Origin of the sequence: Streptomyces vulcanius, from assembly GCF_042653945.1 — a bacterium.
Lineage (GTDB): Bacteria > Actinomycetota > Actinomycetes > Streptomycetales > Streptomycetaceae > Streptomyces > Streptomyces mangrovi.
In genome coordinates, this window is record NZ_JBHSFK010000008.1 from 171,960 (window position 1) to 285,517 (window position 113,558).

Sequence of the window (113,558 nt, forward strand, 5' to 3'; positions counted from 1 at the left end):
TCCAGAACCTCGTCGAACGCTGCGGCGGAATCCCCGGCGTCCTCGCCGCAGCCCAGATCGTCCAGTCCACGGTCACCGCCTTGCTACCCGGATCTTGAGACGCCTACATCACCTGAGTGACCCAGTTCGAACCGACAGCCGTCCTGCTGACGTACTTCTGGGCAGCCAAGGGTGTGCCTCTGCCAGTGAGAGGGCGGTACGGAGGCGCACATCCGTCTTCGACGCAGGCTCGGCATGCATCGCTGCCCCCCTGCCAAGGCAGAGGGACACCGAAGGGGGCACTGGCGGTCAGTGGGCGACCTTGGCCTTGGCTAGAGCCTTCTCCAGGTTGGCGTCCACGAGCCCCGGAGAACCAGAGGCAATCACCAGTATGTTGCCGGTGCGGACCGCCGTTTGCTTGACGACGCTGCGCTGCCCGCCGACGGAGTAGGTGAGCAGCTGGCTCCACCGCTCGTCGCCCAGGTCGGGGGCCGCCGTCCCCTGCGTACCCACGGTGAGGACGGTGCTGCCTGACACCACCTGGTACGTGGGGCAGGAGACCATCGCATCGAAGATCTCCCCGATGCCCTTGAACAGTCTCGCCGCAGTGTCGCTGTACAGCTCCTCGGACAGCTCGGAGTTGCTGCTGCCTGCGTAGGTGAAGGACGCCTTGGCCTTGCGGGGGAAGGCAAGGCTTGTGCCGGACGCGGCGTCGCCGCCGAGCTTCTCCAGCGCCGGGCAGCCGATCACGGTCACGTCGTCGTGCGCCGCCGGGCGCCACGCTATGCGGGCGTAGTCCCTGCCGAGGTCGATCTCGTCCAGGAGCCGCTTGGCCAGCGCGGCCGAGGACAGCGGAGCGGGCGCCGGGACGCTCTCGCCGTCCGGGTGCACCTGGACGGTCGGGGAGGACGTCGGGCCGGAGGGGGCGGCGCTGCTATGGGAACAGCCCGCCAGGGCCAAGATAGCGAGGGCGCTGAGGCTGAGGGCGGTCGTGGTGTGAAGGCGCATAGGAAACCCCTTTTGTGGCCTGCGAAGCGGACGGTCTGACCAGGCCGGCCCTCCGGGCGCCGGCAGTACGAAGGGGAGCGGGGGTTTCGGGAGGTCAATGGCCGAGGTGGCGCAGTCCCTCTTGGAGGGTGGGGTGGAAGTGGTCGGCGGGACCGGAGTGGCGGTTGAACCAGGCCGCATCCAGGCCGGGCTCCCTCGTCTCGTGGCCCGCCCGGCAGCGCAGCCATATCGAGTCGTCGCGCATGCAGAAGACGATCCAGTCCCGGTACATGCCGCACCCGGGGCACGTACGGACCTCGCCGTCGACGACGAGCGGTGGCAGCCAGCGCATCATCACCCCGGCCACCTCCTGGCCCGACGGCAGCCGCAACTCCGGCGGCAGGAAGTCGGGCACCGCCACTTCCTCCGCGGCAGGGTCCTGTGGGGTCGGCTCGGGGCAGCCGGGCCACGGCTGGGTGGCCTGCAGTCGCCGGAGCAGCTCGTAGCCCGCACGCTGGGCTTCACGGAATGCACGGTCCTCGCGAGCGCGTCGAAAGAACACGACTTTCTCCTTCTCTGTCATCGGGCAGGCGCGGGGAACACGCCTCATACAGCTGACCTGCTGCCACTCGGGGAGATCGGCGACGAGCCGCACAACAGCGGATCCTCTGGGGCAAGGGCTGTCAGTCGCGGCGGACGACAGTGAGCCGCCCCTCAGCGCTCTCGGGCACAGTGTGGCGAGGCACCGGGACCGGGGAGGCGAGTGAGGACGCGAACGCGGCGACCAGGTCATGGGGGACGCTGGCGCTGAAGCTGGCACACCACAGGTACGGGGCGCCGGGAACGGGGTCCGCCCACGCCTGCCAGCCCACCAGGTCAGGACGCGGGTCGGCGTCCTCGATGAGCGGCGGCAGCATCTCCAGGGAGACGCAGGCGGAGAACCCGGGGTCTGCGGCAGTGGTGCGGGGGCGGTCCACGTCGCGGATCCAACCCCGGGCACTCAGAGCGTCGAGGACCGTCTCGGGCCCCTCGAAGCCGACGTCGGGTGCCTCACGGGCGTCGATCGCCACGAGGAGATCGGTAAGCGCTTCGTAGGAGACGCCCGTGGAGAAGTACGCGTTCCACTCCGGCATCGCGGAGGCGGCATGGCCGCGGGCGCTCAGCTGCCAGGCAACGGGCAGACCGCCCAGCTCGAACGGATAGGCCGCGAGGATCCACTCGGCCCCACGCAGCCCGTCCGGGCTTACGTAGAGGAGGGTGTGACGAGAGGTGGGCCACATGCGCCAGCCGAGGTCGGACAGGGTGTCGTCGATCCGCTCGGCGAGCACACCGTCGTCACCGGCCAGATGACGCGGGGTGACCCAGTACACCGGGTCCGGCAAGTTTCGTCGGGAGCGGTCGCTGGAGTGGTGCGGGAGCAGGGGCGCCTCCATGGACTCGTAGGGTGGAACACTGGCTCCAGGATTACTGGCATCACCTCGTTGACCAGGTCCTCCGGCAAGGTGTTGCAGGTTGACATAGCTGCGCAGCAGCTCACCAGTCGTTTCGGGATCTTTCCTGTCTGCCTGCGGCGAACTGGTGGATAGATGGACATGTAGAGAGGTTCGGCGAGTTGATGGGCATGGAGACCTTCATACGTGTCCAGGACGCCACCGGCGAGGCCGTACCCGAGAACGATCTCTTCGCCGGACTGCGCTGATCCACTCATCCGGGGCGGAGCCCTGGAGAGCTCAGCTGGCACCAGCCAGTCCGGAATCAGCCCGGCGCATTCGGGCTGAACCGCAGGCGTTGAGCCGTAGACTTCGGCAGTCAACGCCGACGAGGTCCGGCCGTTGCGCGCGCCTGCGGGGGAGGAGATCGCATGCAGGACCCTTCGGACTCGATGGAGATCGCCGAGCCTGAGGAGAACGGCCGGAGCAATACCGCCGACTCACCTGTTGTGGACGGTCCGACGTCCAACTCGGACATCGACTCGACGGCGGCGTCGACGATCCTGGTGGAGGTGCTCCCAGGGGTGGCTGTCGTAGCCGGTGAGGTCCCGCCGGAGCTGAAGCCCGATCTGATCGACTTCGGGATCGTGCCGGCTGCCGACCGCAAGCAGATCTCAGCGATCCTCGCCTCGATCGGGAACGCGGCGACCGTGGTCGGCAATCTCGGAAACGCGTTCGCCAGCGTGCAGGGGCTCTATAGGATCGGCGACACGGCACAAGCCCTGCTGAACAGCGGCGCGACGCTCGCCGTCAAGGACGGCGGGAACCTCGGAGCGGTGATGGTTCCCGGCCGCATCCTGCATCAGGCCCGCTTCTACTCCGTGAATGCGGTGAGCAAGGCGCAGACCGCGGCCTCGGTCGGGCCGGCGCTGGCCATGGTCGGCCTTCAGATGATGCTGAGTGAGGTCTCGGGCCTCGTCAGGACCAACCTCGCGGTGACAAACCAGGTCCTCACCACCATCCGCAAGGATCAGTGGGCCGAACTGACGGGGCTCGTCGCCGCCATCGATCGCGCCGTCGATCAGGCGCGAGAGATCGAATCGGTCCCGACGTCCTTGTGGGAGGACGTCGCGGGTAGTGGAGCGCTGCTGCAGAAGCAGCTTGAGCTCTACCAGGGGAACGTTCGCGACCACGTCAGGCAGATCGGTCGGGCCGACGCACGCAGCCACCGTGAGTATCTGCAGACGACCGCCGAGGCGATCGCCTTCGACGCCTACGCCCTCCTGTCCTCCCTCAAGGCATGGACCGGGTATCACGCGCTCCGCGCCGCGCGAGCGAGAGCCGCTGGACGCGAAGACGCCGCCGAGGCACAGTACGCCGAGGTCATCGCGCGCGACACCCGCGCGGAGTTCGACTCCGCTCTCGCCGAGACGACGAGCCTCGTCGACGCGCTGACGCGGGAGCTGCGGATCACCGCCGAGCTCCCCGGACCCGACGCATGGCCGCTGCCGGGGAAGCGGAAGGATGTGAAGGCAGCCCGCGAAGTCTCCGCCCGTCTTCTGGAGGCGATCGAGCCTCTTGCCGACGCACTCCATCCGCCGGCCCCTCCGCTTGAGGCTCCGGGCGTCGTCTGCGCACCCGAATCGCTGGATCGCGAGCCGTACCTTCGCATCCTGCGATGGCTCCTCGAGGACGGTGAGACCCTACGTATCCTCGGCTTCCCCGACCAGTTCGATGCCCTTGGTCCAATTTCTGCGATCGTCGGCGGAGCGAAGGAGAAGTTGGCGGCAGCGAGGGACAAGGCCGCGGCAAAGACACTGGTCGCCGTCACCGATCGCCGCATCATCACGGCCAAGACGAACGCATTCCTTGAGCAAGCCGAGATCCGTCAGGACATCCCGATTGACCAAGTGCGATACGTCCGAGCAACGACCACACAGGACAGAAGCGCGCGCTTGGCGATCGACCTCATCACGCGCGACGAGAACATCCGGTGGCTCTTCCACGCTGACATCGACAACACTCAAGTGGACGCGCTCGCCGCCGTGCTTGCCGAGTCGATGACGATCCCGGACGCTGAACGCGATGAGCTGCAACGGCGGCGCTACGCCCCCATTGAGGCGGGCGAGAAGAGCGAGAGTACCGGCACGAGGTCTACCGAACCGACTGGATCCGAGGCCACGACCTGCGATGCCGAGTAGGCCCCCGAGCTGATTGACCAGTTCGTGGCCGGGGCCGATAGGGAAGCAGCCACCGCGTGATCATCAGAGGTTGCGTGGACTTCTGAAGATGGTGCGGTGGCCGTGGGCCAGCGCGCCTTGCGGCAGCTGGCGCACCTCGTGGCTTAGACGCGCCCTTGACCAAGGTCTACGAGGATTGTTCCGTTAGGGAAGTTGGGGCGTTCCACTCGGGGGTTGCCTTCGTGACCAGGTCGGTTGGCAGTGCATGGTGTCTCATCAGCGGCACCAGGGGGGAATCGGCCGTTCCCTCGGCTGCTGGAGCCTCCGCATGAGACTCCGGCGCGGGATCGCGATCGCCGCCGTCGCCGGAGGCGGCGCTGTGACCACAATGCTGGTCGGGCTCGTCACGAACGCCGTGTCCGATGAGTCGCGGTGGCCCGGCTGGCTGGGGTGGTTACAGGAGCACGCCTGGTTCTCGTTCGTCGTGTTGGGCGTGACGATGGCGGGGCTGACGGCCCTGCTCGCCGGGCTCTCCGAGACGCGGCCTCCCACCCCGCCAGGGCGACCGGAGGATGGAGCGGGGCCACCGGGGGCCGCCCAGGTGCTGCGTTCGTTGCCACGCGACACCGCCGCGTTCACCGACCGTGCCGCGGAGCTGGAGCGGCTGGTGGGCTCGGTGCGGGCTTCACAGGAGCACGGCGAGGGGCTGCCCGTTCACGTGATCGACGGCATGCCCGGCGTCGGAAAGACCACCTTCGCGGTGCACGCCGGCCACCTGCTCTCCGAGCGGTTCCCCGACGGACAGCTCTTCGTGAATCTCAACGGGTACACGCCGGGGCGTACTCCTGTGCAGGCCGGCGAGGCGCTCGCCTCGCTTCTCGCGGCCGCCGGCGTGCCGACGCAGCAGATTCCTGTCGGTGACGACGTCGGAGCGGTCACGGAGGCCCGGGCCGCCATGTGGCGGAGCAGGCTCGCGGACAAGAAGGCGCTGCTGATTCTCGACAACGCGGCCAGCTACCGGCAGTTGGAGCCGTTGCTCCCCGGTGGGAGCGGGTGCCTGGTGTTGGTGACCAGCCGCAAGCGGCTGGTGGCGAACGAGGAGGTGGTCATGTCGGTGGACGCGCTACCGCCGGATCACGCTGTCGAGCTCTTCGTACGGCTCAGCGGTCGGCCGGCCGACGCTCTCGGCCGGGATGTGGTGGAGGAGCTGGTGCGGCTGTGCGGGTGTCTGCCGCTGGGGGTGTCGCTGCTCGCGGCACGGTTGCGGCACCATCCCTCCTGGACCGCCGAGGACCTGCGCGGGCGGCTCGTGGCGGCGCGGGACCGGCTGGGAGAGCTGCGCGCCGGAGAACGCGCCGTCACCGCGACGTTCGATCTCTCCTACCGGGATCTCGCGCCGGAGCGGCAGCGCTTCTTCCGACAGCTCGGCTTCTTCCCGGGCACCGATCTCGACGCGCACGCCGGTGCGGCTCTTGGTCAGGTCTCGGTCGTGGTGGCCCGTCTGTATCTTGAGGCGCTCTACGACGACCACCTGATCGACGAGCACCCGGGGAGTCGCTACCGACTGCATGATCTCCTGCGCGACTACGCTCGCGGTCTTGCCGCCGAGGGAGACAGCATGGACCACGTACAGGCCGTCCAGCGTGTGTGCACCTACTATCTGGCCGCTGTCGCCGTCGCGAACGGGCACATCGTGCGCAGCGGCGCCGCGGTGCCACCGGCTCCGGACGGCGCCTCGCGGGTGGAGACCCCGGTCCTGGAGTCGCGGGCGGATGCCCTGAGCTGGTTGGAGACCGAGCGGGCCAACGTCCTGGCCTGCGTCCGGCGGGCGAACGGCCTGGCCCTGTACGACCTCGTGGTCCGGATCGCCGCGGCCATGGCACCCTTCCTGCGCCAGGCTGGCCCCTGGGACCAGGCCGTCGGGCTCCATCGGACCGCCGCCGAGGCCGCCCGTCATACCGGCGACCAGCGGGGGCGGGGCGATGCTCTCGCCGAGCTGGGCGTCGTACGCCGCTTCATGGCCTCCTACCCACAGGCGATCGAAGCCCTGAACGACGCCGTGACGGCGTACGAAGCGGTCGACGACCGGCGCGGCAAGGCGGACGCGCTCAACCAGCTCGGCATCGTCTGGTACCTGACCGCGGACAACGAGGACGCGGCCCGCGCCCAGACCGCGGCCCTCGCCCTCTACCGTGAGCTGGGGAACCGGCTCGGACAGGCGAACGCGCTCGCGGATCTCGGCATGACACACCGGCAGATGAGCCGGTTCGACGCCGCGGTGGAGGCCCAGAGCGAGGCCCTGGCGATCTACCGCGAACTCGGTGACCGGTACGGGGAGGCGAACTCCCTGCGAGACCTGGGCGTCGTGCACTGCCTCATGGGCACGTACGACCTGGCCGCGCGGCATCACCAGGAAGCGTTCGACATCTACCTGGAGCTGGACGACCGCGTGCACCAGGCTTACGCGCTGAACGAGCTGGGCGTCGTCCGACGGCTGACCGGCAACACCGAGGCAGCGCGGACGGCACACAGCCAGGCCCTGACGCACTTCACCGAGCTCGGTGAACGGTTCGGCCGCGCGACCAGCGTCCGCCACCTTGGCGTCGTGGAGCGTGTGACCGGGGATGCGACCGAGGCGATCCGGCTTCTGGTGGAGGCACTGGACGTCTACCGCGAACTCGGCAGCCGCGGCGGTGAGGCCGCCTCGCTGAGCGAGCTGGGCGTGGCGCGCGGCGTGGCCGGTGATCGGGACGGCGCGGTCGAGGCGTTCCAACGCGGCCTGGAGATCCTGCGGGGGCTGGGAGACCGGTGCGGCGAGGCGGAGGTACTGAACCACTGGGGGATGCTGCTGTTCACCTCCGGTGAGCCGACGGCCGCTCGCGCGCGCTTCGACCAGGCGCTTACGCTCGCGCGGGACATCCGCTGCCTGTTGGAGGAGGCGCGGGCGCTGGAGGGCATCGGCCGCTGCGACTGGACGATTGACGGGCCTGGTCACGGCGTGGGCTCGCTGCGGGCCGCCGTGACCGTGTACCGGCGGTTGGGAGTGAGCGCGGCCGTGGACGACATCGAACGGTTGCTGGTGTAGCGGTCCGGCTGACGCCGACCATGTGGCCGATTTTCCCGTGCCAGGTGGGTGATTGAGGATGCTACGTTTCCGGCTGATCTGTCGCTTCAGCCCCGTCGCACCGTGCCGCCTCCGGCACGTACCTCACGAGGAGCGTTGAATGCCGTCACCCGCGTCCGTCATCGAGCCACGCACCATCACGGCCGTCGGCCCGGCTTCCGCGGAGCCGACGGCGGCCGGCACCGCCGTCCTGGACCGCGTGGCCGCCCGCGTCCGGCAGCGGCTGGAGGCCGAGGAGGGCGCGACGAGCCGGGTCGGCGACGGTGCCCACACGGCCTCGCTCATCTGGCCCTGGCCGCTGTGAGCACATCCACTTGATGACAGAACCCGAAGGCCCCGTTCCTTTCCGGACGTTCATCCTCAAGGTCGCCAACCGCTGCAACATCGACTGCGACTATTGCTTCGTTTTCAACTCCAAGGATCAGGCGGCGCGGCGCCTGCCCGCCCGAATGGACCTCGCTGTGGCCCAGGCCGCGGCCCGGCGGATCGGTGAACACGCCTCCGCACACCGCCTTCGGACCATCCACGTCGTCCTGCACGGCGGGGAGCCGCTTCTCGTCGGCGTCGGGCACATGACCGGTCTGCTGGAGGCCGTCAGGGACGCCGCGCCGGCCGGGACCCGAGTCCTCTTCGAGCTTCAGACCAACGGGACTCTTCTGTCGAGTGCGTGGCTGGACCTCTTCGAAAGGTACGAGGTCGCGGTCGGCGTCAGCCTCGACGGGCCGCCGCGTGCGAACAACCGGCACCGGCTGACCCACGCCGGGCGGTCGAGCGCCGCCTCCGCCGTGCGCGGCATCGAACTTCTGCGGTCGCGGCCACACCTGTTCGCGGGGGTGCTCGCCGTCGTAGACCTGGCCAACGACCCCGTGGAGGTCCACGACTACCTGGCGGCGTTCGAACCGCCCGTGATCGACTTCGGCCTGCCGCACGCGACCCACGACGACCCGCCGCACCGTTCCGACCCGGGCATGCCCGAGTACGGGCTGTGGATGAGCAGGGTGTACGACGCCTGGCTCGCCCGGCCCGAGTACGGGCACAGCGTCCGGATGCTGGAGGACATCGTGGCCCTCAGCTCTGGCGTGCGTGGTTCGGTGGAGACGCTCGGTCTGGCCCCGCCGACGAGCGTCGTGATCGAGTCCGACGGCTCCATCGAGGGGGTGGACACCCTGCGGTCGGTCGAGGAAGGTGCCACCTGGCTCGGGCTCGACGTCCTCCGCCACTCCTTCGACGAGGCTCTGTCGCATCCGAAGCTGCTGCACCGGCAGCACGGCAAGAACGCGCTCGCCGAGCAGTGCCGCGCCTGCCCACTCGTGGACGTGTGCGGCGGCGGCTACCTCCCACACCGCTTCAGCGAAGCCCAGGGCTACCGGAACCCGTCCGTCTACTGCGCGGACCTGGAGTACCTCATCCGACATGTCCAGGGCTCCCTGCGGCAGCACGGCTGGAACCCGTATGCGCGGGCTGTCGCGTCGCCATAGGCGCGTGTGCCGTACCGCCAGGAGGGGGTCACGCGTTGGAACGAACGAGTGCAGCAGCGACCGAAGCAATCGAGGAAGGACAGGAGGCGCCGATGACCGTGACGATCCGTCCCGCGGAGAAGCGGGACGTCCCGGCTGTGGCCGAGCTGATCGAGGAGATCGAGCGGTTCTACGGGGCCGCCGACACAGATATCCAGCCGATCGAGGAGCGCCGCCTCCAGGTGGAAGAAGCTCTCTTCGGTGTGCCGCCGCTGGCTTCCGCCCTGCTCGTCGAGGACGAGACCGGGGAGATTGTGGGCCTCGCCGCCTATTCGTTCCTCTGGCCGGCCGCCGGTTCCTCGCACTCCCTGTTCCTGAAGGAGCTCTACGTCCGCGACACCCTGCGTCGGCAGGGCATCGGTGCTCGCCTCATGGACGAACTCCGCGCCCTGGCCGCCGCGCGCCCCGGGTGCAGCCGGGTGGAATGGATGGCCGACCGCGACAACCTGGGCGCACGGGCCTTCTACGAGTCGCGCGGGTTCACCGAGTCCGACGGGAAGATCGTCTACCGGGTCGACTCCGGCACCGCGTGAGGGTGGTACAAGACCAGTGGAAGTAGAGCGCTGCGACGAGTGCGGCAGCAAGATCGTCATCGGGCTCGGATGCGAATGTCCGCCGGGCTCGTCCGCGTCGGCGGCCCCGCGTTCGTGAAGACGGAGTGGCGTACTCACCCGGATGACACGATCCTGATCTCCCCGAAGCAGGTCGCGCACAGGCCCGGATGGTGCGACCACATGACCGAGGACGACGTACAGCCGCCGCGCTGGGGGTGGATCCCGAACCCTCCGCCCGGGCTCTGGGAGCGGTTGAGCACTGCTTCTCCGGCGACCGCCACCGCGGGCAACCCGAGGCGGCGGGCCGTACGGCGGTGCACCAACTGCGAGTTGAACCTCGCGCAGGGCTGACCACAGCGCTCCGACACCGTTCTGTTCTCGTCTCGTGTCGGTGGCGCGGCCGTGACTGACGACGGCCGCGCCCGCCGACGTCAGTAGGTGATGACGAGCCGTACGGAGGGCCGGTCGATCACGGCTCCGTCGGGGAGGGCGGTGTCCGGTGTGTCCGCGGGGTAGGCGGTGATCGAGGGTTCGACGGTTCTGGCGGGGCTCCAGGCGCGGATCTGTGCGCAGATCCGTTCTGCGAGATCAGCGCCGGCCGAGCCATAACCGACGGCTCCGAGTCGGAACCGGGGTTCGGTGACCGGGTCTTCGGCGGTGCGCTCCACGGTGAGGTACGCGATCGAGTCGCCCTCGACAAGGGCGGGGCTCAGGGCGGGCGAGGCGGGTCGGTGAAGGCCAGCCTCCATCGCCGCGGGATTCGCGGTGATACGGCAGGTCGCTCGCTCGGTGGCACTCAGGCGAAGCCAGATGCCGTCGAAGGACTCGACGGGGCCGACCGTAGCGTCGGTCCAGACGACCGACTTCGGTCCGGTGAGAGCGTCACGCAGGAGTTCCGGGGTGATGGGCTGGTCCTCGTCCCAGTAGAGCCTGACGAGCCGGTCGTCGTCGATGTAGTCGTTCCGCTCTCCGTCCTGGCCGATCACCGGGAGGAAGCCACACATCTTCACGGAGTCGGACGTCATCCGGTCCTTCTCGCGTCGGAACGCCACGGACCGCGACAGCCCGCGCCATCGCAGCGGGACCACGAGGCGTCCGCCGACGGCGAGCTGGTCCCACCAGGTTCCGGGAAGGTCCCACATGCCGACGGCGGCGATCATGCGGTCGTAGGGGCTGAACTCCTCGGTGCCGAGGGCGCCGTCCCTGGTGACCACGCGAACGTCGTCGCATCCGTTCGCGTCCAGCATGCGGCGGGCGTAGGCGGTCACGTCGGGGTCGATGTCGCACGTGGTGACGTGTCCCGACGATCCGGCAAGGTGTTGGAGCAGGGCGGCGTTGTAGCCGGTGCCGGCACCGATCTCGAAGACGTTGTCGCCTTCGCGGACCGCGAGTTGGACCAACATGAAGTGCACGACGTCGGGCTGGGAGGCGCAGCTCAGCGGGAGGGCGTCCGCGTCGGGGTTCTCCTTGATCGTCACGCTCTTGTTGGCGTACGCCTCCTTGAGGGGCGCGTCGGGTAGGAAGGCGTGACGGGGTACGGTCCGCATGGCGGATTCGACGCGTGCGTCGCGGAGGCCGGAGGGGTCCTGTTGCAGGATGGCGTCGACCAGGCGGTTGCGCAGGTCCTCGGGGGAGGCGCCGGTGTCCGTGTTCATCGCGTCCTTTCGGAAGGTGCCCGGCCGTGCGTACGGCGCGGGCAGAGCGTACTCATGTGCTCTGGTGGGCGGGTGTGGTTCGTGGCGTCATCCCGCGAGGAGCATGCAGCGGTCCCAGGGGGTCGAGACCGCCGTGTTGACGGGGGTGGTGAGACGTATCAGGTGGATGCCTGCCGTGCCGTCCATGAGACCGGCTCTTTGGGGTAGTCCGCTGTGGTCCAGGTGCTCGTCGAGCCGGGAGTTCAAGTGGGGCAGACGCGCCGCGAGTTCGTCGTCGATGGCATCGGCGGCGGCGCGGGAGACGGTCTGCATGAGCCCCGCCCAGCCGTGGCAGAGGGATGCGTCGGTGAGCTGGGCGAGCTGCCGGTCGTCGGCCAGGCATCCGGCGAGGGCCTGTTCGGCTTGACATTGCCGGTCGCGGTCGCCGAGGGCGAGGCCGGCGAGTTGTTGGGCGCGGGCGATGCCGGGGGTGCCGTAGCACCAGGACGGGCGTGTCGGTCCTAGGCTCTGGAGTTTGCCGCGTCGGTGTTCGTCTCGGGTGATCAGGCCCGGCCACCAGGTGTGCGAGCCGGTGCCGGTGCGCCAGTGGTCGAGCCAGTCGCAGATCCGGGTGATGGCCTGCGTCTGTCCTGGCACCGTGTGGCCGTGGCGCAGGGCCGTGGCCAGCAGCGCGAGCGGTCCGGCGATGCCGTGGGCGAGGCCGAGGTTGCCGTGTCCGCCGGGCCAGCGTGGCGATGGGCGCAGATCGGGGCTGTCGCTGGTCCACCAGCCGGGCAGGGGTTGCGCGTCGATGGTGATCGGTTCGGTCAGTCGCACCAGGTAGGCGAGGGTGTCTCGCAGCTCCGTCTTGTGGCCGCGGTGCAGGTGGTACGCGCCCAGCCCGGTCAGTCCGCTGATGAGGTCGTACTCGCCCATCGTGGGCAGCGTGCTGCGGTCGATGCGGGCGTGTGCCTGCCCGAGGCGGTGGCGCGTGACGTCTGCGACGTGTCTGTCCAGGGTCGCCAGGGCGCGTGCGGCGGTGTTCGTGTGCGAGAAGCTGAGGACGTAGGCGACGGCAGCGACGCCCTCGTACAGTCCGCATGCTTCGGGGGCGGCCTGGATCGGGCCCTTGACCATGGCGGCGGCCCATGGCCGGAGCGCGTCCTGGTCTTCATCGTCGGCGCGGGCCCTGACGGCATGCAGCAGGGCGACTCCCGCCGCGCCGGAGTACAGCGACTGTCCCCAGCCGGGCCTGGTGGGTGTCGGCAGTGCGTCGTTGTTCATCAGCGGCTCTCCCCCGGCCAGGCGGCCCACGCGACGGCGGACTGACGCGCCAGGTGCCGGCAGATCCTCTCGTCCTCCCGGTCCAGGCCGCGCAGGCGGTTGTGGTGCATGTGGAAGAGAGACTCCAAGACGGAGTCGGGGTCCATGCTCTCGGCGATGCGCTCGCGGTACAGCGCCAGGGCCACGGCGCGGCGGTGCCACGCCTGGGCGAGCGCGTCGCCCCAGCCGCGAGCGCGAGGCGTCATACGGCGAACGAGGTCGATGGCCTGGTCGCTGACGCCTCGCTCGACGTGGGAGGGAGGCGCGGGGCGGTTCGTCAGCCATTGCATGCCCTCGTCGGGGCCGAGCAGGGCGCAGGCGATGTCCACCATGCCGACCGCGGCCAGCGCGCGTCCGTCGATGGGGTCGGCTCCCAGGCCCTGCAGGGCGGCGAGGGCGTAGGTCGAGTCGGACGTGAACACCGCCTCGGCACTGCGCAGGGCGGCGCTTGGGCCGTAGCGGCCGATCTCCGGGGTGTACGTGTCGAACACGAGCCTGCTGCTGAGTCCCTCGCGGCGTAGTCCGGTGGCCCATCGGGCGACCAGCTCGGTGTAGGCGGTGTGCTGACCGGGGCTGCGGGTGCGGATGCGCAGGCGCAGGTGGTCGAGGTCGTGCGGGGCGCGGTACCGGACGAACCACCATTCGGGTGCGTCCAGGAGCTGGGCCACGAGCCGCGCGAGGTGGGTGGCGATCAGCTCCTCGAACTGGTCGGGATGGGTGTAGATCTTGGCGTTCAGCCAGGGTGCCTGCGCCGCCCCCGGTACGGGTCCGAGGGTGCTGTTGGTGAGCACGGGGAGGAAGCCGGAGAGCGGGTCGGGGACCGGCGGGCGGGTGCTGGTCATGGGCAGGGCGATCTCGTGGACGTGGCCGCCGATCCACCCGTAGCTCACCTGCGGCGGTGCCTCGGTGAGCACGGCCTGGCCTTCCCGGTCCAGGTGGGCGCGCAGGACGGCAATGTGGGCCGGCACATCGAGCTGCAGCCGCCGTGTCCGGTCGTCCTCCCGCAGCTCGACTGCACCGTGGCAGTGCCACCGCTTCCGCCACCGGGCGAGGGCCTCCGTCCACTCCCGTGTGTGCGCGCCACGGCCCGGAAGGGCGTGTGCAGTCAGGTTCCAGCGGCTGGGAGAGAGGATCACGCGCCCGTAGCGCACGCGCGGCAGGAACGGCAGCCGTGCGCCCTGCGGCCCCCAGTCGAAGCCGGTCCAGGCGGGGCCGAAGGCGCGGGTCAGGTGGGCGAGGAACCGGGCCAGGGGCGGGGGTTGCTTGTCCAGGGCCATGGCGTGGAAGACCTGCGGGTCCACCACACGGCGGCGGGAGATGCTGACCAGGTAGAGGCGGGTGTGCGTGGCCGTGACCGCGAGGTCGTCGACGTCGACGAGTGTCGGCGCGGTGCCGTCGGGGCCACGGTGCTCGCCCAACGGGATCACATGCGGGAGATACGCGGGGACGCGGGCGACGTTCTCCGTGTGCGGGTACAGCGGCGGGAAGGACAGCTGCGCGGTCAGCGCGTTCTCGACGCCCGCGGGGACTTGGCGGTAGATCTCGTCCAGTCCCGTGCCGGTGGCGACCGGAGTGAACCGGGAAGTGAGCGTTCCCGCGGACCGTGCCGGTGTCACCGTGAGCGTGAAGTTCCCGCGTTCCAGGGCGGACAGGCTGTCGGCGTGCAGGCGCGCGCACATCTCCACGTGGGGCGGTGCCGCCTGCCCGGTCGACTCCTCGTCGGCCAGGTGGTCGATCAGGTCGTCGGTGAGGACGATCTCCCTGCTGCCGTCGGCCAGTGCCTGCCAGGCCAGCGCCAGCAGCCGCTCGTCACGCTCGGAGAACGCCGGCGGCGGCGCGGTCATGCGACTGCCGGGGTACTCGGCCGGGTAGCCGAGTCCGGCCGCCGGGTCGACAACCTCCTTCACCGGCACGAGCGTGCCGGTGCCGTACCGCTCCCAGAACGCGACCTGGTACTCCTTCCACACACCCTGGCCCGTCGGCCGACGCGTCAACCGCAGCAGCACATCGGCCGCCCTCTCCATCTCCTGCGCGACGCTCTCGGGGATCCGCGCCTCCGCGTCCAGCAGCAGGTCGACAGCCAGGGGACTGCGGCCCGCGTCGGAGAGCCGACGCAACCGCGCTGCCAGCGCCCGCCGTTGCGACTCTTGGCGGTTCGCAGGAAGTCGGTTGTGCTCGTGTACGGCGCGTTGCAACGCTTCGAGCTCGTGCAGAACCTGTGCGGCTTCAGGGACCGTGCCCGCGTCAGCGCCGTGCATCCGCTCGATCAGGTGGGAGAGCGGATCGGTGTCGGTCATCGGTGCGCGCAGGCTGGTGATCAGCAACTTCTCGCGTACCAACGCGCCCAGCAGTGTGCCGATGGCCTTCGGCTCGGTTCGAGGGAAGGAGGCGGCCAACTGCTCGGCGAGGGCAGCGAAGCGGACCGGCCGACGCGCGAGGCCCTCGATCACACGGACCGCGCTGGTGCGCCGGACGGTGGCGCCCATCGGTCCGCCGTGCGGGACGTGCAGGCGTCCGCCGCGACGCACCGCCAAGTTGTTCAGGACCACGTCCAGGCGCTCCAACACGTCGGGGCACCCCTCCAGACGGACGATGACCTCGTCCAGCCACTCGGTGTCCACCCGCGCCACGGCCCGGTGCGCGTCTCCCCACCTCGTGTACGGCGTGGAGCCCACGCTGACCGGGGCCACCCCTGCGAAGAGGCCGAACGGAGTCGGTCGCCCGGCGGCGCGCAGCACGTAGCGGACGGTGGCCATGGCAGCGCGCCGGACCTGCTTGGGGCGTGCCGACTGTCCGGCGCAGATCGCGTCGACGCGCGTGGCGAGATCTCCACTCGCCTGCCGGACCGCGTCGGCGAACCGCACGTCGGCCCACACCTGCTTCAGCCACCTGCCGCACGCCTCCGTGTCGGACGGATCGGGCCACCATCCCGGGAGATCCGTCAACGGCATCGCGGCGGCCCGGAGCAGGGCCACGCCCGTGTGCTGGTAGAGCTTTCCGTCGCTTCCCAATTCCAGTGCCTCCGCCATCAGTGGTGTGAACGGGCGGGGTCGGGAGCGGCAGCGCTCCCGACCCCGTGCACGAGCCGTCGTCAGACGGCGCTCGCGCAGGACGAGGCACAGGACGGCTTGCACCCGTCACCGGTGCCGCACGCCTTGGGAAGCAGGTCGGCGTCGACCTCCGTGACGATGGTCAGGTCGATGTCGAACGGGTCGGCGGGCACCTCGGGGACGGCCGTCGCGGTGGACGCCTCGGTGGTGGTCGTAGTGATCGGGCTGAGCGTGGTTACGGTCATGGCACTTCCTCTTCTGTCGGAAGGATCCGAACGGTTCTCGTGCTGCCCGGCTGGTGCGTGGCATCGCCGCACGGCTAGGTCCTGCGTTCGCACCCTGCGGTGCGACCCCTCTCCGGACCGACCGGATTCCGTGGGGGAAATGGATTCGGAGCATCCGGAGAGGGGAGCCGAAGACACGGGCCGGAGCTACCGGAGCTGGCCCGTGTAGAGCATGGTCAAAGTGGTGCCGGTCACCAGGACGGGCAGGAACAGCACCTGAAAGGCGCCGAAGCCGAACCGGCCGACGTACTTCGCCGGATGCCGCAGCACCCATCCGACCTGGCCCAGCAGCTGCCGGAGAAACCCCTGCCGCATGGTGGCCATCACGCCGCCGACCGCCGGAGGTCCGTGGAGGCGGCGGCGTCGACGACCGCCCACGGCGTCGTGATAAGCGCCCCGGTCCGGGCCTGCCAGGCAGCGAGGTTCGCCCTGTCCCCCTCCGGATGGCCCAGCATCACGAGCAGAGGGGTGACGACCCCGGCCGCCTTCCCCTGCTCGACCGCGGCCAAAGCGTTGTGCCAGCCCTCGCACAGGGCGCGGCTCTCGAACGGTGTCGCCCGGTCGACGTACGTCTCGACCGCCTCCCAGCCGGCATCGGCCACGTACCGCCGTGCGCTGGCCACGCTGTTGTCGGCGGCCTCACCGAGTGACGCGGGCAGACAGGCGTACAACACCAGGCGCGTGCCCGGGGGCACCTCGTGTGGTGCGGTCTGCCTCGCACTGCCGCTCATTCCGCGTTACCTCCAGCCAGGTGAGCAGACGCCAAGGGTTCGACGCCTCGACGAAGAGCCTCGTCGGGGGCAGTCGGCGGCGGTACGCCGTCAGCACGCCGTTTGTCCGCCGTCCGGCGGCGCGCGAAAGGGCGGAGGCGCGGCGTACCGCTGCGGCTCAGGCGCAGCGAGGCTGATTGGTCCAGTGCCAAGCGGAAACGAGAAGCGGCGATGGATGCGGTGGACGAAGAGCGCCTCTGCAGGCGGACGCCGGTACGGCGTCATTGGGTGAAGCTGGCTGATTGCACCGAGCCTTCCGGCCTCGCGCGCAGACACGTACGAGAGTTCCTCGATGGACGAGCCGCGCCGGAGCGGATCGACGACGCCGTTCTGATCGCCTCGGAGCTCGTGGGCAACGCGCTCAGGCATACAGCCGGCGGACCGGACTGCATGTGCGTGGAGGTCTACCGGAACGTGGCGGTACTGCGGGTCCATGACGCGGGACGGGATGTCTCCAGGGTCCGGGCACGCTCCGCGGGGGAGTCGGTGGATGAGTTGACGGGCAGTGGTCTCGGACTGCTGCTCGTCGGGGAGCTGGCCTCCGCATGGTCCGTCCGGCCGACCGCGATCGGCAAGGAAGTGGTCGTGGTTCTCGCCCTTGACGCCGGTGGGCTATCCGAGCGGGACCCTCTTCCGCACATCCCAGCGGTACGTCCGCCCCTCACGGCGGAGCTCCACCAACTGGACGGCGGACACGGAGAGTTCGACAGCCGGTAGAGCGCGAAGCCCTGAGACCGTCTCCACAACGGGCGCGGCGGGGCGTCGGCGGTTGTTGTACGCAAGGCTCAGGTGCGGCCGGAATACGGACGTCGGCTTCTTCGGGGCCAGACCGACGCTGCTCCCCGCCTTGGCCAGCGCGTGGTGCAGCCGGAGCAGGGGTTCCCAGGGGCCGAGGGACAGGCGGACGGCGCCTCGGGAGCCGGCCAGCGGCATGGCGTGTACGAAGAAAGCGGAGGGCAGCAGCGCCTCGGCGTCCCGCGCCAAGCTGTCCAGCTGACCGGGGGTGACGACGCCGGGCGTTCCGACTCGGGCGAGGGTGATGTGCAGGCCGTCCGTCGGCACCGGGTCGAGGCCGAGGGGGGCCAGCTCCTCCTGGCAGTACCTGGCGAGAGTCGCGAGCCGCTGATCGTCCGGGAAGGTCAGCATCCAGTAGTACGCACGGCTGCCGTCCGACCAGCCGGGGCGTGCCCAGTGGTCGGTCATCTCGTCGAGTGCGCTGAACGCCGCCCAGTCGTGGGCCGCGGTAACCGCCGGGTCGTGCGTGTCGGAGGGAGGCTCGGTGGGGAACGCGGCGGGATCGGCGCTGAGTAGGGGCACCCGACGTACTCCTTCGGCATGGCACTGCCCCGGAGTACGACGACACCCACGGCGCCTACGACGCGGATGACGCCATGGCCAGGGCCGCTGGCTGCGAGCTCCAGGTCCGGAACTCATCGCCATAATCGCGTACCGCCGGGTGATCACGCCACGGCCCGGTCTGTTCGTGCAGGTCGCGGGAGCGTTGGTAGACGGAGCTGATCGGTGTGTCTCCGCACAGCCGCAGGGCCTCACGGCCCAGCGCCATCGCGTGGTCGATGTCGGGCGTGCGCTGCTGCAGCAGCGCGGTGGCCACGTCGAGGCGTACGAGCGAACGGCTCCAGGAGGAGGTCGAGTGCTCCACCAGATCGTCGATGTGCTCGGCGTCGCGCATTACCTGGGCCGTGTTGCGCAGCGCCACGTGTGACGTGACGGCGTTGGCCAGCGTCCGGGCCCGCCCGTACGGCTCGAAGGAGATGCAGGAGGTCAGCCCAACGGGTACCCCATGGAGGTCGGAGAGGAGGAGTGCCTGTCCGATGGCCTGCTCGACGGCGCGCCGGTCGTCGGACTTGGCGAGGGCCCGGGCCCGTCCGTTGGCGAGCAGGCGGATGCACTGGGCGTGGTGCGGGGCTCGCTCGACGGCCGCGGCCGCACAGGCGTCCGCCTCCTCGTACCGGCCGGCGTAGTAGAGGCCGAAGGAAAGGGTTCCGCACGCCCAGAGGTCGGTGTCCAGGTCGCCGATCTCACGGCTGAGATCCCGGGCCTCGGTGCAGTACGCCTCCGAGAGCGCGAAGTCGCCCGTGTTCACCGCCATGTAGCCGAGCAGGCCGGAGGCGCGGGCAGCGACGCGGAAGAGCTCCCGGCGCGTGCGTGGGGGCTGGCGGCCGTCGAGGAGAGTGTGGGCGAGCTGCCGCACCTGGCGGGCCTGGGGGCGGAGGACGTACGGCCCGTCCCGTTCGTACCGGCTGGCGATGCCCTCCAGAGAGGAGTCGAGGAAGGCGAGCGTCGCATCGTCGGCGTTGCTGGCCGTGAGCTGCCGGGTGCGGGTGACGATGTCCAATGGGTTCTCGTCGCCCTCGCGTGGCGGAGGCGTACTCGTCGCCTGCTGGCCCGTGCTCGACTCCTCGTCGCGGTCGTGCGCGGAGTCGCCGTCGTACGCCGTGGAGAACAGCTCGGACACGGGTCTGCCCAGCATGTGCTCCAGAACCCGGCAGGCGTCAGGACGGGGCAGAGTCAGCAACTCCCCGCCGTACCAGCGGTCGAACTGGCGTGGCGAGACCTGGAGGGACGCCAGGCGGGGGTCTCGATCGAGCTCTGCCAGCCGGGCGGCGGCCCGCTCGTACTGGGTGGCGAAAGCCTCGTGCGTCGTCAGGTGCCGTTGCTGGAGCAGCTGCCGGAGCAGCGTTGTCCGTGGCATGGCCCATCCTCCTGGTACGGCGTGCGGGACCGACGTGGAGGCGCGTGCCGGTAGCGAGGTCGTGGCCTGCACGCCCATCGGTCGCCTGCGGCGTACGCCCGTACGAACGCACGCCGTGACTTCTGACAGCATGCCGATGCAACCGTCAACTAGGCAATATGTCTGGTGAAGTTGACCCGTATGGGTTGTAGAGGTGTCACCGGTACGGAGAGACTTCCGGCATGGCCTTGAAGAGAAGCCCGGTCCCGCAGTCGGTGTACCGGCGACAGCTCGCGGCACGGCTGAAGGAACTACGTGACGCGACCGGGCTCACCCTCACCGAGGTCGCCGACCAACTGGAGGTCAACCAGGGGTCACTGAGCCGGATCGAGAACGGCGAGCGCGGTACAACACCGGTCCTCGTCCGGGCACTGCTGGACCTGTACGGCGTCGACGACGAGCACCGACGGGCCGACGTGCTCGACCTCGTACGGGCGGACAAGGAGCAGCAAAAGCCCTGGTGGCGCAAGTACTCGACGGTGCTCACCCCGACCCGCTACGACGGCTACCTCGCGCTGGAGGCCGGCGCGACGCATCTCGCCAGCTACCAGCCGATGCTCGTGCCGGGACTGCTCCAGACCGAGGACTACGCCCGCGCCGTGATCTCCCAGATGAGGAAGGACCTGTCCCCGCCGCAGGTCGAGTCCCTGGTCAGGGTCCGCATGGAGCGGCAGAACAGCCGCCTGGGCGGTGAGACACCAGCCAGGTTCTGGGCAATCCTCGACGAAGCCGTGCTGCGGAGGACGGTCGGCTCCGTCGAAGTGATGCGCGACCAAATGCGGAAGCTGGTGGAGGCGAGCGAGCAGCCGAACGTCACGGTACAGCTGCTGCCGTTCTCGCTCGGCGCGCATTCCGGGCTGTACGGCCCGTTCGTCATCCTGACCTTCCCGCACCCGACGCCGGACCTGGTGTGGCTGGAGAACCCCAAGAACTCCGTGTATCTGGAGTCCCCTGAGGACGTGGCCAACTACACGGACATCTTCGATCAGTTGAGAGACAGCGCCCTCGACCCGTCGGAGACTCGCACCCACATCGCACGCATCAGTAAGGAGCTCGAAGAGTGAGCACGCCCAGCATGGCCGCCCCGCACGACGTCAACCTCGCACGCGCGCGCTGGCGGAAGAGCTCGTACAGCGGGGGTGCGAACGACTGCTTGGAAGTTGCCGAATTGGGCGAGCGCGCCGCAGTGCGTGACTCCAAGGACATCAGCCGTGGGCCGTTGCTTTTCTCGACGGTGGCGATTCGCGCGCTGGTCAGCGGGATCGCCTGCGCGGAGGGGTTCGCCCAGCTGAAGAGGGAACAGGCCCGCCTGCTTGGACGGCGAGACGACAGCTGACCACACAAGCACCAACTGGGACGGCATCTCGCCAGGCTTTACGCAACGTCGGCGTACGTCGCTACGGTGCGCGGCGGCTACGCCACCAACCGCCGGGTCCCAGTCGAGGTGACGACCGACGGAGTTGAGGCGATGCCGACGACCTCAACCTGGACACCCCATGCTTCGAGCGTCCTGGCCGTCTGCACCAAGGTGACCTGCGAGAACGGGAACAGGGTGTCGGCGGTGAGGTCGGTGCCGTCCTTCAGGAGGATCGCGAAGACGACCTTCGAAGGCCGGAAGTCTTCCGGTAGACCGCGCCCTTGCCGAGCCGCCGCCACCTTCTCGGCGAACCGTTCTCTCCCCTCCGGGGAGTTCCGCAGCGTCTGTACGGCGACGAGCGCCTGACTGAAGAGATGGCTCAGCGCGTCGGAACCCTTGGCACGCTTCACCATGACCAGGACATCGTCCGGGCTCAGCAGGTCGCAGATCTCCACGCCGTTCCCGCGGTGCAGCGCGGTCTGCACGTTGTCGCGGTCGAAGCAGACGTACCCGGGCCGCTGGTCCGGCACGCACGCGTTGTAGGTGCGCTCCTTCTCACCGAGGACCCACGGGGGCAGGTCGACGGACGGGCTGTCGGTGATCAGCCGTTCGGCGTGCGAGCGAATCGCCTTCAGATACTCCTGGTCGATCTCGTACCAGTGCTCGTCCATCAGGAAGAATCGGCGAGAGTCGAGAAACACTTCCGCCTCGATCCACCGGAGCGCGCTGGACGTCCAGATTTCGTCGGCCCGGTCGGCGCGGCCATGCCGATAGAGAGTGACAGTTCCTTCCCGGAGCGCGGCCACGCGGCTGCCCGCACACTGGATGCGCGCACGGCAGAGGACGTACTCAAGGTCGAAGTCGTCGGTCGACCGGCCGGCCGCGTCGCTGTTGATCCTGGCCTTGAACGCCCGGGCGGCCATGTAGTCGTCCCAATGGTCGACGGGAACAGCGACGCTGATTCTCCCGTCAGGCTCCTGCCCCAGAAGGTCATCGAGGATGGCCTCCAGGCGGCTGACAAGGTTGGGATCGTCGACGGGCACGACGTGTTCGACGAACTCCAGCTCTGGGCTCGGCTTCTCCTCGCGCAACACGCGGGCGATCGCACGGATGTCGGCAATCAGGTCGGCGCCCTCCACACCGAGCCGCATGCGCAGGCCGGCGCCACCCTCGGCGCTGGAGATCTTCCCCGGGTTGTCCCGGGAGATGGTGAGCGGGATGTTGTCCAGGTGGCCGCCGAGGCGGCGCACGATCTGCGCGTGCTCGACGATGCCCAGGCTCCACACCGAGGCCCCGCTCGGGATCAGGGTGATGTCGGTGCGCCCTCCGCCGGGAGTGTGCGACACCAGGTCCCGGATCTTCGCGGGGTCCACCCGGCGGGACGCGAAGCTCAGCCCGAAGCGGTGGTCCTTCAGGCGGTCGGGCACCAGGCGGAAACCCTGGTCGTAACCGATCGCGTACACCTCACCGTCGACGGCCAGCATCAGCAGGCCGGCCGAGCGGTTGACCGGCCGTGACACCTCGATACCCGTCGTCCGGAAGATCTCGTCGCACCAGCTCGCCACAGGCTGCTCGAAGCTGCCGGTGACCAGGACCGCCGGTGCACCGAGGTTCTCGGGGACGTCGAAATCCGCGTGGACCCTTGCCAACTGGTCTGCGTCCAGGGCGTCGAACATCTCGTCGCCAGTGGGAGGCACACCCCTGAGCCGGTACAGGGTTCGCTTGGACGTACGGGCCGTCATGGTGCCGCTCCTCATTCTGGTCTTTGTGGACGGTCGCGATAACCGTCCTCGTGGTGTGGTTCTCACACGTGTCTCCTCCCGGCAGCGCCTCTCCTGGCGCCGACGCGGATCAGCGGGCCAACAGGGCGACGATCGCCGCGACTTCGGTATGCCACGCGCGAACCTGGTCCTCCGTCGGACCGATCTCGTACTGGTGGTAGTGGCATCCCAGGCAGAGCTGGCTCCACACGGCCTTCGCCTGGCGGGCCGTTCCTGCTTCGGCGCAACCGCGGAGCCAGAGGAACGCGGCCCGCTGGGTGCCCTCCCGAATCGCGCGCGGCGCCCGGTAGGCGGTGAGGCGGTCTGCGACCGCGCTCTCCAGCGCCACACGGAGGGCGAAGGCGGCACCTCGACACCGGCTCGCCGCGGCGGCAGCGGACGCAGCGGGTACGGTCGTGGCAGCGGGCTTGGCGGGCTCGCCGGTGTCCGTGAGGAGCAGGCCGGCGGTGTCGAGCAGCTGGCGAATTGTCTGGTTCACGGCCCCTCCTCGGGCTTGCGTACCGTCAGGGCGACGGCCTTGATGTCGTCCACGAACCGGTGGGGGTCCGACATTGAGGTGCCCGACGGGTGGGCGCCCTCCTGGCACTGCCGGATGAGGTCCACCGCCCCGGGGCCGCACCGCCTGCGCAGCTCGCGGTAGACGTCACCCGTCTTCTTCGACGGGTCTCCGAAGAGCCCCAGGGCGGCGATGTCCATCAGCGTGACGGCCCCCGCGACGGTCTTCTCCGCCTCGTGTTCGGCCATCCCCGCCCGGTGCAGCCGCAGCCACGCGGCCTCGGAGAAGGCGCGTTCGAGGACGGTGCGGCAGAGGCTGGGCAGTACATGGGTCATCGCGACCGGCGGGAGGTTCGGCGTGCGGATGAGGGCGCGGGCGTCGGCCAGGGCCTGGCCGACCGGATCGGTCACCCGCCGCACGGTCACCGCGGACCCGCCCTGCCGCTCCACCTCCAGTACGGTCACCGGGAATTCCTGGTTGGTGAAGGCCCGCTGGAGCCGCGTGTCGTGGGTGAAGACCACGACCTGCCGAGTCTCCCCAAGGTCATGCAGCACCTTCGCGAGACCGTGGACCTTGGCGGGATCCATGGACTGCACGGGGTCGTCGATGACGACGAACCCGAAGGGACTGTCCGGCGCGGCGGCGCGCGGCAGAAAGAGCGAGAGCGCGAGGGAGTGCAGTTCGCCCTGGCTCATCACGCCGAGGGCCGCGGCCTCCGTGCCGTCGACGGACACGTCCATCACCAGCTTGCGCACATTGGCCTTCTCACTGCCGGTCAGGCGTACGGAACGCAGGTCCACGTTGCTCTGCTGGCGCAGTTCCTCCCAGATCCGCTGTGAGTGGTCCTCGAACGGCCGCAGGCGCTCCTCGCGCAGTTCGGCACGCGCTTCCTTGAGCCACTTACGGGCCGCCCTGACCTGGCACAGCCGGGGCCTTCCGGTGTACGCGGGCCGGGCCCGGTCGAGCCAACCCGCAAGGCGGGTGACACAGGCGCGCCACTCCTCGTCGAGCTTCTCCAGCTCCTGCAGGGCCTCCTCGCGCAGCGCGGCGCAGGCGTCGGCGAGGACGAGCGCGGCGGTCTCGGCGCGGGCGGCAAGCCGCTCGGCGTCGTCGATTGCCCGGCACGCCTGCCACTCCTCCCACGGGTCCACGAGCGGGGCGGGCAGCCACACGGGGACCGGCGTGACGAGGTAGCGGACGGCGTCCACCGCGTCCCGCAGGCCGGTGCGGGCCTCCCGCGCGGTCGCGGCCTCCCGCCGCAGGCTCGCCACCTGCTCGGCGGCCCGCTCGGCCCACGCCTCGTCGAGCGGCCGGTCGGACCCGCACACCGGGCAGGTGTCCTCGTCCTGGTGCCGACGGCTGTGCTCCAGGGCCTTGGCCAGCAGTTCCGCGCGCTGGTGGGCGTCCTCGGCGCCCGAGGCACGTACGTCGTCGAGTACGGCGACGGCCTCGCGCAGCCGGTCCACGGCCGCGCCGACCACGCCGAGGTCCGGTCCGGTCAGCGCGGCGGTCGTCCGCAGTTCCCGGAGACGGCCCTCGTCCGCGTCGGGCAGTGCGGTCACGAGGGCGTCGAGCTCGGCGAAGTCGGGGTCGCCCGCCTTGCCGACGACCGCGAGCGCGCGTACCGCCCGCGGGTCGTCCAGCGCGGACAACGCCTCGGCGAGTACGGGCCGTTCCGCCTCGGCCTGCTTCAGCGCGGAGTCAAGCGCCTTCTCGATGCCCTGGAGCCGGTCGTCCGCGTCGGTCAGTTCGCGAAGTCCGAGGATGGCGGCGACCGAGTCGTACTGCTCGCTGGGCCTGCCGTTGAGGACCTTGTCGAGATCCGCGTACGACAGGAAGGGGCTGTAGTCGTTCAGGGCCCGCTCCCACCCGATGCCGGCGAAGGGCTGCCGACCGTGGCCCGGCCGCCTGAACTCGGCCTCGGGGGCGGTGACGTCGTCGCCGGGCCAGGCACACGTCAGAGTGGAGAGCCGAGGGTCGCCCGCGATGGCGAGGCGGACCTCGACCCTCGGGTCGGCCCCGTCGTGCAGGTTGCGCCAGTGCCGGCGCCACACCTCGCCCCGCTGCTTGTCCAGGCGAGCGGTCCGGCCCGTGAGCGCCGTCTCGGTACCCTCGGCGAAGCTGGATTTCCCCGAGCCGTTACGCCCCACGACGAGGGTGACGCCAGGCTTCGCGGTCAACGGCAGACGTGCCTTGCGGCCGATACCACGAAAGCCGTTGACGCTGATGGAGTCAAGGAACACCCGCTGGTCCGGGTGCGGAGCGGCGGGGGTGCCGGAGGACTCCGTCGCGGTGGCGTCCAGTGCCTCTCGCAGGAGTTCCCGGGGTGCCTCGGCGAGCGCCGAGCTTTCGAGGCGAGCGGTCAGGCGGGAGAGCGTCGAGGAAGCGCCTCGGCGATGATCGACCTGATGGTCAGATGCGTTCGGCTCGCTCTGTGCGGGGTGTTCCGTCATGGTGCTCTCCGCCCTCCGTGGTCGGTTCCGGGGCCGGGCTCGTGCGGTGAGCGAGAGGGGTGAGCCTCTCGCTTTGCGCGAGCCCGGTGTTACGGAACAGACGTTAGAGGCGGTGAAGTTGCTCAATCCATGTTCTCAGTGATAACCAGGGTTATCAAAGAACTCAGAAGATAAACTAGCCCGAACTGAAGCGCGGGGTCGTGCTGTTCTACCCGGACAACCAACAGCTTCGCAGCGTCGAGACGGTCGAGCGTCTCGACGCACGCCGTGACGTGATCCACCGGGCCGTCGAGAAGGGCGGCCTGGCGGCCTACGCCGTACGGCACGACCGCGTCGAGCGCACCTGGCCGTGACGGGAGGGCACCCCTGGTGGCGCCCTCCCGTATGCCTTGCTACTTCGCCGCGGGCGCCCAGAGGGCGGCCACGATCTCCATCTGCTTGAGAACCAGGTCGACCGCCTCGCGCTCCTCCTCCGGCGGGTAGTCGAACATCGCCAGCACGCGGCGGATGCGGGTCCGGAGCTTCGCCCGGACGGGTTCGCGGGAGAGCCAGTCGACGGAGAGGTTCTTCTGGATGTCTTTGACGAGGGCACGAGCGATCTTGGCGAGGGTGTCGTCGCCGCCCTCCATCGCCTCTGCCATGTCGCGGTGTGCGACGGCGTCGTAGAAGGCCAACTCGGCGTGGGTCAACGGCGGGTCGAACCGCTCGCCGCGGCGGGCCTCCGCCGACACCTCCCGTGCCAGGGCAGCGAGTTCGGCGATGACCTGGGCGCTGGTGAGCTGCTGGAGCATGTACCGCTTCATCAGGTCGTTCAGGCGCTCGGTGAAGCTCTCGTTGCGGACGACGTTGTGCTTGGTCACTTCGCGCATCTTCTGCTGGATCATGCGGCGCAGGGCCTCGGTGACCAGGTGGGGGGTCTCGGAGTTCTCCAACTTCCGCAGTTGAGCCTCGTTGAGGCGGGTGATGTCCAGCCGGCCGATCCCGGCCTCCGCGTACAGGTCGGTGATCTCGTCCGCGTCGACGACCGAGGCTGCTAGTGCTTGCAGGTAACGCTGGACCTCGGCACTGAGCGGCTCCCCGCTCGCCTCACGCTGGGCGGCGTCGAGCTTGATCATCCAGGCTCGAACCTCGCTGAAGAAGGAGATGTCACGACGCCAGTCGTCCAGGTCCTCGCAACGCTCGGCGATCTCCTTGCTCATCGCGCAGACTCGGTAGAAACGGTCCAGCCGGGCCGCGCTGTCCTTGAAGCGGACGGAGAGCGGCTTGGCGGGAGGCACGACCTTGTTGCCCGGGTTCTTCGGGTCACGAAGGAAGTCGGCGGTCAGGCGCAGCGCGCGCTTGCGGGAGTCGGGGCGGCCGGTGTCGGCCAGCCACTCCTTCCAACGGCTCCCGGCCAGAAGCCCCTTGATGGTGGCGATCTCGTTCTTGACCTCGGTGACAGCCCGCTCGATGTCCGCGCCGAGGGTCTGGTCCTTGCGGTCCTGGTCTGAGTACTCGCGCAGGGCCTTGGTGAGGTTGTCGGTGAGCGGCGCGTAGCCGACGAGCAGGCCGTCCTGCTTGCCGCGGAAACGGCGGTTGACGCGGGCGAGCGCCTGCATCAGGTTGGCGCCCTGCATCGGGCGGTCCATGTACAGGGTGTGGATGGGCGGGGCGTCGTAGCCGGTGAGCAGCATCGAGTGGACGATGAGCAGTTCCAGCTCGTCATCGGGGTCCTTGGCGCGCTTCTGGACGACCTTCTGCTGGGACTTGCGCAGCGAGTGCTTGCGCATGTGCTCGGGGTCGGAGCGGTCGCCGTGGAAGACGATCTTCATGACGCCCTTGTCGACCTCGTCGCTGACCCAGCCGGGCCGCCGCTTGGCCAGCGCGTCGAAGACCCGTACGCAGATCTCACGGGTCGCGCACACGATCATCGCCTTGCCCGGGGCGCCGATGTCGGGCTTGACCAGCTCGCGGCGCTGCTCCCAGTGGGCGATCAGGTCGTCGGCGAGCTTCGCTATGCGGTCCTCGGAGCCGTAGATGGTGTTCATCGTCGTGGCGTACTGGATGGCGCGGCGGCGTTCAGCGTCGTCCATGCCCTCGGTGAGCGTGTTGGCCTGCTCGTCGAGCGTGTTCGGGTCGACACCCTTGGGCAGGTCGACCTTGATGACACGCGGCTCGTGGAAGACGCGGACCGTGGCCCCGTCGTCTACGGCGCGCTTCAGGTCGTAGATGTCGATGTACTCGCCGAAGACGGCACGGGTGTCAGCCTCGGCCTTCGAGATCGGCGTACCGGTGAAGGCGAGCAGAGTGGCGTACGGCAGGGCGTCGCGCAGGTGGCGAGCGTAGCCGTCGAGGCTGTCGTAGTGCGAGCGGTGCGCCTCGTCGACGATCACCAGGATGTTGCGGCGCTCGGAGAGTAGCGGGTGCGACTTGCCGGCGTCCTTCTCCTCCTTGCTCAGGCCGAACTTCTGGAGGGTGGTGAAGACGATCCCGCCGACGTTGCGCCGCGTCAGCTCGGTACGCAGCTCCTCGCGCGTGTCGATCTGGTGAGCTTTCGCCTCCAGCAGGGACTCGCTGTCGAGGAAGGTGTCGTAGAGCTGGTCGTCGAGGTCGTTGCGGTCGGTGATGACGACGATGGTGGGGTTGTTGAGCGCCGGGTGGCGGAGAACGAGCGCGGCCGTCTCCACCATCTCCTCCGACTTGCCCGCGCCCTGGGTGTGCCAGACGACGCCGGCCTGACCGTTCGTCCGCGACGCCTCGACGACGGCGTCCACCGCCTTGTTCACCGCGAAGTACTGATGCGGCTTCGCGATGCGCTTGCCGGAGAGCGGCTCGCCCGGCTTGGGCGGGGGAAAGTTGACGAAGTTGCGGGTGAGGGAGAGGAACCGCTCCTGCGTGAAAAGGCCGTGCAGGGCCAGGTTCAGCGCGTCGAGGCCGTCGTAGCCAGGTTCGTTAGTGTCGACGCGCTCACCCTCGTGGTCGACGTTCCAGGGCGCGAAGTGCTCGTACGGCGTGAATGCTGTGCCGTATTTGGCGGTTATGCCGTCCGAGACCAGGCAGAGGACGTTGTAGCGGAACGCGGTCGGGAACTCCCAGATGTACGTCTGGAGTTGGGCGTGCGCCGACTTGAGGGTCGCGTTCTCGTCGGAGGCGCTCTTGAGCTCGACGACGGCGAGGGGGAGGCCGTTGACGTACAGGACGATGTCGAAACGGCGGTGGCTGCCGTCGGTGTCCCTGACCGTGACCTGGTTGACGGCGAGGTAGCTGTTCGCGTCGGGGTCCGTGAAGTCGACGAGGCGGACGGTGGGGGTTTGCTCGGCGCCGAACTCGTCGGTGTAGGTGAGGCGAATGCCGGTGGTCAGGTACTCGTGGGCCTGCTTGTTCTCCGGGTACGCCTCGCGGGAGGTGGGGTCGGTGGCAATGCGGAGGGCTTCGTGGACGGCGGCGGAGGTCAGCTCCGGGTTCAGCTTCTCGATGGCTGCCTGGAGCTCGTCGTGGAGAATCAGGTCGTCCCAGTCGCGACGGTGGCCGGTGCCGGGGGCGAGGTCTTTGCCGGGCTTAGTTTCCCAGGCGAGTTGGGCGAGTTCGTCCAGGGCAAGGTGCTCCCAGGTGGACTCGGTCATTTTGGCGTCGAGGTGGGCGGGGGTGTGGGGGGTAGCGTGCTTATCGTTACCTTCGCTGCCGCTGGTCATACGGCGTCCTCCACGATTTTTTCGGCGTCGCGGACTCGGAGCTTGCCTGACATCAGTTGAGGGAGGAGGTTGTCGCGGAGGGCGGCTAGGGTGCGGGATTCATGCATCCCCTGCGTCGTACGCGCATCGAGTGGAGCGAGTTCCGCTCCGATCTTTTCCAACTCTTGCGAGGAGGGCTGCACAACAGGGACAGCAGCCAAAATCGAGGTGTTCAAATTCGGCATTGTGGCCCCTACGGAGTGCTGAACGATCCAGTCCTGCACTTCCGACTCACCCAAGTATTGACTCATGAAGAGCGATTCCGCAGGACTACCACTCAATCGAACCCTAAGACATCCAGTTCCGCACAGCCAGCCAGATTCATACTCCCTGACTAGAGCTCGACGCTTAACGTCCCCACGGCGAGAATAGACAATATCCCCGACCAGCAAGGAATACTTGGAAAGCCGCCGCGCATCACTGGCCGTAACGCGCGCAATTCCATCTTCAGCGATCACATTGTCACCGATATTTTGGGGCATCACACTAGGCGTCCCGGATTCGACATATTCAGACGCATGCAGTTGACTACCGAACGGTCCAGTCTGGATTCCGCCACCGTTTTCGGCACACAATCTACCAAGCGTCGTCCGTCGCACATTCGGCCCGGCAGGAGCGCCGTCAGCCGTTAGGGACGTGACGCCCAGGGACCTCCAGAGCGCCTTCATTTGCGCTCTAGCCAGCTCGCCTGCGGCCTCCGCGATGCTCTCGTTGACCCCGATCTTGTCGTCCAGCGCCCCAAGTACGGCCGCAATGGACCTCTGTTCTCTCAGAGGGGGTGTGACGACTGGGACGGCACCGAGAATCTTGGTGTTCAGATTCGGCATAGTCGCGCCGACCGCATGTTGCTTAATCCACTGCCGCACATTGGGGTGCCCTAGGTAATAGGAGAGATACGCCGAGTGAATATCGCTACCCGGCCTGATCCGTAGACATCCTGTCCCACAAAGCCAGCCTTCCTGTTCTGGACGAACCAAGGCTCGTCGTTCCACGTCACCTCGACGCGAGTAAACGATGTCACCAGCCTCAAGGAGATAACGGGAAAGCCTCAAAGAATCCTCAAGAGTGATGCGCGCAATGGAGTCCTCCCGGATTACATTGTCCCCGATATCTTGAGGCATCACGCTGGGAACTCCAATCGGAACATAGTCCGAGGCGTGGAGTTGACTACCGAAGGGGCCGGTTTGGATATTTCCGCCGCCACGCCCACAAATGTTCGCAAGCGTCGACTGCTCCCAAGAGGTTGGTACACCAGCGACAATCATTTCAGCCACCGATCTTCCCCAACTGCTCCCGCACCACTGCATCCAACCGAGCCGACTCGTCCAACTGCTCAAACAGCTCCTTCGTCAGCCGAGCGATCCGCTCCCCCACCGGCTCCGCGTCCGGATCCTCCTCGACCTCTGCCGCCCCCACGTACCGCCCCGGCGTCAGCACATAGTCGTGCTTCTCGACCTCCTCCAGCGTCGCGCTGTAGCAGTAGCCCGGGACGTCCTCGTATGAAAGGCCCGTGCCCTTCGCCGACTTGGTGCCCCGCCACGCGTGATACGTGTCGGAGATCTTCTCCAGGTCTTCCTCCGTGAGAATCCGTTCCGTGCGGTCGACCATCGTGCCCATCGCGCGCGCGTCGATGAACAGCACCCTGCTCCGCCGGTCCTCCAGCGCCTTCGTGCCCTGCGGCCCCTTGTCCTTCGTCAGGAACCACAGGCACGCCGGGATCGCCGTCGTACGGAACAGGTTGCCCGGCAGCGCGATCATGCAGGAGACCAGGTCCGCCTCGACCATCGCCGCGCGGATCTCGCCCTCGCCCGACTGCTTGGACGACATCGAGCCGTTCGACAGGACCACGCCCGCGCTGCCCCGGTCCCCCAGCTTGGACACGATGTGCTGGAGCCACGCGTAGTTGGCGTTCGACTGCGGCGGAACCCCATACCTCCACCGCCTGTCGTCCGACTTCCTCGCCCAATCGGACATGTTGAACGGCGGGTTGGCCATCACGAAGTCGGCCTTCAAATCAGGCAACTTGTCGTCCGCGAACGTGTCCGCCCAGCGGTCTCCGACTCCCTTCGGGTCCATGCCGTGAATGGCAAGGTTCATCTTGGCCAGGCGCCAGGTGCGCTCGTTGGCCTCCTGGCCGTAGACCGCGATGTCGTGCGTGTGGTCCTTGCCGCGCCGCTTCGCGACGAACTTGCCGCTCTGCACGAACATGCCACCCGAGCCGCACGCTGGGTCGTACACCCGCCCCTCGTACGGCTCCAGGACCTCGACGATCAGACGGACCACGCTCGCCGGCGTGTAGAACTCGCCGGCCCGCTTGCCCTCCGCCCGCGCGAAGCGCTCCAGGAAGTACTCGTACGTCTCGCCCAGCACGTCCTGCGCCGGGCGGTCGCCATGCCCCGTGAAGCGCGCGTCGCTGATGAGGTCGACGAGTTCCTTCAGGCGCTTCTGGTCGACGTTGTCGCGGTTAAAGATCTTCGGGAGGACGCCGGTGAGGGTCTTGTTCGCCTTCATCACCTCGTCCATGGCCTCGTCGAGGAGCTTGCCGACGCCGCCCTCCGCGCTGGCCGCGTTCTCCGAGATGTAGTCCCAGCGGGCGGTCGGGGGCACCCAGAAGACGTTCTTCTCCGTGTACTCGTCCTTCTCCTCCAGGAAGGCCGCCCGGCGGTGCTCGGGGATCTGGGCCAGCTCGGGGTCGGCGGCCAGCTCCTCGCGGCGTTCGGTGAAGGCGTCGGAGACGTACTTCAGGAAGACCAGGCCGAGCACGAACTCCTTGTACTGGGCGGCGTCCATGGAGCCGCGGAGCTTGTCCGCAGCCTTCCACAGGATGTCCTGGATCTCCTTGGTGCTGGAGACACTGAGCAGTTCGCCCTGTCCGGCGGCTGCCGCAGCTCGCTTGCGGGGAGGCATCGTTCCTTCTTCCGGCTCGTCGGTGGATGGGTGTGGATGGGTTACGTGCGGTTGATGGTTCGGGTTTCGTCGAGGGTGAGGGTGCCGTCGGCCAGGCCCGCGATCGTCAGACTGCGCGCCTCGGCGAGGGCGTCGGACTGGGCGCGCAGCAGGCGTTCCCGGCGGTCGGTCTCGGCCAGCAGGGCGTCGAAGCGCAGGACCTCGTCCGGGTCGAGGTCTGGGAGCTGGTAGTCCTCGATACGGCGGGCCGGGCGTACGGCGCTGGGACTGCGGGCGATGCCACGGGCCGCGCCGAGCAGGGCCGCCAGGACCCGGGGGGTGAGTGGGCGGGTGGCGTCGGCGTTGACGCGGAGCACGCGGGCCGGGAACGCGACGACCGAGAAGCCGTCGTGGTCGACGTACACGCCTAGGCGGGGCACGAGGGTGTAGACGACGTCACCGGGCTCGGTGAGCGCCGCCCGTTCGTACGCCGTCGCGAGCAGCAGACGGTCGATGCGGCGGTCGCCCACGGTTCGTTCGCCGGTGATCTCCTCGGGCCCCAGGACGTTGTGGTGGCCGTCCCTGGTGAGGTGCTTCCCGTCAATACGGTGGCCGGGGAGGCGGGTCACCCTGCGCGCGGTGATCAGCTTGCCGAGCGTGGTACGCCTGGGCAGGCGACCGACCCTGCGCTGTATTGCCCCTCGGTAGGGGCCCCGCTCGCCCTCGTACACCCGGGTGTCCTCCGTCGCGCGTTCCAGGCGGGCCTCGGCCTCGGCGATCAGGGCGGGGCGTTCGGTGACCTTGTCGGACCAGATCGCGGAGGCGGGTGGCGCAGGTGGGGTCAGGGGACCACCGAAGGCCCGGTCAAGGTCGGCGACGGGGACCACACGGCCGTAGCGCGGGTCGTGCCCGTCGAGCCCTCGGAAGCCCTCTGCCCGCCAGAGGAGGACGTCCTCGGCGAGCCGCATGCACACACCCGGCGTGAGCTGCTCCGAGCTGATGTCGGCCAGTAAGACCTTGCCCTCCGTCGCCGGGACGGGACCGCGCGTGAGCGTCCACAGCGCGGGACGGTAGCCGGGGCGGAAGGGCAGAACCCCGCCGGGAAGCGCGATGACCGACTCGACAATGTGCTCGCGCAGGAGGGCCGAGCGGAGCTGGGCGGCCTCCGTGCTCTTCAGTTCGTCGACGAGCGCGTCGGCCGGTCCGAGGACGAGGGCCGTGCAGCCGGGGCGGAGGAGGTAGGCGACACGTTCGAGTTGCGTCAGGACGACGGCTACCGAGCGGTCCTCGCCGGGGCGGTACGGGAGCTGGGTGACGACGATGTCCGGGTCCGCGAAGCGTTCCTCCAGGTCGGGGCCGGTCTGGACGTCGAGGTCGAGTTCGCCGACGCCCGCCAGCAGGAGGCGGCGGCGGGTGATGCGGGTGAGCCGGTCGTCGGGGTCGGCGGCGAGGACTGTGACGCGGTCGCGGTCCTCCGTGTCGTCGAGGAGTGTGGCGAGCAGGTCGCCGGCGCGGGCGTGCGGGTCGGCGAGGGTGAGGGACTCGCCTTGCTCAAGGCGGACGCGGAGGTCGGTGAGCTGGGTGAGCAGCCTCCGCAGCTCCGGGGTGACCGCGTCGGCGGCGAGGGAGTCCAGTCCAAGCCGGGAGCGGGCGGCGAGCAGCCACTCGTACGCGCCGCGCTCGTCGTAGGCGGACTCGATCAGGTCCTCGGCGAGGCGGGCGAGCGGGGCCGCCGTAGCGTCGATCGCGCGAAGCTCGCGGAGTACGAAATCGTCCTCGGCGTCGATCCGTTCGGCTCGGCGCAGCAGCGCGGACCAGAGGGCCTCGTCCGCTTCGGCGTCGGGCGGGGAGGTTGGCGAGGCGTTCGCGCCGTCGTCGGCCAGTGGCCGGCCGTCGAGCCGGCGCAGGCACAGCAGGCTGCCCAGCGTCTCGACCAGCTGCCACGGCGTGAAGTGGTCCCGCAGTGCGATGATGCCGAAAAGGGCCAGCTCAGATCGGAGCTCCTGCGGGGCGGCGTTGCCCAGGCCGGAGGCGATCAGCCAGTCCGTCACCTGTGCGCCGTCGAACAGGGGGCGTCCCGAGTTCTCGGACACCGCGGCGGGGAAGTCCGGGTGGCGTCGGCGCCAGGTGGACACGACAGGGCGCTTCACCCGGGCGAACGTCGCGATGTCGGACATCGACACCAGGAGGGGCAGCGGTGCTGGGGAGCGGAGTGCCGGGTTCGGCAGACCAGTGACCACGGTGCGCATCCCTCCCCCCCCCCCCGCTCATCTATCGTCACATCAGCCGCTTCGGCCATCAGGCCGGGCCTTGTCTTGCGTCACGGCTCCGCTTACAGCGGATTCTCGCCTGACGCCACAAGACGATACGCCGCCCCCGCTACGCGAGTGCACCTTCGTTTGATAATGGCGGTTATCAGACCTAGACACAGAGTCGCCCCATCGAGCTGCCTCGTTCGGCTGGGTGATTCACATCCGAAGTGCCACTGTCCCCAATAGATGCGCCAGAATGACGGATCAGTTTCCCGACTGAACAGCACTGAGGGGGTGGCAGCGGGAAATGGTTGAGCACAGCCGCGGTCCGTCTTGCCGAAAAGGGCTCACTGCGCGGCGCACCCACCGGCCAGCGGTGTTCAGCTGCTCTCGGTCCGATGGTTGAGCGCATGGTTGCCGTCGGCGGGAAGGGGCAAGCACCGGAGCTCGTGGACGGACCGGGCTGGAGCCGCCCCGGACTGGACGTCGCTGCGGGCCGTTATCCGCTCTCGGTGGAGCGGCATGTGGCGCGCATGGTCGATCACCTGGTCCCCGGGGTGACCACGCAGACGCCGCACGGGCGTTACTACGCACTGCACGGGCTGATCGCGGCGCAAGCCGACGGGGAGGACCTGACGGTCCCGGCCGCCCAGACTCTGCTGCGCCGCGCGGAAGTGGCCTTGGCCGCCGTGTCGTTCGCGCATCATCCACAGGCTCTGGACTGGCTGCCGCGTGCTCATGGGGTCGATGCCCTTGCCCGGCGGCTGCACTCCGGGGCGGTCACCACGTCTGAAGCCGAGGTCCCGGGCAAGGACGGGTACGTGGGCAACTCATGGGGGTTCTGGGCACCGTACGCCGGATCCGAGGTCGCGCTCGGCATCCTCGGTGCGGGCCCCATGCCGGTTCCCGGCCCGCGGCTTGAGACCGCGGCACTACGAGCCGGACTGGGCGGGCTGCTCGAACTGGCCGCCGAGGACACGCTGAACGTGGATGATCTCGCCTCTTTCGGGGACCGGCTGTGCGTGTGCGTGGGCGGTGAGCATCCTGACGGGGCGTGGCTGGCGAACCTCATGTGTGAGCCCGGTGCACCGGCCGAAGCAGGCTCCCGCTCGGCAACACGACGACAGACGATTCAACTTCTGGCTCGTGTGGTCTCCACACATCCCGTCCGATATTTCACCCGCGACATCGGCCATGTGCTCGCTTTCGGCGACTTCCTGACCACCGATCCCGTGACCAGCGGCATCGACGCGGCCGGCGCCTGGCGCGGAGTGGTGCTGCGTAACTACTCCGTCGGAGCCTGGCGCCGCCTGTGGTCCTGGCTCGTGGAGCAGGTCGACGGGCTGGTACCGATCGAGGACGTGGCCGACCGCTTCGCCGCGGAGCTTCCCGACATGACGGTGGACGCGTTCCTGTCCTCTCTGCCCGCGACGCAGAACACGGCCGGAGCACCGTTGCCCGCTGAGCACGACCTGCGGTGGGCGGGTGATCCCTTGCCCCTCGCCGAACTGCGGGTGCTCGCCACCAATGCCCGTCGGGTGGACGAACTCACCGGTCGGGTCCGGGACGCGTTCCTCGGCCAGCGCGGTGTCGAGCTCAGCCCGGAATGGGTTCAGCGGCGGCTTGACGAAGCGCGGCCCATGAAACTACGCGATGTCGCCCGCCGACTCACCTACGACCTGGTGGCGCGGTCGCAGAGGATCGCGCTGGCCAAGGCCCGCCGACGTACTGACGGCACGCTGTGGTTACCGACCCGGCTGCACGAACGGGGCGGGCTGCTGTACCGGACAAGCCAGGAGGGGCGCGGTGACGTCGGGCTACGGCTGGACCAGCTCGGGACCGTCCTGGCCACCTGCGGCGTACTGCATTACCACGACCAGCACTGGTCAGTGACCAGTAGCGGGAGGGCTCTCGTTGACTGAGACCGCACCGGCACCGGTCGTGGTGGAGCCACCAACCGCGTTCGCCTCTCCGCTGACCCTCATCCTCGACGAGGAGCGCACGGGCGGGCGGAACCTGGAAGAAGCACTCTTCCTCAGCTTCACCGCCGATCTCGGCTTCTTCGAGGAGGTCACCCTCGGCGTCACCCAGGCCACCGGCGCACGCGTCACCGTGGCGGGAGATGTCTCCATGGCCCGGAACGATCCCCGCTCCGTCCGGCGGGCCGGCCGGAGCTACCTCGCCGGACTGGCATACGCCCACGGTGCCGCGTTCCATCCCAAGCTGATCGTCCTCGCCGGACCGGAACACGCCATCATCGCCCTCGGCTCCGGCAACACCACGCTGGCCGGCTGGCAGGCCAACGCCGAACTGTGGACAGTTCTGCGGGTGGACGGCGAGCAGAGTCCCACCGCGGTTCCGGAGCTGTCGGCATGGCTGCGTGACCTCCCGGAAAAGGTGAGGTTCTCCGCCGGAGTGCCACAGGCGCTGGGTCGGGTCGCAGCACTGCTGGACCGGCTCCACCGAGACAGGACACCCACGGCGTCACAGGTCCGCGTCGTCAGCAGTCTGCGTTCGCCGATCATCGATCAGCTGCCGCAGGGACCCGTCGACGAACTGGCCGTGTTCGCGCCCTTCTACGACCGGCGCTCGATGGCACTGCGGCGGCTGCTCGAACGCTTCCGTCCGAGCCGGTTCACCCTCGCCTACCAGCCGGGGCTCAGCGATCTCGACGGTCCGTCGGTCGCCGCCCTGGTGAAGGAGTACGACGGACGTGTCATCAGCGACAACGACCAGCGGTACCGCCACGGGAAACTCGTCGAGTGGGTCTCCGAGGGGCAGCGGTGGGCCCTGACCGGCAGCCCGAACCTTTCCGCTGCGGCCCTGCTGCTTTCCCAGGGCGAGGGCGGCAACTGCGAACTCGGCGTCATCGCCCCCATTCCCGCCACCCTCCTCCCGGACGGCACCGACGAGCCCGCCGCCCGGCTGCACACGGCCCCGCCCCTTGCCCGCCCCATCGCCAGCAGTGGGCCGCTGCTGCTCGGTGCCCTACGCGTACCGGACGGCCTGGAGATCAGCGTGGCCCGGCCTCTCTCCGACACCGCTCACCTGGAGTTGTCTCAGGCGGCAGCACCGCCGGAGGCATGGGAGCGCATCGCCGAAATCCCGCCCGGACAGGCCACGCTGACGGTGACGGCTCCGGCGGATGCGGGCAGCCGTGTGCGCCTGGTCGTAGTCGACAGCGACGGCGTACCAAGTTTCGGCAACATCGTGTTCGTCGTCGACCCTGACCGGGCCCTGTGCCGAATGACCCCGGCCCAGTCCCAGGCCCCCACGACACGGCCACCCGACCTGTTCGCCAATCCCCGGCTCGCCGAACGATTCCTGGGCGACCTGGAAACCCTCCGTACGGGACTGATCCCCACCCCAGCGGGCGTATCCGCGAGCAGCAGCACTGGCGGTGGGGTCGCTACGGCCCCGCTGGACGGCGACGAGGACGGCTGGGAGCGCTACCTGGACGAATGCGCCGGACGCGTCGGACACCCGCTCACTCGCTTCGCGCTGGGGCTCCCCCTGCCCACCGACACCAGCACACCCTTTCAGGACCTGCTGCCCGTCTCCTGGGACGAGCGGTTCACCGACGACATCGAAGCCGCCCTCGACGAGGACGACGCCGAGGCCGTGGCAGCAGAGGACGACCCCGAGGCAGCCAGTGCCGAAGCGAGCAGTGCCACCACCCTGCCCGACCTCCGGCAGGCCGACCAGGAAGTCCGCCGTAGATACCGGCGCTGGGTGGAGCGCCTCGTCGCCCTCGCTCCCCATCTGGGCCCTCCGGAGCGCATGCTCGTCGTCCGGCTGACCCTGTGGACCGTCGCGGCAGGCGCCTGGCCTCCGGCACACACCGACTGGCTGCCGCTGCTCTCCCAGGCCGTGCGCGCACTGAACCGAAACGATCTCCCCGAGCGGATCGAGCCCCAGGTCGGCAGCCTCGCCGCAGTCGCCCTCGCCGTGCTCCGAAGCCACGCCCCACGCTACGAGATCACGCCCGAGACCATCGCCTTCAACGAAGCCTCCCAGGCAGTCGGCCACCTGCTTCCCGCGGTGGACTCCGCGTACGTCGCGGAATACACGGCGCTGCTCGACACAGCCTTCGGCCCGGCCGTCGACCAGGCCGCCGTGCTCGATGTCGCGTCGGACGTCGTCCAGGACGATCCCCTCGCTGACGCCGTATGGTCCCTTGCCGAGAAGGGGCGCGACGTACACCGCCACGGACGACTCCTGCTCCATGTCACCGGCCGCTTCAGCAACCCCGCGCTGGTGGCACTCGAAGCAGTCGGCGCCGCCGAGGATGCGCCCTTGGTCGGGGCCTGGGCCGACTCGGGCTCGGACTCCGGCGGCGGAGCCTGGGCGCTGGTCGTCTGGCGTCGGCCCGACCTCATCGTGGTCGATGCCCGCCGGCCGATTCCCCTCTGGCGGCATTACCGGCTCACCGGACTGGTAGGCCCCAGAGCCCTCGCCGCACAGCGCGGCTTCGAATCCGCCGCCTCCGTACCCCACGGCCCCCGCAACCGGCCCTTCGAACTGGCTCACCAAGTTCTGTCGGACCTCGGCCTGGTCGGACCCCGTCTACCACAATGTGAGCCATAGCCTGGGGAGTTTCTACATGTCCATCGCGGAAGATCCGCGTCACGGACACCCGATCACCGCGCACTCACGAGCAGTCGAGGCCAAGCTGCGCGCGGCATCGGCAGCGGTGTGCATGTCGATGCCGCGGCTCAGCAGCGACACCGCCTGCGTTCAAATCCCGGCGTGCAGGTGGGCCGCCCAGAGGTAGGGGGACTTGGGATAGCGATCACGGACCTTGCGCACAGTGTGGTGCAGAGCACGGGCCGCCGCATCCGTGTCGAGGCCACCATGCTGGTCGGTGACCCCGCCGAGCTCAGCATAGAAGTCAGCTGCCATATACGAGGCCACCTCGTCGTTTATCTCCCAGAGGGTGCCGATGACGTGGGGAAAACCCGCGAGCTGAAAGGCCGATGTGAGATGGATGGCCTCGTCGATCAGCTCCACGGATTCCATGAACGCTGTTCGGCACGCTGACAGGTAGGCCAGCTGGGCCGAGTCCATCTTCATTCCTGCAAGGCTCGCTACCGTGAGCGGATCACGTTCGTGGTCGTGCAGAAGCAACAGGCTCTGGGACGGGTCGTCGGGGTCGTGGGCACCGTGGCACGCGAAATGAACGATCCCGGAATCGGAGAGGGCCTTCAGGACCCGAGCCTTGGTCGGTCGTGTCTCCGGCCCGGGGACGGTCATGCCGTCAGCTTCTGCACCCGGCGCCATGAGGAGCGTCGGCTCGGGCAGCAGGCCGCACAGCAGGGCGGCTTCTTCCGAGACGTGGTCCAGGCGGCCTTGAACGCCCGGAGTTGTGGGCATAGCCACGATCAGTGACCGGCTCACGGACGGCGCGGAGGTGCGACGACGGCGCGCGTGGTGCAGTGCGCGGATAGTGGTGGTGTACGAGGAGACGACACGGTCCATGACTGTCGGCGGTTCCCCGTCTCTCAAGTCCGCCCGGAGCGGCTCGGAGTGATGGCCGGCAGCGTGCAGAGGTAGCAGTGAGAGGAGCCCGCCAGGTGCCCACCAGACGCGGGGCCACGACTGTCCGGGAGAGGGCTCACCGGTGAAACCGAGGCTACGCAAGACCGGTTCGGCCGCCGCGTCCCACAGCCACTCCAAGACAGCGTGAAGCGTCGCCTGCGCCTCTTTTCGAGTGAGGGGCGTCGTGCGCGGATCCGTAACGGTTTCCAGGGCCCTGTGGAAGGTCTGTATCTGGTCGATGACGAGGTCGTACGTGAGGTCGGGCAGGTTCAGGGACTCGATTCCATCGGACGTCAACAGCAGTGCGTCGCTGCGGTAGTGGCTGACGTTGAAGCTCACCACCGGGCCGGAGGTGGCTTGTGCCAGGAGCTCGCTAACGGCGGGTGGACGAGCGAAGCTGGCGAATCCGTCCTGCGTTCGGATGTTGTCCAGCGTGGCCTGAAGTTGGTTGGCGCGGCTGCGTCGTTGTTCCTCGGCGTCGACCGCACGTACGGCGGAGCTGGCTTGCTTCTCGGGCTCCGTGGGTGCGGCCTTTTCCATCGGCCGGTCGAGCTCGTCTCGAAGTACCTCGAAGCGATGGGCCAGCTCGGGATGGCACTCGCGAAGCTCAGCGAGGTCGCTCCGCATGTCCAGCGCCTGACTATGGAGGACGCTGCGGCCCACCTCAATCAACTGCAGTGCCCGCACTGCCCGATCGGCGGGTGTGCCTTCGTGAGAAGCAAGAGCCAGTGCCGCAGCGTCTCCGGCCAGCCCGGACCACTTACCCATGGCGTGCTGCTGGTCACCACGGCTCAGCCGGCGGTCTGCCACTTCGGGCAGCAGGTGTACGGCACCGGCCAGGAGATCGGCTGCGAGATCAGGCTCCGGCCGTCCAGTCATTGAGGCCGCTGCCTGAGCGGCCCGAATCCGAATGGAGGGCCTGGACCCGTCGGCTCGCGCGCCTTCCATGTGGGCGGCCAGGGCGCGATCAAAGTCGTGTCGCGAGTGAGTCCGCTGATACCGGCGATGCAGGGCAGTCCCGAGCTGGAACAGGTAGTCGGCGCGCTCTGGATGTTCCGCGGGCGAGATATCGAGCGCGGCCTGGCACACAACCACCGCGTCATCGAGATCCGCTATCGACCCGGTCTTCTCGAACCTGACGGTCAGCACACCTCCCAGCATGGACAAGTACCTCGGGCGCTCAGGGTGGTGGGACGGGACGGTGGCGGTCGCATCGTGTCCCGCCGCGACCGCGCCATCCAGGTCCTCAAATCCTCCAGTGCGCTGAAAGCGGGCGTGCAGGGCGGTGCACAGATTCGCGAGGAAACGAGGGCGGTCAGGACTGCTTGCATCCACAATGCCGAGGACATCGCGGTTCCTTCGGATCACCTCGTCGAGATCTTGAGGGTCCCCGTTCCGTTCGTAACGTTGCAACAACACTGCGCCGAGATTGGACAGCATCGCCGCCAAGGCGGAGTGTTCACGGGGTGCCGTCTTCACAGCTTCGCGCGCGAACTCGATCGCGGCGTCCAAGTCCGACAACGCCCCGGTGTGCTTGAACCGAGTCCACAGCATCAGACCGACGTTGGACAGGCGGGTCGGCCGGTCGACGTGACCGTCCGCGGTGGCCTGAGCGGAAGCGCGACTGGCGCTGATCGCCTCGTCCAGGTCGGCCATATGGCCAGTGCATTCGAAACGCTGCCCGAGAGAGATGGCCAGGTTGTTGAGGACCGCGTTGAACTCGGTCTGGTGCGGGGTGATTTCCCGGGAGGCAGCGCGGTTCATCTCGATCGCCGTATCGAGGTCAGATCTGTTGCCGCCGAGGCGATATCGCGCCAGGAGAGCTTGCCCCAGGCCGGAGAGACGAAGCCCACGAGCCCGGTGCCCCGGTGGGAGCATGTCCAGAGCTTCCCGGAACGCAATAACAGATCGGCCCAAATACGCTGTTTCACCAGTGCGTTGGAATCGAGTCAGCGTAACGGTGCCGAGCCCGGACAGGAACATGGAGCGCGCAGGATGTTCCTCGGGAGCCGCCTCGACTGCGGCCTGGCAGCACTCGATCGCGTTGTCCAGATCCGCCAGCGCGCCGGTGCTTTCATATCGGCCGTGCCAGGCGGTCCCCAGATTGTGAAGAACTCCCGCCTTCCCGTGGTCCTCGGTACAGAGGTCTGAGGCTTCCTGGAAGGCTTCGATCGCCGCGTCCAAGTCCGACAGGATGCCGCTCTCGGTGAACCTGGTCTTCAGCGCGGTACCCAGGTTGTTGAGCCCGCCAGCCCTGCCGACAGCGGAGCCCACAGAAGCTTGGACTGCCAATCGGCCGGTCTCGATCGCATCGTCCAGGTCCGCCGCCGCACCTGTATGACTGAAGCGCGTCATCAGCACACCTGACAAGTTGGACAGCATGCCCGGCTGTTTCGGATGCCCTGTTGCCGTGCTTTCCACTGCGCCCAGGGCCGCGTCGATCGCCGCGTCCAGATCCGCCAGTTCGCCACCCGCGTCGAAGTGGGAACTTAGGATGACGGAAAGATTGGAGAGCGTTTCCGCGTACTCGCTTTTTCCACGGGGAATAGCGGCCGCGATACGGCGCAGGAGATCGGTCACTCTTGCGCGCAAAGCCGGGCTCGGCGAAGCACTCATCCCTTGCTGGATCCTCCAGACGAAGCCGAGCGCGCGCTGGGCCACATCTGGAAGGAGTTCGTCCGGCAGATCCTCCTCATCTGCGCCGAACACGAAGCAGGGCGTGAACTTCGCGACGGCTTCCTCTCTGTCCCGCTGCCCAGCCCCTTCGGGAAGTGCCTTGTACCTGGAGACATGCAACCAACCGAGGAGGTAGTAACCTTCCAGGTCGGACTCGTCATCGTGGAGTATCGAGGCAAGCTGACGGGCTTCGACCAGTGCTTCCGGCTCCAGCACCACCCGAGGGTCTTGTTCGCGGGCGAGCCGGTCCAGCCGTAACTCCACTACGGCAATGCGCTTCTCCACTTCGCTTTTCCTTGCGAAATCCTGCTCACGCCCCTGCATAAACCGTCCTGTCACTTCCCGATCTCCGTCTCCGGTAGATCTGATTGCCGCACCGCCCAGGACTGCCGAGGCGAGTCTCTGAATTCCACGGAGCTCACGAAGCCGGTTCCGTCGCAGGCGCCGGGCTGCTCAGCCGTCGCATGACCGCGCCACCGAGCGGAGGGCCCATCGGCTGTTCCTCGATGCGCAGCTTGTCGGCCAGGTCCGTCAGGTGAAGGCGCACGGATGCCTCCAGCAGCGTGGCGTAGGTGTCCGAGGCAGTACGGAGGCGACGTGCCGAAATGACCACCAGCGTGGCGGCGAGCGGCACCGCGGGCCACCACCACCAGGTCAGGGGCAGATAGAGCAGGGCCCAGCCACTGAGGACGGCAACTCGCGTCAACGCGGCGCGGGCTCTGCCGATCTCGCCGCGTATCTCTTCCGGCAGCACGAGCCAGAGGTGTGGCCAGAGGACAAGGAGATTGACATGTACGTCTCGGTCCAGCCGAACAGCAGTGGCGTGGATCCGGTCACCACTCCAGGTCGGCCGTTCAGGCCGCTCCACGGAGATACGTTCGCACTTGTGGGCAGCACGGTGGCGCTCCCGGGGCCTGGGACGGTCGGCTGGCCGCGGAGCGCGTTCCAGTAGCCGTAGGGCTTCGTACTCAGCCCGTGCCGCGTCCCAGCGACGCTGTCGGCGTGCCACGTGACGCTCGGCCAACTCGCCGAACAACCACGGCCATGTGCCCCAGTCGGCAGCCAGGGCCACACGCTCGACAACGGAGCCGAGGGACTGGGCGGCCAGACCGGCGGCAGCCGCACCGGCCAGGATGGCAGCGAGCAGCACGACCTGGCCGCCTACCGTGGTCACCTGGGGAGCCCGGGCAGTGTCCGAGATCGCGTGAGTGAGCCGCCCCACGTCCAGCGCGGCGCTCTGCCCAAGGGTGTGTCCGGTTGCGGCGACTGCCAGGTAGAGCGCGCCGGGGAGTACGAGGAGGGTCAGCCACCGCTCGGCCAGCTTCTTGCTGAGTTCACTGAGCAGCCCTCCCACTACGGGAGCCTCTCTCGGATCAGCGCCGTCTCGCCGGGAGCGAACTGGCAGCGTGGCACGTCGTCGTCCACTTCCTGACCGGATCGACCGATGCACAGCTGCAAGGGGCACCGGTACACAACGTCCAGATCAGCAACACCGGCCGGCATCGCGCTGCGGCCCGCACCCCCATACACCCCGGACGGGTCGCCTGCGCGTCGAACCGCTGCATGCAAGGCGTCCAGAAGGGCAGTGAGCGAGACGTCATCCGCGGGCGGCATGCCGACTGCGGATTCGACAGCACGCAAGGCGGCGTCGTCCTCGTCAAGCAGCGCGGCGAGTTCGTCCCGATGCCCACACACGTACGACAGCGCCTTGGCGATCCTCAGGCCGCCTACTTCCACCTGGCTCGCCATACAGAACTCCGCCCCCTGCGCCTTGTTGATCCACCAGGCTGCCATTCTTGCTCCAAATGTGCAGGTGCACGCGCGGGTTCGACCAACTCCCTCGGGCAGAGCCGAGAGGCGTCGAGGTCTTTGAGTGGACAGTTCAGCCGATCTCCTCTGCGCGAGCGATGCGTAGGCGGCGGTGTACCACGCGCCACGCTGCCGCTGGCGACGCACCGCATCGGGCAAATTCACCTTCGTAACGCGACGTGCTGAAGCAACCGTCATGCCGTCACCCCGCCACTTGGGAGAAATCCGGGAGAAGATCTTCTCCCAGAGCCCCCGCGACACCACTCGAGACCAACCGCCACCAACCCTCTGACCTGGACTTATACCCTTCGCGGCAGGTGGGCAACATGATCGAACCTCATTCGGGACGAAGAGGTCGTGGGTTCAAATCCCGCCACCCCGACAGAGAAGTACCAGCTGAGGGACCTCCCGAATTCGGGAGGTCCCTCAGCTGTTTCGTCTGCGTGTCTAACTGCGTGACTATCGATTCCTGAGTGTTTGGCGCGTGCCTACGGCTGCTGCTCGGTGGATCCGAAGATGCCGTCCATGACCACGGCGTCAGTCTGGATCACGGGCCGGATCTGCTTCCGGTAGACCTCCTCAGTCACGGCCGTACCAGAGTGGCCGACAAGCCGGGAGATCTCTTCCAGCGGAACGCCCCGGTCGGAGAGCAGCGACACGAAACGGTGCCGGAGGGCGTCAAGGTCGTTCGTACAGTGGCGCGCTCCACCTTGACGCCCTGAACCACGCCCGCTCCACGGTGTGTGGGTCGACGGCGGACGGGATGGAAGCCGGGGAGAGTGGGGCAGAGGAGAGCACGTCATCAGCAGGCAGACCGTGTCTGTACCAGGTACAACCTGCCTAGCAATGAACGGAACAATTCAGCCGAGGCTCGGGCGGGTATGCCCTTGGCGCCGACCTCGCAGAGCTTCCAGGAGCGCTCCCAGGGCAAACGACTGGACCAAAGCACTGATGACGACCCCACTGACCAGGTACCAGACGGGCGCATCCATACCCCAAACCGCCCCGACGACCCCGGCTGCCAGTAAGGAGGTGGGGGCGGTGAGAAGGAAGGGCCATATCCCAACGATTCCGGGATCCGAAACAAGCGCAGCAGTCACTTCGAACACGACGGACGCACCGACGAGCCCTAGATAGACAGCAGAAGCAACATTGGCGAAGGTCAGACGTACCAAGGTACGAGCGTTCAACGAGTGCCCCCAGAGATGTGATGTGGTGCTCTCCATGCTCCTGACGGGACCGTGACTCCAGCATGAGTATCCATACTCACTTCGGTGCGCTTCGGCTCCAGTAGGCACTCAGAGCGACGGGCAATCGCGTCGGCTCGTCAAGACCGCGTGCGGCCACTGACATCAGCGACTGAAACCGGCCCCCGATCCGCACCAGCTCATGAACGGTCGTACAGCAGCGACGTACAGCAACTCCAGTAACCGTCCCAGCCCGGCAACATCCTCGAAAGGCCGTAGCGCGGCCGGTATGACCGTTCGTGACCGCTCTACATAGAGCTACGGATCAGAAGGCTTCTGACATTCACGGCTGACATCAACGACGCCGGACGAAGGTGTACACCAGCACCCCTGTCCAGCTGTCGCACCCGTCGACGACGGCCTCCGGGGCGGGTTCGGATCGAACTCCTCAAAGCGGGTGTATGCGAACGTGTAAGAGGTCCCGGCGTGTGGGAGGCGCCGTGTCATCATCGGGCGATGCTGGCTGAGGAGGACGCGCGCCAACTGGTGCTTGCCGAGATCGCCGTACGGGGCCACGTCGAGTACAACCTTCAGATCCTGCGCGTAGAAGCCTTGCCATTCGGGTGGATCTTCTACGGGGGGGCAGCCTGGGACGGCTAGAGCGGACAGCGCCCTCGGTTGGGAAAATGCGCGGTTGATCCGAACTACCACCAGCGTCCCCGTGGCCCGGCAGATCGCCGACTACGAACGCCGGCGACTACGCGAACAAACCCCGGCGAACAAGCACGGACGCCTGCGGACCATCGACACAGGTAGGAAGCCGGCCCTGATCCGTTGTACGGCTGCCTCCTGGGAGAAATCCGGGAGGAGATGAGGTACTCACTCGTCTGCCGCGTGATGTGCGATCAGCGCGCCTGGGACGAGCCATCCATGTGGCCCATGCGCCCATGCTCCCATCCATCAATCGCCGCCTGCTCGGCTACGCGATGGGGTGCCGGACACGAACGCCGACCTGGTCGTCGCCGACCTGTACATGGCCGTCGCGACCCGCGGCGCGGACGTCCGCGGCGTGATCTTCCACAGCGACTGCGGCAGCGAGTACGCGTCGCGGAAGTTCCGCCGGGCCTGCCGGAAGCTGGGCGTCACCCAGTCCGTGGGCCGGGTCGGCTCGTGCTTCGACAACGCCGTCAGCGAGGCGTTCAACAGCGTGCTCAAGTCGAATACGCCCACCGGCCACCTTGTACGTCCTCCTCGCAAGCACGAGCCTGTCCGCAGAACAGCACCGGTGTGGACGGCGGTTGTCCACGTCCCAGGGAAGGCTCAGCCTTCTGCGGGCCGGTCGTGAACAAGATCATGCTTCGCAACCCTGGAACCATCCCAGGCGTATTGGCGTGCAGACATGGGGGAGCGCCTGGGATGCCGTGCCCCATCGGGACAGGCCTGCACGGGCCGCCAAAAGGATACGAGTACGGACTGCATGGATTCGATCCACGACGATGTAGCGGAGTTCGCGTTACTGCTGACGCGTCTGAAGGAGCGCACCGACCGCAGCTACGCGGCACTGGCCCGTCGACTGGACGTGCACGCCTCCACCCTGCACCGCTACTGCTCCGGAGAAGCAGTCCCGCAGGACTTCGCTGGAATCGAGCGGTTCGCCGCACTCTGCGGCGCCTCTCCCGAAGAACGCACGGAGCTGCACCGCCGGTGGATCATGGCCGCCGCCGCGCGGCGACGACCACGCCCATCCGATACCGGGCAGGCACCAGCGCCCCACACCACCACGGCATCGATCGCCCCCGCAAGCGATGCCGCATCGGCCTTCTCTGCGAGCGGCAGCAGCCCGGCCGTGGAGGCGCCCAGGCCAATCGCACAGGCCAACCGGCGCCCCGAGCCAACCTCACCGCCCTGGCCGCGGCTTCACGGCGGGCGCCCCCGACGACAACCCGTGCGGTCGATGGCACTGGCGGCCTCGCTCCTCGCCGCGCTCCTCGGCCTCACCTCATCCGCCGCCGGACCCCCCTCCGCGTCGGCCACACACAACGGCAACCTCCAGCCGAACCAGGCAAGCGCCGACCCGGCCCCACCGGTGGCCCCCCTCACCTGGACCGCCAATTCGCACACACTCGGACTCAGCGGTTGCGGCGAAGCCTACGTCGTCGCCAAGCCACCGCGGCAGGTCCCGCCGCCGCCGCACCCGGAGGACATCGCAGCGTGGGTCGCCTCCCAGCAGGCGGTGCACGGGGGCGCCACCGGCGTGCGGATCACGGTGCAGGGACGCGGCTCCGCCGCCGTCGTCCTGGAGGCCCTGCACGTGCGCGTGGTCAACCGCGTCACCCCCGCCGCCGGCCGGGGCAGCGTCTACTCCTTGAGCGACGGCTGCGGCGCCGGCATCACCCCCCGCTTCTTCTCCGTGAACCTCGACGCGCACCAGCCCCTGGCCCGTTCGATGCCCGGCGACAACGCGGCGGGCACGCCGATCCCCGCGATCGACTTCCCCTACCGGGTGTCCCTACAGGAGCCCGAAGTCCTGGTGGTCTCCGCGCTCAACGAGTCCTGCACCTGCGACTGGTACCTCGACCTCGACTGGTCCTCACAAGGCCGCACCGGCAGGGTCCGCATCGACGACCACGGCCGCCCCTTCCGCACCACCAGCACCAAAGGACTGCCGGGCTACCGGTACGACCGCATCTATTACCACCCCGGCCGCTGGGTCCCGATCCCCGCCGCCAACCTGGCGGCAACCGGCGACTGACGAAGCAACAGGTCACGCAGCCCGCCCGGCAGCACAACCGGCGGGATCGGGGCCTTGTCCGGCCCCGCCGGAGATGGAATCCGGGCGAGGCCGGGTAGGGGCCGCGTACCTCGCGCCAAACCCCGTTACGGCGGCCACCCCCAGCACCCCGGGCACCACCAACATGGCACCATCCTGCGCCTGCGCGGCCGGCCCACTCCTCCCCCTCGACGCTGTCGGCGGTGGCCTCGCCGGTATCCGGCTGCTGCTCCACGCCCGCCTCCACCCTGCCGGGCGACCGCCCTCGGCCCACCCCACCCCACCAGCGGGCCACACTCCGCAGCTGCCGCCAAGTTGCACCCACTACCACCGGCCCGGCCCCACTCCCAGGATCAGGGGACGGCCACAAGGCCGTTGGGCGACGTACCGCTCGGGGCCAGGAACGGGGGCCGGACCCGTCAGCTGCCGGCCCTGCGGGAGGAGACCCCTCCCCACTGCCGGTCCCACCCCCGGCCGAAGCCGGAAGCGGACCAGGCGGAGCGGCTGCGTCGTCAGCGGGCGCTCGTGGTGCGGATGTCGGTGACGTCGCCGAACACCGGCTCCAGCTCCACGACGAGGTTGGTCCTCACCGTCGGCGACTCCCCGCCGCCGAAGGCGTGGGTGACGACGATCTCACGGCTGTTGCGCCCCTCGCTCACCGTCCAGTCCACCGGGACGTTCTGGGCGCGCAGGACACCGTCCACCTTGTTCTTCTTCTCCCATGACTCCAGCCGCTTGGCGAAGGCAGGCGTCAGGTAGTGCGCGCGCAGCGCCTTGACCAGCGCGGCGTCCGGGCCCACGGCGTCGTCCTTCGCGTCGACGTACGCGCCGTAGAAGTCGGCGACCTGCGTCACCGAGTCACCAGTCCTGCCACTGACCGACCGCACTGCGGCGGACGCCTTCGCGGACGCCTTCGCGGGGGCGATGCTGGTGGTGCGGATGTCGGTGATGTCGCCGGTCGGCTCCTGCTTCACGACGAGCCTGGTCGTCGTCGTCGGCGACTCCCCGCCACCGAAGGTCAGGGTGACGACGACCTCGAGGCCGTTGCCGCCCTCGCTCACAGTCCACTGCACCGGGACGTTCTGGGCGCGCAGGACACCGTCCACCTTGTTCTTCTTCTCCCATGTCTCCAGCCGCTTGGCGAAGGCAGGCGTCAGGTAGTGCGCGCGCAGCGCCTTGACCAGCGCGGCGTCCGGGCCCACGGCGTCGTCCTTCGCGTCGACGTACGCGCCGTAGAAGTCGGCGACCTGGGTCACCACGTCACCGTTGAAGCCACTGACCGACCGCAGGGCGGCGGACGCCTTCGCGGATGCCTTGGTGGGGGCGGGGACGGCGGCCTGTACCGCCGCCTGCGTCGACGCACCGAGCCCGACGGCCAGGACGAGACCGGCGGCGAAGGCCGCACGGCGGCCCGGACGACGACGTGTGTGGGTGTTCCTGCTCATGTCGTTTCTTCCTTCTTGGTCAGTGGTCCGTAGGGGGTCGCTCCCGGCCCGCGCCGGCTCTCCCAACAGGAGCCGGCGTGTCCCCGCCCCCAAGGTCGCGGGGCGGCGGGCTCCGCAGGACGCCGAACGCCGCACGTCGGGCACCCGGGCACACAGATGCCCGGTACGCAGGCACAAGGCGGGAGTCGTCACCAGGCTGCTACCGGGGCCCTCGAACCACCCCGGCCGGTGCGACACCCACAGCTTCTAAGGCACCGAGGACCCACCGCAACCACCACCGCCCAACCCGCGACGACGCAACCGTCCCACCCACCCTGAGCTGCGCAGACAAGCACTGCCTGAGATGCCGTCCTGGGATGCGGAGACGACCCCGTGCCGTCTCGGCCGGCCCTTGGACACCGCCGACACAGCACAGAACCGCGATCCCATCCATTCCCGCTCCCAGCCCTTCCCGCCGCGGCCAGGGCCACCGACCGCCCACTCAGGTGGGTCGCGTCCCGAGTGAGTGTCCAACTGTGTGACAACGCAGGCGAACAGCGGCGGACAAGCGCGGCCGTCTGTGGACCACCGCCGCGTGGAATGCCAGGTCAGGCCCGGTGCTGAGGGATCAGCGCCGGGCCTGACCTGTTGTGCGGGTCCGTTTTGGGTGCCCATGGGGAGACGGCTTCGGGACCTTGCGCAGTGTGTCGGTTGTCAGGCGGGGGGCTCGGTCGGATGGGAAGCGTTCGTCGGTGGGTGTTTGTCGGTGTCGTTGGTCGTGGTCCAGCTGGACAGCAGGTTCAGGGCGTCCTGTGATCGTGACGCGGGCTCGGGTGTGTAGGTGAGGAGGAACTGGCTGGGGTCCGCCCCGAGGGGGAAGGTCTCGAACGGCAGGTCGAGGTCGCCGACGACCGGGTGGTGAAGGCGCTTCATGCCCGTGGTGTGGATCCGGACGTTGTGGGCGGCCCAGCGGCGACGGAAGTCGGCGCTGCGGGTGGACAGTTCACCGACCAGGTCCGTCAGCCGCCGGTCGTAGGCATCGCGGCCGGCCTCGGCGCGCAGCATGGCGACCGTGTCGTTGGCGACCTCGTCCCAGTCGCGGAAGAACTCGGTCGCGTGCGGGTCGAGGAAGACGAACCGGGCGTTGTTCGGTGGCCGCACGGGGTCCGCGTAGACCGGGGAGAACAGCGCCCGCCCGAGGGGGTTGGCGGCCAGGATGTCCAGGCGTCCGCCGAGGACGAACGCGGGTGTGCCGGTCATAGAGTCGAGGACGCGCCGTACCGCGGGCCGGACGCGCTGCTGGGCGGGCCGGCGGCGAGGGGGACGGGTCGGGCCGGCGCCGCGCAGGAGGTCGAGCAGGTGCGCGCGCTCGGCCTCGTCGAGCCGCAGCGCTTGCGCGATGCCGTCGATGACGCTCTCGGAGACTCCGGTGGCGTTGCCGCGCTCCAGCCGGGTGTAGTACTCGCTGGAGATGCCCGCGAGCAGGGCGACCTCCTCGCGGCGCAGTCCGGTGACGCGTCGGCGGTCTCCGCCGTACACGGGCAGCCCGGCCTGCTCGGGAGTGACCCTGGCCCGTCGCGTGCCCAGGAATTCCCGGATCTCCGCGCGGAAATCGCCACGGATGTCGCGATGAGGGATGGATGGGTCATTTCCGCCTGCCATGCGCTCCACTCTACGAGCGCTTCCCGCCGGCTGGGGGTCCCTCTCAGTGACCCCCTCATCAGGGACTCCCACCCTCCCGTGACAACCGTTTCTGTAGATGGTGCACGGAGAAACAAACAGGAACAGGACACTCCCCATGGCAATAGAGCTGACCGATACCGTCGCGCTCGTCACCGGCGCGAGCAGTGGCATCGGCGCCGCCACCGCCCGCCGGCTCGCCAAGGACGGCGCCTGGGTCGCCCTCGTGGCCCGCCGCAAGGACCGCCTGGACGATCTCGCCGCCGAGATCGAGAAGGCGGGCGGCACCGCCCTGGTGGTGGAGGCGGACATCACCGACCGCGCCCGGGCCGAGACCGCCGTACAGCGGACCGTCGAGCACTTCGGACGGCTGGACATCCTGGTCAACAACGCCGGGTTGATGCTCCTGGGACCCGTCGTCGGCGCGGACGCCGACGAGTGGGAGCGCATGATCGCCGTCAACGTCCAGGGCCTGCTCCACACCACCCGTGCCGCCCTCCCTCACCTGCTGAAGGCCGCCGAGGACGGGCCGCGCCGGGTCGCCGACATCGTCAACATCAGCTCGATCGCCGGCCGCGTCGCCTGGAACGGCTACGGCGTCTACAACCTCACCAAGTTCGGCGTGAACGGCTTCACCGAGTCCCTGCGCCAGGAGGTCACCCGGCGGCACGTCCGCGTGGGGGTCCTGGAGCCGGGTGGGGTGGACACCGAGCTGGGTTCGCACAACGACCACAAGCCCGAGGTCCGCGAAGCGATCGGCGCCTTCTACGAACAGACCGAGGTCCTCAGCCCCGACGACATCGCCGACGGCGTCGCGTACATGGTCACCCGCCCCCGCCACGCCTCCGTCGGCGAGCTGTGGATCATGCCGACCGACCAGGCCTGACCTCCATCCACCGAAACACCTCCATCCACCGAAACACCCCGAAGGAACCCCCATGAACAAGGTCATTCTCGTCACCGGTGCCGGACGCGGTCTGGGCACGGACATCGTCCGCGAGGCCCTCGCCGCGGGCCACCGGGTCGTTGCCACCGGCCGACGTCCCGAGGAGGTCGAGCGGGTCCTGGGCGGGGCGCAGGACAATCTGCTGGTCATCCGGCTGGACGTCACCAGCCCGGAGGACGCCGAAGCCGCCGCGCAGGCCGCCGTCGACCGCTTCGGCCGTATCGACGTCCTGATCAACAACGCCGGTAATTTCTTCGCCGGCTACTTCGAGGAGATCCCGCCCGCGCAGATGCGCCGGCAGATCGAGACCAACCTCTTCGGGCCCATGAACGTCACCCGCGCCGTCCTGCCCGTCATGCGGAAGCAGCGAGCGGGCCACGTCATCACCCTCTCCTCCTCCGCCGGCATCATCGGCCAGGAGTTCTGCGTCGCCTACGCCGCCTCCAAGTTCGGCGTGGAGGGCTGGATGGAGTCACTGCGGTACGACGTCGAGCCGTTCAACATCCGCACCACGGTCGTGGAGCCCGGTTTCTTCCGCACCGAGCTGCTCGTGGACGCCTCCACGACCTGGCCCGAGCCGACCATCGACGACTACGCCGAGCGCACCGCCGCGACCGTCGCGGCATGGAAGAGCATGAACGGCCGGCAGAGCGGCGATCCCGCCAAGCTCGCCCGCGCCCTGCTGGCCGTCGCCGGACAGGAGAAGCCACTGCTGCGCTTCGTCGCCGGCTCCGACGCCATCGAAGGCGTCGAGGCCAAGGCCAGGGAACTCCTCGCCCAGGCCCAGGCATCCCGCGAACTCGGCGGCAACCTCGCCTACGACGACGCCGGTTCCTGAGACGCCCGGACCCGGGCTCTGGGCTCACAGCACAGCGGTGAGTCCTCCTGTCCCACCGCCACTCGCCCCGGTGACGACGGACGACACGGGTTACGACGACACGGGTTCCGCTTCCGGCCACCCAGCCGAGTGCCAGCCGGTCAGCGGTAGTCCGGGTTGGGGGCGTCGGGGTGGCAGCCGGCGTCCCATTCCGAGCGCTGGTTGCCGTGGGCGGGGACGCCGCCGGAGCGCTTGAGCAGGGCCGCGAGGTGCATCAGGTTCCACGTCATGAAGGTGGTGTTGCGGTTGGTGAAGTCGTTCTCCGGGCCGCCGGATCCCGGGTCGAGGTAGGACGGGCGGGGTCCGGCGGGGCCGATCCAGCCGGCGTCGGCCTGGGGCGGGATGGTGTAGCCGAGGTGCTGGAGGCTGTAGAGGATGTTCATGGCGCAGTGTTTGACACCGTCCTCGTTGCCGGTGATGAGGCAGCCGCCGACGCGGCCGTAGTAGGCGTACTGGCCTTGTGGGTTGAGCAGGCTGGAACAGCCGTAGAGCCGCTCGACGACCTTCTTCGTCACCGAGCTGTTGTCGCCCAGCCAGATCGGTCCGGCCAGGACCAGGATGTCGGCGGCCATCACCTTCTCGTAGAGCGCCGGCCAGGCGTCCGTGGCGAAGCCGTGCTCGGTCATGTCCGGGTGGACGCCGGTGGCGATGTCGTGGTCGACGGCACGGATCTCGGCCGTGGTCACCCCTGCCCCGTCCATGATCGCGCGGCTCTTGTCCACCAGGCCCTGGGTGTGGCTGAGCTGCGGGGACGGTTTGAGGGTGCAGTTGATGTAGAGCGCGGTGAGGTCGTCGTAGCGGTGGGGAGGGGCTGAGTTCATGGTGGGCAGCGTCTCGCGCGGTCGTGTTTTGTCCTGGTTCGACGCGCCTGCGGGGTCTTACGGAGTGGTGACGTGCCCGGCGGGTCACGGGGCGGGGCGGGGCCGCGGACCTAGCTTGGCCGTATGCGTGTACTGGTCACCGGCGGTGCCGGGTTCATCGGGTCCCATGTCGTCGACGCGCTGCGGTCCGGCGGGCATGAGGCGGTCGGGTACGACGTCCGGGAGGATCCCGGCGCGGATGTGCGCGACCCGGCGGCGGCGGCCCGGGCGCTGACCGGCGTCGACGCCGTCTGTCACCAGGCGGCGAGGGTCGGGCTGGGCGACGGCGTGGCCGACGCGGCGGAGTACGTCTCGCACAACGACCTGGGGACAGCCGTACTGCTCGCCGCCATGGCCGGGGCGGGCGTACGGCGTCTCGTGCTCGCCGGGTCGATGGTCGTGTACGGGGAGGGGCTGTACGAGTGTCCGCGGCATGGCGTGGTGCGGCCGGGACCGCGGGCCGTCGGTGACCTGGACGCGGGGCTCTTCGAGCCGCTGTGTCCGGTGTGCGGGGCGGACCTCCGTCCCGGGCTGGTCGGCGAGGACGCCCCGGCCGATCCGCGCAACGTGTACGCCACGACCAAGCTCGCGCAGGAGCATCTGGCCGCCGCGTGGGCCCGGTCGACGGGCGGGTCGGCGGTGTCGCTGCGGTATCACAACGTGTACGGGCCGCGCATGCCCCGCGACACCCCGTACGCCGGGGTGGCCTCCTTCTTCCGGTCCGCGCTGGCCCGGGGCGAGGCTCCGCGGGTCTTCGAGGACGGGCGGCAGCGGCGGGACTTCGTGCACGTGCGGGACGTCGCCGCCGCGAACGTGGCCGCGCTGGAGGCCGGGGCGCCGGACGGGGTGCTGACCGTCTACAACACCGGCAGCGGAGAGCCGCACACCATCGGTGAGATGGCTCGGGCGTTGGCCGCCGCGTGCGGCGGGCCGGAGCCCGTCGTCACCGGCGAGTACCGGCTGGGCGATGTCCGGCACATCACGGCGGACTCGTCCCGGCTGCGGGCGGAGCTGGGGTGGAAGCCCGAGGTCGGCTTCGCCGCGGGCATGCGGGAGTTCGCGACGGCCGGGATGCGGGGCGCGTAGGGCCCGCCATGGACCGGTGGTGCTGCCCGTGTCATGAAGCTGCCGCGGGCAGCACCACCTCGAAGCGGCAGCCGCCGGGGATGTTGCGCACGGCCGCCCGGCCCTGATGCGCCTCCACGATCCCCCGGACGATGGCGAGGCCGAGACCCGCGCCCGCCGGGGGTGTACGGGCGTCCGAACCCCGCCAGCCCGTGTCGAAGACGCGTGGCAGGTCCTCCTCCGGGATGCCTCCGCAGCCGTCCGTCACCGACACCACCACGCCCTCCGGCGAGCGCTCGGCGGCGACCGCCACCGTGCCGTCGGCAGGGGTCCGGCGGATCGCGTTGACCAGGAGGTTTCCGAGGACCCGGCTCATCTCCTTGCCGTCGACCTCCACCGGGACCGGCTCCACCCGGTCGCCGACCAGCCGTACGCCGTGCTCGCGGGCGAGCGGGTCCGCGCCCGCGAGGGCGTCGCCGATCAGGTCGTAGAGCGAGATGCGGGAGGGGGTGAGGGGGAGGGTGCCGGCGTGGATGCGGGAGAGTTCGAAGAGGTCGCCGACCATGGCGTTGAGGCGCTCGACCTCGGTGCGGATCTGCCTGAGGTAGCGGGCGGGGTCCGTGGCGACCCCGTCCTCCAGGGCCTCGGACATGGCACGCAGGCCGGCCAGCGGGGTGCGCAGGTCGTGCGAGATCCAGGCGACCAGCTCGCGCCGTGAGGTCTCCAACGCGCGCTCGCGGTCCCGGGATTCGGCGAGTCTGGCGCTGGTGGCCGCCAAAGCGCGGCCGAGTGACTCCAGTTCGGCCGGTGCCGGGCCGTCGGGCGCGGTGAAACCTCCGTCGTCGCCGAACGAACGGGCCGCGACCGCGAGTTCACGGCTGCTGGTGACGACCCGGTGGCCCAGCAGCAGGGCGGTGGCCAGGGAGACGACGGCCGCCATCGCCACGACCGTCGTGACCACGGTCAGGTCGTGGGGCGAGAGGAACATCGCCCACGCGACGGCCAGCGTGCCGGCGAGCATGGCCACCACCCCGACGGCGGCGACCACGGCGAGCGAGGTGGTGAGCGAACGGCGCCGCAGCAGGCGCAGCGCACCCGCTCCGGCCAGACCGGTGACGGCGGCTCCGGCCGCCGCGTACAGGGCGATGAGAAGGGTGTCCCGCATGATCACTCCCCCGCACGGTCAAGGCCGGGTTCGAAGCGGTAGCCCACGCCCCACACCGTCTGGATCAGGCGGGGGTGGGCCGGGTCGTCCTCGACCTTGCCGCGCAGCCGGCGGACATGGACGGTGACGGTGGACAGGTCGCCGAAGTCCCAGCCCCACACCTCGCGCATCAGGTCCTCGCGGCCGAACGCCCGTCCCGGGTGCCGCAGGAGGAAGGCGAGGAGGTCGAACTCACGGAGGGTGAGGGCTAGTTCGGTGCCGTCGCGGGTGGCGCGGCGGGCCACCGGGTCGACGGTCAGACCGCCGGCGCTCAGCACACGGGTGCCGGTGGCGGGCCGGGTGCGGCGCAGGACCGACTCCACCCGCAGGACGAGTTCGCGTGGGCTGAACGGCTTGGTGACGTAGTCGTCGGCGCCGACCTCCAGGCCGAGGATGCGGTCGTCCTCGTCGCCGCGCGCGGTGAGCATGATGACCGGGACCGGTCCGTGGCCGCGCATGCGGCGGCACACCTCCAGGCCGTCCATGCCGGGCAGCATCAGGTCCAGTACCACCAGGTCGGGCCAGTGCGCGGCGGCCCGGGTCAGGGCCGTCGGGCCGTCGTCCGCCCGGTCGACGACGTATCCGGCACGGTCCAGGTACCCGGCGACGACCTCCGCGACCGTGGGGTCGTCGTCGACCACCAGGACGCGGGCGGACCCCGCCGACGGGGACGGGGATTCGTACGACTGCTGCATGGCTCCAGCCTCGCACCGCGCCCCGTCCCCCCGCCTCGTCCGCAGGCTCCCGGTGCCTCGACGTCCGCGTTTCGTAAGGAGCCGAAGCCCGGTATGCCCGATTCGCGTTCGTAGGGTGAGACCGTGACCACGGACGTAGATGTAGATGTCGTGCTCCCCTGTCTGAACGAGGCCGAGGCGCTCCCCTGGGTCCTGGCCCGCATCCCGAGCGGCTGGCGGGCCCTCGTCGTCGACAACGGCTCCACCGACGGCTCGGCGGAGATCGCCCGCGGGCTCGGCGCGAGCGTCGTCCACGAGCCCCGCCGGGGTTTCGGCGCCGCCTGTCACGCCGGGCTGAGCGCCGCCACCGCCGAGGTCGTGTGCTTCTGCGACTGCGACGCCTCGCTCGATCCGGCGCTGCTCGTGCCCTTCGTGCGGGAAGTACGGGAGGGCGCCGCCGACCTGGTCCTGGGCCGCAGACGGCCACGCGGCCGGGGCGCGTGGCCGGCACACGCCCGGGCGGGCAACCTCGCGCTCGCCCGGCTGCTGCGCCGCCGCACCGGCCTGCGCCTGCACGACCTCGGCCCGCTGCGTGCCGCCAGGCGTGAACCGCTGCTCTCCCTCGGCCTCACCGACCGGCGCAGCGGCTACCCCCTGCAGATGGTGGTGCGCGCCGCCGACGCGGGCTGGCGGATCACCGAGCACGACGTCCCCTATCTGCCGCGAGCCGGCGCCTCGAAGGTGACGGGCACCTGGCGCGGTACCTGGCACGCGGTACGGGACATGAGCCGCGTCCTGGGCGAAGCCCCGGCGCGCGAAGGGGCGGCACGGTGACCACACTGCTCGTCATCGCCAAGGAGCCCCTGCCGGGGCGCGCGAAAACCCGGCTCACCCCGCCCTTCACCCCGTGGGAGGCGGCGGCGCTCGCGGAGGCGTCCCTGGCCGACACCCTGCGGGTCGTGGCGGGCACGCCCGCTTCCCGTCGCGTCCTCGTACTGGACGGCTCCCCCGGCCCCTGGCTGCCGTCCGGCTTCGACGTCGTACCGCAGTGCGCGGGCGGTCTGGACGAACGGCTCGCGGACGCCTTCGCCCGTTGCGACGGCCCCGCCCTCCTGATCGGCATGGACACACCGCAGGTCACACCGGATCTGCTCGCCGGGGACTTCGCCGACTGCGACGCGTACTTCGGACCGGCCGAGGACGGCGGTTTCTGGGCCCTCGGGCTGGCCGAACCCGATCCCGCGCTGCTGCGGGGCGTGCCCATGTCGACGCCGGTCACCGGAGCCGCGCAGCGGGAGCGGCTCGTCGGAGCGGGGCTGCGGGTGCGGGATCTGCCCCGGCTTCGGGACGTCGACACCGCCGCCGACGCCCACGCCGTCGCCGCGCTGGCCCCGCGCAGCCGGTTCGCCGCGCGGCTGGCCCGGTTCGCGGCGGCGGCGAGCCGATGAGCACCGCCTACGGGCTCGCCACCGGGACCACTTCCGCCGAGGGCGTCACCACCGACCGGACCGACGCCCACCCGCACACCACCGACCGGGCGGAAGCCGGCCCATACGCCGCCGACTGGGCGGATGCCGGCCCATACGCCGCTGCCCTGCGCGCCGGACGTGGCCCGCTGTTCCTGCGCCGCTCCGACGGCTGGCTGCTGCCACTGGACGTGGAACGCTGGTGCGCCCGCGCCGACGCGGCCGACCTGGCGGTCCTGGACCGGTGCGAGGGAGCCGTGCTCGACGTGGGCTGCGGGCCCGGCCGGCTGGTGGCCGAACTCGCCGCCCGAGGCCGGCCCGTCCTGGGCGTCGACGTCAGCCGGGCCGCGGTCAACCGCACCCGGGAGCTGGGCGGGCAGGCGCTGCTGCGGTCCGTCTTCGACCCGCTGCCAGCCGAAGGGCGCTGGGCAACGGTCCTGCTCATGGACGGCAACATCGGCATCGGCGGTGATCCGCGCGCCCTGCTGGACCGGGTGGGCGCACTGCTCGCGCCGGGCGGCCTGCTGATCGCGGAGACCGCACAGATGGACGTCGACGAACGCGCCGAGGTGCAGGTCGTCGACGTCGTCCACAGCTGTGGATCCGGCGGATCCGCGGACGCCTTCCCCTGGGCGCGGCTCGGCACCCCGGCCCTGCTGCGGTACGCGGGCCGGGCGAGGTGGCGTGCCGTACGTCAGTGGACAGCGGGCGACCGCCGCTTCCTCGCCCTGCGCAGCCGCAGGGCCAGCAGCAGCGCCGAGCCGCCGAAGAGCACGGCGGTGATCAGCAGCCAGCGGGTGAGGAAGCCGTCCGGCGACAGACCCGTGCCCAACCGGTAGCGCCGGTCCACCATGCCGCCGATCAACGGGAACCACACGAGCAGGAGCAGGCCGGAGAGAGCGGCCGGTACGCGCACGTACATCACCCACTCCCGGCGGCCGGCCGCCCCGAGCGCGCCGACGACCGCACGGTCGGCCGTCGCGTACAGCGGCAGCAGAGCAAGGTCGTGCAGCAGCGCCGCCCCCACCAGCCACAGCGCCACGCCGAACCAGTCGTCGGCGAGGAGGCGCACGCCCGCGTAGACGGCCAGGGCGAACGAGGCGGCGAGCAGCAGGAGTGGGAAAGGACTGCCGACAGGGATCCTCGGTCGCATCACAGGTCTCCGAACGTCATCCGGGCCACCCACTTGGTGTTCAGCACACCGGGCGCGGCAGGAACGATCACCCGCGCCGGATAGCCGTGATCCGCGGACAGGTCCTCGCCGTTGACGTACAGGGCGAGCAGGGAACGCGGATCGGCGACCTGGTTGGCGCGCAGGGCGGCGCGGCGGAAGGCGCCGTGCCGCTGGAGGGACTCGACGAACGCGTCCGGCGGATCGTCGTCGTAGCCGACGAGAGCGGCGAGATCCCGCAGGCGTACGCCCCGCCACCACTGGTCGGACGTCGACCAGCCCTCGACGCAGGCGATGGGCAACGCCGAGCTGTGCAGGGGTAGTCGGGCCAGTTCGGCGCGGCTGAGGCGGACCGTGCCCGAACGTCCCGTGACGACGAGTCGCCAGGCGTCCTCGCCCGTTTCCGCCGCGTCGATCCCGGCGTAGGCGGCCGTCTTGTTGATCTGGAAGCCGTTCGGGCCGGTGCCGGGGTCGGCTCCGCCGTGCGGTGCGAGGAGGGCGGTGCGCCGCAGGCCGTCGAAGCCCTGCCCGACCGTCGTGGCGAACAGCAGGAGCGAGCCGCCTCCGACGAACCACAGGGCGCCGCGCCGGGAGACGGTCGGCTGGTCCGGATCCGGGGGGACCAGGTCGTCCGTCTCCTCGTCCCGCAGCCGGCGCACGTTGCGTACCGCCGCCGGGATCTTCAGGACGGCGTGGGCGACGAACGCGGCGAAGAACACCCAGGCGCCGTAGAAGTGCAGGGGGTAGAAGGAGCCGGGGAAGACGTAGTCGAGCTGGATGTTGAGGACGCCGGTCACGAACTCGAAGAGGCCGCCGCCGACCAGCAGGAGCAGGGAGATCCGTTCCAGGGCGTGGGCGAGCGAGCGGGCCGGCGGCAGGGCGAACAGCTTCGGCACGACCGACCACAGTTTGGCCAGCAGGACGGGGACGAGGGTGATGCCGAGGGTGACGTGGACGCCCTGGGTGAGCCGGTACAGCCAGTGCGGGTTCGTCGGCCAGGCGAAGAGGTAGAAGCCGAGGACGCCCTTGTCGGGTGTCTTGTCGTTCACCGGCGACAGGTCCGGGTTGTAGGCGGCGTACGAGACCAGGCCCGTCACGAACAGCACGGTGATGCCGGCGAGCAGGACGAGGCCGAGCACGGCGGTGAAGCGTGGGCCGCGCAGGGGGCTGCGCCAGAAACCGGGTGCGGTGGGGAGCGAGGGGGCGGGCATGTCCCGACGGTAGGCCGGGGCACCCCCGGGAAAGGGGGCGCGACCCATGACGAAACGCTGACGTCCGGCCCGGACGGCGGTCCGTGGCCCCTCGCCCGGCCTAGCGTGCCGATGTGACCCGCACCCTGCGCTCCACCGAGCCGCGCGCCCCGCTCTCCGGCGGCATCACCCGCGACCTCCGCCGCGACCTGTACGCCGCCGGGGCCGCCGCCCTGCTGGTGACGGCGGCCGTACTAGTCGGCCGCCACATCCAGGACGCCCACCACACACTGCGCGTCAACTGGCCCCCGCTGCTCGGCACCTGGCGCCCCCACGTGGGCCCGGGCACACCGGCCGCCGTCCTGTCGGCGGCGGCGACCGTGGCGTACGGCCCCGCCCTGGCCGCCCGACTGCCCTGGCGCGCGCTGCTCGCGACGGCCTGGGGCACGTCCACCGCCTGGATCCTCTCCCTGGCCCTGATTGACGGCCGGCAGCGGGGCGTCGCCGGCCGGCTCACCACCCGCCACGAATACCTCCAGGTCATCGACCGCTTCGACGACATCCCCGGCACCCTGCGTGACTTCACCCACCACATCCTTCTCCACTCCCCCGACAACTGGCCCGCCCACGTCGCCGGTCACCCGCCGGGGGCCACCCTCACCTTCGTCCTGCTCGACCGGATCGGGCTGCGGGGCGGCGGCTGGGCCGGAGTCTGGTGCGTGACCGTCGGTGCGACGGCGTGCGTGGCCGTGCTGGTCGCGGTGCGGGCGCTGGCCGGGGAGGGGCTCGCACGGCGGGCGGCACCGTTCCTCGTGCTCGCCCCGGCGGCGGTGTGGATGGGGACGTCGGCCGACGCGTACTTCGCGGCGGTCGCCGCGTGGGCCGTGGCACTGCTGGCGCTCGCGGTCACCGGGCGATGGGTGGGGTGGGCGGCCGGCTCGGGGCTGCTGTTCGGGCTCACCTGCTACCTCTCCTACGGCCTCACGCTCTTCGCGCTCATCGGCGCGGCGGTGCTGTGGCTCGGCCGGCACCGCGTCCGGGAGCGGCCGGTGCTGCTCGTGCTCTTCCTCGCCGGTCTTGCCGTCGTGCCGACGGCGTTCACCCTCGCCGGGTTCGACTGGTGGGAGGCGTACCGGCTGCTCGTCACGCGCTACTACCAGGGCGCGGGCGGCGTGCGCCCGTACGGCTACTGGGTGTGGGCCAATCTCGCGTGCACGGTGCTGATCACGGGCCTGGCGACGGCGGCGGGGCTGCGGCGGACCGCCGTGGCACTGATCCGCGACCAGGACGGCGTCCGCCTCGCCCTCCTCGTGGCCGCCACCCTCTCCGCCCTCCTGGTCGCCGACCTTTCCGGAATGAGCAAGGCCGAGACGGAACGCATCTGGCTGCCCTTCGCGATGTGGCTGCTCCCGTCCTGCGCCTTCCTCACCCGCCCCCGCGCCTGGCTCGCCGCTCAGGCGGTGCTCGCGCTGCTGCTCAACCATCTGCTGCTCACCGGGTGGTGAGCCCCGGGCGGGATACGCAGGACCAGGAGCAGGCCGCGCCGGGAGGTGGATCAGGTTCCGTCGTGCGGATGCCTGGGGTGCTCGGGATTGCGGTGACTGGTGTCGCACCATGGGTAGGTCCTGCTGCGTCGGCAGGTGCACAGCGCGACGCAGAAACGGTCGGACGACACGGTGGTGCCGTCGTCCAGGGTCACCTCCACCGGGCCTTCGATCAGTAGGGGTCCCGTGCGCTGGGCCACTATGCGGCGGCGACGTTCATCCGAGTCGTACAGCACGAATGATCACCAGCTCTTCCTTCTCGTCGTCGTCCACGTCTGCGTCTGCGTCTGCGCCTGCGCCTTCGCCTTCGCCTTCGATCAGGCCGCAGGCTCGCAGCCAGCCGTTCCGGGAGCGCAGGACGGGGCCGAAGGTGATGGGGTGGTGCTCCATGATTTCGGCGCGCAGGGCCGTCGCCCGCAGCTGCCGCAGGGATTTCTCCGGGTCGCTCAGGGCGGACTGGACCAGGAGCAGCACTCCGCCGGGCCGCAGGAGCGCGGGCGCGTCCTCGCATATGCGGTCCAGCACGAGACGGCCGTCGTGCCCGGCGTCCCAGGCCCGCGCCGCACCCCGCCGGGGGCACGAGGCGGCGGGGGCCGGCACGTACGGCGGGTTGGACAGGATGAGGTCGAAGGAGCGGCCCGACACCGGAGCCAGCAGGTCGCCGCGCCTGACGCGCAGCGGGAGGCGGGCCAGCATCGCGTTGACCTTGGCGTTGAAAGCCGCCCGCCAGGAGATGTCGACGGCCGTGACGCGTGCGCCGAGCCGGGCCGCGGCCAGGGCGACGGCTCCGGTTCCCGTGCCCACATCGAGGACTTCGGCCTGTGCGGGGAGGGGTTCGTGGAGAAGGTGCCGGAGGAGCAGGGCGGTGTCGTCCTGGGGGGTGTAGACGCCGGGCAGGGTGACCGTGGTCATGAGGTTCCATATCCGGTTCCCGCGCGCGCGAGAGCCTGTTCGTCGCTGGCACGCCGGTCAGACAGATATGCGCAGCGACGACTCCCCGGTCCGCCACGCGCCGAGGAGACGCTCGGCGAGGCGGTCTTCGAGATACGTGGTGGCGTCCACGCCGAAGGCGATGTCGGCGTCGAGGTGGGGCTCCTCCTCCAGAAGGCCCACGACGACTTCCCGGCGGACGATCTGCTCGTGCACGGCGTCGGCCTCGATGTGCTCGTCGTAGAAGTGCTCGGCGGCCGGTCCGGCGCCGGTGCGCCGCATGGCCTGGGCGAGGCGCCGCGAACCCGGGGACGAGGTGATCTCGACGGTGGCGAAGTGTCCCACCAGGGCCCCTCGCAGGGCGCGGTGCAGGCCGAACAGGGACATCATGTTCACGACCGCGAGGGCTTCGGCACCGGCCGCGTCGAGATAGTGCCCGTAGGAGGTGTCCAGGTCGAGGTCGGCCATGAGGTCGGCGAACAGGCGGGCGTGCACGCGATCCGCGCGGCCTCCTCCGAACTCGTCGAACTCCACGGCCGCCATTCCGGCCTTCGCCCTCCCCCACAGCCGGGGCAGGACCCAGGCGTGCGGGTCGGCTTCCTTGAGGTGGTAGAGCGACCGCTGGGCGGCGTATTCGCGCACCTGCCACAGCTCACCCTCGTGCTGCAGGAAGTGGCTTACTCCGGTGCCGTCGACGGGCTCGACGAGCAGCTCCTCCACCGCCTCGTCGGCACGCCTGTGCCGGGGCGCCGCGTCGCGGAGGGCCCCGAGAAACAGCTGCTCGAGGGCGCCCCGTACCTCGAGCAGGTCGGGATCCCATTCGCGGTCGGCGTCGACGTCGGCGAATCCCCGGTAATGCAGCTCGTAGCAGATGTACAGGGCGAGCTGGAGATCGTCTCCGAGCGGGGTGGCCCGGAGAACCGCCCGGTCGTCCGGGAGCGGTCCCGTGTTCCGCAGGTATGCGCTGATCGCCGACGAGATCAGGCCTCGGGCGGGCGGCAGGGTGGGCTCTCTCGTGGGCACAGACACGGGCACAGACACAGGCACAGGCACAGATATAGGCACGGGCACGGGCACATCCATGGACACCGAGTACCCGTCATCAGGGACCTCACCGTTGCCAGGGACCTCACCTGTCCGTCCGGATCCGTACCGACGGGTGGGTCACGGTCCACGGGGTACGCGAGCAGGCATGAGCGAGCACGAGCAGACACGGCCCACCCCTCCGTCGCAGGCGCCCGGGGAGAGCGGCGACCCGGAGGCCCGGAGGGAGGCGGAGGAAGCGGTGCGTTCCCATCCCCGTCCTCATCCCCGTCCCCGGCCCCATCCCCCTCTCCATCCCCATCCCCGCACACAGACCGACGAGGCCGACGAGGCCGACGGTCCGTCGGACGCTTCAGACAGGCCGGCTGAATAGGCCGGCCGGGCGCAGGACCGTACCGTGACCGGTCTCGATCCGTTCACCGACCTGCTCGACTACCCGTTGTACGTCGTGACGGCGGAGGCTGCCGGTGAGAGGGCCGGCTGTCTGGTCGGATTCGGTTCGCAGTGTTCGATTCGGCCCGCCCGGTTCATGGTCTGGCTGTCCAAGGCCAACAGGACGTACCGGGTGGCCGAGCGCGCCGAGCGGCTCACGGTTCATCTTCTCCGCCGCGACCAGGACCGGCTGGCCCGGCTCTTCGGCGGCGAGACCGGCGACCACGCCGACAAGTTCACCGGCGTCGCATGGCACCCGGGACCGCGCGGGTCCGTGGTCCTCGACGACGCCCCCGCATGGTTCGTCGGTCGCGTGGAGAGCCGGATCGACGGTGGCGACCACGTCGGATTCCTGCTCGCTCCGGAGGCCGCCGGCAACCTGGTGGGCGATCGAACCCCGCTGCTGTCGCTCGACGACGCGCGTGGCATCACGCCGGGCCACCCGGCGGACTGACCGTCACCCCGGCCCGAGGCCCTTTCCGTTGCCGCGCGCTGCCCGGACATGGAAGTGGTGAGAGGGGGCAGGAGACGCTCATCCTACTTTCGAGCGAAGGCGGCACCGTGACCTTTTCCGTGAATGCCCGCGAAGCGACGGCCGTCAGCACGGAAACGCCCGCCGTCATGGATGACCTGCCGTGGATCGAGGACGCCGGGAAGGTCGCCCCCAAGGACGCGCGGGTGCTGTCCAAGCTGTTCCTGGACCGGCTGCAGACCTTAGAGGAAGGCACCCCCGAGTATCAGTACGCCCGCAACACGCTGATCGAGATGAACGTGTCGCTGGTGTCCTTCGCGGCGCGCCGGTTCCGCAACCGGGGCAGCGGCGAGATGGAGGACGTCATCCAGGTCGGGACGATCGGTCTGATCAAGGCCATCGACCGGTTCGACCTGAGCCGCGAGGTCGAGTTCACCTCCTTCGCGATCCCCTACATCGTCGGCGAGATCAAGCGCTTCTTCCGCGACACCACCTGGGCCGTCCACGTTCCGCGACGCCTGCAGGAACTGCGGGTCGACCTCGCCAAGAGCAAGGAGACCCTCACCACCACACTGGGCCGGGCGCCCACGGTGAACGAACTCGCGACCCATCTGGACCGGACCGAGGAGGAGGTCGTCGAGGGTCTCGTGGCCGCCAACGGGTACATCGCCGGCTCCATCGACACGGCGGGCAGCGACGACGAGGCCGACGACGCGCCGACGTACGCCGACACCATGGGCGACGTCGACCCGGCACTGGACCTGTTCGAGGACCTGCACGCGCTCGCCCCGCTGCTGCAGCAGCTCGACGACCGGGAACGGGCCATCATCGAGATGCGCTTCGGCCAGGAGATGACCCAGGCGCAGATCGGCCGCGAACTGAACGTGTCCCAGATGCACATCTCCCGTCTGCTGAACCGCACGCTGACCAAGCTCCGCAGCGGACTCCTGCCCGGCTGAGCCCGGCGCCGGATGACATCACCTGTCGCTGGTGAACGACCTGCTTCGCCTCGGCGGCCACGGGCGGCGCGGCCGGTGGCCTGGCCGGTCCGGCCAGCGCGGTGTTTTTCTCGCCGCAGGCGCAGGGTCTGAATCAGGACACCGGGGTCACGGTCGTCCGGGTCCCTCACGGCCAGTGGCGGGCGCTGCTGCCGGCCTACCACCTTCCCGGAGACATCGCCCTCGCGGTCGCCCGCACCAAGCGCGGCCGCCCTCCCGTCTGCCTGGCCGTCCCCGCGACCGCCCTCGCCCTGGAAGCCCTGCGGACCTGCAACGAGGAACACGCCGTTCCTTCCTCCCCTACGAGGCGGTGCAGACGGTCAACGTGGGGCTCCCGCATCCGCCGCCCGGCGCCCGGCGCCCGGGCACGCGAAGCCCCCGGGACTCGCGAAGGAGTCCCGGGGGCCGTGGTGCGCCGAGCCCTGCCGGGTCAGGCGCGCGGGCCGCCGAACTGGCCGCCCGTGCCGTAGTAGGTGCCCAGCTCGTCGTGGTAGCCCCGGTCCCCGAGGTGCTTGTCACGGTGGAACTCCGGAGCGTCCTTGATCTCCTGCTTGGTGCGGTCGACGAAGACCTTCCGCTCGTTCGTGTCGATGGCGACGACCGTGCTCGCCGGGAGCAGGACCTCCTTGCCGAAGATCCACACACCGGTGTCCACCACCAGATAGGCGTCGTCCGCCTCGTCGGAGTGCTTGTCGACCTTGCCGATGCCGCCGTCCGTGGCCTCGACCTTGTATCCGGTGAGGTCGGCGCCCGCCGGACCGCCCGCGGTCGAATTGTAGCTCCACATATTCTCAGTCACGCGAAAACAACTCCTTTTTTGAATTACACCGGGCCGGTCGGCTACCAGCGATACCAGCGGCCACTTCCGCCCTTCGGACGGGCGACAAAGCCGACCAGCCACAGGACCAGGACCACAATTGCAATCCACCACAGGATTTTCACCGCGAAACCCGCACCGAAAAGGATCAGGGCCAGCAGAAGAACGAGAAGCAGGGGAACCATCGTTATCAACCTCCAAAACTCCGATTGCCCTGCCTTCCTCCATCCATGTCTACGGGTTTGAAAATCAGCCGGAATTCTCTGATGCCCGGAATGAGTGTGAGGTTTAACATGAGAGGGGCGCGAGCACGACGTCGTGGACCCGAGGCGGAGGAGGTGCGGCCGTATGGCCATCTTCCTGTTCCTGCTCCTCGTGGCCCTCGTCCTGGGACTCATCGGCGCGGTGGCGGAGGGCCTGTTCTACCTGCTGCTCATCGGCATCGTGGTCTTCGCGGCCGACCTCGCCTTCTTCGGCGTACGAACGTCGTCCCACCGCTCGCACCGCGCTCCCCGATGACGGTGCAGGGCCGCGCGGGCGGCGTTGGCGCCCGGGGCCCCGTGGACACCCCCGCCGGGGTGGGCACCGGCGGCGGCGAGGAAGAGCCCGCGCACCGGGGTCTCCGGACGTCCGGTGCCGGGCAGGGGCCGGAAGACCAGCTGCTGGTGGAGAGCGGTGGTGCCGCCGTTGATCGCACCGCCGTGCAGATTGCGGTCGAGCGTCTGGAGCGTCGGCGGAGCCAGGACGCGCCGGGCCCGGACCAGGGACCGGAACCCGGGAGCGAACCGCTCGACCTGGCGTTCGACCCGGTCGGCCATCACCTCCTGCTCCTTCTCGTCCCAGGTGCCGGTCAGCCCTTCGTCACCGGCGTCGGAGGCGATCCGTTGCGGTACGTGGGTGTAGGCCCAGGCCGACTCCGTCCCGCGGGGCGACCGCGTGGGGTCGGCCGTCGTCATCTGGCCGAACAGCGCGAAGGGGCGGTCGGGCACGGCGCCCGTCGCGATCTGGGCGGCGAACCTGGTGAGTTCGTCCAGTCCGTCGGCCAGGTGGACGGTCCCGGCGCGACGGGCCTGTTCCACCTGCCAGGGCACGGGAGCGTCGAGCGCCCAGTCGACCTTGAAGGTCGCGAAGTCCCACTCGAACCGCCTGAGGTCGGCCAGCAGCTGGGGCGGCAGCTGCTCCGGGTCCAGGAGGTCGCCGTAGAGCGCGGGCACCGACACGTCCGCCAGCACGGCACGGCCCGCCGCGAGGCTGTCGCCGTCGGCGGTGCGCACGCCGACGGCCCGCCCGTCGCGGACGACGATCCGGCTGACGCGCTGTCCGCAGCGCACGTCACCGCCGCGGGCGCGAAGTCGCCGTACGAGTGCGTCGGTCAGGGCGCCGGAGCCGCCGACCGGCACGGGGAAGCCGTACGTCTGCCCGAGCATGGACATCAGCCAGCCGAAACCGCCGCTGCCCGCGGCCTCCGGCGCCAGATCGGCGTGCAGGGCGTTGCCGGCCAGGAGCAGTCTGCCGCCCTCGCCCGCGAACTCCTCCGCACCCATGCGCCGTACCGGCAGCAGGAGGGTGCGGGCCAGCCGCAGCCCGCCCGCGGCCCGCAGCCGGAGGGCGAGCCGAGCCGTGGCCCGCAGCGGAGGGAAGGGCGTGAACAGGGCGTCCAGGAGGTCGCGGCGCAGCCGTTCCCAGACCTCGTGCAGCCGCCGCCAGGCGTCCCCGTCCCCGGCCGCGAAGGTGTCGAGGCTCGCGGCGGTGGCGTCGATCCGGCGGTCGAGGACGGCGCAGCCGCCGTCGGTCAGGGGATGGGCCAGGACGCACGGCGCATGGCTCCACCGCAGTCCGTGCTCCTCCAGGCGCAGACCGCGCAGCACGGGGGACGCGGCGGCCAGCGGGTAGAACGAGCTGAAGAGGTCGCTGACGAACTCGGGGTCCACTCCCCTGTCGTGCCGCACGGCGCCGCCGGGCGCGCGCTGTTCCTCGAGGACCTCCACGCTCCAGCCGGCGTCGGCCAGGAGGTTCGCCGCCACCAGACCGTTGGGCCCGGCCCCGATCACCACCGCGTCAGGCATCGCCGCCGCCCGGGGCACGCGGCCGGGCCTTCGTACCGCCCGCCGTAACGTTCTCCGCCGTAGCGTTCTCCGTCTCGCAGATACGGGCGAGGCGGGCCAGCATGGCACGGTGCCGCAGCTGGATGGCGACCTCCGCCGCCGCGTTGTGGAGCAGGCCGCCGACGCCTTGCAGCGGATGTTCGTCCACGATGACCAGGCACTCCTCGCCCCATGGGCGCAGCTCCAACGCGATCCGCGCCGTCCCGGCCGCGCCCGCCTTCGCCTCCAGTTCCAGGGTGGTCGGTTCCTCGCACCGCCGTACGACCGTCTCGTTGGTCAGGTGGGCCGGGCCGAGCCGGACCTCGTAGGAGAGCGCGGCGCCCACCTCCGGCCAGCGGCCCCGCGTCTGCCGCGACGCCGAGGTTCCCACCACCCACTCCGTGTAACGGTCGCCGTCCGACAGGACGGACCACACCGTCCGTGGACTCGCCTTGACCAGCCGATGCCTGACTGCCACGGGACCTCCCGCTGTCGTCACGTTCCGCCGTCGTCTTCCGCTGTCGTCACGTTCGTCCCCGAGTTCCCCCTGCCGAGCGCCGCCAATCACGGGCCGGCGTGGGCGAGTGGCTGGGCGTCGTAGGTGATGCGGACGACGCCGTCGGGGTCGCGTCGCGTGTCGCCTCGTACGCCGAAGACGCCGCGGAGGGTGTCCGGGGTCAGGACCTCCAGGACGGGGCCGGCCGCGATCACCGCGCCCTCGTGCAGGACGACCAGGTGGTCGCAGAGCCGGGCGGCCAGGTCCAGGTCGTGCAGGACGGCCAGGGTGGTGATGCCGGTGCTGCGGATGAGGTCCAGGAGTTCGAAGCGGGCGCGGATGTCGAGGTGGTTGGTGAGTTCGTCCAGGACGAGGAGCTGCGGCCGCTGGGCCAACGCCCGGGCGAGCAGGACGCGTTGGCGTTCGCCGCCGGAGAGGGTGGCGTAGTCGCGGTCCGCGAAGGGGGTGACTCCGCAGCGGGAGACCGCCTCGGCGACGGCCTCGCGGTCCTCGGCGCCGTCGCGGCCCATGAGGCCGTGGTGCGGGGTGCGGCCGAGGGCCACGATCTCCGTCACCGTCAGTCCGGTGGTGGTGCCGGCGTCCTGGAGGACGGCGGCCGTGCGGCGGGCGGCGGTGCGGGCGGAGAGCTCCCACACGTCGTCGCCGCCCACCCGGACCACGCCGTCGGCCGGTCGCAGGGAGCGGTAGACGGTGCGGAGGAGAGTGGACTTGCCGCTGCCGTTGGGGCCGACGAGTCCGACGACATCGCCCTTGGCGGCCTCCAGGGTGACCTCGCGGAGGATCGGCTTGCGGTCCAGGGTGATGTGGAGCTGGTCGACGGTCAGTTTCATACGGTGTCCAGGCCCCCCTGATCAGGAGTCATACGGTGTCCAGGCCCTTGTTGCGGCGCAGCAGCCACAGGAAGAAGGGGGCGCCGAGCAGGGCGGTGAGGATGCCCAGCGGGAGTTCGTTGGGGCGGGTGAGGGTGCGGGAGAGCAGGTCCACGAGGACCAGGTAGACGGCGCCCAGGAGTGCGGTCAGGGGCAGGAGGCGGCGGTGGTCGGCGCCCACGGTGAGGCGGACCAGGTGGGGGATCATCAGGCCGACGAAGCCCACCCCGCCCGCGACGGCGATGACCGTGCCGGTGAGCAGGGCGCTGATGACCAGCAGGGCGGCGCGCAGCCGGTTGACGTCCACGCCGAGGGCGGTGGCGGACTCGTCGCCGGCGAGGAGGGCGTTGAGGCGCCGCCCGAACAGGGTCAGCAGAACGGTGCTCACCAGGACGACGACCGCGACGGTGGGCAGCTGGCTCCACTGCGCGCCCGCGACGCTGCCGAGCATCCAGAACATCACGGTCCGCAGCTCGGTGGGGGTCGCCAGCAGCTGCACGAAGCTGGTCACCGACAGCAGGACGTAACCGACCGCGACCCCGGCCAGCACCACCCTGGTGGGGGCGAGCCGGCCTTGTCGCTGCCCCAGGACGAAGACCAGGGCTCCCGCCGCCAGGGCTCCGACGAACGCCGCGCCCGACACGCCCAGTCCGCCGAGTGCGACGCCGCCGAGCGTGATGACCAGCACCGCGCCGAGCGAGGCGCCGTAGGAGAAGCCCAGGACGACCGGGTCGGCGAGCGGGTTGGAGACCAGGGTCTGCAGCACCGCCCCGGCCACCGCCAGTCCCGCGCCGACCAGTGCGGCCAGCACGACCCGGGGGGCCCGGAAGGTCCAGACGATCTGGTCCAGTGCCGGGTCTTCGGTGGCGCCCAGGCCGGTGACGTGATGCAGGAGGATCCCCCACACGTCACCGACCGGGATGTTGACGGCGCCGATGCTCACGGCCAGCACCATGACCGCGACGAGCACGGCCGTCAGGACGGCGACGGCGAGAGACAGCCTGAGGCCGTTCAGACCTTGTCGGGGTGCAGCGCCTCGGCGATCTTCTCGACCGCCAGGTCGTTGCTGGGGCCGAGGTACATCGAGTCCGAGAGCGCCACGTACGTGTTGTTCTTCGCGGCCGGCCACTGGGGGAACTCCTTCAGCAGTTTCTTGGCGTAGGCCGCCGGGTCCGGGTCGTTGTAGCCGATGACGACGAGCGCGTCGACGTCGGTGGCGGCCACCTTCTCCTTGCTCAGGTCGGCGAAGGACGTCTCGGAGGCGTTCTCGAAGGCGTTGGTGCCGCCGGCCTTGGCGAGGATGTCGTTGTAGATGCCCTTGGCGACGACCGAGCTGAAGTCGTTGCCGCCCATGGCCATGTTGGAGAACAGCACCATGACCTTGGGCTGCTTCTCGCCCTTCACCTTGGCGGCGATGCCGGCGACGCGCTTCTGCGAGGCGGCGATCAGCTTCTCGGCCCGTTCGGAGACGTTGAAGACCCTGCCCATGTCGCGCAGCAGCGTGTAGCTGTCGGCGATGGTCATCTTCGAGGTGTCCTGGTCGCAGCCCTGGGGCGACACATACGTGTGGGCGCCGGCCTGCTTCAGCTGCTCGCGGGTGGCGAAGCCGTTCTTCTCGTCGAAGCCGTACGCCGTCGTCGACAGCACCAGGTCGGGGCGCAGCCCGATCATCGCCTCGCGCGGGATGTCGTAGGCGTCGTTGAGCTTCACGTCACCCGTGGGCAGCGCCTTGATGGCCGCGGCACGGCCGGAGACCTCGGACATGCCGTAGCTCTGCTGGTTGGCGACGATCCTGTCCTGGACGCCGAGGGCGAGCAGCGTGGAGACCTCGGCGACCGAGGCGCCGTTCATGAGGACGACGCGGCTGGGCTCCTCGGTGAACTTCTCGGAGACTCCGCAGTTCTGGAGGGTCACCGGGTAGCCGGACTTCGCGGCGACCGCGGACGTGTCCCCGGCGGCGCTGTCGGTGTCGGTCGAGGAGTCGGCGCAGGCCGTGGTGACCAGACAGAGGGCGCCGGCCAGGGCGACGGCGACCGGCCGTTTCTTCGACATGCTGGCTCCTTGGTGCGGGGCTCGTGAGGGTGGGCGAGGGGGTCTGCTCCAGTAGTCGGAGGCGGGGCGAGCCGAGTTCCCGGCGAGGCCCAACTACTTTGCGGGAGACGGGAGATGGCCCGGTGCTGGCAGCGAGCCGGTGCTGACGCAGTGGTCGAGGTAGCGCAGGACGAGGTCCCGGCCGACGGTCGGGGAGGCGATGCCGCTGCCGCGCAGACCGTTCACGACGTTGTCGGCGCGGACGTGCCCCAGTCGGAGGTCGCCGTCGGTACCCGGGGAGTCGAAGAAGGCCAGCGTGGTCGCCGCCACCCCGGAGGACGCCGGGAGTTCGGCTGTCCACCGGGCCAGGGGCAGGCGCCGCAGCGGATAGCCGTACTCCTCCAGCCAGTCGTAGACGTCGCTCAGCCGCACCGGGGACACGGCCGCGTGGTTGTAGACGGTCGCGTGCGGTGGTCCGAGAGAGAGGTGGACGACGGCCCGGGCGATGTGGTCGACCGGGGTCCAGGTCTCCTCCTCGAACAGTTCGGGGACGATCCCGGCGGGCACTCCGGCGCGCAGCACGCTCCACAGGAAGTCCCGCTCGTTCACGTAGCCGGTCTCGTACGGGCCGACGACCCTGCCGAGCCGGTGCACGGTGACCGGCAGGCCCCGCTCGGCGGCCTGTTCCAGCAGGCGCTCGGCGGCCCACTTCGACTGCTGGTAGCCGTAGCGCAGTCCGGGGTGCGATGGGAGGAACGCCTCGGGCACCTCGGCGCCGAGGGCGCCGAGGGCGAGGGGCGGGGCCACGGAGAGGGTCGACACGAAGTGCAGGGGGACCGGGCGCCCGGCCGCCAGGCGCAGCAGTTCCCTGGTCGACTCGGTGTTGGCGGCGCGCAGAGTGCCGTACTCGCGCATGATGCTGACGGTCGCCGCGCTGTGGAAGATCGCGTCGCTGGTGCGGGCGAGCTCGGCGAAGAGCGCCTCGGACAGGCCCAGACGGGGTCGGGCGAGATCCGCGGGAAGCGCCGTGACGCGTGCGCGCGCCGCGTCCGGAAGGTGGATCCGGTGCGTGTCCAGGGCCTGCTGGATGCGGGTGGTGGCCTCGGCGGGGCTCGGGGCACGGACGGTGCAGACGACCTCCGCGCCGGTGCTCGTCAGGAGCTGGGCCAGCAGGTGCACGCCGACGAAGCCGGTCGCGCCGGTGAGCAGGATCCGGTCCGGTGTACCGGCCGCGCGGGGGCCGTCGCCGGGGCGGATGTCCGGGTCGAGGACGGTGTCGGCGAGCAGGGCCGGTGGCGGGCCGGAAGGTGCCGGGCGGGCCCGCTGTCGCAGGAGACGCGCGAGTCCGGCGGGGGTCGGGTGCTGGAAGATCCAGGCGACCTTCACGTCACGGCGCAGTGCGACACCGAGGCGGTTGGCGACCTGGATGGCCTGGAGGGACTGGGCGCCCAGATCGAACACGTCGTCCTGGGCGGAGACGGCGGCCACGCCGAGCACCCGCTGCCAGACGGCGGCGATGACGCCTTCCAGCGTGCCGGACCCGGAAGGCGCGGGGCCCGGTGTCCTCGTCGCGAGCGCCTTCCGGTCGGTCTTCCCCGAACTCGTCCGGGGCAGGCGGTCCAGGAACTCGACCGCCGAGGGGATCACCGCCGCCGGCAGCGTCGCCCGGAGGTGGTCCCTGAGCGGGGCCACGGCGGGGGCGGGCCCGTCCGGGACGACGTACGCGACCAGGCGCCGGATCCCGTCCTCCCCCACCTGTCCGACCACGGCGGCGTCCCGCACTCCCGGGTGGGCCAGCAGGGCGCTCTCCACCTCGGCGGGGTGCACGCGATGCCCGCTGATCTTGAACTCGGTGTCGGACCGGCCCAGGTGACGCAGTTGCCCGTCCTCGCCGATCCGTACCAGGTCGCCGGTGCGGTAGGCGCGGGGTGCTCCGGGGATCACGTGGAGGGGCGCGAAGCGGGCGGCGTCCGGAAGCCGGCTCCCCCGGTAGCCGACGGCCAGGGTGTCGCCCAGGAGGTGGAGTTCGCCGTCGACGACCGCGGCACGGGTGCCGGGCAGCGGGAGCCCGATGGGTACGTCCCCCGGTGCGAGGGCGGGGTCGTGGAGGTCGGCGACGGTCGCGACCACGGTGGCCTCGGTCGGGCCGTAGGTGTTCAGCAGCCGGACCGAGGTGCCGACGGCCCGGCGCCAGCGGTCGACCCGTTCGGGCAGGGCCGCCTCGCCGCCGATGACGACGGTCCGCACCTCGGCGGGGAGTGCGGCGGCACCGGTCGAGACGGCGTACGCCACTTCGTGCCAGTAGGCCGTGGGCAGGTCGAGGAAGGTGATCCGCGAGCGGGCGCAGGCGTCCAGGAAGCCGGGGACCGAGTCGGTCATGTCGTCGGTGCGGACGACGAGCGTGGCGCCCGCGCACAGGGTGAGGAAGATCTCCTCGACACTGGTGTCGAAGTGCAGGGGTGCGAACTGCAGGACCCGGTCGTCGTGTCGCGGGCCGTAGCGGTGGCCGGCGCCGGTGACGAAGTGGGCGAGGGCCCGGTGACCGATCTCGACGCCCTTGGGGCGCCCGGTGGAGCCGGAGGTGTGCAGGACGTACGCGAGGTCGTCCGGAGCCGGGGCGGTCGGCCGACCGGTGCCGGGTGCTGTCATGACCTCGGCGTAGGTGCCGCTCGTGAGGGTCAGCGCGGGCCGGGCGTCCGCCAGCAGCTCGGCCCGGCGCGCCTCGGGTGCCGTCGGGTCGAGCGGGCAGTAGGCGGCGCCAGAGAGCAGGACGCCCAGAACGGCGGTGACCGCGTCGATGCCGCGCGGGAGGGCCACGGCCACCAGGTCCCCGGGCCCCACCCCACGGGCGGCCAGCCGGCGGGCGAGGTCATGTGCCGAGGCGAGGAGTTCCGCGTACGTCACACCGCGGCCGGCGTGCTCCACGGCCACGCGGTCGCCGCGCCGGGCCGCCCGGTCGGCGATCAGGTCGAGTACCGGGCGGGCCGGGCCGGGCAGCGGGCCGCCGTCCAGGACGGGGACCGCCTCGCGCGGCGGTAGGGCGCCGAGCGGCCGGTCGGGGGCGGCGACGGCCTCGGTCAGCAGCGCGAGCAGCCCCTCCTGGAAGGCGACGACGTCCGTCTCGTCGTAGAGGTCGGGGTGGGCGTCCACGGCGATGCGCAGTCCCGCGCCCTCGGAGCGGTCGTAGACGTTGACGGACAGGTCGTCCACCGGGCCGGCGGAGACGTTGTGGACCGTGCTGCGGTGTCCGGCGAAACGGAGGTCGTAGGCGAAGGGCATGATGTTGACGCCCGGTCCTGACAGCCGGCGCTGTCCGCCGACGAGTCCGAGGTCGCGCCGCAGGTGTTCGTAGCGGTAGCGCTGGTGGGGCAGGCCGGCCCGCAGTTCCCGGGAGACGCGGGCCGCGAGGTCGCGCAGGGTGTCCGAGGCGCTGACGGGGACGCGCAGGGGCAGGATGTTGCGGACCGTGCAGGGGACGCGCAGGGAGACGGAACCGAGGCGGCCCATCGTGGGCAGGCCGAGGACGATCTCCGGGGCGCCGGTCGCGCGGTGCAGCCGGGCCGCCGTGACCGCCAGCAGTACCTCGGACCAGGTGACCTTCAGGTCGCGGGCGACGGCGCGGAGGGTCTCGGTCCGCGCCGCGTCGAGATCGGCGACGCGGCGGTGGAAGGTGCGGGCGGGCAGGGCCGCACGGCTCGCCGGGGTCGCCACGGACGGACGGTCGGCGTACCGGTCCGTCCAGTAGGCGCGGTCCTCGGCGGAGCGGGGCGACCCGCGGTAGGCGCGCTCCTCGTCCCGTACCGAGGCCAGGGTGCCGAAGCCGCTGTCCGCCACCGGCGCGCCCGCCGACAGTGCCGTGTAGACCTCGGCGACCCTGCGGGCGACCAGCGCCAGGCCGAAGCCGTCGAGGGCGATGTGGTGGACGCGGTGGTACCAGAGGTACTCCCGCGGTGCGATCCGCAGCAGGGCGTGGCCGAAGAGAGGGCCGCGGGTGAGGTCGACGGGGCGGGCCAGGTCCGCGTCCATCCAGGCCAGGGCCGCCGTGTGCGGGTCGGGTTCGTCGGTGAGGTCGGTCGTGTGCAGCCGCCAGTCGCCGGCGGGGGCGGGCGTCTCCCAGGGGCGGTCTTCGTCGTCGACGGCGTAGGCGACGTTCAGGGCCTCCGTCTCCGCGACCACGTGGTGCAGGGCCGCGTCGAGGACGGCCGGGTCCACCGGGCCATGGATGTGCGCGTACTCGGCCGTGTTGTAGGCGGGACTGTCCGGGTCGAGCCGCTGGCCGGTCCAGATGCCTTCCTGGGCGGCCAGTAGGGGACGGCGCGTCACCTTTCCTGTTCCAGACGTGTGGAGAGCAGCCGCCACCACTGGGCGAACGAGGTGCACTCGGCGAGTTCGACGAAGGTGATGTCCACGCCGGTCGCCCGCCACCGCTCCAGGAGGGTGGTGATGCGCAGGGAGTCCAGTCCCGCGTGGAGCGGGTTGTCGTCGAGGTCGACTTCGTCGGGCCGCTGGTACAGGTACTCCGCCAGGTCCGCGCGGAAGCCCTCCAGCGTGAGGGGAGCAGGCATGTCGTTCTCTCCATCGGGCCTGTTCGAGGGTCAGTTGACCTTGCGGGCGGAGTCGCCCCAGAAGCGGTCGCGCAGCTCACGGCGCAGGATCTTGCCGCTGGGGTTGCGCGGGACGCTGTCGACGAACTCGTAGCGGGCGGGCAGCTTGAAGCTCGCCAGCCTCGGGACGAGGAAGGTGTGCAGGTCCCTGGGGGTGGGCCGGTGGGCGGGGTCCGGGACGACGAAGGCGTGCACGTACTCGCCCCAGCGTTCGTCGGGGGCCCCGACGACGACGGCCTCGGCCACGCCGGGGTGGCCTTCCAGCACGTTCTCGATCTCGGCCGGGTAGACGTTCTCGCCGGCGACGAGGATCGCGTCCTTGATGCGGTCGCGGATGAAGAGGTAGCCGTCCTCGTCGAGGTAGCCGGCGTCCCCGGTGTGGATCCAGCCGTCGACGAGGGTCTCGGCCGTCTTCTCCGGCAGCCCCCAGTACCCGACCATGCGGGCGGGCGTGGCCAGGCAGACCTCGCCGACCGCGCCCGGCGGGAGTTCACGGCCCTCGCCGTCGATCACCTTGCCGCGTACGCCCGGATACGGCCGTCCGGCGGCCTGCATCAGCGAACCGCCCGGCACATGGGCGGCCGGGGGCAGGCAGACGGCGGTGTTGCCGGTCTCGGTGAGGCCGTAGATCTGGGCGAACTCGCAGTCCAGGACGGCCAGGCTCTCCTCCAGCAGGGCCTCGGAGATCGGGGAGCCGCCGTAGACCGTCTTGCGCAGGGTGGTGAAGTCCTTGGCGGTGACGCCCGGTTCGGTCAGCATCATGCGGAGCATGGCGGGGACCACGCAGGCGGTGGTGATGCCGAGGTCGCGGATGAGGTCGACGGCCTCACGGGCGGCGAAGGCGCGCATCGCGACCACGGTGGTGCCCGCGTTGAAGTTCTGCGTCGCCCACCACAGGCCGCCGATGTGGAAGCCGGGGATGCCGACGAGCGCGATGTCACCGGCCCGCCAGTCGATCCAGTCCAGGCCCTCGCTCGCCAGGGCGTCACGGATCGCGAAGAAACTGCGGTGGGCGAGGACCACGCCCTTGGGCAGTCCGGTCGTGCCACTGGTGTAGAGCTGGGCGACGGGGGTGTCGGGGGTGGCCTCGAACTCCGTGTCGTGGTGCGGGTGCGGAGCGCGCCATCCCTCCAGGGAGCCCAGGTGTACGACGGTTTCGGGCACCGACTCGACGGCCGAGGCGCACTCCTCGTCCAGGAACAGCAGTCGGGTGCCGGAGTCCTGGAGGATGTGGCCGACCTCGGGTGCGGTGAGCCGCCAGTTGACGGGAACAAGGACCGTGCCGCTCTTGGCGCAGGCGAAGAGGATCTCGTAGTAGTGCTCGGACTCCTTGCCGAGGTAGGCGACCCGGTCGCCGGGGGTGAGTCCGGCGGCCCGGAGGGCGTGGGCGAGACGGTTGCTCTCGTGGTGCAGGTCGCCGTAGGTCAGGGTGCGGCCCTCGCAGAGCACGGCCGGGAGGTCCGGTCGGTGCTCGGCGTGGCGGCGGGTGGTCTGGACGAGCGTCTCCATGGTCGGTCCCTTCAGGGAGTCAGGGGACGTTGACGAACGCGAGGGTCGCCTCGCCGTCGCAGCGGCCCGATGCGGCGTCCCAGTAGCGGAAGGCCGTGTCGGCGTGCAGGAACGGGCTCCCGCCGGCCGGGGCACGCCGGGTGACGGACCGGAACTCCATCTCCCCGGAGAATCCGCGTGGATTGATGGGGCGCCGGAAATTCGACGAGAAACGGGCGATGAGAAGGTCCGGGAGCTGATGCTTGAAGAAATCGTCCAGCGTCCATGATGCGAACCCCGAACCCAGCCCCTCCTGCACGGACTTGGCGACGAGGTAATACATCATCTGGTTGAAGCAGATATTCACCTCGACGGAGTTCAGATGGCCGGTGTCGTCGATGTAGCACGATTCCGGGATCGCGAACTCGCAGCGGGCGCCGGCGCGACCGCCCGTTTCTGTCACGACGGCCGAACGCAGGTATCTGCAGTGGTCCTTGTACGGCGTCAGCACGCGCGCCAGCAGGGCTTCGTCCGTCATGCCGCCCTGATCCCGTCGTGCAGCCGTCGTTCGTCGTGCACGGTGACGCGGTAGGAGACGGTCGGCTCGGGCGTGGTCGTGTGCCGGGCGCGGTGGATGAGGCTGCGGTTGTCCCAGACCAACAGGTCGCCCCGCTCGAAGCCCTGTAGGTGGATGCCGTCGTGCTCGAAGGTGTCGTCGAGCTGGCCGGTCGCGTCGAAGAGGCGCTTGAGCAGTTCCTCGTCGAGCGGGCCGCCGTCCACATCCTCGATGCCGACGGTGAAGCCCTCGCTGATGTAGAGAACCGTCTCGCCGGTCATGGGGTGGGTGAAGGTGGTCGGCTGGACGACGGCCGGGGTCTTGCGCTCGACCTCGTCGATGATCTCGGAGAGGGGGCGGTAGACGTCGTGCGGCCGGATCTTGAAGTACTTGCGCACCGAGTGCCTGCACCGCGTTCCGGCGATTTCCTTTTTCAGCTCCTCGGGCAGCTGCTCGTACGCCCGGCCCATGTCGATGAAATAGGTACCGCGGTTCTTCTCCGGAATGACCTGGGGGTAGATGAGGGTGATACCGAAGGGGTCCGGCATGAACTGGTAGTCGGCGTGCCAGAACTTCCCGGTCTTCGGTACGCCGATCTGCTTCCCGTCCTTCGGCACGTTGGAGGAGACGAATATCTCCGGGACCTCCGGGTGCTTGTACATCGGCTCGTAGTAGGTCTCCGGGCGGCCGAGCCGCTTGCCGAGTGCGAGGAACTCCTGGGGGGAGAGATCCTGGCCTTTCAGGACGGCGATCTTCTTCGTGTAGACGGTGTGCTTGAGCGCGGCCACGTCGGCGTCCGAGGCGGTGGTGTGGTCGAAGCCCTCGACCGTGGCGCCGATCGCGGTGCCGGGCTGTTCCTTGATCTGCATGGCGGTGGTTCCTTCCGTGGGTTCAGACGGCCGCGAGTCGGGCGTCGACGAGTCCGGCGAGACGGGCGAGGGTGAGTTCGGGCCCGAGTTCGTCGTCGCCGACGGTCACGCCGAGGTCGCGCTCGATACGGATGCTGATCTCGACCGTCGTCAGCGAGTCGACGTCGAGTTCGCCGAGGGTCGCCTCGGGGCGGATCCGGTCGGCCGGGGCGTCGTGGAGTCTCGTGAGGAGGGCGACGAGTCGGGAGTAGGTGGTGCTCATGGCGTCGTCCGTTCTTGTCGGGAGAGCGCGGAGGGCGAGGAGAGAGAGGAGGGCGAGGAGAGAGAGGAGGGCGAGGAGAGAGAGGAGGGCGAGGAGAGAGAGGAGGGTGAGGAGAGAGAGGAGGGCCAGGTCAGAAGGCAGGAGCCCCAGGTGAGGCCGCCTCCGAAGGCGGTGAGCAGAACGCGGGCGCCGGGTCTGAACGCCTGCGCCGCGAGGGCGAGCGGAATGGACGCGGCGCCCGTGTTGCCGACGGACTCGACATGGGTCACGCACCGCTCGCGCGGAAGCCCGAGGTCGTCGGCCACCGAGTGCAGGATCCGCAGATTCGCCTGGTGCGGTACGAAGTGGTCGACGTCGTCGGTCTTCCAGCCGGCCCGGTCCAGCGCGGTCCGCGCCGACTCCGCCATCCGGGTCACCGCGTGCCGGTAGACCTCCTTGCCGCGCATCGCGAAGTGCCGGTCCGCACGGCTGGGTTCACCCGGCAGGGAGCGTTGGCGGGAGCCGCCGGCCGCGACCGTGATCAGGTCCTCGTGGGTGCCGTCGCTGCCGAGGTCGAAGTGGCCGACCGCGCCGGGCTCGTCGGGGTGACCGGCGCGCAGGACGACCGCTCCGGCGCCGTCGCCGAAGATGATCGCGTTGGCCCGGTCCAGCGGGTCCACGATCGTGGAGTAGGTGTCCGCCCCGATCAGCAGGACCCGTTCGGCCACGCCGGCCGCGATCAGCCCGGCGGCGGAGGCGAGGCCGTAGACGAACCCGGTGCACACCGCGCCGACGTCGAAGGCCGCCACGCCGTCGAGGCCGAGCCGCGCCGCGACCGCGGGGGCGGTGGCCGGGCAGGAGCGGTCGGGGGTCGTCGTGGCGACGACGACGGCGTCGGCCGTGTCCGTGCCGGCGGAGGCGAGGGCCGCACGGCCGGCTTCGACGGCCAGGTCGGAGGTTGCCTGCCCCGGCTCGACGACGTGCCGCTGCCGGATCCCGGTCCGGGCACGGATCCACGCGTCGTCGGTGTCGAGCCGCCGCGCGAGGTGCTCGTTGGTCACCACCCGGGACGGCACCCGTCCGGCCAGCCCGCACAGGACGGCGGCCGGAGGGGACATGAGTGGATACATCGGATACATGCAGGTACTCCAGGCATGACAAAGGACGGACCGGACGCAAAGAAAGGGGCGGCGCCTACGGACTCGTGGTCCTGCGGCGGACGAGCAGCGCGAACGCGCCGCAGCCGATACCGCCCGCTATGGCGAACACGGCGGTACGGATGCCGTCGAGCAGCCCGGGACCCGAGGCGCTCTGCCCCATGCCCCCGGCGAGCGCGACCAGGACGGCGAGGCCCACCGCACCGCCCACCTGGAGAGTGGTCGACGCCAGCCCGGAGGCAACGCCCTGGTCGCCCGCGGCCACTCCGGCGGACGCGGCGATCCACATCCCCGTCCACGCGGCCCCCTGGCCGAGGCCGAGGAGCACGATCCCCGGCAGGAGCCTCGGATACGAGCCGTCCGAGGCGAGCCCCAGACCGAGTGCGGCGGCTCCGGCGGCGCCCAGCGCCATCCCGCCGACCAGCATGCGACGCGTCCCGAAGGCGGCCACGGCCCGCTCTCCGGCCTGGGTGCCCACGGCGACCACCACGGCCGGCACCAGGAACGCGAGGCCGGTCGCGGCCGCGCTGTAGCCCTGGACGGTCTGGAAGTACAGGGTGAGGAAGTACGGCACCGAACTGAACGTGGCGCTGAACAGCGCGGTCACCCCCATCGCCGCCAGCAGCCCCCGGTGCGCCAACAGCCGTGCCGGTACGAGCGGTTCACGGGAGCGCCGCTCGATCACGGCGAACAGCGCCAGCAGGCAGACGGACAGCGCCGCGCTCGTGAGGACCGCGGGCGTGGCCCAGCCCTCCGCCGGGGCCCGCACCAGCAGGAACACCAGGAGGGTGATCCCGCCCGTGGCGGTGAGCGCGCCCGCCGCGTCGAAGCGCCGCGTTCGGTCCCGTGGGCCGTCCGCCGGGAAGAGCAGCCGTCCGGCCACCGCGAGAGCGCCGGCGATCGGCACGTTGACGAAGAACACCGACGCCCAGCCGAACGCCTCCACCAGAACCCCGCCGAGCAGGGAGCCGAAGCACAGCCCGCCGGCCCCCGCCGCACCCCACACCGCCAGGGCCCGGTTCCGCCCGGGCCCTTCCTCGTACAGGGTGTTGATCAGGGACAGCGTCGCCGGGAAGAGCAGCGCCCCGCCCAGACCCTGGACCGCCCGCACGGCGACCAGGGCACCCGGTGTCTGCGACAGCCCGCCCACCAGCGACGACCCGGCGTACAGCAGTGCCGCGAGGACGAACATCCGGCGCCGGCCCAGCAGATCCGCCGCCCGGCCGCCCAGCAGCAGGAAGCCTCCGGTGGCCACGACGTAGGCGCTGACCACCCACTGCAGGTCGTGGTCGGGGAATCCGAGGTCCGAGCCGATCTCCGGCAGCGCGACGTACACGATGTTGTAGTCGAGCGAGATGACGAGCTGCCCCAACGCCAGAACCAACAGGGACATCATCCATGACCCCCTTGGTGTCATCGGTGTCGCGCGAGCTGTGCTGTCGGACCAGTAGTCGGCCGAGAACAGGCTCCAGTTCCCGACTTCCTCGGATCAATTTCCTTTGCTGGTGCGGCAGTTGACGAGAGGGAGGCCGGCTACGGCTGCCAGACGCGCAGGCGCAGGCTGTTGGCCACCACCAGCACCGAGCCGGCCGACATCGCGGCCGCCCATCAGCCGTGACCCCCCTGCATGCCGTCCATGCCGTCCATGTCGCTCATGTCGTCCATGTCGTCCATGCCCGCGCCGCCGCCGGTGCTGGTGCTGGTGCTGGTGCCGCCGGGCGTCCCGGGTGCGCCGGGGCCGACAGCGGCACCCACCGCGTAGGACACGGCGAAGATCAGGACCAACAGCAGGAGGAAGCCGCACAGCGGCCGGTAGGTGCCCATCAACCGCAGTAGTCGGACCGGTCACCGGCCGGGTTCCGGAGCGTGGGTGTGGTGCGCGTCACATGGAGGGTTTGTCCGCGATGGGGTGGCTGGGTTCGGGAGAGGGGGTGAACCAGGAGCTGAAGGGGGTGAGGGTGGTTTCCAGGGGGGCGGAGGTGGAGGCCGGGGGGTCGTAGAGCCATTCGTGGGACGTGTGGTCGTACGCCTTGTCGGTGAAGGTGTCCAGCGCGGCCGAGACGGCGTCGTCGAGGAGGTTGTGGAGTTCCAGGGTCATGGTGGCCTGGTGCAGGAGGAACCGCAGGGCGAGCTCCTCCGCGACGCACCGGGGGCGCTGGAAGGTGCCGTCGGTGATGCGGGTGTTCATGGCGATCACCGTGACCAGGAAGCGGCGGGCGAAGCGGGCGTCGTACTGGAGGGCGTAGCGGTCGGGGAGGCGCTCCAGGTGCCACAGGGGGCCTTCGCACTCCGCGACGGTGGTGTCCTCCTGGGTCAGGACCTGGAGGTCCTCGAAGAGCTCCTCCACCAGGATGTCGGTCGTGTAGAGCATGGCTCCGGCCGCGAGCTGGGCGCTCTCGGACGGCACGGCCGCGCCGTCCGCGTGGCCTTCGTCGTTCTCGGCGGGCGGCTCGGCGAACAGCGACGGCGGGAAGGAGTGGCGCGGTTCGGCCGCCAGGGCCAGCATGCGGAGGCGTACGGTCGCGGCGGGGTTCTGGTCGGCGGCGGCCTTGGGCGTCGGGTTCTCGCTGTGGCGGGCCTTCCGGGCCGCGGGGTCGTCGGGCGGGGCGTCCGGGCCCTCGGCCGCGTCGAGGCTCTGTCTGGCCAGGTCCTGGTGGAGTTCGACCTCGCAGCGCTCGATCGTCCAGTCGGCCAGGAGTTCGGTGCGCTCCAGCAGTTCGTCGACCAGCGCGTGTACGGCGTCCTCGGCGAACTCCAGCGCCGGGGCGTCCACGACGACTTTCAGAACGGCTCCGCCCGGGTGGACTGCCACGATGGTGTCAAGAAGATCGACCTCCACTCCGTCGGGGCCCTCGACGGCCTTGACGGAGTCGAATCCGTCCTCGATGAGTGCCACTGCGCCTGCGCGCTGCAGCGGGTCCATCTCCGGAGTGTCCTCCGGGATGCACGCGTCCACGGTCACTACGTACGTCACATGTCCGAGCCTGACAGGAAGGGACCGCATCGGGCGAGGGTACGTACGCGTCCCGGGGCGGATTTGGCCCGTGCGACCTGCGTTGTCAGCGATGTGGTCACTCTTCGGTCCTCCTGTGTCCCCGTACGGTCACGGGGCGAGAGCGAGCGGCCGCGTCGAGGCGTCAGTCTTCCCCTCGGCCGTGCGGCCGGCCGAGCAGTTCGCGCAGCAGTCGTTCGTCCTCGGGGCCGAGGCCGGTGACGAAGCTCGCGAGTACGGCCTCCCGGTCCCGCTCGCCGTCCAGCACCCGGCGCATCCGGTGCGCGGCCAGGCCCGCCCGGTCCGACGCGGGCAGCCAGGTGAACGACCGGCCGCCGCGCTCCCGCGTGACCGCGCCCTTGGCCAGCAGCCGGGTGAGGATGGTGATGACGGTCGTATAGGCGAGGTCGCCGCCCAGGCGTTCCTGCACCCAGCCGGCCGTCACCGGTCCGTCCGCCTCCGACAGCGCCGTCAGGACCAGCGCCTCCAGCTCACCCTGCCCCCGCCGCCGGGAACGCTGCCGCCGCTCCGTCACGCCCTGTCTCCTCCCGGCCGCCGTCCTGACATCGTAGGGGAGGCCCCGGCATCGTCTACAGAGGTGTAGAGCTACAGGCGCGCCCGGTGGGCCAGGACCGCCTCGCGGCTGTCGTTGCAGCGCACCGACAGCACGCCGTCCAGGTCCGGTGCCAGGTCGTGGGCCTGGAGGGCGGCACTCATCAGGGTCATGAGCAGGTTGACGTCCGACCCGCACTCCAGGCGTACCGTGACCCAGTGCGAGCCCGGCACCAGCCGGATCGCGGTGGAGTGCCGCAGGTCGTGCTCGAAGCGGCGGATGGCCTTGACCGTCAGGTGGAGGTCGACGCTGCTGTCGGAGTGGAAATGGGCGATCTCGGCACGGGTCGAGCGCAACGCCCGCCCCGTGCCACAACTCGGCCGGACCTCCGCGAGATCCGGCCAGCTCGCCAGTTGCCCCAGGGCATGCCAGGCCGCCGTCATGGCTCCATCATGCTCCGCTCACCACACGGTCACCAGGCTTTGAGGGAGACGTAACCCGGCCGTAGCGCAGGAACCAGCCGGAAGTAGGCCCCGTGGAGCATGGGTTCGGTGCCGTCAGGCGGGGCGGCGGCGCAGCCACCACACGCACAGGGCGGCCAGGGCGAGGGAAAGCGTGAGGTAGAGGGCCGTCTCGGCCCACTGGAGCGGCCAGAAGTGGTCGGCGGGGTGGTAGGTGATGCGCTGCCGGTAGTGCTGCCGGGTCAGGGTCGCCAGACAGGTCTCCACGGGCGTGGGCGGGGTGCACTCGGTGACGGACGACGGCAGCGAACCCAGCACATGACCGGACGCGTCGAGGGTCTCCTGGGAGGTGATCCACGATCCCGGCTGGTCAAGTGCCATCCGCAGGCTGTCCTCACCGACCCCGATCGGGCCCTTGCCGTCGACCGGCACCGTGGTCCGCTCGGTCGGCACCAGCTGCGGCCGGATCCAGACGGGTACGGCGAACTGGACGCCGACGTACACCGCCAGGGCGGTCGCCATGGCGGGTACCGTGCGGCGGATCAGCAGGCCCAGGGTCACCCCGAGCACGAACGCGAAGACGGCGACGCCGACCGGGACGACACCCCGGGCGGCGAAGACGAGCGGATGCAGGCGCGGAAAGAACGGGTCCACACCCTCGCTGCCGCCTGCCGCGGCGGCCCGGTCGATGGGCCCCGACCACCAGGTCACCGCGAGGGAGGCGAGCCCCGCGGCGGTCGCCGCGGCGAGCCCGGTGAGGGAGAGCCGGGTCAGCAGCCAGCGGGTGCGGGTGACGGACTGGTTCCAGGCCAGCCGGTGCGTTCCGCTCTCCAGCTCACGGGCGATCAGCGGCGCGCCCCAGAACATGCCGATGACGGCGGGGAGGACGAACATCGCCGCCAGGACGACGTAGTAGACGGTCTGGTCGGTCTCGGTGAGCCGCCCGAGCAGAGCGTCTCCCCCGTCGGCGAGGTGGGGACCGGTCACCGCGAGGAGCACGCCGAGGAAGGCGAGCGCCGCACCCGCCAGCGCGGCCTGGGCCCGGAGTTGGCGCCAGGTCAGCCAGATCATCGCAGGACCTCCAAGGTGGGGCGGGTGTCACGGACCGCGTGGGCGGGCCGGGCGAGATAGGCGAGGACGATGTCCTCCAGGCCGAGCGGCCCGACCGTCCAGGCGGGGTCGTGCAGCGGTCCGTCGGCGCGGACGACGAGCGTGGTCTGGCGCTCGGTGTGGCTCTCGGTGATCACCCGCACATGCGGCGGAAGGCCCGCCGGATCGCGGCGCGGGCCGGTGAGCCGGTGGTGGCGGGCGACCAGGTCGTCGAGGTCACCGGCCACCCGCACCCGCGAGTCGACCAGCACGATCACGTGGTCGCAGGTCCGTTCCACGTCGGAGACCAGATGGGAGGAGAGCACGACGCTCAGCTCCTGCTCGGCGACCGCCTCCATCAGGTCCTGGAGGAACTCGCGGCGGGCCAGGGGATCGAGAGCGGCCACCGGTTCGTCGAGGACGAGCAGTTCGGGCCGCTTGGCGATGCCCAGGGTGAGGGCGAGCTGCGCGCGCTGGCCGCCGGAGAGGCGTCCGGCCCGCTGCCCGGGGTCCAGACCGAGCCGCCGGATCCGCTCGCGCGCCAGGGCGTCGTCCCAGCCGGGGTTGAGACGGGCGCCCAGGCGCAGATGGTCGGCCACGCTCAGGCCGGAGTAGACCGGGGTGTCCTGGGCGACGTAACCGACCTTGGCGAGCTGCCCGGGGTTCTCGGCGGGCCGGCCGCCGCACACCTCCACCGTGCCCTCGGTCGGCGTCAGCATGCCGGTGGCCAGGTTCAACAGGGTCGACTTGCCCGCTCCGTTGGGGCCGACCAGGCCGACGACCCGGCCGGCGGGCACGTCCAGGTCGCAGTCGCGCAGCGCCCAGCGCCGCCCGAAACTCCGGCCCAGACCGCGGGCCCGTAAGACATCCCTCGTTGTCGCGCTCACGCTACGTCCTCCCCGGCGGCGTTGCGAAAGGTGCTCATGAACAGGGCCTCGATGGACTCCTCGTCGAGTCCGGCCAGGCGGGCCTTGGTCAGCCAGCGGCGCAGCTCCTGGCGGAGCGGGCCGTGCGCGGCGAGCGAGGCGTCGGTGAGCGTCCGCGTCACGAACGTCCCGACGCCCGGCCGGGCGGCCACCAGCCCCTCGTGCTCCAGCTCGCGGTACGCCTTGAGCACGGTGTTCGGGTTGACCGCCGTCTGCCGGGCCACTTCCTTGACCGTCGGCAGCCGGTCGCCCTCCGCCAGCAGGCCCAGTCGCAGGGCGTGCCGCACCTGTTGCACCAGTTGCTGGTACGGCGACAGTCCGGACTTGCCGTCGAGGTGGAACTCGATCACCAGCTCCTCCGTTCTTCTATTTATCTAGCTAGCTAGTACTTTAGCTCTCTAGAGTGACTCCTCGTCAAGGAACCGCTGTGCGCGCCCTCTTGGGGATCCGGTCCCGGGTGGGCTGATCGATGGCGCATGATGGGCGGGTCATGACCACGCCCAGCCCGCCGTCCCGTGTGCCGTTGCCCGTGTTGCGGGCGGCGGTGTTCGCCGTGGTGGGGGCGGTGCTCGGGGTGAGCGCGCACCATGTGGCGGCCGAAGGGCCCCTGCCCTGGCGGCAGGGCGGGTTCGCGGCACTGGCGCTGTTCGGCGTGGGGCTGGCCGGCGGGCGGCGGCCCCGCTCCCTGACCGCCGTGGTGGCGGCCTGCGGCGCGGCCCAGGCGGGACTGCATCTGTGGCTCACGGCCACACACCCGCACGGCACGCCGCACCCCGGCCACCTCAACCACGTTGACGGCACCCCCGCCGCCTGGCACGGACGGCTGCACGACTCGGCGACGCTGACGATGACGGCCCTGCACCTGGCCGCGGCCGTCCTGGTCGCCGTCCTGCTGCACCGCGCCGACGCGGTCTGCTGGGCACTCGCGCGCGGTCTGACGGCGGCCGTGGACGCGGCGCGCGCCCGGATCGCCGCGCTGCGCGCCGTCCTGCCGGGCGGACGCCGGCCAGCCGCGCCGGGTCCGCGCCCCTCGGCCCCGGCCCTCCCCCGCCCCGAACGGCAGCCGTCCGGGGGCGCGGTGCTCGCGGACGTGGTGGTACGGCGGGGTCCGCCCGGGACGGGTCACGTCCTCGCAGCCCACTGACCCGCCGGAACGGCCGTTCCCCCGAGGGAAGCCGTACCGTGCTCCCCCGTGCCTGGAGACACCCACACCATGAACCACAAGCACCGCATCGCACACCGCCTGACCCTGCTGACCGCCGCGACCGGCACCGCCGTACTGCTGGCCGCGGGCCCCGCCGCCGCCCACGTCGAGGTCGAGTCCGCCAACGCGCAGGCCCTCGCCCAGAACGTCGAGATCGCCTTCGACGCCGAGTCGGAGTCGGACACCGCCGGCATCTCCGAGATCCGGGTCGTCCTGCCCGAGGGCATCGCCCCGGCCGACGTGTCGTACGGCGAGGGCCCCAAGGGCTGGGAGTTCACCGTCAACGACGACGGCTGGACCGTGAAGGGCGCGGCGCTGAAGGCCGGCGTCAACGCCGAGTACTCGGTCGTCGTCAAGCAGCTGCCCGACGCGAAGGAACTCGCCTTCAAGATGCTCCAGACCTACGGCGACGGGCGCACCGACCGCTGGATCGGGCTGGACGAGAGCGACGAGAACCCGGCGCCGGTACTGAAACTCAAGGCCGCGGCGGCGGGCGCGACGCCGATCGGGTCGCCGTCGCCCAGCGCGTCGGAGCCGGTGACGCCGACGCCGACTGCGACTGCGACTCCGAGCGCTTCGAAGCCGTCCGTTTCGGACGAGAAGGAAGAAGACGGGCTGTCGGCCGGTGTCTGGGTGGCGATCGTCGCGGGCGTCCTCGTCGTGGCCGGTGCCGTGACGATCCTCGTGCGCCGCCGCGGGGACGTCACCGGGGAGTAGGCCGCGCGCCCCGGGGGCCGACGGTCCCCGGGGTGAACACCCAAGTCGCCACCGCCGTACTCAGGGAGGACCGATCACCCGCCCCGTACAGGGAGTTCCGATGTACCGTCCGGCTCGTCGTCCGCTCGGGGTCGCGGGGGTCGCGGTGGCCGCGGCGCTGTTGCTCGCCGGGTGCGACAGCGGTTCCGGCGGGAACGAGGAGAAGACGTCCGCGTCGACGAGCGCGGCGCCGACCGCCGAGCCGGAGACCCTGGAGGCGCTCGGCAAGGCCGTCGGCTGCGAGGGCGCGCCGAAGGAGGCCGGCAAGACGCTCGACTTCCGGCAGGGCGTGTGCAAGTCGGCGGACGGCGCCCAGTACGTGCTGCTCACCTTCGACACCGACGACGGCCAGCGCGGCTGGCTCGACACGGCCCAGCTGTACGGCGGTGTCTACCTCGTCGGCAAACGCTGGGTGCTGTCGGCCGACCCGCGCTCCGCGATGGAGGCGGCCCGCGCCGAACTCGGCGGCACCATCGAGGACCCGGACGCGAAAACCAACTGACTCAGTTGTTGTAGCTCTCGTCGTACGGGTCCTTCGGCGTGGCCACCGGCTTGACGGTCGTGACCTGGAGGAACGGGATCGGGCCGTTGTTGACCGGGTCGCGGGACTGCCGGGGGGTGTAGGTGCCGGTGACGGCGAGCCAGGTGTCCGGCTGAAGCACTGGTGGAAGGTCGCCGGTGAGGGCGACCTTGACCGGCTGGGCGTCGGCGGCACAGCAGTTGAGGGCCATCCGGACCAGATAGGCGGTGCCGTCGTGGTCCAGGGCGAGGAATCCGGTGAGCTGCACCTGGCGGCCGGCGAGGGTGCGGCCGTGGCCGTAGACCGCGCGGCCCGCGTAGTCGACGACGCTGAGTGGCAGCGGGTCCTTGGCCGGGAGGGCCGGGTAGGCGAGGGGTTCCTGGAGGGCCGTACCCGTACGGGTCGCGCTGTAGGAGCCGAGGGCCGGCGGGGCGATCAGGATCAGGGCGAGGAGGGGGAGGATCAGCAGCCAGGAGACCCGGGGCTCGGGGTGCGAGTGATCGTCCTCCTCACCGGCTCTGCGGCGCTCGTACCAGACCGTCGCCGCCGCCGCCACGATCAGCACCGCGCCGGCCGCCAGCAGCAGCGGCCGTAGGCCCGCCTTGACGTACCGGAGGTAGAGGTCGGTCGTGCCGGCGTGCAGCAGGGCCGCGCCGAGGAGGAAGAGGACGGCCGCCTGGGACTGTCGGTTCACAGCAGCACCTTTCCGGTCACAGCAGCACGGCTCCTGTCAGCACCGCCGACACGATGGCCAGCGCGAACGTCATCGGGGCGAAGCGGAACGCGAAGCCGCGGCCGAAGGTGCCCGCCTGCATCGCGAACAGCTTCAGGTCGATCATCGGGCCGACCACCAGGAACGCGAGCCGGGCCGTGAGGGAGAACTGGGTCAGCGACGCGGCGACGAACGCGTCCGCCTCCGAGCAGATGGAGAGGATCACCGCGAGGAGGGCGAGGGCGAGGACCGCGACGACCGGGTTGCCGGCCGCCGTACGCAGCCAGCTCTCCGGCGCGACCGCCTTCAGCGTCGCCGCCGCCATCGCGCCCACCACCAGGAAGCCGCCCGCGTGCACCACGTCGTGCCGGACCGAGTCCCAGAACGCGGCCCCCTTGCTCTGCCCCTCGTGGTGCGCGTGGGCGGGCGGCTTCATCCAGTCGGTACGGCCGACGCGCTGCCACAGCCAGCCCATCGCGCACGCCACGAGCAGGCTGGCGACGAACCGGGCCAGCACCATCTCCGGATCGCGGGGGAAGGCCACGGCCGTCGCCGTCAGCACGATCGGGTTGATCGCCGGGGCGGAGAGCAGGAAGGCGAGGGCCGCGGCCGGGGTCACACCGCGCCGGACCAGCGACCCCGCCACCGGCACCGACGCGCACTCGCAGCCCGGCAGCAGCGCGCCCGCGACCCCGGCGACCGGGACGGCGAGCGCGGGCCGGGAGGGCAGGGCGCGGGCGAAGAACGACGGCGGCACATAGACCGCGATCGCCGCCGACAGCAGCACACCCAGCACCAGGAAGGGCAGCGCCTGGATGACGACCGCGACGAAGACCGTCATCCAGCTCTGCATCACCGGGGCGGAGAGCGCGCGGCGGATGGGGCTCTGGAGGAGGACGAGAAGAAGCAGGGTCATGGTCAGGACGAGCGGCGAGTTCAACCGCCGTGGCTCGTCGGGCGGCGACGTCTCACGGCGCGGCGCCGCCTCGTGCGCCTCGTGCGAGGCCTGCGGGGCCTGAGGGGCCTGCGGGCCCGCTTTGGCGATGGCCACGGTCGGGCACCTCCGGATTTCTCGCCTTCCTCCCCATTCATACGGCACGTCCACGCGACGTGTTCACCGCCCCCGTGGAACCCGCCGTCCCGGTACGGCAGTCTTCTCCCTCGTGGGGAGTCTTGCGGGGAGCGTTCCGAACCAGGGCCGGGCGCCGGGCGGCGCCGGCGCGCACATGGTGGTGTGCGGCGACGACGCGCTCGCGCACCGGCTCGCAGCCGAACTGCGCGGCGTCTACGAGGAACAGGTCACCCTCGTCGTACCGCCCGCCGACCGTTCCGCGCGGCCCCCGGTCGTGGGGCGGGCCCGCGCGGTGTCGGCGGCGCTGCTCGACCGGGTGGTGAGCGCGGCGGTCAGCCGGGCGGCGGGCAACGGCACCGCCCCCGCGACCGCGGGTGAACCCGCCTCCGGCCAGCGGACTCTGGAGGCCGTCGAGCCCACCGAAGCCGTACTCGCCGAGGCGGGCGTGCAGCGGGCGGCGGCGCTGGCGCTCGTGTACGACGACGACGAGACGAACATCCGCGCCGCCCTCACCGCCCGCCGGCTCAACCCGCGGCTGCGGCTCGTACTGCGGCTGTACAACCGGCGGTTGGGCCAGCACATCGAGGAACTCCTCGACCAGGCGGCCACGTTGGCCTACGGCGGTGACCACGACGCCTCCTGGGACGCCTCCGTCTCCGGGGACGCCTCGACGACCGTCCTCTCCGACGCCGACACCGCCGCGCCCGCGCTGACCGCAGCGGCCGTCGCCGGAACCACCAAGGTGGTGCAGACGGACGGCCTGCTGCTGCGGGCCGTCGAGCGGCGCGCGCCGGCGCCCGGGGAGCCGGCCGCCGTCCCGGACGAGCGGCTGCCCACCCTCGCGCTGCTCTCCGCGAACGGCGCCGATCCCGCCTTCGCGGACGGTTCCGAGAGCAGCGGGGAGCAGGGGCCGATGCTGCTGCCCGACGCCGACGCGGTGCGCGCGGCGGCCGGGCGGCGCGGCTCGGTGGTCCTGGAACAGGTGTCGTACTCGGCCGGGCCCGCGCTGCCGGCGGGACGGGGGGTCGGGGTCGTGGCCCCGTTCGCCTCCCTCTTCTCGCGGCGGCTGCGATGGTCCCTGGCCGGGCTCGTGGGCTGTGTGTTCGCGCTGGCGGTGACGCTGTGGGTGGTGACCGGGATCCATCCGCTGGGCGCGCTGTACCTGACCCTGCTGGACCTGTTCGCCATCAACGACCCTGCGATCGGCGCGAGTACGGCCCGCCAGGTACTGCAACTGCTGTCCGGCCTCGTCGGGCTGCTGCTGCTGCCGGTGCTGCTGGCGGCGGTCCTGGAGGCGCTCGGCACGTTCCGCGGGGCGGGTTCGGTACGCCGGCCCCCGCGCGGGCTCGGCGGACACGTGGTGCTCCTGGGCCTGGGAAAGATCGGTACGCGCGTGCTGACCCGGCTGCGGGAACTGAACATTCCGGTGGTGTGCGTGGAGGCCGCGCCGGAGGCGCGCGGGGTGGCGGTGGCGCGGCGGCTGCGGGTACCGGTCGTCCTGGGCGACGTCACCCAGGAGGGCGTCCTGGAGGCCGCGAAGATCCACCGCGCGCACGCGCTGCTTGCGGTGACCAGCTCCGACACGACGAACCTGGAGGCCGCGCTGTACGCGCGGTCCCTGCGGGGCGATCTGCGGGTGGTGCTGCGGCTGTACGACGACGACTTCGCGACGGCCGTCTACCGCACCCTGCGAGCCGCGCATCCGCAGGCGCTGACCCGCAGCCGGAGTGTGTCGCACCTGTCGGCGCCGTCCTTCGCCGGGGCGATGATGGGACGGCAGATCCTGGGGGCGATCCCGGTGGAGCGACGGGTGCTGCTGTTCGCCGCGCTGGAGGTCGGGGAGCATGTGCAGTTGACCGGGCGGACCGTCGGGGAGGCCTTTAGGCCGGGGAACTGGCGGGTGCTGGCGCTCGACGCGGGGGCGGAGCGGGAGGGCGGGTCGGGGCTGGTGTGGGACCTCCCCGACACCTACGTACTACGGGACACGGACCGAGTGGTACTGGCCGCCACCCGGCGGGGGTTGGCGGAACTGCTGGGCCGGCGCCGGAGGGTTGCGGGGGCGTAAGGGCCGGGCAGGGGTGGGTTGCGGGGACGTAGGGGCCGGGCGGGAGTGGGTTGCGGGGGCTTAGGGGCCGGGCAGGGGGTGGGTTGCGCTCGCCCGCGCTCGCGGGGTGCCTCCCCCACTCTCGGCTTCGCTCGAGCGGGGGGACCCCCACCGCCCACCCGTGCCGCCCCAGCGGCACGACTGCCCGCGGTTGCGCAGAAGCAGTCGTGCCCCCGACCCCTACTTCACATACCTCTCCGCGAAGTCCAGTTCCAGTTGGACCTGCTTGATCCGCTCGTCGACCACCAACGACCCGTGGCCCGCGTCGTAGCGGTAGACCTCGTGGGTCGCGCCCCGCATCTCCAGGCGTTTGACGTAGTTGTCGATCTGGCGGATGGGACAGCGGGGGTCGTTGACGCCGGCCGAGATGTACACCGGGGCCTTGACGTCGTCGACGTACGTCAACGGGGAGGACGTGTCGAAGCGGTCGGGGACCTCCTCGGGGGTGCCGCCGAGCAGCGTGCGGTCCATCGCCTTCAGGGCCTCCATCTCGTCGTGGTAGGCCGTGACGTAGTCGGCGACGGGCACCGCCGCGATGCCCACGGTCCACGCCTCGGGCTCGGTGCCGAGGCCGAGGAGGGTGAGGTAGCCGCCCCAGGAGCCGCCGGTGAGGACCAGCCGGGCGGGGTCGGACAGGCCGGACGACACCGCCCACTCCCGTACCGCCGCGATGTCCTCCAGCTCGATCAGGCCGACCCGCACCTTCAGGGCGTCCGTCCAGGCGCGGCCGTAGCCCGTGGAGCCGCGGTAGTTGACGCGGATCACCGCGTACCCGTGGTCCACCCAGGCGGCCGGGGCCGCGGCGAACGCGTCGCTGTCGTGCCAGGTCGGGCCGCCGTGGATGTCGAACACGGTGGGCAGCGGGCCGGTGGCGCCGGCCGGCTTCTGGATGAGGGCGTGGATCCGGCCGCCGGGGCCCTCCACCCACACGTCCTCCACCGGCACCGAGCCGGGGGACTTCATGCCGGGCGGGTCCAGGACCACGCGCCCGGTGGTGGAGCGGACGACCGGCGGTTCGGCGGCCGAGGACCACAGGTACTCCACGCTGCCGTCCGGGCGCGCCGTCGCCCCCGACACCGTGCCCGCAGGGGTCGGCACCCGCTCCAGGCCGCCGCTCGCGAGGTCGTACCGGAAGAGCTCGCTGCGTGCCTCGAAGCTGTGGGCGATCAGCAGGCCGGAGCCGTCCGGGTACCACTCGGCGCTGACGTCGCCGGGCATGTCCAGGGCGAGCTCGGTCTCCGTGCCCGCCGCCACGTCCCACACGAGGGGCTCCCAGCGGCCCCGGCGCTGGTGCCCGATGAGCAGCCGGGTGTCGCGGTCGACCGGGGCGAAGCCGAGGACCTCCAGGCCCAGTTCCTCCGTGCCGCCCTTGGTGTCGTCCAGCTCGGCGACCTTCGTGCCGTCGGGGCGCAGCACCCGCAGCGCGGAGTGCATGGCGTCGCCGTGCTCGGTGTGCTCGATGGCGATCAGCGAACCGTCGTGGGAGAGATCGCCCACGCCCGCCGACTCGCGGTGGCGGTACAGCTCGAAGGGGGACTCCCCCACCCGGGCCACATGGATCGTCGTGCCCTCCTCGTCCGTGGAACGGCCCACCACCGCCGTACGGCCGTCCCGGCCCAGGGCCAGGCCCGCCGGGTAGGACGGGTCGAGGCCCGGCGTGGCCAGGTCGTCCTCGCCGCCCTCGAAGGGCTGCCGGCGCCAGACGCCGAACTCGTCGCCGTCCTTGTCGTCGAACCACCAGATCCAGGAACCGTCAGGGGAGAGCACGCCGTCCGTCGTGCCGTTCGCCCGTTTCGTCACCTGGCGCTGCTCGCCCGTGGCGCGGTCCCAGGCGTACAGCTCGTACGTTCCCGTCGCGTTGGACACGAACAGGGATCGGTGCGGCGCGTCCTCGGCCCAGTCGGGCAGCGACACCCTCGGCGCCCTGAAGCGCTTCTCCCAGTCCGGCATCTCCTCGGTCCGCTCCGGCGCGGCGGACCCGTTGCTCTCAGTCATGGCCCCATCCTGCCCGCCCGCGACGACAATGCACCGCCACGCCCCTCACCCTGTGGATAACTTCGCCAAAGCCCACACCCAAGCCCACACCCCGCGAGCAGATCCCCCGCACCTGCCCCGTACCGTGGAGGGCGTGTACCGGTTCCTGCTGACGCCCCGCTGGTGGGGGATCAACGTCTTCGTGCTGCTGGCCATCCCCTTCTGTGTGTTCATGGGGTCGTGGCAGCTGAGCCGGTTCGAGGCGCGCGTCGACGCCCAGCGGGACGCGAAGGAGCAGGCGCAGGCGGCCCGTACCGAAGCCGCCCGGCCGCTCGCCGAGATGCTGCCCGTGGACAAGGTGACCTCCGGCAAGCAGGTCATCGCGCGCGGGCGGTACGGCAAGCAGCTGCTCGTGCCGGACCGGCAGCTGGACGGGAAGAACGGGTACTACGTGCTCACCCTGCTGCGGACCGACGGCGGCAAGGCGCTGCCCGTGGTGCGCGGCTGGCTGCCCGGCAGGGCGGACAGCGGCAGAGCTCCGGCGGCGCCCTCCGGCGAGGTCAGCGTCACCGGTGCGCTCCAGGCGTCCGAGCAGCCCGGCGACAACGGTGTGAGCGCCCAGGGGGGCCTGCCGGCCGGGCAGACCGCCGCGATCAGTGCCGCGTCGCTGGTCAACCTGGTGCCGTACGACCTCTACGACGCCTGGATCACCCTCGACACCGCCGACTCGGGGATGACGGCCGTACCCGCGAGCGCGGCGCCCGACACGGGGCTGGATCTGAAGGCGTTCCAGAACCTGGGGTACACCGGCGAGTGGTTCGTGTTCGCGGGGTTCGTGGTGTTCATGTGGTTCCGGCTGCTGCGCCGCGAGGTGGAGTTCGCCAAGGACGCGGCCCTCGGGATCGTCCCTGAGGACGACCAGCCGTCAGCCGATCGGGAAGACGTTCACGAAGAGGCCAGTACGCCCGTCCGATAGACGATCCCCGCACACGCGTTCGACACCGTCGCCGAGACGGTCGTCGTGCCGTCGTCGGCGGTGTAGGTCACACCGACGCTGCCGTCCGCCGTGCCGTCCTCGGTGAGCAGCTGGGCGGAGGTGCCGGAGGTGGTCTCGCCGGTGGTGGCGTCACCCTCGCTGGGAGACGGGGACGGGGAGGACGTGCCGCCGGTGCCGCCGCTGCTGCTGCCCGTGGTGGGGCAGGTCTCGGACGGGACCCAGGCGAACTTCACGTCGTAGGCGGACCCGGGGGCGAGGGTGAGCTGGGTGAGGTACAGGGAGGGGTCGGGGAGGCTCGCCGCCGGGTCGCCGGAGACGTGCTCCACCACGGTGATCTTCGTGGCGTCGGCGGCGCCCTGGGCGGCGGTCGCCACGGAGGCGGCGCCGGCCACGGTACAGGCGGTGGAGGAGACGTTGACGACACGGAAGGTGCCGTAGACGGCCCCGGCCGAGTCGGCGCCCTGGACGTCGGCGGTGGTGGAGCCGAGCTGGGACGCGGCGCACGGGGTGACGGACGGGGCCATGCTGGCGGCGGGGCCGGAGCCGCTGGTGGCGCCGGCGGTGCCGGTGTCCGCGCTCGGGTCGGCCTCGGTGGCGCCGCTCTTGCCCTGTTCACCGGTCTTGCCGGAGGAGTCGCCGACCTTGCCCGAGGAGCCGCCGTCGGGGTTCTTGCCCTGGCCCGTGCCGCCCTGGGCCTGCGAGGCCTGGCCTGCGACGGCGGGGTTGACGTCGGAGCCGCCGGCGGCGGAGACATGGATGGCGGCGGGGACGGCGGCGCCCACGAAGAGCGCGGCGGCGGCCACGCCGACGGCGGTCTGCCGCTTGCGGGCCCTGCGGGCGGGGACGGCCCGCCGGAGGTGGTCGAGCGCCCCGTCGCGCGGCTCCATCTCCTGGACCGCCTGGTGCAGCATCCGGCGCAGTGCCAGCTCGTCCGAGTCGAGCCCTTCGGGGCTCTGGTCGTCGAGGTGGAGGTTCACGGTTGGGTTCCCAGCGTGCGATTGCTTCGGCTCTTGTGTGCTCGGCGACGTCGGCTCGTGCCATGCGAACGGCTCGTGCCGCTCGTGGGAGCCGTGCTCCTCGGGCTCGCCGCTCACGCCGGTGCCTCCATCGCCAGGCGCAGGGCGGCGATGCCGCGTGAGCCGTAGGCCTTGACCGAGCCGAGGGAGATGCCGAGGGTCTCGGCGACCTGCGCCTCGGTCATGTCCGCGAAGTAGCGCAGCCCCAGGACCTCGCGCTGGCGGCGCTGGAGGCCCTTCATCGCCTTGATGAGCGAGTCGCGCTCGAGCTGGTCGTAGGCGCCCTCCTCCGCGCTGGCCATGTCCGGCATCGGCTTGGAGAGGAGCTTCAGGCCGAGGATGCGGCGGCGCAGGGCGGAGCGGGAGAGGTTGACGACGGTCTGGCGGAGGTAGGCGAGGGTCTTCTCCGGGTCGCGGACGCGCTTGCGGGCGGAGTGGACGCGGATGAAGGCCTCCTGGACGACGTCCTCGCAGGAGGCGGTGTCGTCGAGGAGGAGGGCGGCGAGACCGAGCAGCGAGCGGTAGTGGGCCCGGTAGGTCTCGGTGAGGTGGTCGACGGTGGTGCCGGCCGCCACGGTGTCCTCGGCGCCGTCACGCTGGCTGGGAATGCGGGTGGGCCGCGCTGCGGGCATGGGGGCGATCACCGGCATGCCGCCGGGCGCCGCCCCGGCCGCACGGGGCCGCAGAGCGGCGCGGGACGGCCGCAGCGCCGTGCTTCGCGCCGCCACTGGGAAGTCGAGTACCTCTGCCACGCCTGTTGGACACGCTTCCCCCCGTGGGGGTTGTACGCGTCTGCCGTCTCTTTCGCGCCCGACCGCGAAACCGGCGTCGTTCTCATGCGTCCCGCTCTTCCCCTGTTTGCCATCAGAACGGGCGTCCCCACGCCCGGACCACCGCGCCCCCAAGCGCTGTGATCGTTCACACCCCTGCGCCACCCGGAGGGTGCCGACAAAGACGCTCCCCGCGCCGCGCACGGTTGCGGGGTACAGGGAGGAAAATCTTCGGACGCCGAAGGTGCCCGATACAAGTGATCGGACGCGTCGACCGCCTCACACTTTCTGGCCTGAATCCTACAAACGTGCCCGCCCCTGGCCAGCACTTTTCCCCGTTTTTCCTGACCCTTGAGTCAGTAAGCGCTCCTGACCGGCCGGTCAGTGCCGCTCCGCCGCCACGAGTTCGGCGATCTGCGCGACGTTGAGGGCGGCGCCCTTGCGGAGGTTGTCGCCGCAGACGAAGAGTTCCAGGGCGGTCGGGTCGTCCAGGGCGCGGCGGACGCGGCCCACCCAGGTCGGGTCGGTGCCGACCACGTCGGCGGGGGTGGGGTACTCCCCCGCCTCGGGGTTGTCGAAGAGGACGACGCCGGGCGCGGTGGCGAGGATCTCGCGGGCGCCGCCGACGGTGACCGTGTCCTGGAAGCGGGCGTGGACGGTGAGGGAGTGCGTGGTGACGACGGGCACCCGTACGCAGGTCACGGCGACCGGCAGCTTCGGCAGCCCGAGGATCTTGCGGGACTCGTCCCGCACCTTCATCTCCTCCGACGACCACCCGTCCGCCCGCGGCGACCCGGCCCACGGGACGACGTTCAGCGCGACCGGCTCCGGGAACGGCCCGGTGTTGTCCCCGACCGCCCGCCGCACATCACCAGGGCTGGTGCCCAGCTCGGTGCCGGCCACCAGGGAGATCTGCTGCCGGAGCGTCTCCACCCCGGCCCGCCCGGCCCCGCTCACCGCCTGGTACGACGACACCACCAGCTCGCGCAGCCCGTAGGCGGAGTGCAGCGCGCCCAGGGCGACGATCATCGACAGGGTGGTGCAGTTCGGGTTGGCGACGATCCCGCGCGGCCGGCTGCGTACCGCGTGCGGATTGACCTCGGGGACGACCAGCGGCACGTCCGGCTCCATCCGGAAGGCCCCGGAGTTGTCCACGACGACCACGCCCCGGGCGGCGGCGACCGGCGCCCACTTGGCCGCGACCTCGTCCGGTACGTCGAACATGGCGATGTCGACCCCGTCGAAGACCTCCTCCGACAGCGCCGACACCTCGGTCTCCTGACCGCGCACGGTCAGCTTGCGGCCGGCCGAGCGCGGTGAGGCGACGAGACGGATCTCACCCCAGATGTCCGCCCGCTGGGACAGGATCTGGAGCATGACGGTGCCGACGGCCCCGGTCGCCCCCACGACCGCGAGCGTCGGACGGCGGATGCCCGTCGTCAACAGCCGGGACATCAGCGTCCGGTGCCCCCGTAGACGACGGCTTCGTCGCTGTCGGAGTCGAGCCCGAAGGCGGTGTGCACGGCGCGCACGGCCTCGTTGACGTCGTCGGCGCGGGTGACGACCGAGATACGGATCTCGGAGGTCGAGATGAGCTCGATGTTGACGCCCGCGTCGGCCAGGGCCTTGAAGAAGTCGGCCGTGACCCCGGGGTTGGTCTTCATCCCCGCGCCCACCAGCGAGATCTTCCCGATCTGGTCGTCGTAGCGCAGCGACTCGAAGCCGATGCCGGCCTTGTTCTTCTCCAGGGCGTCGATGGCCTTGCGGCCCTCCGCCTTGGGGAGCGTGAAGGAGATGTCCGTCAGCCCGGTGGACGCGGCGGACACGTTCTGCACGATCATGTCGATGTTGATCTCGGCGTCGGCGATCGTCCGGAAGATCACGGCGGCCTCGCCCGGCTTGTCCGGCACGCCCACGACCGTGACCTTGGCCTCGGAGGTGTCGTGCGCGACACCGGAGATGATGGCCTGCTCCACCGGCTTGTCCCCTTGCTGAATCTGTCGGGTCGGCTCGCTGCTGACCCAGGTGCCCTGCAGTCCGCTGAAGCTGGACCGGACGTGGATCGGGATGTTGTAGCGGCGGGCGTACTCCACACAGCGGTGGAGCAGCACCTTGGAGCCGGAGGCCGCGAGCTCCAGCATGTCCTCGAAGGCGATCCAGTCGATCTTCCGCGCCTTCGTCACCACGCGCGGGTCGGCGGTGAACACGCCGTCGACGTCGGTGTAGATCTCGCAGACCTCTGCGTCGAGCGCCGCGGCGAGGGCGACGGCGGTGGTGTCGGACCCGCCGCGCCCGAGCGTGGTGATGTCCTTCTTGTCCTGGCTGACGCCCTGGAACCCGGCGACGATGGCGATGTTGCCCTCGTCCAGCGCGGTGCGGATGCGGCCCGGCGTGACATCGATGATCCGGGCTTTGTTGTGAACGGAGTCGGTGATGACGCCTGCCTGGCTGCCGGTGAACGACTGGGCGCTGTGGCCCAGGTTTTTGATCGCCATGGCCAGCAGTGCCATGGAGATCCGCTCTCCGGCGGTCAGCAGCATGTCGAATTCCCGGCCGCTGGGCATCGGAGACACCTGCTCGGCGAGATCGATCAGCTCGTCCGTCGTGTCGCCCATCGCGGAAACGACCACGACCACCTGGTGGCCGTTCTTCTTCGCTTCCACGATCCGCTTGGCGACGCGCTTGATGCCCTCGGCATCGGCTACGGAGGAGCCTCCGTACTTCTGCACGACAAGGCCCACGTGCGCTCCTCGCTCATTCTGTCTAAGTCGGCTCAGTCTAACGAGCGCCCGATTCTCACCTCTGGGGTACCGCATGGTGAGATGTCCGGCCGCTCGCTTCGGAGGTTCCCTGCCCACTGGCACGCAAGTGATAGCTGTGAATTAAGTTTCAAGCAGTGATCTACGACTAACCTGCGATCCGTGCACGTACTCCTGGTGGAAGACGACGAGCCGGTCGCGGAGTCCCTGCGGCGCGGGCTCAGACGCTACGGCTTCGACGTCGACTGGGTCACCACCGGCGCCGCCGCCCTCGCCCACTCCGGCCCCTACGACGTCGTACTCCTCGATCTCGGCCTGCCCGACACCGACGGCCTGGACGTCTGCAAGGCGCTGCGCGAGCGCGGGAACGTGCCGATCATCGTGATCAGCGCGCGCAGCGACGAGACGGACCGGGTGGTCGGCCTGGAACTGGGCGCGGACGACTACGTCTCCAAGCCGTTCGGGGTGCGGGAGGTCATCGCCCGGATACGGGCCGTGATGCGCCGCGTCCAGCCGCGCACCCCGGACGAGGGCGGCGGCGCGGACCGGTACGGCAGCCGCCTCACCGTCGACCGCAAGGCGGCCCGGGTCCATGTGGACGGCGCGGAGGTCTCCCTCGCCCCCAAGGAGTACGACCTGCTGTCCTTCCTCACCGAGGAACCGGGCGCACTGATGTCCCGGGAACAGATCATGGAAGCGGTCTGGGACGCGAACTGGTTCGGGCCGACGAAGACGCTGGACGTGCACGTGGCGGCGCTGCGCCGGAAGTTCGCGGGCGTCATCACCATCGAGGCGGTACGGGGCGTCGGCTTCCGCCTGGAGATCGTCAAGAACCCGGAGATCGTCAAGGCCCCGGAGATCGTCAAGGCCCCGGAGATCGTCAAGGCCCCGGAGATCGTCAGGGACACAGAGTCCTCATGAACCGGCAGCTCATCCGCAGCTACATCCTGATCGTCGCGGTCGCCATCCTGCTGTTCACGGTGCCGGTGGCCTTCACGCTCACCAAGCAACTGCGGGACGACACCGAGCTGTCCGTCCTGCGCGAGGCCAACACCATGGCGCTGCTGCTGGGCAACGGCGACCGCATCTCGTGCGAGGCCCTGACCGAGGTGGCCAGGGCATACCGCGAAGAGACCCCCGGTGCCGTCCAGGTGACCCCCACCAGCAGCTGCGCCCCGGACCTGCCGAGGCCCGCCGCGGGCGCGGCCCTGACCCGGGCCGTGGCGAAGAACGACCCGACGACCGACTGGGGCTCGGACTTCATCTGGGGCAAGCACCTGACGGTCACCGTGCCCGCCCAGGGAGAGACGGCCGTACGGATCGTCTACTCGACCTCGGACATGACCACCCGGTTCTGGCAGATCTGGGGCTTCCGGGCCACGCTCGCCGTACTCGTCCTGGCCGCGGCGGCCGCGATCGGCGCGTTCGCCGCCCGCCGGATCACCGCGCCGCTGCGCGCGCTCAACTCCATGGCGAGCAGGTTCAGCGACGGCGACCTCACCGCCCGCTCCCCCGTGACGGGCCCCGAGGAGACCCAGACCCTGGCCCGCACCCTCAACGCGGCGGGCGAACGCCTGGACACCCTGATCGCCTCGCAGCGCATCTTCGTCGCGGACGCCTCCCACCAGCTGCGCACCCCGCTCACCGCGCTCCGGCTGTCGCTGGACAACATCGCGGACGGGGTGGACGACGAGTTCGTCCGGGAGGACGTGGAGCAGGCGACCGCCGAGGTGGTGCGGATGAGCCGCCTGGTCAACGGCCTGCTGGTGCTGGCGAGGGCCGAGGCGAAGGTCACGGCGGCGGAGCCGCTGCCGCTGACCGACATCGTGGCCGAACGCCTCGCGGTGTGGAGACCGGCCGCCGACGAGCGCGGAGTCACCATCGCGCTCAGGGGGGTGGGGGTCGACGACCGGCCGTCTGTGCTGGCCAGCCCCGGCCATCTGGACCAGGTGCTGGACAACGTGCTCTCGAACGCCCTGGAGGTCTCACCGGACGGCGGGACGATCACCGTCCGGACCGAGGCCGGGCCCAGGGAGGTGGTCCTGTCCGTCGCGGACGAGGGACCGGGCATGTCCGACGCGGAGAAGTCCCGCGCCTTCGACCGCTTCTGGCGCGGTCAGGGCCTGACCGGGCGCTCCGGCTCCGGGCTCGGCCTCGCCGTCGTCAAACAGCTGCTGACGGACGACGGCGGGACGGTGAGCCTGACCGACGCCCCCGGGGGCGGCCTGTGCGTACGCATCACGCTCCGGGCCGCGCCCAGGACTTCCTAGCCCTCGGGCATCGCGGACGAGTGGTGGTTCACGATCAGCCAGGTGCCGCCGCGCTTCTCGTACTCGTAGGTGTAGCGGGCCTCGACGACACGCTTCTGCTGGGTGGCCGGGTCGGTGAGGGTGAACTCGTAGACACCGGTGTCGATGGCGGAGTTGCTGTCGAGGACGTTGACGATCGTCTGGACCTTCTTGCCGACCGGCTTGTTCTCCAGGAAGTGGTGGAAGTAGTCGACGATGCCGACGCGGTCGGTGCGGACCTTGTTGGAGACGGTGGGCAGCAGAACCGCGTCCTTGGCGTAACGGTCGGCCACCTTGTCGGGGTCACCGGTCTGCAGGGCGGCGTTCCAGCCGTCGAAGAGGGCGGCGATCTGCTTCTTGGAGGGCTTCTCCGACGAACGGGACTTCTCGGGGCCGGCCGCACTGACCCCGGCCGTCACCGTGGCGGCGGTGACGAGGGCGGTGGCGGTGACGAGGGCGGCGCGTATGCGGGTCTTGCGGGTCATCGCAACTCCTGTGCGGATGGGGCCTGTTGGGAGTCCCTGTTGGGATGACTCAAGACTCGCGTTCCGCCGGTTAGCGCCCGTGCAGCCGTCGTACAGGGCACATACAAGACCCTGCCAATTCTCCTAGGCCACCTTCTTGCCCCGGTCCCGCACCAGGCTGACGCCCGCACCCAGCGACACGACGCCCATGCCCACAGCGGTCATGACGCCCTGCGAACCGTCGACCACGAAGGGGGCGACGGCCGCGACGGCGAGGTTGAAGAGGAAGAGGAACCACAGGACGGGGCGGGAGGAGAGCAGCGTCTTCATTTTCGTTCCCAAGGTCGGTAGGTCTTGCTGACGGGATAAACGATCCCGTCTCCGACCTGCGCAAACGAGGGAGCGCGCCCCCAAACCGAGGGTGTAGGCAGGTACACCATGCCCACCGAGCGCTCACCGCTTGAACGACCGACTGAAGCCGCAGGACTGGCACCCCGGTCCGGCAGCACGGGCGATCCGCGAGCAGGCCCGCCAACCGGCCGACGTACTCGAAGAGTTGTACGGACCCGGCGGGGGCTTACTTGACCTGGCCCATGCCCAGATGCTCGCCGATCTCCTCCGCCATGACCTGGCCCGCCTCGAATTCGAGGGTCTCGTCGCCCATGGCCGGCTGGTCGGTGTCGAGGCCGTCGAGTTCTTCCAGGGGCTGGTTCAGACGGACGTGGGCCAGGACCGAGTGCAGGGCCCGGAGGGTGGCGGAGGCGGTGGAGCCCCAGTTGGAGAAGTAGGAGAACTGCCACCACCACAGGGCTTCCGTGGTGCGGCCGGCCCGGTAGTGGACCATGCCGTGGCGGAGGTCGGTGATGACGTCGGCGAGGTCGTCGGAGAGCCGGGCCGGGACCCGCGCCTTGCGGGGCTCGTAGGGGTCGAAGACCTCGGAGTAGACGTCGATCGGCTCCAGCAGCCTCGCGAGGTTCTCGCGTAGTCCGTCCACGTCCGGCTCCGGACCCGGGTCGGGCTCGTAGCGCTCGTCGGGAACGATGTCCTCGTGCGCGCCGAGCCGCCCGCCGGCCAGCAGGAGCTGGGAGACCTCCAGCAGGAGGAAGGGGACCGCCGAGTCCGGTTCGTCGCCCTTGGCCACCTCCGTGACGGCTACCAGGAAACTCTCGATCTGGTCCGCGATCTGGACCGAGAAGTCGTCCGGGTTCTGGTTGGTCGCGTGCAGCGTGGCGTCAGACATCTAGGAGTCGTCTCCCCTCGAAGGCACGGCCGAGAGTCACCTCGTCCGCGTATTCCAGGTCGCCACCCACCGGGAGGCCGCTGGCCAGGCGGGTGACCTTCAGGCCCATGGGCTTGATCATGCGGGCGAGGTAGGTGGCGGTGGCCTCGCCCTCCAGGTTGGGGTCCGTGGCAAGGATCAGCTCGGTCACCGAACCGTCGGCCAACCGCGCGAGAAGTTCTCGTATACGCAGGTCGTCGGGACCGACACCCTCGATCGGGCTGATCGCTCCGCCGAGGACGTGGTAGCGGCCCCGGAACTCGCGGGTCCGTTCGATCGCCACGACGTCCTTGGGTTCCTCCACCACGCAGATCACCGTCAGATCGCGGCGCGGGTCCCGGCAGATGCCGCACAGCTCCTCCTGCGCGACGTTTCCGCAGGTCGCGCAGAAGCGGACCTTCGCCTTGACCTCCAGCAGGGCGTGCGCGAGGCGCCGTACGTCCGTCGGCTCCGCCTGGAGGATGTGGAAGGCGATCCGCTGCGCGCTCTTGGGACCGACGCCGGGCAGCCGCCCCAGTTCGTCGATGAGGTCCTGGACCACGCCTTCGTACAACGGACTGCCGTCCCTTCCTGGGTTCCTTGCGGTACGTACGCTAGTTGGCCGTGGCCGTCTTAGAAAGGCAGGCCGGGGATACCGCCGCCGAGACCCTGCGCCAGGGGGCCGAGCTTCTGCTGCTGGAGCGCCTGGGCGTTGGCGTTCGCCGCCTGTACTGCCGCCACGATCAGGTCGGCGAGCGTCTCGACCGTCTCTTCGATGGACGCAGCGTCCGGGTCGACCGCCTTGGGGTCGATCGCCAGGGCACGCAGTTCGCCGGAGCCCGTCACGGTCGCCTTCACCAGGCCGCCGCCCGCAGAGCCGTCGACCTCGGTCCGCGCGAGTTCCTCCTGCGCGTTCGCCAGGTCCTGCTGCATCTTCTGGGCCTGCTGGAGCAGCTGCTGCATGTTGGGCTGGCCACCACCGGGAATCACGAATCAGCTCCTGTCTGGCTTTTCCTGTCTACCGCTGAGCCTACGTGCTCCATGAGCCCGTCGCCCTGCCACTCTTTCGAGTGAGTCGCCTCCGTGGCCCATACCTGATCAAGGCCGCCTTTCAGGGGGAAAAGCAGCGAAAGCTTTCTCTTCGCCACCCATTGGGCGGTAGTAAAGGATCGGCACATCAGCATCAGCCGTTACGCGGAGTGACCGAGTCATTAGGGAGAGCCGGGTGGGGCAGCAGCCGGAGGACGGGCGGGGCGAGGGCGCCGCGGAGCTGCGGCCGGGCGATCTGACCGGGCGGGCGCTTCCGCTCGGGGACTGGGGCGAGCCCGCGGAGCGGCTGGACGAGCTGTACCGGTGGGTGGAGCGGGGGGCGCTGGACACGGCCGCCTGGTATCTCTCCGACCGGGTGTGGAAGCGGCGGGGGGCGCGGGCGCTGCGCGGCGGGGCGGCGGCGGGCGCGTTCGCGGGGGCGGCGCTGCCGTTGCTGGATCTCACCGGGGTGATGAGCGGGGTGGCGCCCTGGGGGTATCTGGCGCTGTTGCTGGCGGTGGCGTGTGTGGGGGTGGACCGGTTCTTCGGGGTGACCTCGGGGTGGATAAGGGACGTGGCCACGGCGCAGGCCGTGCAGCGGCGGTTGCAGGTGCTGCAGTTCGACTGGGCGGGCGAGAGCGTGCGCGAGGTGCTGGGGCCGGCGGAGGGGACGGCCGGCGAGGCCGCCGAACGGTGTCTGGGGGTGCTGCGGCGGTTCTCGGACGATGTGATGGAGCTGGTGCGGGTGGAGACCGCGGACTGGATGGTGGAGTTCCGGACCGGGTCGGCGCCGCTGGGCATCCAGACGGCGGTGGGGTCGGCGGTACGGCAGGAGGGCGGGGCCGGGGTGGGCCGGTTCCCCCTGCCCCCGGGGGCGAACGGCCGTCCCAACATGCCCCGGCAGCGCCCGCCGGAGCCTCGGTGAGCGCTAACTCGCGGGGCTTGCGCAGAGGCGGAGGCCGTCCGGGGACCAGCAGGGCAGATGGCCGTGGGTGCGGATGCTGGACTGGCCGTTGCCCCGGATCAGGTAGGTGAGGAAGTTGGACGCCAGGGAGGTGTCCGACGGGAGGCCGTAGGTGTACGCGTACTCGGTCTCGCGGTACGGGTAGTCGCTCGTGCCGTGTTCGATCGCGTCGACCGAGGGCGGGTCGCCGTCCAGGTCGAGCGGGTGCAGGCCCTTCGCCTGCCGGGCCACGTTGAGCTCGCTGTAGCCGATCGCGCCCGGCGTCGCGGCCACCGTGCTCAGCACCTGCTCGGTGGAGTCGAGTTCGCAGCGCACGACGGGCGCCGTCGGGTCGTCCTTGCGCACGCAGTCGACGGAGGAGTTCGCGATCTCGCTGCGCCGGTTCAGCACCCGCCGCTGGAACACCTGCCGGGTTCCGGAGTTCGCGTCCCGGCTGACCAGCACCACCGGCAGGTCCGGCCCGCCGAGCTGCCGCCAGTTGGTGATCCTGCCCAGGTACAGCCGTCGTACGTCCGTCGTGGAGAGGTTCGTCAGCGCCACACCGTCGTGGACGACCAGCGCGAACACCGAGAGGGCGACCCGGTTCTCCGCCAGCTCCGGCCGGCCGCTCGGCCCCGGCCCGTCGGAGAGCGCCACGACCGGCGGGGAGCCCTTCTTCGCCTTCTGGCCCTCCGTCGTCAGCTCGCGGAGTCCGGCGGTGGAGCCGTGCGCGTCGACCGTGATGTGGGCGCCCTCGCAGGAGCGTTCGTAGGCCTTGGCCGCGTCGCGGACGACCGGCGCGAACGCCGTCGAGCCGATCACGGTGAGCGATCCGGGGCGGCAGCCGATCGGCGGCTGGACGTCGTCACGGACCACGATGATCGTTGCGAGGGTCACCACGGAGAGGGTGAGCATCACGGAGATCAGCCGCGCCGCCCGGCTGAACAGCGGCGGGACGTCGTCCGGGGTGGCGCTGTGGTTGGGGTGGACCTCGCCGTCGCTCAGGCCGCCGACCAGCCGGATGCCGCGGCCGACGTCGCCGCCGGAGAGCAGCACGAGGAGCTTGAAGTGATCACCCCGGTTCAGCGGGACGCGCGGGATGCGCAGCGTGCCGCCCTCGAAGCCGAAACCCCGGTCCTCGGTGAAGTGCGGCATGAGGTGGTCGGTGTGGGCCGGCTGGGTGACCGACACCCCGCGGATGGTCCGGTCGGTGAACACGGCGGTGAGGCCGTGGCGTTCGGGGCCCGTGTAGTCGTCACGGACGATGCTCTGCGAGCCGTCGTTCTCGACGCGGAGCAGGACCAGCGTCGCGTCGGCCATGTTCGGGGTGTCCGCGAAGAGACCTATCCGGCGGTTGGCGCGGCCCGAACTGACGTCGTCGCCGATCGGGTTGTCCATCTGCACCCGGTAGCCGATCCGCTTGCGTCTGGGCACTCTGCGCTCGTACCAGACCATCACGCCCGACGCGACGATGCCGACGACGGCCGTCGCGATGGCCACCACGTTCTCCGCGCTCAGCCACTCCACTGTGGGTGCCCCCGCAACTCCCGACAGTCGCTTTTGAGTTCACCGTACGTGTGTCCTGAGCCACATCGGGGGGCCGTCGGGACTCGTCGACGGACGTTCGCCGGACGTTCACCGACGGGTGTAGGTCAGTTTCTCCCCACTGCTGGGGTTGACCCGTTGCAGCCGTCCGCCGGACAGCAGGGTGACCTCGGTGGCCTCGCCCGGACTGCACGAGGAACGCGGCTCTCCGGTCGTGACCTTGGACGGGCCGATCTCCAGCGGTCCGTCCCCTCCCGGCCGTTCGGTGAGGTCCGCGGTGAACTCGCAGCGGTATCCGGCCCCCTCGGCGACCAGCGCCAGCACCGCGTCGCCGACGGCGCCCTGCTCGATGGTCAGCCGGCGCGTGTTCTTCGCGCCGTCGACGTCGAACGTGGTCGTCCAGGTGCCGAGGAAACCGGCCGGGATCACGCCGCCGGTCGCGGAGGCGGACGGGGAGGCGGACTCCGACGCGGAACCCGCGGGGGTGGGGGCGTCGTCCGTGGCGGTCGTGCGGGTCGGCTCCGTGCCCGCCTGCGCCTTCCCGCCGTCGTCCCCGCCGCCGTTCAGGAACGCGTACACCGAACCGCCCGCCGCGAGCGCCACGACCAGGGCGATCGTCACGAGCAGCGCGGTGGTCCGGCCGCTGCGGCGGCCCGGCTCCTCTTCTTCCTCGGGTGCGCCGCGGCCGTAGGCGTCCGCGGCGGGACCACCCGCGTACGGGTTGTACGGCGGCGGCCCGCCCGGCGGCTGGTACGGGTTCCCGTACCCGGGCTGCGGATGCTGCTGGGCGCCGCCGCCGGCGCCGTAGGCCGGATGCGCCGGGGCGCCTGGCTGCGGCGGGACCGCGCCGACGCCGGCGACCATCGTGGGAAAGGCATCGGGCGGACCGGAGTGCTCGGGAGCGGCCTCATGACCGCGTCCGCCCTGCCCGGAAGCCGCACCGTGCCCGCGGCCCTCACTGTGCCCGGAAGCCGCACCGTGCCCGGGGGCCGCACCGTGCCCGCGGCCCTCACCGTGCCCGGGGTCGGCACCGTGCCCGGAAGCGGCACCGTTCCCGGAAGCGGCACCGTTCCCGGGGGCCGCACCATATCCGGCAGCCGCGCCGCGCCCGGGCGCCCCGCCCTGCCCGGGGCGGCCACCGGCAGCCGCCGCATGGCCCGGCGCCACGTCTTCGCCCCCTTCGAAACCCCGTTCCTCGTGGTCGTACACCCCGGCCGCCCCCGAAGCCCCCGCCGCCGCTCCCGGCCGTGTCTCGAACCAGCCCGACGGCCCCCCGGTCGTCGTCCCCGTCCCCTCCGGGTTCTCCACGTCCAGCAGCCGTACGGCGTGCCGGCCGAGCTGGGCGACCAGGCTGCCCGGCAGCCAGGGGTCGCGGGAGCGCCCGTCGGAGACGGTGTCGTGGGCGCCGGAGAGCTCCAGGATCCGGGGGAGGGTGGGACGGGCGGCGGGGTCCTTGCGGAGGCAGGCCCGCACCAGGTCGGCGATGCCCTCGGGGACGCCGGACAGGTCGGGCTCCTCCTCGGCGATCCGGAACATCTGCGCGTGCACCCCGCTGCCGCCGTCGAAGGGCAGCACACCGGTGGCGGCGTAGGCGAGGACCGAGCCGAGGCAGAAGACGTCGCTGGCCGGGGTGATCTGCTCGCCGCGCACCTGCTCGGGGGCCATGAAGCCGGGCGAGCCGACCATCGCGCCGGCCTGCGTCAGACCGCCGCCCTCGCCGCTGACGCTCTCCATCGCCCGCGCGACACCGAAGTCGATGACCCGGGGCCCCTCGATCGTCACCATCACGTTGGACGGCTTGAGGTCGCGGTGGACGATCCCGGCCGCGTGGATGTTGGTGAGCGCGTGCGCGAGCCCGGCGGCGAGGATGCGCACGGACCGCTCGGGCAGCGGGCCGTGGTCGTGGCCGACGACCTGCTGGAGGCTCGGCCCGGCGACATACCCGGTGGCCACCCAGGGCACGGCGGCCTCGGTGTCGGCGTCGAGGACGGGCGCGGTCCAGAAGCCGCCGACCCGCTGGGCGTTGCGTACCTCCCGCCGGAACCGGGCGCGGAACTCCTCGCGCTCGGCCAGTTCAGGGCGCACCAGCTTCACGGCGACGGTCCGTCCCCGGTCCGAACGGGCCAGGTAGACCTGCCCCATCCCGCCCGCTCCCAGCCGCGCGAGCAGCCGGTAGCTTCCTATGCGCTGCGGATCCCCCGGCCCCAGCTTCTCCATCGCAGAGCCGCCTTTCCCCCACAAGTGTGATCGTGCCGAGAATAAACCGGCCTTTCGGTGAGGCGCGTGGCGCGATGTCTACGGTTCCGTAACGGGCCCGCCGCTCCTCACCGTGCGCACGCCCGACAACCTGTCGCGGATTCCCCCCGTCCACAGAACAGGTCGCCGATGTCTTTTCCGCATCGCGGACATTTACGCTCGCCCGTATGACTCCCCAGATCGATCCCCAGGCCGGCGCCGCCGTGAAGGCCGCGGACCGCGCGCACGTCTTCCACTCGTGGTCCGCGCAGGAACTCATCGACCCGCTCGCCGTGGCCGGCGCGGAGGGCTCGTACTTCTGGGACTACGACGGCAAGCGGTATCTCGACCTCACCAGCGGGCTCGTCTACACCAACATCGGCTACCAGCACCCGAAGGTCGTCGCCGCGATCCAGGACCAGGCCGCCCGCCTGACCACCTTCGCGCCCGCCTTCGCGATCGAGGCCCGGTCGGAGGCCGCCCGGCTGATCGCCGAACGGACCCCCGGCGACCTGGACAAGATCTTCTTCACCAACGGCGGGGCGGACGCCGTCGAGCACGCGGTCCGCATGGCACGGTTGCACACCGGCCGGCCCAAGGTGCTCGCGGCCTACCGCTCCTACCACGGCGGCACCCAGCAGGCGATCAACATCACCGGCGATCCGCGCCGCTGGGCCTCCGACGGCGCCGCCGCCGGGGTCGTCCACTTCTGGGCGCCGTTCCTGTACCGCTCCCGCTTCTACGCGCGGACGCAGGAGGAGGAGTGCGCCCGCGCCCTGGAGCACCTGGAGACGACGATCGCCTTCGAGGGACCGGGGACCGTCGCCGCGATCGTCCTGGAGACCATCCCCGGCACCGCCGGGATCATGGCGCCGCCGCCCGGCTACCTCGCGGGCGTGCGCGAGATCTGCGACAAGCACGGGATCGTCTTCGTCCTCGACGAGGTGATGGCCGGTTTCGGACGGACCGGCGAGTGGTTCGCCGCCGACCTGTACGACGTCACGCCCGATCTGATGACCTTCGCCAAGGGAGTCAACAGCGGGTATGTGCCGCTGGGCGGGGTCGCCATCTCCGGCGCGATCGCGGAGACCTTCGGGAAGCGGCCCTACCCCGGCGGGCTGACGTACTCCGGGCACCCGCTGGCCTGCGCCGCCGCCGTCGCGACGATCAACACCATGGCGGAGGAGGGGATCGTCGAGAACGCGCGGCACCTGGGCGAGACCGTCGTCGAGCCGGGGCTGCGGGCCCTCGCCGAGCGGCACCCGAGCGTCGGCGAGGTACGCGGCGTCGGCATGTTCTGGGCCGTGGAGCTGGTCAGGAACCGCGAGACGCGCGAACCGCTGGTCCCCTACAACGCGGCCGGGGAGGCGAACGCCCCGATGGCCGCGTTCGGCGCCGCCGCGAAGAAGGCGGGCGTGTGGCCCTTCGTGAACATGAACCGCACCCACTTCGTGCCGCCGCTCAACGTCTCCGAGTCGGAGGTGAAGGAGGGTCTCGCGGCCCTTGACACAGCACTTTCGGTAGCCGACGAGTACACGGATTAGCGACATCGGAGGCACAGGAGCAGGACAGGTCGCGCACGCTCTTTGTGCGGGGTCTTGAAATCCTCGAACGCGTAAGGTGGCGTGCTCGTAGTTGTGTACGAGTACGCCGTTTTTTCACACCTGACGCAGCGAGGGAGACGCCCCGAACATGCCCGGCAGCAGCGGCAACGGTGCCGTGACGCGCAGCACCCTGCGGCAGCAGATCGCCGACGCGCTCCGCGACGAGGTGCTGGCGGGGCGGTTGCAACCCGGGCAGGAGTTCACGGTGAAGGAGATCGCCGAACAGTACGGCGTCTCCGCGACCCCGGTCCGCGAGGCCCTCGTCGACCTGTCCGCCCAGGGACTGCTGGAGGCCGACCAGCATCGGGGCTTCCATGTACACGAGTACACCGTCGAGGACCACCGCGGCATGATCGAGGCCCGCTCCCTGATCATCGAGGGCATGTTCCTGCGGCTGGAGAAGAGCGGCGAGCGCTACCACCGGCCGGACGACCCGCGTATCGCCGCCGCTGTCGCGGGCATCCGCCGGCGCGGGGACGAGGCCCAACGGGCCGCGGCCGCCGGTGACCTCACCATCCTCATCGGCTATGACCTGCGCTTCTGGCGCGAGTTGAGCGCCCTGTTCGGCAACCCCTACC

The 113,558-nt window shown here is 70.5% G+C and carries 102 protein-coding genes and 1 pseudogene (2 of these 103 cut by a window edge); 36 read left to right on the forward strand and 67 right to left on the reverse strand.

Going from position 1 to position 113,558, the window contains the following annotated elements; genetic code table 11:
• Positions 1-98, forward strand: the 3' portion of a protein-coding gene (locus tag ACFPIH_RS14600) for a hypothetical protein (protein WP_381171774.1). Its footprint begins 298 nt before the window's first position; the window shows 98 of its 396 coding nt (coding positions 299-396); its start codon lies off the left edge, out of view; it ends in the stop codon at positions 96-98.
• A 190-nt stretch (positions 99-288) separates the two neighbouring features.
• Here ACFPIH_RS14600 and ACFPIH_RS14605 read toward each other — a convergent pair whose 3' ends face one another.
• The 3 genes from ACFPIH_RS14605 to ACFPIH_RS14615 form a co-directional block, all read right to left on the reverse strand.
• Entirely contained in the window at positions 289-987 is a 699-nt protein-coding gene (locus ACFPIH_RS14605) for a hypothetical protein (RefSeq protein WP_381171776.1), read from the reverse strand.
• 94 nt (positions 988-1,081) lie between these two features.
• Positions 1,082-1,528 carry a hypothetical protein gene (locus ACFPIH_RS14610; RefSeq protein ID WP_381171778.1) on the reverse strand — a complete coding sequence of 149 codons (447 nt, stop codon included), beginning with the start codon at positions 1,526-1,528 and terminating at the stop codon, positions 1,082-1,084.
• A gap of 121 nt (positions 1,529-1,649) precedes the next feature.
• Complete coding sequence (locus tag ACFPIH_RS14615; RefSeq protein WP_381171780.1) at positions 1,650-2,399, reverse strand: SPDY domain-containing protein; 750 nt, start codon at positions 2,397-2,399, stop codon at positions 1,650-1,652.
• Positions 2,400-2,563: 164 nt separating this feature from the next.
• On the opposite strand from ACFPIH_RS14615, the pseudogene ACFPIH_RS14620 reads away from it, so the two are divergent.
• The 7 genes and pseudogenes from ACFPIH_RS14620 to ACFPIH_RS14650 form a co-directional block, all read left to right on the forward strand.
• Positions 2,564-2,665 (forward strand): annotated as a pseudogene (locus ACFPIH_RS14620) (PIG-L family deacetylase); the annotation flags it as partial.
• A 162-nt stretch (positions 2,666-2,827) separates the two neighbouring features.
• Positions 2,828-4,597 carry a hypothetical protein gene (locus tag ACFPIH_RS14625; protein WP_381171782.1) on the forward strand — a complete coding sequence of 590 codons (1,770 nt, stop codon included), beginning with the start codon at positions 2,828-2,830 and terminating at the stop codon, positions 4,595-4,597.
• Between the two features lie 307 nt (positions 4,598-4,904).
• Positions 4,905-7,661: a cyclophane-containing RiPP biosynthesis TPR protein HaaT gene (gene haaT, locus ACFPIH_RS14630; protein WP_381171784.1), complete on the forward strand. Its 2,757-nt coding sequence runs from the start codon at positions 4,905-4,907 to the stop codon at positions 7,659-7,661.
• Between the two features lie 139 nt (positions 7,662-7,800).
• Positions 7,801-8,004: a HaaA family cyclophane-containing RiPP peptide gene (gene haaA / locus ACFPIH_RS14635; protein WP_381171786.1), complete on the forward strand. Its 204-nt coding sequence runs from the start codon at positions 7,801-7,803 to the stop codon at positions 8,002-8,004.
• A gap of 13 nt (positions 8,005-8,017) precedes the next feature.
• Positions 8,018-9,178 carry an FxsB family cyclophane-forming radical SAM/SPASM peptide maturase gene (locus tag ACFPIH_RS14640; RefSeq protein ID WP_381171789.1) on the forward strand — a complete coding sequence of 387 codons (1,161 nt, stop codon included), beginning with the start codon at positions 8,018-8,020 and terminating at the stop codon, positions 9,176-9,178.
• Between the two features lie 92 nt (positions 9,179-9,270).
• The gene (gene haaN / locus ACFPIH_RS14645) at positions 9,271-9,750 is read left to right on the forward strand and encodes a cyclophane-containing RiPP N-acetyltransferase HaaN (RefSeq protein WP_381171791.1); all 480 of its coding nucleotides are present in this window, start codon (positions 9,271-9,273) and stop codon (positions 9,748-9,750) included.
• 69 nt (positions 9,751-9,819) lie between these two features.
• Positions 9,820-10,122 (forward strand): hypothetical protein, encoded by a 303-nt coding sequence (locus ACFPIH_RS14650; protein ID WP_381171793.1) that lies wholly within the window; start codon positions 9,820-9,822, stop codon positions 10,120-10,122.
• An 80-nt stretch (positions 10,123-10,202) separates the two neighbouring features.
• On the opposite strand, the gene fxlM is transcribed toward ACFPIH_RS14650, so the two are convergent.
• The 6 genes from fxlM to ACFPIH_RS14680 all read right to left on the reverse strand — a co-directional run bounded on the left by fxlM (position 10,203) and on the right by ACFPIH_RS14680 (position 16,793).
• Positions 10,203-11,426, reverse strand: a complete 1,224-nt coding sequence (gene fxlM / locus ACFPIH_RS14655; protein WP_381171795.1) for a methyltransferase, FxLD system — start codon at positions 11,424-11,426, stop codon at positions 10,203-10,205.
• A gap of 87 nt (positions 11,427-11,513) precedes the next feature.
• Complete coding sequence (locus ACFPIH_RS14660) at positions 11,514-12,689, reverse strand: lanthionine synthetase C family protein (RefSeq protein WP_381171797.1); 1,176 nt, start codon at positions 12,687-12,689, stop codon at positions 11,514-11,516.
• The gene (locus ACFPIH_RS14665) at positions 12,689-15,757 is read right to left on the reverse strand and encodes a lantibiotic dehydratase (RefSeq protein WP_381171799.1); all 3,069 of its coding nucleotides are present in this window, start codon (positions 15,755-15,757) and stop codon (positions 12,689-12,691) included. Before ACFPIH_RS14665 ends, ACFPIH_RS14660 begins: the two co-directional genes overlap by 1 nt.
• A gap of 62 nt (positions 15,758-15,819) precedes the next feature.
• The gene (locus ACFPIH_RS14670; protein WP_381171801.1) at positions 15,820-16,023 is read right to left on the reverse strand and encodes an FxLD family lanthipeptide; all 204 of its coding nucleotides are present in this window, start codon (positions 16,021-16,023) and stop codon (positions 15,820-15,822) included.
• Between the two features lie 186 nt (positions 16,024-16,209).
• Positions 16,210-16,386, reverse strand: coding sequence for a hypothetical protein (locus ACFPIH_RS14675; RefSeq protein WP_381171803.1), 177 nt, complete (start codon positions 16,384-16,386; stop codon positions 16,210-16,212).
• Positions 16,386-16,793: a hypothetical protein gene (locus ACFPIH_RS14680; protein ID WP_381171805.1), complete on the reverse strand. Its 408-nt coding sequence runs from the start codon at positions 16,791-16,793 to the stop codon at positions 16,386-16,388. Before ACFPIH_RS14680 ends, ACFPIH_RS14675 begins: the two co-directional genes overlap by 1 nt.
• 210 nt (positions 16,794-17,003) lie before the next feature.
• Between ACFPIH_RS14680 and ACFPIH_RS14685 the strand changes: the two genes are divergently transcribed.
• Entirely contained in the window at positions 17,004-17,549 is a 546-nt protein-coding gene (locus ACFPIH_RS14685) for an ATP-binding protein (RefSeq protein ID WP_381171807.1), read from the forward strand.
• Here ACFPIH_RS14685 and ACFPIH_RS14690 read toward each other — a convergent pair.
• Together ACFPIH_RS14690 and ACFPIH_RS14695 are read right to left on the reverse strand one after the other, a co-directional pair.
• Positions 17,445-18,149, reverse strand: a complete 705-nt coding sequence (locus ACFPIH_RS14690; RefSeq protein WP_381171809.1) for a 2'-5' RNA ligase family protein — start codon at positions 18,147-18,149, stop codon at positions 17,445-17,447. The two genes, ACFPIH_RS14685 and ACFPIH_RS14690, sit on opposite strands and share 105 nt — an antisense overlap.
• Positions 18,150-18,204: 55 nt before the next feature.
• The gene (locus tag ACFPIH_RS14695; protein WP_381171811.1) at positions 18,205-19,545 is read right to left on the reverse strand and encodes a hypothetical protein; all 1,341 of its coding nucleotides are present in this window, start codon (positions 19,543-19,545) and stop codon (positions 18,205-18,207) included.
• 221 nt (positions 19,546-19,766) lie between these two features.
• Between ACFPIH_RS14695 and ACFPIH_RS14700 the strand changes: the two genes are divergently transcribed.
• Positions 19,767-20,648: a Scr1 family TA system antitoxin-like transcriptional regulator gene (locus tag ACFPIH_RS14700; RefSeq protein WP_381171813.1), complete on the forward strand. Its 882-nt coding sequence runs from the start codon at positions 19,767-19,769 to the stop codon at positions 20,646-20,648.
• Positions 20,645-20,920: a DUF397 domain-containing protein gene (locus ACFPIH_RS14705; protein WP_381171815.1), complete on the forward strand. Its 276-nt coding sequence runs from the start codon at positions 20,645-20,647 to the stop codon at positions 20,918-20,920. Before ACFPIH_RS14700 ends, ACFPIH_RS14705 begins: the two co-directional genes overlap by 4 nt.
• A 77-nt stretch (positions 20,921-20,997) precedes the next feature.
• On the opposite strand, the gene ACFPIH_RS14710 is transcribed toward ACFPIH_RS14705, so the two are convergent.
• From ACFPIH_RS14710 to ACFPIH_RS14720, 3 genes are all read right to left on the reverse strand, one after another.
• Entirely contained in the window at positions 20,998-22,683 is a 1,686-nt protein-coding gene (locus ACFPIH_RS14710) for a TIGR04141 family sporadically distributed protein (protein ID WP_381171817.1), read from the reverse strand.
• A 109-nt stretch (positions 22,684-22,792) separates the two neighbouring features.
• A complete protein-coding gene (locus tag ACFPIH_RS14715; protein WP_381171819.1) occupies positions 22,793-23,200 on the reverse strand; it encodes a hypothetical protein in 408 nt (135 codons plus the stop codon).
• Positions 23,197-25,671, reverse strand: a complete 2,475-nt coding sequence (locus tag ACFPIH_RS14720) for an AAA family ATPase (RefSeq protein WP_381171821.1) — start codon at positions 25,669-25,671, stop codon at positions 23,197-23,199. Before ACFPIH_RS14720 ends, ACFPIH_RS14715 begins: the two co-directional genes overlap by 4 nt.
• Before the next feature lie 200 nt (positions 25,672-25,871).
• Between ACFPIH_RS14720 and ACFPIH_RS14725 the strand changes: the two genes are divergently transcribed.
• Positions 25,872-26,024, forward strand: coding sequence for a hypothetical protein (locus ACFPIH_RS14725; protein WP_381171823.1), 153 nt, complete (start codon positions 25,872-25,874; stop codon positions 26,022-26,024).
• Between the two features lie 39 nt (positions 26,025-26,063).
• Here the strand turns inward: ACFPIH_RS14725 and ACFPIH_RS14730 are convergent, their stop codons facing one another.
• From ACFPIH_RS14730 to ACFPIH_RS14745, 4 genes are all read right to left on the reverse strand, one after another.
• Entirely contained in the window at positions 26,064-29,273 is a 3,210-nt protein-coding gene (locus ACFPIH_RS14730) for a type I restriction endonuclease subunit R (RefSeq protein WP_381171825.1), read from the reverse strand.
• 65 nt (positions 29,274-29,338) lie between these two features.
• Complete coding sequence (locus ACFPIH_RS14735; RefSeq protein ID WP_381172106.1) at positions 29,339-30,646, reverse strand: restriction endonuclease subunit S; 1,308 nt, start codon at positions 30,644-30,646, stop codon at positions 29,339-29,341.
• A gap of 1 nt (position 30,647) precedes the next feature.
• Positions 30,648-32,288, reverse strand: a complete 1,641-nt coding sequence (locus ACFPIH_RS14740; RefSeq protein WP_381171827.1) for a class I SAM-dependent DNA methyltransferase — start codon at positions 32,286-32,288, stop codon at positions 30,648-30,650.
• Positions 32,289-32,329: 41 nt separating this feature from the next.
• Positions 32,330-34,516 carry a hypothetical protein gene (locus tag ACFPIH_RS14745; RefSeq protein WP_381171829.1) on the reverse strand — a complete coding sequence of 729 codons (2,187 nt, stop codon included), beginning with the start codon at positions 34,514-34,516 and terminating at the stop codon, positions 32,330-32,332.
• Positions 34,517-34,929: 413 nt separating this feature from the next.
• Between ACFPIH_RS14745 and ACFPIH_RS14750 the strand changes: the two genes are divergently transcribed.
• Both ACFPIH_RS14750 and ACFPIH_RS14755 read left to right on the forward strand, forming a co-directional pair.
• Complete coding sequence (locus ACFPIH_RS14750) at positions 34,930-36,441, forward strand: hypothetical protein (protein ID WP_381171831.1); 1,512 nt, start codon at positions 34,930-34,932, stop codon at positions 36,439-36,441.
• Positions 36,434-39,106 (forward strand): hypothetical protein, encoded by a 2,673-nt coding sequence (locus tag ACFPIH_RS14755; RefSeq protein ID WP_381171833.1) that lies wholly within the window; start codon positions 36,434-36,436, stop codon positions 39,104-39,106. Before ACFPIH_RS14750 ends, ACFPIH_RS14755 begins: the two co-directional genes overlap by 8 nt.
• Before the next feature lie 150 nt (positions 39,107-39,256).
• Here the strand turns inward: ACFPIH_RS14755 and ACFPIH_RS14760 are convergent, their stop codons facing one another.
• From ACFPIH_RS14760 to ACFPIH_RS14775, 4 genes are all read right to left on the reverse strand, one after another.
• Complete coding sequence (locus tag ACFPIH_RS14760) at positions 39,257-43,018, reverse strand: CHAT domain-containing protein (protein WP_381171835.1); 3,762 nt, start codon at positions 43,016-43,018, stop codon at positions 39,257-39,259.
• 133 nt (positions 43,019-43,151) lie between these two features.
• A complete protein-coding gene (locus ACFPIH_RS14765; RefSeq protein ID WP_381171837.1) occupies positions 43,152-44,087 on the reverse strand; it encodes a hypothetical protein in 936 nt (311 codons plus the stop codon).
• The gene (locus ACFPIH_RS14770; protein ID WP_381171839.1) at positions 44,087-44,527 is read right to left on the reverse strand and encodes a hypothetical protein; all 441 of its coding nucleotides are present in this window, start codon (positions 44,525-44,527) and stop codon (positions 44,087-44,089) included. The genes ACFPIH_RS14765 and ACFPIH_RS14770 overlap by 1 nt, the downstream gene beginning before the upstream one ends.
• An 875-nt stretch (positions 44,528-45,402) precedes the next feature.
• A complete protein-coding gene (locus ACFPIH_RS14775; RefSeq protein ID WP_381171841.1) occupies positions 45,403-45,768 on the reverse strand; it encodes an SCO4225 family membrane protein in 366 nt (121 codons plus the stop codon).
• 477 nt (positions 45,769-46,245) lie between these two features.
• On the opposite strand from ACFPIH_RS14775, the gene ACFPIH_RS14780 reads away from it, so the two are divergent.
• The 3 genes from ACFPIH_RS14780 to ACFPIH_RS14790 all read left to right on the forward strand — a co-directional run bounded on the left by ACFPIH_RS14780 (position 46,246) and on the right by ACFPIH_RS14790 (position 48,481).
• Positions 46,246-46,389, forward strand: a complete 144-nt coding sequence (locus ACFPIH_RS14780) for a hypothetical protein (protein ID WP_381171843.1) — start codon at positions 46,246-46,248, stop codon at positions 46,387-46,389.
• Positions 46,390-46,720: 331 nt separating this feature from the next.
• Positions 46,721-47,074 (forward strand): DDE-type integrase/transposase/recombinase, encoded by a 354-nt coding sequence (locus ACFPIH_RS14785; RefSeq protein ID WP_381171845.1) that lies wholly within the window; start codon positions 46,721-46,723, stop codon positions 47,072-47,074.
• A gap of 132 nt (positions 47,075-47,206) precedes the next feature.
• Positions 47,207-48,481 (forward strand): helix-turn-helix domain-containing protein, encoded by a 1,275-nt coding sequence (locus ACFPIH_RS14790; protein WP_381171847.1) that lies wholly within the window; start codon positions 47,207-47,209, stop codon positions 48,479-48,481.
• Positions 48,482-49,011: 530 nt separating this feature from the next.
• Here the strand turns inward: ACFPIH_RS14790 and ACFPIH_RS14795 are convergent.
• Together ACFPIH_RS14795 and ACFPIH_RS14800 are read right to left on the reverse strand one after the other, a co-directional pair.
• Positions 49,012-49,944 (reverse strand): hypothetical protein, encoded by a 933-nt coding sequence (locus tag ACFPIH_RS14795; protein ID WP_381171849.1) that lies wholly within the window; start codon positions 49,942-49,944, stop codon positions 49,012-49,014.
• 693 nt (positions 49,945-50,637) lie between these two features.
• Positions 50,638-51,585 carry a helix-turn-helix transcriptional regulator gene (locus ACFPIH_RS14800; protein ID WP_381171851.1) on the reverse strand — a complete coding sequence of 316 codons (948 nt, stop codon included), beginning with the start codon at positions 51,583-51,585 and terminating at the stop codon, positions 50,638-50,640.
• Positions 51,586-51,721: 136 nt separating this feature from the next.
• On the opposite strand from ACFPIH_RS14800, the gene ACFPIH_RS14805 reads away from it, so the two are divergent.
• Together ACFPIH_RS14805 and ACFPIH_RS14810 are read left to right on the forward strand one after the other, a co-directional pair.
• Entirely contained in the window at positions 51,722-52,489 is a 768-nt protein-coding gene (locus ACFPIH_RS14805) for an SDR family NAD(P)-dependent oxidoreductase (RefSeq protein ID WP_381171853.1), read from the forward strand.
• Between the two features lie 52 nt (positions 52,490-52,541).
• Positions 52,542-53,387, forward strand: coding sequence for an SDR family oxidoreductase (locus ACFPIH_RS14810; RefSeq protein ID WP_381171855.1), 846 nt, complete (start codon positions 52,542-52,544; stop codon positions 53,385-53,387).
• A 140-nt stretch (positions 53,388-53,527) separates the two neighbouring features.
• Here ACFPIH_RS14810 and ACFPIH_RS14815 read toward each other — a convergent pair whose 3' ends face one another.
• Positions 53,528-54,247 (reverse strand): flavodoxin family protein, encoded by a 720-nt coding sequence (locus ACFPIH_RS14815; RefSeq protein ID WP_381171857.1) that lies wholly within the window; start codon positions 54,245-54,247, stop codon positions 53,528-53,530.
• A gap of 123 nt (positions 54,248-54,370) precedes the next feature.
• Here ACFPIH_RS14815 and ACFPIH_RS14820 point away from each other — a divergent pair, with 123 nt between their 5' ends.
• Positions 54,371-55,372 carry an NAD-dependent epimerase/dehydratase family protein gene (locus tag ACFPIH_RS14820; RefSeq protein WP_381171859.1) on the forward strand — a complete coding sequence of 334 codons (1,002 nt, stop codon included), beginning with the start codon at positions 54,371-54,373 and terminating at the stop codon, positions 55,370-55,372.
• 31 nt (positions 55,373-55,403) lie between these two features.
• Here the strand turns inward: ACFPIH_RS14820 and ACFPIH_RS14825 are convergent, their stop codons facing one another.
• Both ACFPIH_RS14825 and ACFPIH_RS14830 read right to left on the reverse strand, forming a co-directional pair.
• Positions 55,404-56,516, reverse strand: a complete 1,113-nt coding sequence (locus tag ACFPIH_RS14825) for a sensor histidine kinase (protein WP_381171861.1) — start codon at positions 56,514-56,516, stop codon at positions 55,404-55,406.
• 2 nt (positions 56,517-56,518) lie between these two features.
• Positions 56,519-57,250 carry a response regulator transcription factor gene (locus ACFPIH_RS14830; RefSeq protein ID WP_381171863.1) on the reverse strand — a complete coding sequence of 244 codons (732 nt, stop codon included), beginning with the start codon at positions 57,248-57,250 and terminating at the stop codon, positions 56,519-56,521.
• Between the two features lie 123 nt (positions 57,251-57,373).
• Here ACFPIH_RS14830 and ACFPIH_RS14835 point away from each other — a divergent pair, with 123 nt between their 5' ends.
• The 3 genes from ACFPIH_RS14835 to ACFPIH_RS14845 are packed head-to-tail and all read left to right on the forward strand — an operon-like array spanning position 57,374 to position 59,534.
• The gene (locus ACFPIH_RS14835; RefSeq protein WP_381171865.1) at positions 57,374-58,063 is read left to right on the forward strand and encodes a glycosyltransferase family 2 protein; all 690 of its coding nucleotides are present in this window, start codon (positions 57,374-57,376) and stop codon (positions 58,061-58,063) included.
• Entirely contained in the window at positions 58,060-58,677 is a 618-nt protein-coding gene (locus ACFPIH_RS14840; RefSeq protein ID WP_381171867.1) for a TIGR04282 family arsenosugar biosynthesis glycosyltransferase, read from the forward strand. The genes ACFPIH_RS14835 and ACFPIH_RS14840 overlap by 4 nt, the downstream gene beginning before the upstream one ends.
• Positions 58,674-59,534: a class I SAM-dependent methyltransferase gene (locus ACFPIH_RS14845; protein ID WP_381171869.1), complete on the forward strand. Its 861-nt coding sequence runs from the start codon at positions 58,674-58,676 to the stop codon at positions 59,532-59,534. Before ACFPIH_RS14840 ends, ACFPIH_RS14845 begins: the two co-directional genes overlap by 4 nt.
• Before the next feature lie 313 nt (positions 59,535-59,847).
• On the opposite strand, the gene ACFPIH_RS14850 is transcribed toward ACFPIH_RS14845, so the two are convergent.
• Positions 59,848-61,125 carry a molybdopterin-dependent oxidoreductase gene (locus ACFPIH_RS14850; protein WP_381171871.1) on the reverse strand — a complete coding sequence of 426 codons (1,278 nt, stop codon included), beginning with the start codon at positions 61,123-61,125 and terminating at the stop codon, positions 59,848-59,850.
• Positions 61,126-61,241: 116 nt separating this feature from the next.
• Here ACFPIH_RS14850 and ACFPIH_RS14855 point away from each other — a divergent pair, with 116 nt between their 5' ends.
• Positions 61,242-62,561, forward strand: coding sequence for a hypothetical protein (locus tag ACFPIH_RS14855; protein WP_381172109.1), 1,320 nt, complete (start codon positions 61,242-61,244; stop codon positions 62,559-62,561).
• 50 nt (positions 62,562-62,611) lie between these two features.
• On the opposite strand, the gene ACFPIH_RS14860 is transcribed toward ACFPIH_RS14855, so the two are convergent.
• Genes ACFPIH_RS14860 through ACFPIH_RS14870 form a run of 3 tightly spaced genes read right to left on the reverse strand, consistent with a single transcriptional unit; the run spans position 62,612 to position 64,553 of the window.
• Positions 62,612-62,833 carry a CDGSH iron-sulfur domain-containing protein gene (locus ACFPIH_RS14860; RefSeq protein WP_381172112.1) on the reverse strand — a complete coding sequence of 74 codons (222 nt, stop codon included), beginning with the start codon at positions 62,831-62,833 and terminating at the stop codon, positions 62,612-62,614.
• Positions 62,817-63,512, reverse strand: a complete 696-nt coding sequence (locus ACFPIH_RS14865; RefSeq protein WP_381171873.1) for a HemK2/MTQ2 family protein methyltransferase — start codon at positions 63,510-63,512, stop codon at positions 62,817-62,819. Before ACFPIH_RS14865 ends, ACFPIH_RS14860 begins: the two co-directional genes overlap by 17 nt.
• A 57-nt stretch (positions 63,513-63,569) precedes the next feature.
• Positions 63,570-64,553 (reverse strand): iron-containing redox enzyme family protein, encoded by a 984-nt coding sequence (locus tag ACFPIH_RS14870; RefSeq protein ID WP_381171875.1) that lies wholly within the window; start codon positions 64,551-64,553, stop codon positions 63,570-63,572.
• Positions 64,554-64,971: 418 nt separating this feature from the next.
• Between ACFPIH_RS14870 and ACFPIH_RS14875 the strand changes: the two genes are divergently transcribed.
• Together ACFPIH_RS14875 and ACFPIH_RS14880 are read left to right on the forward strand one after the other, a co-directional pair.
• Positions 64,972-65,460, forward strand: a complete 489-nt coding sequence (locus ACFPIH_RS14875; RefSeq protein WP_381171878.1) for a flavin reductase family protein — start codon at positions 64,972-64,974, stop codon at positions 65,458-65,460.
• 167 nt (positions 65,461-65,627) lie between these two features.
• On the forward strand, positions 65,628-66,437 hold the full coding sequence (locus ACFPIH_RS14880; RefSeq protein WP_381172115.1) for an RNA polymerase sigma factor SigF: 810 nt from the start codon (positions 65,628-65,630) through the stop codon (positions 66,435-66,437).
• A 469-nt stretch (positions 66,438-66,906) separates the two neighbouring features.
• Here the strand turns inward: ACFPIH_RS14880 and ACFPIH_RS14885 are convergent, their stop codons facing one another.
• The 22 genes from ACFPIH_RS14885 to ACFPIH_RS14990 form a co-directional block, all read right to left on the reverse strand.
• Positions 66,907-67,275, reverse strand: coding sequence for a PRC-barrel domain containing protein (locus ACFPIH_RS14885; protein WP_381171880.1), 369 nt, complete (start codon positions 67,273-67,275; stop codon positions 66,907-66,909).
• A gap of 41 nt (positions 67,276-67,316) precedes the next feature.
• The gene (locus ACFPIH_RS14890) at positions 67,317-67,478 is read right to left on the reverse strand and encodes a DUF5670 family protein (protein WP_381171882.1); all 162 of its coding nucleotides are present in this window, start codon (positions 67,476-67,478) and stop codon (positions 67,317-67,319) included.
• Between the two features lie 237 nt (positions 67,479-67,715).
• A complete protein-coding gene (locus ACFPIH_RS14895) occupies positions 67,716-69,359 on the reverse strand; it encodes a phytoene desaturase family protein (protein ID WP_381171885.1) in 1,644 nt (547 codons plus the stop codon).
• Positions 69,352-69,855: an SRPBCC family protein gene (locus ACFPIH_RS14900; protein ID WP_381171888.1), complete on the reverse strand. Its 504-nt coding sequence runs from the start codon at positions 69,853-69,855 to the stop codon at positions 69,352-69,354. Before ACFPIH_RS14900 ends, ACFPIH_RS14895 begins: the two co-directional genes overlap by 8 nt.
• Before the next feature lie 86 nt (positions 69,856-69,941).
• Positions 69,942-70,724, reverse strand: coding sequence for an ABC transporter ATP-binding protein (locus tag ACFPIH_RS14905; RefSeq protein ID WP_381171891.1), 783 nt, complete (start codon positions 70,722-70,724; stop codon positions 69,942-69,944).
• Between the two features lie 28 nt (positions 70,725-70,752).
• On the reverse strand, positions 70,753-71,718 hold the full coding sequence (locus tag ACFPIH_RS14910; protein ID WP_381172118.1) for a FecCD family ABC transporter permease: 966 nt from the start codon (positions 71,716-71,718) through the stop codon (positions 70,753-70,755).
• A gap of 56 nt (positions 71,719-71,774) precedes the next feature.
• Positions 71,775-72,815 carry an ABC transporter substrate-binding protein gene (locus ACFPIH_RS14915; RefSeq protein WP_381171894.1) on the reverse strand — a complete coding sequence of 347 codons (1,041 nt, stop codon included), beginning with the start codon at positions 72,813-72,815 and terminating at the stop codon, positions 71,775-71,777.
• A 93-nt stretch (positions 72,816-72,908) separates the two neighbouring features.
• Positions 72,909-77,117: an amino acid adenylation domain-containing protein gene (locus tag ACFPIH_RS14920; protein WP_381171896.1), complete on the reverse strand. Its 4,209-nt coding sequence runs from the start codon at positions 77,115-77,117 to the stop codon at positions 72,909-72,911.
• Positions 77,114-77,359, reverse strand: a complete 246-nt coding sequence (locus ACFPIH_RS14925; RefSeq protein WP_381171899.1) for a phosphopantetheine-binding protein — start codon at positions 77,357-77,359, stop codon at positions 77,114-77,116. The genes ACFPIH_RS14920 and ACFPIH_RS14925 overlap by 4 nt, the downstream gene beginning before the upstream one ends.
• 30 nt (positions 77,360-77,389) lie before the next feature.
• Positions 77,390-78,907, reverse strand: a complete 1,518-nt coding sequence (locus ACFPIH_RS14930; RefSeq protein WP_381171902.1) for a long-chain-fatty-acid--CoA ligase — start codon at positions 78,905-78,907, stop codon at positions 77,390-77,392.
• Between the two features lie 19 nt (positions 78,908-78,926).
• Positions 78,927-79,424, reverse strand: a complete 498-nt coding sequence (gene scoD / locus ACFPIH_RS14935) for a (2E)-enoyl-ACP glycyltransferase (protein ID WP_381171905.1) — start codon at positions 79,422-79,424, stop codon at positions 78,927-78,929.
• The gene (gene scoE, locus ACFPIH_RS14940; protein WP_381171908.1) at positions 79,421-80,311 is read right to left on the reverse strand and encodes a (3R)-3-[(carboxymethyl)amino]fatty acid oxygenase/decarboxylase; all 891 of its coding nucleotides are present in this window, start codon (positions 80,309-80,311) and stop codon (positions 79,421-79,423) included. Before scoE ends, scoD begins: the two co-directional genes overlap by 4 nt.
• A gap of 22 nt (positions 80,312-80,333) precedes the next feature.
• Positions 80,334-80,573: an acyl carrier protein gene (locus ACFPIH_RS14945; protein ID WP_381171911.1), complete on the reverse strand. Its 240-nt coding sequence runs from the start codon at positions 80,571-80,573 to the stop codon at positions 80,334-80,336.
• A complete protein-coding gene (locus ACFPIH_RS14950; protein ID WP_381171914.1) occupies positions 80,570-81,670 on the reverse strand; it encodes a beta-ketoacyl-ACP synthase III in 1,101 nt (366 codons plus the stop codon). The genes ACFPIH_RS14945 and ACFPIH_RS14950 overlap by 4 nt, the downstream gene beginning before the upstream one ends.
• A 76-nt stretch (positions 81,671-81,746) precedes the next feature.
• Positions 81,747-83,102, reverse strand: coding sequence for an MFS transporter (locus ACFPIH_RS14955; RefSeq protein ID WP_381172121.1), 1,356 nt, complete (start codon positions 83,100-83,102; stop codon positions 81,747-81,749).
• Between the two features lie 215 nt (positions 83,103-83,317).
• The gene (locus ACFPIH_RS14960; protein ID WP_381171916.1) at positions 83,318-83,533 is read right to left on the reverse strand and encodes a hypothetical protein; all 216 of its coding nucleotides are present in this window, start codon (positions 83,531-83,533) and stop codon (positions 83,318-83,320) included.
• Between the two features lie 58 nt (positions 83,534-83,591).
• The gene (locus ACFPIH_RS14965; RefSeq protein ID WP_381171919.1) at positions 83,592-84,683 is read right to left on the reverse strand and encodes a hypothetical protein; all 1,092 of its coding nucleotides are present in this window, start codon (positions 84,681-84,683) and stop codon (positions 83,592-83,594) included.
• A gap of 163 nt (positions 84,684-84,846) precedes the next feature.
• The gene (locus ACFPIH_RS14970; protein WP_381171922.1) at positions 84,847-85,236 is read right to left on the reverse strand and encodes a BlaI/MecI/CopY family transcriptional regulator; all 390 of its coding nucleotides are present in this window, start codon (positions 85,234-85,236) and stop codon (positions 84,847-84,849) included.
• Between the two features lie 71 nt (positions 85,237-85,307).
• Positions 85,308-85,697: a luciferase domain-containing protein gene (locus ACFPIH_RS14975; protein WP_381171925.1), complete on the reverse strand. Its 390-nt coding sequence runs from the start codon at positions 85,695-85,697 to the stop codon at positions 85,308-85,310.
• 114 nt (positions 85,698-85,811) lie between these two features.
• Entirely contained in the window at positions 85,812-86,786 is a 975-nt protein-coding gene (locus tag ACFPIH_RS14980) for an ABC transporter permease subunit (protein ID WP_381171928.1), read from the reverse strand.
• Positions 86,783-87,691, reverse strand: coding sequence for an ABC transporter ATP-binding protein (locus ACFPIH_RS14985; RefSeq protein ID WP_381171930.1), 909 nt, complete (start codon positions 87,689-87,691; stop codon positions 86,783-86,785). Before ACFPIH_RS14985 ends, ACFPIH_RS14980 begins: the two co-directional genes overlap by 4 nt.
• On the reverse strand, positions 87,688-88,080 hold the full coding sequence (locus ACFPIH_RS14990) for a GntR family transcriptional regulator (protein WP_381171932.1): 393 nt from the start codon (positions 88,078-88,080) through the stop codon (positions 87,688-87,690). The genes ACFPIH_RS14985 and ACFPIH_RS14990 overlap by 4 nt, the downstream gene beginning before the upstream one ends.
• Positions 88,081-88,220: 140 nt before the next feature.
• On the opposite strand from ACFPIH_RS14990, the gene ACFPIH_RS14995 reads away from it, so the two are divergent.
• The 3 genes from ACFPIH_RS14995 (at position 88,221) to ACFPIH_RS15005 (ending at position 90,192) form a co-directional block, all read left to right on the forward strand.
• Positions 88,221-88,874 (forward strand): hypothetical protein, encoded by a 654-nt coding sequence (locus ACFPIH_RS14995; protein WP_381171934.1) that lies wholly within the window; start codon positions 88,221-88,223, stop codon positions 88,872-88,874.
• A gap of 69 nt (positions 88,875-88,943) precedes the next feature.
• The gene (locus ACFPIH_RS15000; RefSeq protein ID WP_381172124.1) at positions 88,944-89,651 is read left to right on the forward strand and encodes a DUF1775 domain-containing protein; all 708 of its coding nucleotides are present in this window, start codon (positions 88,944-88,946) and stop codon (positions 89,649-89,651) included.
• 100 nt (positions 89,652-89,751) lie between these two features.
• A complete protein-coding gene (locus ACFPIH_RS15005; protein WP_381171936.1) occupies positions 89,752-90,192 on the forward strand; it encodes a hypothetical protein in 441 nt (146 codons plus the stop codon).
• 1 nt (position 90,193) lies between these two features.
• Here the strand turns inward: ACFPIH_RS15005 and ACFPIH_RS15010 are convergent, their stop codons facing one another.
• Together ACFPIH_RS15010 and ACFPIH_RS15015 are read right to left on the reverse strand one after the other, a co-directional pair.
• Entirely contained in the window at positions 90,194-90,904 is a 711-nt protein-coding gene (locus ACFPIH_RS15010; protein WP_381171938.1) for a TIGR03943 family putative permease subunit, read from the reverse strand.
• Between the two features lie 16 nt (positions 90,905-90,920).
• A complete protein-coding gene (locus ACFPIH_RS15015) occupies positions 90,921-91,967 on the reverse strand; it encodes a permease (protein ID WP_381172127.1) in 1,047 nt (348 codons plus the stop codon).
• 181 nt (positions 91,968-92,148) lie between these two features.
• On the opposite strand from ACFPIH_RS15015, the gene ACFPIH_RS15020 reads away from it, so the two are divergent.
• The gene (locus ACFPIH_RS15020) at positions 92,149-94,059 is read left to right on the forward strand and encodes an NAD-binding protein (RefSeq protein WP_381172130.1); all 1,911 of its coding nucleotides are present in this window, start codon (positions 92,149-92,151) and stop codon (positions 94,057-94,059) included.
• A 219-nt stretch (positions 94,060-94,278) separates the two neighbouring features.
• Here ACFPIH_RS15020 and ACFPIH_RS15025 read toward each other — a convergent pair whose 3' ends face one another.
• Positions 94,279-96,093 (reverse strand): S9 family peptidase, encoded by a 1,815-nt coding sequence (locus ACFPIH_RS15025; RefSeq protein ID WP_381171940.1) that lies wholly within the window; start codon positions 96,091-96,093, stop codon positions 94,279-94,281.
• A 133-nt stretch (positions 96,094-96,226) separates the two neighbouring features.
• On the opposite strand from ACFPIH_RS15025, the gene ACFPIH_RS15030 reads away from it, so the two are divergent.
• Positions 96,227-97,048, forward strand: coding sequence for an SURF1 family protein (locus ACFPIH_RS15030; protein ID WP_381171942.1), 822 nt, complete (start codon positions 96,227-96,229; stop codon positions 97,046-97,048).
• On the opposite strand, the gene ACFPIH_RS15035 is transcribed toward ACFPIH_RS15030, so the two are convergent.
• The 4 genes from ACFPIH_RS15035 to ACFPIH_RS15050 form a co-directional block, all read right to left on the reverse strand.
• Positions 97,018-98,046 carry a hypothetical protein gene (locus tag ACFPIH_RS15035; RefSeq protein WP_381171944.1) on the reverse strand — a complete coding sequence of 343 codons (1,029 nt, stop codon included), beginning with the start codon at positions 98,044-98,046 and terminating at the stop codon, positions 97,018-97,020. The genes ACFPIH_RS15030 and ACFPIH_RS15035 overlap by 31 nt on opposite strands.
• A gap of 113 nt (positions 98,047-98,159) precedes the next feature.
• Positions 98,160-98,735, reverse strand: a complete 576-nt coding sequence (locus ACFPIH_RS15040) for a SigE family RNA polymerase sigma factor (RefSeq protein WP_381172133.1) — start codon at positions 98,733-98,735, stop codon at positions 98,160-98,162.
• 501 nt (positions 98,736-99,236) lie between these two features.
• Positions 99,237-100,310, reverse strand: coding sequence for an aspartate-semialdehyde dehydrogenase (locus ACFPIH_RS15045; RefSeq protein ID WP_381171946.1), 1,074 nt, complete (start codon positions 100,308-100,310; stop codon positions 99,237-99,239).
• Positions 100,310-101,596: an aspartate kinase gene (locus ACFPIH_RS15050; RefSeq protein ID WP_381171948.1), complete on the reverse strand. Its 1,287-nt coding sequence runs from the start codon at positions 101,594-101,596 to the stop codon at positions 100,310-100,312. The genes ACFPIH_RS15045 and ACFPIH_RS15050 overlap by 1 nt, the downstream gene beginning before the upstream one ends.
• A gap of 180 nt (positions 101,597-101,776) precedes the next feature.
• Here ACFPIH_RS15050 and ACFPIH_RS15055 point away from each other — a divergent pair, with 180 nt between their 5' ends.
• Both ACFPIH_RS15055 and ACFPIH_RS15060 read left to right on the forward strand, forming a co-directional pair.
• The gene (locus ACFPIH_RS15055; protein ID WP_381171951.1) at positions 101,777-102,535 is read left to right on the forward strand and encodes a response regulator transcription factor; all 759 of its coding nucleotides are present in this window, start codon (positions 101,777-101,779) and stop codon (positions 102,533-102,535) included.
• Positions 102,532-103,884: a sensor histidine kinase gene (locus tag ACFPIH_RS15060; protein WP_381171953.1), complete on the forward strand. Its 1,353-nt coding sequence runs from the start codon at positions 102,532-102,534 to the stop codon at positions 103,882-103,884. The genes ACFPIH_RS15055 and ACFPIH_RS15060 overlap by 4 nt, the downstream gene beginning before the upstream one ends.
• Here the strand turns inward: ACFPIH_RS15060 and ACFPIH_RS15065 are convergent.
• The 5 genes from ACFPIH_RS15065 to ACFPIH_RS15085 form a co-directional block, all read right to left on the reverse strand.
• A complete protein-coding gene (locus tag ACFPIH_RS15065) occupies positions 103,881-104,387 on the reverse strand; it encodes an SgcJ/EcaC family oxidoreductase (RefSeq protein ID WP_381171956.1) in 507 nt (168 codons plus the stop codon). The two genes, ACFPIH_RS15060 and ACFPIH_RS15065, sit on opposite strands and share 4 nt — an antisense overlap.
• A gap of 123 nt (positions 104,388-104,510) precedes the next feature.
• Positions 104,511-104,696, reverse strand: coding sequence for a hypothetical protein (locus ACFPIH_RS15070; protein WP_381171958.1), 186 nt, complete (start codon positions 104,694-104,696; stop codon positions 104,511-104,513).
• A gap of 247 nt (positions 104,697-104,943) precedes the next feature.
• Positions 104,944-105,606 (reverse strand): DUF5063 domain-containing protein, encoded by a 663-nt coding sequence (locus ACFPIH_RS15075; RefSeq protein WP_381171960.1) that lies wholly within the window; start codon positions 105,604-105,606, stop codon positions 104,944-104,946.
• Complete coding sequence (gene recR, locus ACFPIH_RS15080; protein ID WP_381171962.1) at positions 105,599-106,198, reverse strand: recombination mediator RecR; 600 nt, start codon at positions 106,196-106,198, stop codon at positions 105,599-105,601. Before recR ends, ACFPIH_RS15075 begins: the two co-directional genes overlap by 8 nt.
• 59 nt (positions 106,199-106,257) lie before the next feature.
• Positions 106,258-106,614 (reverse strand): YbaB/EbfC family nucleoid-associated protein, encoded by a 357-nt coding sequence (locus tag ACFPIH_RS15085; RefSeq protein ID WP_381171964.1) that lies wholly within the window; start codon positions 106,612-106,614, stop codon positions 106,258-106,260.
• 235 nt (positions 106,615-106,849) lie between these two features.
• On the opposite strand from ACFPIH_RS15085, the gene ACFPIH_RS15090 reads away from it, so the two are divergent.
• Complete coding sequence (locus ACFPIH_RS15090) at positions 106,850-107,578, forward strand: SLATT domain-containing protein (protein ID WP_381171966.1); 729 nt, start codon at positions 106,850-106,852, stop codon at positions 107,576-107,578.
• A gap of 3 nt (positions 107,579-107,581) precedes the next feature.
• On the opposite strand, the gene ACFPIH_RS15095 is transcribed toward ACFPIH_RS15090, so the two are convergent.
• Together ACFPIH_RS15095 and ACFPIH_RS15100 are read right to left on the reverse strand one after the other, a co-directional pair.
• Positions 107,582-109,123, reverse strand: coding sequence for a substrate-binding domain-containing protein (locus tag ACFPIH_RS15095; protein ID WP_381171968.1), 1,542 nt, complete (start codon positions 109,121-109,123; stop codon positions 107,582-107,584).
• Between the two features lie 108 nt (positions 109,124-109,231).
• A complete protein-coding gene (locus ACFPIH_RS15100; protein ID WP_381171970.1) occupies positions 109,232-111,358 on the reverse strand; it encodes a protein kinase domain-containing protein in 2,127 nt (708 codons plus the stop codon).
• Between the two features lie 206 nt (positions 111,359-111,564).
• Between ACFPIH_RS15100 and ACFPIH_RS15105 the strand changes: the two genes are divergently transcribed.
• On the forward strand, positions 111,565-112,920 hold the full coding sequence (locus tag ACFPIH_RS15105) for an aspartate aminotransferase family protein (protein ID WP_381171972.1): 1,356 nt from the start codon (positions 111,565-111,567) through the stop codon (positions 112,918-112,920).
• Positions 112,921-113,068: 148 nt separating this feature from the next.
• Positions 113,069-113,558 carry the 5' portion of a GntR family transcriptional regulator gene (locus ACFPIH_RS15110; protein WP_381171974.1) on the forward strand. It continues 212 nt past the right edge of the window, so the window shows 490 of its 702 coding nt (coding positions 1-490); its start codon is at positions 113,069-113,071; the stop codon falls past the right edge of the window.

Bases quoted from the DNA above. Each gene is read 5' to 3' on its own strand.
- ACFPIH_RS14605 (WP_381171776.1), bottom strand. From the start codon at position 987: ATGCGCCTTCACACCACGACCGCCCTCAGCCTCAGCGCCCTCGCTATC.
- ACFPIH_RS14615 (WP_381171780.1), bottom strand. From the start codon at position 2,399: ATGGAGGCGCCCCTGCTCCCGCACCACTCCAGCGACCGCTCCCGACGA.
- ACFPIH_RS14625 (WP_381171782.1), top strand. From the start codon at position 2,828: ATGCAGGACCCTTCGGACTCGATGGAGATCGCCGAGCCTGAGGAGAAC.
- haaT (WP_381171784.1), top strand. From the start codon at position 4,905: ATGAGACTCCGGCGCGGGATCGCGATCGCCGCCGTCGCCGGAGGCGGC.
- haaA (WP_381171786.1), top strand. From the start codon at position 7,801: ATGCCGTCACCCGCGTCCGTCATCGAGCCACGCACCATCACGGCCGTC.
- ACFPIH_RS14640 (WP_381171789.1), top strand. From the start codon at position 8,018: ATGACAGAACCCGAAGGCCCCGTTCCTTTCCGGACGTTCATCCTCAAG.
- haaN (WP_381171791.1), top strand. From the start codon at position 9,271: ATGACCGTGACGATCCGTCCCGCGGAGAAGCGGGACGTCCCGGCTGTG.
- ACFPIH_RS14650 (WP_381171793.1), top strand. From the start codon at position 9,820: ATGCGAATGTCCGCCGGGCTCGTCCGCGTCGGCGGCCCCGCGTTCGTG.
- fxlM (WP_381171795.1), bottom strand. From the start codon at position 11,426: ATGAACACGGACACCGGCGCCTCCCCCGAGGACCTGCGCAACCGCCTG.
- ACFPIH_RS14660 (WP_381171797.1), bottom strand. From the start codon at position 12,689: ATGAACAACGACGCACTGCCGACACCCACCAGGCCCGGCTGGGGACAG.
- ACFPIH_RS14665 (WP_381171799.1), bottom strand. From the start codon at position 15,757: ATGGCGGAGGCACTGGAATTGGGAAGCGACGGAAAGCTCTACCAGCAC.
- ACFPIH_RS14670 (WP_381171801.1), bottom strand. From the start codon at position 16,023: ATGACCGTAACCACGCTCAGCCCGATCACTACGACCACCACCGAGGCG.
- ACFPIH_RS14675 (WP_381171803.1), bottom strand. From the start codon at position 16,386: ATGGCCACCATGCGGCAGGGGTTTCTCCGGCAGCTGCTGGGCCAGGTC.
- ACFPIH_RS14680 (WP_381171805.1), bottom strand. From the start codon at position 16,793: ATGAGCGGCAGTGCGAGGCAGACCGCACCACACGAGGTGCCCCCGGGC.
- ACFPIH_RS14685 (WP_381171807.1), top strand. From the start codon at position 17,004: ATGGATGCGGTGGACGAAGAGCGCCTCTGCAGGCGGACGCCGGTACGG.
- ACFPIH_RS14695 (WP_381171811.1), bottom strand. From the start codon at position 19,545: ATGCCACGGACAACGCTGCTCCGGCAGCTGCTCCAGCAACGGCACCTG.
- ACFPIH_RS14700 (WP_381171813.1), top strand. From the start codon at position 19,767: ATGGCCTTGAAGAGAAGCCCGGTCCCGCAGTCGGTGTACCGGCGACAG.
- ACFPIH_RS14710 (WP_381171817.1), bottom strand. From the start codon at position 22,683: ATGACGGCCCGTACGTCCAAGCGAACCCTGTACCGGCTCAGGGGTGTG.
- ACFPIH_RS14720 (WP_381171821.1), bottom strand. From the start codon at position 25,671: ATGACGGAACACCCCGCACAGAGCGAGCCGAACGCATCTGACCATCAG.
- ACFPIH_RS14730 (WP_381171825.1), bottom strand. From the start codon at position 29,273: ATGACCGAGTCCACCTGGGAGCACCTTGCCCTGGACGAACTCGCCCAA.
- ACFPIH_RS14735 (WP_381172106.1), bottom strand. From the start codon at position 30,646: ATGATTGTCGCTGGTGTACCAACCTCTTGGGAGCAGTCGACGCTTGCG.
- ACFPIH_RS14740 (WP_381171827.1), bottom strand. From the start codon at position 32,288: ATGCCTCCCCGCAAGCGAGCTGCGGCAGCCGCCGGACAGGGCGAACTG.
- ACFPIH_RS14745 (WP_381171829.1), bottom strand. From the start codon at position 34,516: ATGCGCACCGTGGTCACTGGTCTGCCGAACCCGGCACTCCGCTCCCCA.
- ACFPIH_RS14750 (WP_381171831.1), top strand. From the start codon at position 34,930: ATGGTTGCCGTCGGCGGGAAGGGGCAAGCACCGGAGCTCGTGGACGGA.
- ACFPIH_RS14770 (WP_381171839.1), bottom strand. From the start codon at position 44,527: ATGGCAGCCTGGTGGATCAACAAGGCGCAGGGGGCGGAGTTCTGTATG.
- ACFPIH_RS14775 (WP_381171841.1), bottom strand. From the start codon at position 45,768: ATGGAGAGCACCACATCACATCTCTGGGGGCACTCGTTGAACGCTCGT.
- ACFPIH_RS14780 (WP_381171843.1), top strand. From the start codon at position 46,246: ATGCTGGCTGAGGAGGACGCGCGCCAACTGGTGCTTGCCGAGATCGCC.
- ACFPIH_RS14790 (WP_381171847.1), top strand. From the start codon at position 47,207: ATGGATTCGATCCACGACGATGTAGCGGAGTTCGCGTTACTGCTGACG.
- ACFPIH_RS14795 (WP_381171849.1), bottom strand. From the start codon at position 49,944: ATGAGCAGGAACACCCACACACGTCGTCGTCCGGGCCGCCGTGCGGCC.
- ACFPIH_RS14800 (WP_381171851.1), bottom strand. From the start codon at position 51,585: ATGGCAGGCGGAAATGACCCATCCATCCCTCATCGCGACATCCGTGGC.
- ACFPIH_RS14805 (WP_381171853.1), top strand. From the start codon at position 51,722: ATGGCAATAGAGCTGACCGATACCGTCGCGCTCGTCACCGGCGCGAGC.
- ACFPIH_RS14810 (WP_381171855.1), top strand. From the start codon at position 52,542: ATGAACAAGGTCATTCTCGTCACCGGTGCCGGACGCGGTCTGGGCACG.
- ACFPIH_RS14815 (WP_381171857.1), bottom strand. From the start codon at position 54,247: ATGAACTCAGCCCCTCCCCACCGCTACGACGACCTCACCGCGCTCTAC.
- ACFPIH_RS14820 (WP_381171859.1), top strand. From the start codon at position 54,371: ATGCGTGTACTGGTCACCGGCGGTGCCGGGTTCATCGGGTCCCATGTC.
- ACFPIH_RS14825 (WP_381171861.1), bottom strand. From the start codon at position 56,516: ATGCGGGACACCCTTCTCATCGCCCTGTACGCGGCGGCCGGAGCCGCC.
- ACFPIH_RS14830 (WP_381171863.1), bottom strand. From the start codon at position 57,250: ATGCAGCAGTCGTACGAATCCCCGTCCCCGTCGGCGGGGTCCGCCCGC.
- ACFPIH_RS14845 (WP_381171869.1), top strand. From the start codon at position 58,674: ATGAGCACCGCCTACGGGCTCGCCACCGGGACCACTTCCGCCGAGGGC.
- ACFPIH_RS14850 (WP_381171871.1), bottom strand. From the start codon at position 61,125: ATGGGTCGCGCCCCCTTTCCCGGGGGTGCCCCGGCCTACCGTCGGGAC.
- ACFPIH_RS14865 (WP_381171873.1), bottom strand. From the start codon at position 63,512: ATGACCACGGTCACCCTGCCCGGCGTCTACACCCCCCAGGACGACACC.
- ACFPIH_RS14880 (WP_381172115.1), top strand. From the start codon at position 65,628: ATGGATGACCTGCCGTGGATCGAGGACGCCGGGAAGGTCGCCCCCAAG.
- ACFPIH_RS14890 (WP_381171882.1), bottom strand. From the start codon at position 67,478: ATGGTTCCCCTGCTTCTCGTTCTTCTGCTGGCCCTGATCCTTTTCGGT.
- ACFPIH_RS14895 (WP_381171885.1), bottom strand. From the start codon at position 69,359: ATGCCTGACGCGGTGGTGATCGGGGCCGGGCCCAACGGTCTGGTGGCG.
- ACFPIH_RS14905 (WP_381171891.1), bottom strand. From the start codon at position 70,724: ATGAAACTGACCGTCGACCAGCTCCACATCACCCTGGACCGCAAGCCG.
- ACFPIH_RS14910 (WP_381172118.1), bottom strand. From the start codon at position 71,718: ATGGTGCTGGCCGTGAGCATCGGCGCCGTCAACATCCCGGTCGGTGAC.
- ACFPIH_RS14915 (WP_381171894.1), bottom strand. From the start codon at position 72,815: ATGTCGAAGAAACGGCCGGTCGCCGTCGCCCTGGCCGGCGCCCTCTGT.
- ACFPIH_RS14925 (WP_381171899.1), bottom strand. From the start codon at position 77,359: ATGCCTGCTCCCCTCACGCTGGAGGGCTTCCGCGCGGACCTGGCGGAG.
- ACFPIH_RS14930 (WP_381171902.1), bottom strand. From the start codon at position 78,907: ATGGAGACGCTCGTCCAGACCACCCGCCGCCACGCCGAGCACCGACCG.
- scoD (WP_381171905.1), bottom strand. From the start codon at position 79,424: ATGACGGACGAAGCCCTGCTGGCGCGCGTGCTGACGCCGTACAAGGAC.
- scoE (WP_381171908.1), bottom strand. From the start codon at position 80,311: ATGCAGATCAAGGAACAGCCCGGCACCGCGATCGGCGCCACGGTCGAG.
- ACFPIH_RS14945 (WP_381171911.1), bottom strand. From the start codon at position 80,573: ATGAGCACCACCTACTCCCGACTCGTCGCCCTCCTCACGAGACTCCAC.
- ACFPIH_RS14950 (WP_381171914.1), bottom strand. From the start codon at position 81,670: ATGTCCCCTCCGGCCGCCGTCCTGTGCGGGCTGGCCGGACGGGTGCCG.
- ACFPIH_RS14955 (WP_381172121.1), bottom strand. From the start codon at position 83,102: ATGTCCCTGTTGGTTCTGGCGTTGGGGCAGCTCGTCATCTCGCTCGAC.
- ACFPIH_RS14960 (WP_381171916.1), bottom strand. From the start codon at position 83,533: ATGGGCACCTACCGGCCGCTGTGCGGCTTCCTCCTGCTGTTGGTCCTG.
- ACFPIH_RS14975 (WP_381171925.1), bottom strand. From the start codon at position 85,697: ATGACGGCGGCCTGGCATGCCCTGGGGCAACTGGCGAGCTGGCCGGAT.
- ACFPIH_RS14980 (WP_381171928.1), bottom strand. From the start codon at position 86,786: ATGATCTGGCTGACCTGGCGCCAACTCCGGGCCCAGGCCGCGCTGGCG.
- ACFPIH_RS14995 (WP_381171934.1), top strand. From the start codon at position 88,221: ATGACCACGCCCAGCCCGCCGTCCCGTGTGCCGTTGCCCGTGTTGCGG.
- ACFPIH_RS15000 (WP_381172124.1), top strand. From the start codon at position 88,944: ATGAACCACAAGCACCGCATCGCACACCGCCTGACCCTGCTGACCGCC.
- ACFPIH_RS15005 (WP_381171936.1), top strand. From the start codon at position 89,752: ATGTACCGTCCGGCTCGTCGTCCGCTCGGGGTCGCGGGGGTCGCGGTG.
- ACFPIH_RS15020 (WP_381172130.1), top strand. From the start codon at position 92,149: ATGGTGGTGTGCGGCGACGACGCGCTCGCGCACCGGCTCGCAGCCGAA.
- ACFPIH_RS15025 (WP_381171940.1), bottom strand. From the start codon at position 96,093: ATGACTGAGAGCAACGGGTCCGCCGCGCCGGAGCGGACCGAGGAGATG.
- ACFPIH_RS15040 (WP_381172133.1), bottom strand. From the start codon at position 98,735: ATGCCGGTGATCGCCCCCATGCCCGCAGCGCGGCCCACCCGCATTCCC.
- ACFPIH_RS15045 (WP_381171946.1), bottom strand. From the start codon at position 100,310: ATGTCCCGGCTGTTGACGACGGGCATCCGCCGTCCGACGCTCGCGGTC.
- ACFPIH_RS15060 (WP_381171953.1), top strand. From the start codon at position 102,532: ATGAACCGGCAGCTCATCCGCAGCTACATCCTGATCGTCGCGGTCGCC.
- ACFPIH_RS15065 (WP_381171956.1), bottom strand. From the start codon at position 104,387: ATGACCCGCAAGACCCGCATACGCGCCGCCCTCGTCACCGCCACCGCC.
- ACFPIH_RS15070 (WP_381171958.1), bottom strand. From the start codon at position 104,696: ATGAAGACGCTGCTCTCCTCCCGCCCCGTCCTGTGGTTCCTCTTCCTC.
- ACFPIH_RS15075 (WP_381171960.1), bottom strand. From the start codon at position 105,606: ATGTCTGACGCCACGCTGCACGCGACCAACCAGAACCCGGACGACTTC.
- ACFPIH_RS15100 (WP_381171970.1), bottom strand. From the start codon at position 111,358: ATGGAGAAGCTGGGGCCGGGGGATCCGCAGCGCATAGGAAGCTACCGG.
- ACFPIH_RS15105 (WP_381171972.1), top strand. From the start codon at position 111,565: ATGACTCCCCAGATCGATCCCCAGGCCGGCGCCGCCGTGAAGGCCGCG.